Source organism: Winogradskyella eckloniae, assembly GCF_013249045.1.
GTDB classification, from domain to species: domain Bacteria; phylum Bacteroidota; class Bacteroidia; order Flavobacteriales; family Flavobacteriaceae; genus Winogradskyella; species Winogradskyella eckloniae.
This window is the reverse complement of the sequence record NZ_JABRWP010000011.1, coordinates 1-115,343: the sequence shown is the minus strand read 5'-3', so window position 1 is coordinate 115,343 and position 115,343 is coordinate 1. Positions and strand designations below refer to the sequence as shown.

Below are 115,343 nucleotides of genomic sequence, written 5' to 3'. Positions count from 1 at the left end.
ATAATTTCAGCATCTGGTAATAAAAAAGATCCGCCTCTATAATTTAATAACCATTTTACTTTTAGCTCACGCTCTAGCGTCCAATAAGTAACGCCATAGGCCTTTAGGTGATTTTCTTGTGTTTCTGCATCCATAGGAATTAGAATATATGACGCATAGGTCTTAACACTAAAAACCAGCAAGAGACTTAATATGATTATTTTTTTAAAGTACATTTTTTAATAAAAACGGAATTTAGGTATTATTTAGTCTATTTGAATCTCAATTTATTATTCTTTTAAGATTTAAGTAGATACGGTTTGTATCATCAATTAGTGCTTTTAATCCAATTGCGTTTCACTACCAGATAATAAACTGGCAATTACTTTAGTACTTTCAAACTGATCTAAAATAATTTTAATAAAGACGGTAATCGGTATTGCCATAATTAAGCCTGGTATTCCCCAAAGAAAACCCCAAAACATCAGCATTACCAAAACGGCTATAACGTTAATTGAAAAAGATTTACCCATAAAAATAGGTTCTAATATTGCACCAAATGTAACTTGTACTAACGAAATTGCTAATATAAAAAAGAACAATGTGCTTGTAGGATCTAGCTCTACAAATGCAAAAATAGATAATAATATAACGGAGATAAAAGAACCAACCATTTGTACAAAGTTTATGGCAAAGGCAAATAAACCCCAAAAAATAGGGAAACTCACATCGAAAAACACGCACATTAAACCTGTAAAAATACCGGTTAGCGCACTAACCAAAAACTTAACTTTTATAAACTTTATGAGGTCGTTTTCTATCTTCATAAACGTTTTTACAGACGTATGTTTTCGTTTTAATAATGTGCTATTTAATAATTTATGAACATTAATAGATTCAGCTAACCACAGGACCACAAAGAAAACTGTCATTAATAAACCCGTTAAAAAGGAATTTAAAAACCCTAAGGTAGACCCTAAGTTTTCTTTCTGAAAAAATTGCCCTATAAAACTGTGTTCTTGCTTTAACTCAATTCCAAAATTATCAAACAAGTAAACTTTTAGATCTTCTAGTTTTAATTCGGCTTTAGATAAAAATTCTGCATTATTAGCTAATATTTGTCTGCTGGACAACTGAATTAATTCAATGCCTAATTTTAAACCTACACTTACCAATAATAACACTATAATAATACTAATTACCTTTGGTATTTTACGACGTCCTAACCATCTCATTATAGGTAGAAATAATAAGGCAATAAACATGGAAAAGATCAATGGTATAAAAATAAACGACAAGATCTTAAGCAAATAAAACACTAAAGGAATTACTATGATTAGCAACAATATGTTTGTTGTACGTCTTTGATTTAACATTATATAGATTTGGTTTAACTGAGCTTACAAAGATAAGTTAAAAAACAATGTTCAATTCCTTAAATTGATGTTAAAAAGGGACTCCATCATCTTCCGGACCATCAAAGGCATCAGATGGTGACGGGAAATTATCTGGACTAAATGTATTATCATTAGCTGCTGCATTCATCTTAGAATGAAACTCTCCAAATGGTGTATCAAAATCGTCTAAATTATCAAACTTACCTAAGTGTCCAATAAATTTCAATCGGATGTTTTCTAACCCACCATTTCTGTGCTTTGCTACAATAAATTCACCTTGACCTGCAGTTGGCGATCGTTCTTCATCATCCCATTCATCAATTTTATAGTATTCTGGTCTGTATATAAAAGATACAATATCTGCATCTTGCTCAATAGCACCAGATTCTCTTAAATCTGATAGTAAAGGACGTTTGCTTCCACCTCGAGTTTCAACAGCACGAGACAACTGTGACAACGCAATAACAGGTACACTTAATTCTTTTGCTAAAGCTTTTAAGTTACGAGAAATCATTGAGATTTCTTGTTCACGATTTCCGCCTTTCTGTGTTCCACCAGCTGTCATTAATTGTAAATAATCAATCATGATCATCTTTATGCCATATTGCGATGCTAAACGACGTGCCTTTGCTCTTAGATCGAAAATAGATAACGACGGTGTATCATCTATAAATAGAGGTGCTTTTTCTAAGGTTTTTACTTTAACGTTTAGTTGTTCCCACTCGTGCTTTTCTAGTTTACCTGTTCTTAATTTCTCAGAAGACAACCCAGTTTCACTCGAAATTAATCGTGTTATTAACTGTACTGATGACATCTCTAACGAGAAGAAAGCTACAGGAGTATTACTATTAACGGCTACATTTCTAGCCATTGTTAAAGTAAATGCTGTTTTACCCATACCTGGTCTTGCCGCCACAATAACTAAATCTGATGGCTGCCAACCTGAGGTTAATTTATCTAATTTATCAAATCCTGAAGGTATACCACTCATACCTTCTTTATTAGAGATCTCTTCAATCTTCTTCTTAGCCTGAATCACTAAACTCTGAGCAGATTCCGTTGATTTCTTAACGTTTCCTTGCGTAACTTCATATAATTTTGCCTCGGCTGTATCTAGAAGATCAAAAACATCTCTGGTTTCGTCATAGGCTTCTTCAATAATTTCGTTTGAAATTTTTATTAAACTTCTTTGTATGTATTTCTGAAGTATAATACGTGCATGAAATTCAATATGTGCTGAAGATGACACACGTTGTGTTAAAGAAATAAGATAAAAATCGCCACCAATAATGTCTAATTTTTGGTCTTTCTTTAGTTGGCTAGAAACGGTTAATAAGTCGACCGGTTCGGAATTTTCAAATAGTTTAAATATGGATTCAAAAATGTATTTATGGGCTTCTTTATAAAAAGCATCTGGGCTCAGTATATCGATTACCTCATCAACACCTTTTTTATCAATCATCATAGCACCAAGCACAACTTCTTCTAAATCAACAGCTTGAGGAGGTATCTTACCTTTCTCTAAACTAATGATTGTGCTTTTATCTACTTTATAACCAGTTACTGGATTGGGTTGTTTCATAAGTAACAAAAATAACTAAATAGTGTTGTAGAAATGAAAAAGCTGTAGTTTCAATCTTAACATGTCTTCAACAATTTAACTGTTAATAACTCTAAAATATTGTTAATAGTGATAAAAAAAACCGAAGCATAAACTTCAGTTTTTTTTAATGGCCTTTGTTTAGTGGAATTAGTCTTTATAGACACCCATATCATTGTATTTTTCCATACGCTGTTTTACTAAATCTTTTGGTGATAAGTTTTTTAACTCCTCATAAGACTTAACGATAGCATCACTAACGGATTTAAAAGTTGCTTCCCTATCTCTATGTGCTCCACCGACAGGTTCTTTTATAATTTGATCAACCAATTTCATACGTTTCATATCCTTGGCTGTTAATTTTAAGGCTTCAGCAGCTTGTTCTTTATATTCCCAACTTCTCCACAAAATAGAAGAACATGATTCTGGAGAGATCACAGAATACCATGTATTCTCTAACATCATTACTTTATCACCTACTCCAATACCTAAAGCACCACCTGACGCACCTTCACCTATAATTATGGTAATAATAGGAACTTTTAATCGTGCCATTTCAAGTATATTTCTTGCAATTGCTTCGCCTTGTCCACGTTCCTCCGCTTCTAAACCTGGATAAGCACCTGGTGTATCAATTAAAGTAACAACAGGAATACCAAATTTTTCTGCTGATTTCATAAGACGTAGCGCTTTTCGGTAGCCTTCTGGATTTGACATTCCGAAATTTCTATACTGTCTTGTTTTAGTATTAAATCCCTTTTGCTGGCCTATAAACATATAAGATTGATCTCCTATTTTTCCTAGTCCACCAATCATTGCTTTATCATCTTTAACATTTCTATCGCCATGAAGCTCTAAAAATGTATTTCCACACAAAGCATTAATATGATCTAAAGTATATGGTCTATTAGGATGACGCGATAATTGAACACGTTGCCATGCACTAAGATTTTTGTATATATCTTTCTTAGTTGCAGCTAATTTTTGTTCAATTTGCTTACATGTTTCTGTAACATCTACATCACTTTCTTTTCCTATTATTGCGCACTTATCTAGCTGCTCTTCTAATTCTTTTATTGGTAATTCAAACTCTAAGTATTCCATACAATTTGAAGTTAGTTGTTTTTAGTTAGTTAATTACAAACCTAAGTATTCTTATTCTATTTTATTAAAAATATAGGTTAAAGTATGTTTTATGTTCAATTTACAAAAATAGATTATAATATAGAAACTATAAAAATTTAATCCTTAATCTTTGCTGCTAGACTTTTTCTATGTTTATAATTTTTAAAAACGGCATCAAACAAAACGGTCAATAAAATAAGCGTCGCTCCTACATAAAACTGTGGCGACATTTTTTCGGAATCTGGATATAACATTAAGGCCATTCCTATACCATAAATAGGCTCTAAGTTATAGCTTAATATTACTGTAAAAGGACTTATATAACGCATTACATCTACAGACCCAATAAATGCATAAGCCGTACATATAGAGGCTAGTATAAATAAAAACAACCAGTCTTTATTTGAAAGCGTAAAGAATTCTGCATTAAAATTTTTACCTGACAATAAGATAAATATCGTTAAAAAAAACACACCACTAATAAACTCATAAAATGAAATTATTGTTGCGCTATGTTGCTCAATAAACCTACCGTTAATAACAGCAAAAAGTGTAGAAAACAATGCTGAAAACAAGCCCAGAACAATGCCATTTAAATATATCATTTCACTACTTGTTATTAAGAGCACACCTATTACCACACAAATACCAAATAGCATTTCATAGCCTAAGATTTTTCGTTTAAAAAAGATGGGTTCTATAAATGATGCAAAAAATGCACCAGAAGAAAACATCGCTAATGCGATAGATACGTTTGCTTGGTTAATGGCTTCAAAAAATGTAATCCAATGTAAGGCTATGAGCACGCCTGCTATTGAGAATTGTAAAAATGATTTTTTGGAAATATTAATTTTGAGTTTAATTATTTTAATATAAATAAACATCAAAATTGCGGCAATAGCCATTCTGTACCACACCAAATCTAAAGCACCAATTGTTATTTCTTTACCTAATATGGCTGTAAATCCAGCAATAATTACCAGAAAATGTAAATATAAATAATGCTTTAGTTTAACGTTTTGCATTTTGCAGTAGATATACTGCCAAGATACCAAATATAAAATTAGGAAACCATACTGCGATAATTGCTGGGAAATTAGATTGTTCTGCCATTACACCGAAAACCTTGTCAAAAAACACATAGATCATTGCAATTGCAATACCAAAAGCAAGATTTACTCCCATGCCACCTCTTCGTTTTACAGACGAAACTGCAACCGCAATAATTGAAAGAATAAAAATAGAAACCGGAAGACTCCATTTCTTTAATTTCACAACTTCATAACGTCCAATATTAGGAGAACCTCTACGTTTTTCTGCGGCTATAAAATCGAGTAATTCGCCATATGATTTTGTCTCTGCAGCATATTCTACAGGTGTTAAATCCTCTAGCTCAAAGGGTAAACTTACATTTTTATTTCGCTCCTTTTCAACGGTTTCAATACCATTTTCAAAAGTACGTTTTAGATAGGTTGTTAATCTAAATGTACTATCCTCAGGAATATATCTAATATTATCGGCAAAGATTTTATATTTAAGTTCATTACCTTCAAAATGTTCGTATGTAAAATTTATACCAGATTTATTACTAGGAATAAAGTTGCTTACATAAATATAGTCGTTATCATTTATTTGCTGATAAACTTCATGCGTTTGCTGTACTTTTTTATGTTTTTTAAGATACTTAAACACAAATTCGTTAAAGCCTTTACTAGCTATTGGCGCTAAGTACATTCCTAAAAATAATGCAAAAGATGCCACTATGGTTGCACCTATCATATAAGGTCTTAAAAATCGAGAAAACGACACACCTGAACTTAAGAATGCTACAACTTCTGTGTTGTTGGCTAATTTAGATGTAAACCATATTACAGATAAAAACAAAAATAAAGGAAACAATAAATTAGCAAAATACACGGTAAAATTTAGATAATAGAATGCCACCTCACTTAAAGGTGCATTATTCTCTAACATCTTCCCTACTTTCTCTGCTAAATCTATGGTAATTCCAATAGGTACAAACAGCAACAACATCATTAAAAATGTAAACAAATATCGCTTTAAAATGTACCAATCTAATATTTTCAAATCAGTTATTATTTGTAGTTAAAAATTTTCATTTGTCTATTTAAAATCAAAGTCGGTTATCCATTTGTTTTACCATCTTCTCTTTCCATGACCTAAAATCACCAGCGATAATATGTTTTCTGGCTTCTCTTGTTAACCAAAGATAAAATCCTAAATTATGAATTGTTGCGATCTGTTTACCCAGTAATTCATTTACAGTAAACAAATGCCTTAAGTATGCCTTACTATATTCGGTATCTACAAACGTAATTCCCATGTCATCAATTGGAGAAAAATCATTCGCCCATTTTAAATTTTTTATATTAATAGAACCATGAGCTGTAAATAACATACCATTTCTAGCATTACGCGTAGGCATTACACAATCAAACATATCTACACCTAACGCAATATTTTCTAAAATATTGATTGGTGTGCCAACTCCCATAAGATAACGTGGTTTATCTTCTGGCAATATACTACAAACAACATCCGTCATAGCATACATTTCTTCCGCAGGCTCACCAACTGAAAGGCCACCAATAGCATTCCCTTCTGCACCTGCATTAGCTATATATTCTGCAGACTGTTGTCTTAAGTCTTTATAGGTACTTCCTTGAACTATAGGAAAAAACGTTTGTGCATAATCGTATTTAAAAGGCGTCTTTTTTAAATGTGTTAAACAACGCTCTAGCCAACGATGTGTCATATGCATGGATCGTTTTGCGTAGTTGTAATCACATGGATAAGGTGTACATTCATCGAAAGCCATAATAATATCTGCACCAATACTTCTTTGCACCTCCATAACATTTTCTGGAGTAAATACGTGATAACTACCGTCTATATGAGATTTAAATTTCACACCTTCTTCTTTAATCTTTCTATTAGACGATAATGAATACACTTGATAACCACCAGAATCCGTTAAAATATTACGGTCCCAATTCATAAACTTATGTAAACCACCTGCTTGTTCTAAAATTGGTGTCTGTGGCCTTAGATATAAATGGTATGTATTACCAAGGATAATATCAGGATTAATATCGTTTTTTAATTCCCTTTGGTGTACGCCTTTAACGGAAGCCACAGTACCTACTGGCATAAAAATAGGTGTTTCTATTGTACCATGATCTGTAGTTATAGAACCTGCTCTTGCTTTTGTCTCTTTATCTGTGGCTATTTTTTGAAATTTCATTTTTAATTTTGCATTAGTTTACAAAGACATACGTTACTTCATAACCACCACTAATGGACGATAGCAACTGGCTAAATTATGCCTTGAATTGTAAGTCAGAGGGCAAATATAAATAACTCTTTAAGATTCCTTCTTAATTTAAAATTAAAATACAAATGAATTAAAATGGTACGACAAACAAAACACTTTATTTTTTACATATTGTTAGCAAATTATGTATTTCGTTAATAAGTGCAAGGTTTCAACTTTTGATAGCCATAGGTAAAAAGTTACATTTGTAGCATAAACATAAGCAACATAACAATGCCAAACATTAAAGAATTAGAAGATTTAACAACTCAAGTTCGTAGAGACATTATACGAATGGTACACAAAGTAAACTCTGGACATCCAGGAGGATCATTAGGTTGTGCAGAATTTTTTGTATCACTCTACCAAGACATTATGGATAGAAATGAAGGATTTGATATGGATGGAATAAATGAAGATTTATTCTTTCTATCAAATGGCCATATTTCTCCAGTTTATTATAGTGTATTAGCAAGATCTGGATACTTTCCGGTAGATGAATTAAATACCTTTAGATTAATAAACACGCGTTTACAAGGACATCCTACTACGCATGAAGGCTTGCCAGGTATTAGAATTGCCTCAGGTTCTTTAGGGCAAGGAATGTCTGTTGCCATAGGTGCAGCTCAGGCTAAAAAATTAAACAACGATGACAAACTTGTATATAGTTTACATGGTGATGGTGAATTGCAAGAAGGTCAAAATTGGGAAGCCATTATGTATGCGGCAGCCAAAAACGTAGATAATCTAATTTCTACAATAGACTTAAATAAACAACAGATTGATGGTTCTACCGATGACGTTTTACCAATGGGAAGTCTTAAAGCTAAATTTGAAGCTTTTGGTTGGACTGTTATAGAGATTGAAAAAGGTAATGACATTGCATCTATTCTTGAAGGCTTAAACAAAGCAAAATCATTAACAGGAAAAGGAAAACCAGTTTGTGTTTTATTACACACTATTATGGGTAATGGGATTGACTTTATGATGCATACACATGCATGGCATGGTAAAGCACCTAATGATGAGCAACTAGCAATAGGCTTAGAACAGAATGCTGAAACTTTGGGAGATTATTAAAAAGTCCCTTCTAACTTCCCCAAAAAGGAAGAATTAATAATGAATACTATAACTTTAAAACTAATAACCCTTAAAAGTCCTTCCTTTGGAAGGGTTGGGTAGGCTTATGAAAACATATACATATACAGAAAAGAAAGATACAAGAAGTGGATTTGGTGCAGGTTTAGCTGAACTAGGTAGAACCAACCCAAACGTTGTCGCATTATGTGCTGACCTTATTGGATCTTTAAAAATGAATGAATTTATAGATGAAAACCCAGAGCGCTTTTTTCAGATAGGTATTGCAGAGGCCAATATGATGGGTATTGCAGCAGGATTAACCATAGGTGGAAAAATTCCATTTACTGGTACTTTCGCTAACTTCTCTACAGGACGCGTTTATGATCAAATTCGTCAATCTATTGCATATTCAGGAAAAAATGTAAAAATTTGTGCCTCACATGCTGGTTTAACTTTAGGTGAAGATGGTGCAACACACCAAATCCTAGAAGACATAGGATTAATGAAAATGTTGCCTGGTATGGTTGTTATTAATCCTTGTGATTATAACCAAACTAAAGCAGCTACAATTGCTATTGCTGATTATGATGGTCCTGTTTATTTAAGATTTGGTCGTCCTTCTGTGCCAATTTTTACACCAGCGGATCAAAAATTTGAAATTGGTAAAGCCATTCAATTAACTGAAGGTACTGATGTAACTATTGTGGCAACAGGTCATTTAGTTTGGGAAGCACTAGAAGCATCAAAAGTACTACATGATGCAGGTATTTCTGCTGAAGTCATTAATATACACACCATTAAGCCTTTAGATGACAAAGCTATTTTAGACTCGGTATCTAAGACGGGTTGTATTGTTACTGCTGAGGAACACAACCATCTTGGTGGTCTTGGAGAAAGTGTTGCAAGAGTATTAGCACAACACAAACCAACACCTCAAGAATTTGTCGCAACCAATGATACCTTTGGAGAATCTGGTACACCAGCTCAGTTAATGGATAAATATGGTTTAAATTCTGATGCCATTGTTAAAGCTGTTAAAAAAGTAATCAAAAGAAAATAATATTGTTTTGGCATCGTTTTTGAAAGTACATGCTTAAATCTAAAAAAACGAACATTATGAGAAATTTAAAAAAATCAGTTATTTCTACTGCACTTTTATTATTTATTGGGCTTAACTTATCAGCTCAAAACAAAAGTTCATTTGGTTTTAAAGGTGGCTTAAACTATGGTGCCAATGGTGATTATTTTGATTCAGTAAGTCTTAACAGTAGTAATCCAGATCAAAATATTGGATATCATTTAGGTATTTTTGGCAAAATTGGTAATAAGATCTATTTACGACCAGAAGTCGTCTATACGGTTACTAAAAGTGATTATAATAATAATGACTTTAATATTAAAAAAATAGATGTCCCAGTTTTAGTCGGACTTAAGGTTTTAGGCCCATTAAGTGTTTTTGCTGGTCCTTCTGCTCAATATATTTTAGAAACCGATTTTCACGGTTTAGAAATTGATGATGTACAGGAAGATTTTACAGTTGGTCTAAATTTTGGAATAGGTATTAATTTTAATAAAATTGGAATTGACCTTAGGTATGAACGCGGATTTGGTGAAAACGAAGCGCGTTTTATTGAAGACAATATTACTCGTAATAGTAGAATTGATACGCGACCAGAACAATTAATTCTTAGTTTGTCAATAGGACTATAATAAAATAAATTTTATATAAAAAAAAAGCCACTCAATGAGTGGCTTTTTTTTATGCTTTAGCTTAATTTAATTACTCTGCGTTATAATCAATTGCAATAGATTCATCTAAATAATCTGGGATTCCATCACTATTAGAATCCATAACAGTTACTGTTTTTATTGTAATAACACCACCTGTTACAGATCTATCATATTCATATTCTCCTACTCCATATACAGGCTCTTCTTCACCTATATTAGTATCTACAGTATAATAAGTAGACAATAATTCATTAAACGTATTTACACCATCTGCATCATCATCAAAATCAATATAATTAGGGAAGTCATCTTCATCCGTGTCATCATCAAACACATCGGTATCGTTATCTAAGTCTTCTAAATAAGAAGGTATACCATCATTGTCATGATCTTTTATTTCGTACTGAAGCATTTCAAATTTAAACATTAAATTATCGTATGAATAACCTGTAGATGTACCAGAGAAATAGCCTAATCCAGAAGGAATAAACATAATTCCTAATCCAAAATTATTATACGTAATGCTTCCGTTATCAAACCCAAAACTATCCGCAGTGTTAAACAATGGCATCACTAATTGCCAAGCTCTTATTGTACCAAATGTTGTGAAACCATCTCCAAAAAGAGCCAATTCTTCTGGAGTACTAATTACATCAAAAACATCATTATCATTATTAATAGATGAGCCTTCATATCGCACACGAACTTCATCAGTAAATTTAGGAGCCATTCCACCACCTTGATTTATATTTAACACATAATACACGTAATCTGCTTCTAGGTACGTTGTGGTATACGAATCAACGGCATCGATAAGCATTGTGTTTTCACTTGGATTAGGCATTGGCAAATATTCACCATTTTCATCTACTTCTAATTCTGTAATTTCAATATCAGTGTACTTATGATTTGTTCCTGTGGTAAAGAAACCCGAATTGTAATAATGCGTAGTTAGATATAATAAAATAGAATCATTATCCTTTACTTGTTGTTCTGTTCTATCTTCCACTTCAACAGTTGTAATCCCTTCATCATCATCTTTACATGAAATAAAAATTGAAAAAACTATTAGTAATAGTAAACTTAATTTTAAAGTTTTAATTTTCATAGTAATCGATATTATCCTTAAAAAACCACCATAGTTTTTCACGGCGTTCATTATTGCTTATTTTTAACGTGCAAGATACAATAATATAATATTTTTGTACTAATCTATTAACGTAGTTTTTATTAACAGAATATGCGAATTGATAAATATTTATGGAGTGTGCGCTATTATAAGACACGAAGTATTGCCACAAAAGCCTGTAAAAAGGGACAGGTTAAAGTAAATAATACCACTATAAAACCGTCACGAGAAGTTTACCCAACAGATAAAATAGAACTGAGAAAGGATCAAATAATTTATCAATTAACTGTTAAAGATTTGCCACCAAATCGCGTTGGTGCAAAATTAGTTGATATTTATAGAGTAGATACAACACCTAAATCTGCATTTGAAGCCAAAGAACTCTTAAAATATAGTAAAGATTACTACCGAAAAAAAGGCACTGGAAGACCTACTAAAAAAGATCGAAGAGATATTGACGACTTTTACGACGAAGAAGAATGACGTGGGCTTATAAATTATATTAAATATGAGACATCAAAATTACTGGGAAAAGCGCTACAATGATAACGATACTGGTTGGGATATTGGTTATGTGTCCTTACCTATAAAAAAGTATATAGATCAACTTAAAAATAAAGCGATAAAGATTTTGATACCAGGTGCTGGAAATAGTTACGAAGCCGAATATCTTTGGAACAATGGTTTCAAAAATATATATGTTTTAGATTTTGCGAAACAACCGTTGTTGAATTTAAAAAAACGAATTCCTGACTTTCCTGATACTCAACTATTAAATTGTGATTTCTTTGAGTTAAATGATAGTTTTGATCTCATACTAGAGCAAACTTTTTTTTGCGCTATACACCCCAACTTAAGACTTAGTTATAAAAATAAAATGCACCAATTACTTCAAAAAAATGGAAAACTCATTGGTTTACTTTTTAATTTTGAATTGACTAAGGTTGGGCCTCCTTTTGGCGGTAGTAAAGTCGAATACCTTGCCTTATTTCAAGATAAATTTAATATTAATATCTTAGAGCCTTCAATTAATTCTATAAAAGAAAGAGCAGGTAAAGAACTGTTTTTTATATTTGAAAAAAAGAGCTAATGGCACTAACGAAAAAGACAATTTTAAGTCATAAAGAAATTGAACAAAAAATAAAGCGTATAGCGTACCAAATATACGAAAGCAATGTCAATGAAACTGAACTCATAGTGGCAGGCATTGAAAGTAACGGTTATATTCTTGCAAAAAAAATCAAAGCTAATCTTGATAAGATTTCTAATATAGACTCTACGCTTTGCAAAGTAAGTATAGATAAAGTTCAGCCAACTAACCCCATAAAAACATCCATATCGGCAGAAGATTATTCTAACAAATCTATAGTACTTATTGATGATGTATTAAATTCCGGAAGCACATTAATTTATGGTATAAAACACTTTTTAGACGTACCACTAAAGCAATTTAAAACGGCAGTTTTAGTTAACCGCAATCACAAAAAATACCCTGTTAAGGCAGATTTTAAAGGCATTTCATTGTCTACGTCCTTGTTTGAGCATGTGCATGTTAATCTTTCAAAACAACCTTACGAAGCGTATTTAGATTAAGTGCGTTAATACAGATTCTATCACTTCTTGCTTTGATTTATTATCCGTATCGATAATATGCTTCGCCTTATGATAAAAAGGAGATCGCTCAAACAAATGCTTTCCTATAAATTCCAGTAAATTTTCTTCCGAAATAATATGGCTTATTAAAGGTCGTTTCTCTTTGGCACTAAATAGTCGTTTAGTTAATAACGGAATAGATAGTTTTAAATATATAGAGACGGCATTTGTATTTACATTTATTAACGCCATGTTTTCGCTATAACAAGGTGTACCACCACCAAGAGACAACACGCAGTTTTCAGAACGATTTAATATGTCCTTTAAATATTCAGTTTCTTTTTTTCTAAAATAGATTTCGCCTTTAGTTTTAAACAAGTCTGAAACTGATGTATTTTCTTTTTCAGAGATAAAATCATCTAAATCTATAAACTTATAGTTTAAAATTTCTGCTAATTCTATACCAAGAGTAGATTTTCCTGATCCCATATAACCCAATAAAACTATTATCATAATGCTTATAAATTGATTTTTAAACGAATAGGTATTTAGACTACAAAAAAACAAAAAATTAAATAAAAAAAGTGTTGTATTATTAATTAAACATTTTATATTTGCACCCTCGTTAAAGAGAAAACATCATGACCAGTTAGCTCAGTTGGCAGAGCATCTCCCTTTTAAGGAGAGGGTCCTGGGTTCGAGCCCCAGACTGGTCACAAAAAAAGTTAAGCATTCTGCTTAACTTTTTTTTTATATTTACCTTATTATATGCGCACGTGGCGGAATTGGTAGACGCGCCAGCTTGAGGGGTTGGTGGACATTAGTCCGTGGAAGTTCGAGTCTTCTCGTGCGCACTTTATTAGTCATCTTCTTTTTTGATATGTTTTGGTCTATGGTTTTTTAAACTTATTAATAGCAACATTAAGACCTTAAAAGTAATTCTTAATGACTTTCTGATTTTTCCGCTATTCCTTAAAACCAAAATGACTCTTCGTTTATAGAATACACTTAAATTCCACCATATTTTGTTTACTGTTTTGTGAAATAAGATCTCACTTTTAACAACTTCAATACTTAAAATTGGGCTAAATTGAGTTTTGTATTATTTTAAATTGTATTTTTGTTTAATATTTTACCAAAATAAATGAACAAAATAAAAAATCAATTTAGCATAAAGGATCTTGAAAATCTAACAGGTATCAAAGCACACACTATTAGAATATGGGAAAAACGATACAATCTTTTAGAACCCAAACGTACAGATACTAACATTAGATATTACGACTTAAAAAACTTTAAAAAGTTACTTAATGTAAGTTACCTTAATAGCAGTGGCTACAAGATTTCTAAAATTAGCAATATTTCTGATGAAGACATATTGCAATTAGTGAAAGAAACCGCTACAAAAAACGATTCTGATAATTATGCAGTCAATGCTTTAAAATTAGCCATGCTAAATTTTGACCAAATTCAATTTTATAAGGTTTACGATTCCCTTTTAGAAGACAAGCCATTTCATAAAATATTTTATGACGTTTTTATTCCTTTACTTTCTAATATAGGCGTGCTATGGCAAACAGATACAATCACACCTGCGCACGAGCATTTTATTTCCTCATTAATAAAACAAAAAATAATCTTAAATACGGAAAAAGCAGCTGCTAATAGAAACCAGGAATTGCAAGACACTTTCGTTTTGTTTTTACCAGATAATGAAATACACGAAATTGGGTTAATGTTTATCCATTACGAATTAACGCAACTTGGTTATCAATCTATATTTTTAGGGCCAAGCGTTCCTATGGACAACTTAACAGATCTTCAGAATTATTATAACAATATTACCTATATATCTTACTTCACAATAAAACCAGATCCAGAAAATTTACGTAGTTATTTAGATACGTTTCACGAAGTCGTTTTAAAGCCTTCTCAATCTAAATTGTGGGTATTAGGACAAATCATTTCAGAAGTAGATATCAATGATTTACCAAAAACTATAACAACCTTTAAAACTATAAAATCACTTAGCAGAACAATAACCAATGCATAAAACGGTTTCCATAATAGGCTCAGGGTTTTCGGCCTTATCAGCATCTTGTTATCTCGCACAAGCTGGTTTTTCCGTTTCTATTTATGAAAAAAACCAAACCGTTGGAGGGCGAGCAAGGCAATTAAAAAAAGAGGGATTTACCTTTGACATGGGTCCAAGCTGGTACTGGATGCCAGATATTTTTGATAAATTTTTTAGTGATTTTGGTAAAAAAACAAGTGACTTTTACGAACTAAACAAATTGAGTCCGGCCTATAAAATTTTCTTTTCAGATGATGTGATTACCATAGGAGATCATATGGATAAAATCTGTAAAGAATTTGAACGTATCGAATCAGGAAGCTCTAAACCGTTAAGAAAATTTATTCAAAAAGCCCAAGATCACTATAATATTGCGATTAATAAAGTGGTTTTAAAACCAGGCCTTTCGCCTTTTGAACTCGTCACTAAAGACACCATAACACGTTTAGATCAGTTTTACAAAACTATTAGTACTGAGGTTAGAAAAAACTTTAAAAACCCTAAACTAATTTCAACCTTAGAATTTCCTGTGTTATTCTTAGGAGCTAAACCAAGTAAAACACCATCCTTTTATAGCTTTATGAATTTTGCTGACTTTGGTTTAGGCACATGGCATCCTAAAGGAGGTATGTACCAAATTGTAAATGCAATGAAAAACCTAGCAATGAGTTTGGGCGTAAATATATATACAAACCATAATGTTGAAAAAATCAATGTCCAAGGAAAAAAAACTAAAAGTATCACAGTCAATGGAAAAATAATACCTTCTGATATTGTTTTAACTGGTGCAGATTACCACCATTCTGAAACCCTTTTAGCGCCTAATCACCGACAATATTCTGAATCATATTGGAACAGTAGAACATTTGCACCTTCTTCTCTACTTTTTTATGTGGCTTTTAAAAAGAAATTACAAAACATAGAACATCACAATTTATTCTTTGACACTGATTTTGAAAAACATGCAGAAGCTATTTATGATCATCCTAAATGGCCTAACGACCCTTTGTTTTATGTTAACTTTCCGTCTGTAACTGACAATAGCATGGCACCACAAGACTGTGAAACCGGCTTTTTTCTTGTGCCCATTGCTCCTGGACTAGAAGACTCCTCAGAATTAAGAGAACACTATTTTAAAATAATTATTAAGCGGTTTGAAAACCAAACCCAACAAAAAGTTCAAGATCATATTCTTTTTAAAGAATCCTATTGCGTTAATGACTTTAAAGAAGATTACAACTCCTTTAAAGGCAATGCATATGGTATGGCTAATACATTAATGCAAACCGCATTTTTAAGACCAAAACTGAAAAGCAAAAAAGTAGACCACCTCTATTTCACAGGGCAACTTACCGTTCCTGGACCAGGTGTACCTCCTGCTTTAATTTCAGGAAAATTAGTCGCAGAACTCATAAAAAAAAACGAAATTTAATTTAGCACGTATGAAATCAATTTTTGACAATGTCTCTAGAACATGTAGTAAGATGGTAACCAATGCGTATAGCACGTCTTTCTCGTTAGCAACGAAAATGCTATCAGATTCAATAAGACAAGATATTTATAACATTTATGGTTTCGTTAGATTTGCCGATGAAATCGTAGATTCATTTTACGATTACGATAAAGAAAACCTCTTTAATAAATTTGAACACGATCTCAAATTAGCGCTTGAAGATAAAATTAGCTTAAATCCAATATTAAACGCTTTTCAAGACACATTCCATACTTATCAAATAGATGAACACCTCGTTGATTCCTTTATGAAAAGTATGCGATTAGATTTATACAAAAACAATTATTTAACGCAACAAGAGTTTAAAGCGTATATTTATGGCTCTGCAGATGTTGTTGGTCTAATGTGCCTCAAAGTATTTGTAAAGGGTAATAATGACAAGTATGAAGAATTAAAAGATTCGGCAATGCGATTAGGTTCTGCTTTTCAAAAAGTCAATTTTTTACGCGATTTAAAAGCTGATTTTGAAGATTTAAATAGGTCTTACTTTCCTAATACAGATTTGAGTCAGCTTAACGAAGTTTCTAAAAAAGCAATCATTGCAGAAATTGAAGAAGATTTTGCTCAAGGTTTAAAGGGCATTAAAAAACTACCTTTAGAAGCACGTTTTGGTGTGTTTATGGCTTACAGGTATTATAATAAGCTTTTAGATAAACTCAAAAAAACACCAGCTGTACAAATAAAATCGACAAGAATAAGAGTCGCAAATTATAAAAAATTTGAACTGCTAACACGTAGTTACGTTAAATATCAATTAAATTTAATATAAAAATATTAAGCTATTATGCAAAGTCTCTTTTGGATCCTAATATTCTTTGGTACATTTTTTATTATGGAGTTTAATGCATGGTTTACTCACAAATACATTATGCATGGCTTTTTATGGCATTTACATAAAGATCATCATCAAAAAGATCATGACAGCTGGTTTGAGCGTAACGACGCTTTTTTTATTTTCTATGCTATAATTAGCATTATATGTTTTTATTTATGGAGTTATGAGTCCATTTGGTACACCTTACCAATAGGTTTAGGCATTTTAGCATATGGTATCGCTTATTTTGTAGTACATGATATATTTATACATCAACGTTTTAAGTTACTTAGAAATATTGATAATAAATACGCTAGAGGCTTAAGACGTGCGCATAAAATTCATCATAAACATTTAGGAAAACATAAAGGTGAAAACTTCGGAATGTTAATTGTGCCCTTTAAATACTTTAAATAACTCATTCTTTCAGTAGCTCGTCGAGTTGTGTTTTTACAGTCTCACTATTCCAATTCACAGCACCTGTTTTATCTACTATAATGGCGCCACTTTTGTCAATCACTAAAGTTCGTGGAATTGATGTTGTTTTTAATTCTTTTGGCCCATGAGATTTCCGAATGTAAACAGGAAATGTATACTTTGATTCTGCTTTAAAACTATTAATGGTTTCAACAGATTCATTTGTGATAAATAAAAACGCTACCTCATGACCATATTGCTCGTACAACTTTTGTAAACTCGACATCTCTGCAATACATGGAGGACACCATGTCGCCCAAAAATTAATTACTGTTACCTTACCTTTTACATAATTAAGGTTATAAAGACTAAGGTCCTCTTTCACAAGTTCCCAATTATAATCTTCTATCTTAACTCTATCTGATTTTGATACAGGTTCTACCGTATTAAAAATTGAGATGCCTTTATGCACAATAATTTGAATAAATTGTCTCGTTTGCGGAATCAACAATAACAGAATTAGTAAAAGGAATACAAAATTTATGATTTTGCTTTTTAAGCCTTTACTCATATTTATACTATATTAATTAAAAAAAGCGTAATCCCAAATTAATGAAATTACGCTTCCAATCTAACAAATTATTAATTAATTTAATTTCTCGTCACAACGCCTGTAAGTGTTGCTATTGGACCAGTACCCAATGCAATTGGCGCATGTACTGCAGCATCACTTGGTACCATACCTGCTAACGGCTTTAAAGTAAATGGCGCAGCACTATTATCAGGACTAGGCTCTACTGATATTACAATAGTAGACCCTCTTAAATCTGTTGGAAATGTGAATCCATCTGGCGCATTTTGTAAATAATCTTCCCCAGGATATGCAGGTCCATCACTAGTATCTCCTTTAAACACTGATGTTGACGCATTATCATCTGCCGCTGAAGGATCTGTAAATGTTCCTGTACTAATTGGAGTACCATCTAAAACTACCCAACCTTCATAAACCCAACCTTCCGTTAGAGTCGGTAAATTTAATCCTGTTACTGCACTGCCGCTAGAGTTGTCTAAAAACCAAACACCACTTTCTTCATTTGTATCGTCTGCATCTGTTGGTGTTGCTAAAATATAAGTACCTGTTGAAGCACTAAAATTAGCCACAATACCATTAGAATCTACAGTAGCAGAACTACCTGTGAAATCACCAGCTAATATTTTTGTGTCTGCTGGAGCAGGATCACTATCTACTGCTGGTTCAATTGACAAAACAAATGTAGTTGCACTGTTTAATTGTTCCGTGTCTACTTCAAAAGTTTGAGGAAATACAACACTACTAAACGTACCTGTTGATACTGGAGCGCCATCTACGATAATCCATCCTTCATAAACATAGTCATCTCCTAAAGCCTCTAAACCATCAAGACTAAGAACTAAGTTAGAATTAGAATTACTCGTGTTGTCATCATCACTACTGCACGAACTGGCAAAAATACCTAATGCCAAGGCCGCTAAAATCATTTTTTTTTTCATTGCTTTTTATTTTTGTTTCCTCAAAAATATAAAAGCCCAAAAACTTAAAATGTTAGGTAGCTAACATTAAGCTGATTTTTTTAAGATTCTTATTTCTTTTCTGTTAAAATCTAAATAATTTTCTTCTTTTAACTCGTTTAAAAGAATATTAATCGTAGGTCTAGAGGTACCAATTAACACCGCAATATCTTTTTGCGTGTAAGGATGTCTTATAACTTGATCGCCTGTTTTTTCACAGTTTTTCCCAAAATCCGCACATAATTCTAAAAGAAATTCCACAAGTCTTGTTTTTGTGTCTTTAAATAACAATAGCTGTAATCTACGCTCTAATTTTTTAAATTTATAACCTATGAATTTATGGACTTTAAAACTAAACGCTTGATTTTTTTTCATTAAATCCTGCATCGTTGTTGCTCCAATTTCACAAATAGAAGTGTCATTATCTACAGATTGAGCAAATTCATCTCTTTTTTCATCACCTAAGATGGCTTTTTCTCCAAACAATTCTCCTTTAGTTAAAATTGCTTTTACAATTTCATCTCCAGCTTCGGTATAATATCCAATTTTTACTTTACCTCGTTCTATTAAGTATAACTTATTAGCCGCATCAGCTTCAAAATAGATATAATCTTGCTTATTATAGCTACAAGGACTATGTTCACTCTTAAATTCGTTGTATTTATGAGGACACAGCACCTTGAATAGGTTGACGTCATCAAAAAACCATAAAGACTTCATTTCATTTAAGTTTAATTGTTAGCTAGGGATTATGTCGTATAACGACTATTGAACTTACAAAAAAAAGCCCTTGATTTCTCAAGGGCTTCATTCTCACATTTTAAAATTAGTTAAGCGTTTTCTTTCTTTATTAAATTTAATGCAGAACCTTCATTATACCAATCAATTTGCGCTTGATTATAGGTATGGTTTAATGCTATCAAATCTTTAGTTCCATCTGAATGTACAACCTCTACATGCAATTGTTTGTTAGGTGCAAATTCATTTAAATCTGTAAAATTAAAGGTATCATCCTCTTGGATTAAATCATAATCGGCTTCGTTGTCAAAGGTTAGCCCTAACATACCTTGTTTTTTTAGATTTGTTTCATGTATACGTGCAAAGGATTTAACAATTACAGCAACAACACCAAGATGTCTTGGCTCCATTGCCGCATGTTCTCTAGACGAGCCCTCTCCATAATTATGATCACCTACAACTATAGATTTTACGCCTGCTGCTTTATATGCTCTCGCTGTATCTGGCACGCCTCCAAAATCGCCATTTAACTGATTTTTTACAAAATTAGTTTTCTTTCCAAAGGCATTAACTGCGCCAATTAAACAGTTGTTAGAAATATTATCTAAATGCCCTCTAAAACGCAACCAAGGTCCTGCCATAGAAATATGATCCGTTGTACACTTTCCAAAAGCTTTTATTAACAACTTTGCACCTTTTATTTCATTTCCAATTGGCTCAAAGGGTGTTAATAATTGTAAACGTTCGGATGTTGGACTAACCGCTACCTCTACACCACTTCCATCTGCAACGGGTGCTAGGTAACCATTGTCTTTTACTTCAAAACCTTTTGGTGGCAACTCCCATCCTGTTGGTTCTGTAAACATCACTTCTTCTCCATTTTCATTAATTAAAGCATCTGTTAATGGGTTAAAGTCTAAACGACCAGCAATAGCTATGGCAGCTGTAATTTCTGGCGACGCTACAAAGGCATGAGTATTGGGATTTCCATCTGCTCGTTTCGCAAAATTTCTATTAAATGAATGTACTATACTATTTTTAGGTGCATTTTTAGGATCGTTATATCTTGCCCATTGACCAATACATGGCCCACAAGCATTCGTAAAAATTTTAGCATCTAACCTTTCAAAAATCCCCAAAATACCGTCTCTTTCTGCCGTGTATCTCACTTGCTCTGAACCTGGATTTATTCCTAATTCTGCTTTCATGACCAGTCCTTTATCAATAGCCTGTTGCGCAATAGAAGATGCTCGCGATAAATCTTCATAAGACGAATTGGTACAAGACCCAATTAATCCCCATTCTACTTGAATTGGCCAACCATTTGCTTTTGCTTTTTCAGTCATTTCACTACCGACCACTGTTGATAAATCTGGAGTAAATGGTCCATTTAACAATGGGCCTAACTCTGATAAATTGATCTCTATAACCTGATCAAAATAGTCTTCAGGATGTGCATAAACTTCAGCATCTCCTGTTAAATAGGATTTAATCTTATTGGCTTCATCAGCGATATCAGCTCTATCTGTAGAACGTAAGTAACGTTCCATGGATTCATCGTAACCAAAAGTGGACGTCGTGGCTCCAATTTCTGCACCCATGTTACAAATAGTTCCTTTACCTGTACAAGACATTGATGTTGCTCCTGGTCCAAAATACTCTACTATAGCATCTGTTCCTCCTTTTACGGTAAGAATTTCTGCCACTTTTAGAATCACATCCTTTGGCGCAGTCCAGCCAGATAATTTACCTGTTAATTTAACGCCAATTAATTTAGGAAATTTTAATTCCCAAGCCATACCTGCCATAACATCTACAGCATCTGCTCCTCCTACACCAATGGCAACCATTCCTAACCCTCCTGCATTTACAGTGTGAGAATCTGTACCTATCATCATACCACCAGGAAATGCATAATTTTCTAGTACGACCTGATGAATTATTCCAGCTCCAGGTTTCCAAAATCCAATTCCATATTTATTAGACACAGATTCCAAAAAATTAAAAACTTCACTACTTGTGCTATTCGCATGTTTTAAATCTTTTGCAGCGCCTTCCTTAGCTTGTATTAAGTGGTCACAATGTACCGTTGTTGGCACTGCTACTTTTGACTTACCTGCCTGCATAAATTGCAATAAAGCCATTTGCGCTGTAGCATCTTGACACGCCACTCGGTCTGGTGCAAAATCAACATAGTCTTTGCCTCGTGAAAATGCTTTATTTGGCATATCATCCCATAAATGTGAATATAAAATCTTTTCAGAGAGGGTTAACGGTTTACCGACAAGTTTTCTAGCCGCATCTACGCGATCTGTCATTTTGCTGTAAACGTCTTTAATCATGTCTATATTAAATGCCATAGTCTTCTTTGTTTTATATTTATTCTACTAATATACAAAATGAAGACTGACTTTAAAAGTCAATACAATACTTATAATTTGATAGTGTTATAAGTTTTATCAATGACAATTTTATTAATTCAATAAAAAAAAGACTAATTTAAATGGTTAACAAAAAAAAGTCCAGATCTAAGATCTGGACTTTTTAGTTACTATATATAGATTGGTTTTATCTTACCAATTGTTTTGTAGATGGCTTAAACTTTGTTAAGACTATGCCTTCTACGGCCACTTCATATTCTTCCATCGTTGGTGTTCTCCCTAAAATTGTAGATAAGACTACCACTGGAGTTGATGATAATAAAGATTCACCTTTTTTCTCTCCTGAATCTTTTACAACACGACCTTGGAATAAACGTGTAGAGGTTGCCATAACTGTATCTCCTGGTTCTGCTTTTTCTTGGTTACCCATACAAAGGTTACACCCTGGACGTTCTAAATACAACATGTTTTCGTATTTGGTACGCGCTAACCCTTTTGGTGCGCTATCGTCAAACTCGAAACCTGAGTATTTTTGCAATACTTCCCAGTCGCCTTCTTCTTTTAACTCGTCTACAATGTTATATGTTGGAGGTGCTACAACTAAAGGTGCTTTAAATTCTACCTTACCTTGTTGTGCCTCAATATTCTTTAACATTTGAGCTAATATTTTCATATCGCCTTTATGAACCATACAAGATCCTACAAAACCTAAATCTACTTTTTTAGTTCCGCCATAGTAAGATAACGGACGAATAGTATCGTGTGTGTAACGTTTAGAAACATCTTCGTTATTTACATCAGGATCAGCTATCATTGGCTCAACAATTTCATCTAAATCGATAAGCACTTCCGCATGATATTTTGCATTCGCATCTGGTCTTAATGATGGTTTAATACCTGTTTTAAGCTCTGTAATACGAGTTTCTGCTTTATCTACAAGACCTTTAAGTACTTGTTTTGCATTATCCATTCCTTTATCGATCATGATTTGGATACGCCCTTTTGCAATCTCTAAAGATTCGATAAGTGTTTCATCTTCTGAAATACAGATTGAAGCTTTTGCTTTCATCTCTGCAGTCCAATCTGTAAATGTAAAGGCTTGATCTGCAGTTAATGTACCTATATGCACTTCAATTACACGACCTTGGAATACGTTTTCGCCACCAAATTGCTTAAGCATTTGTTGTTGTGTAGCGTGTACCACATCACGGAAATCCATATATGGTTTCATTTCGCCTTTAAAGGTTACTTTTACCGATTCCGGAATTGGCATACTTGCCTCTCCTGTTGCTAATGCTAAAGCTACTGTACCAGAATCTGCTCCAAAAGCAACACCTTTAGACATACGTGTATGCGAATCGCCACCAATAATGATGTCCCAATCACCTACTGTAATATCGTTAAGTACTTTATGAATAACATCCGTCATTGGAAAATACTTTCCTTTTGGATCACGACCAGTAATTAAACCAAAATCGTTCATAAACTGCATTAACCTTGGAATGTTAGCTTTAGATTTATCATCCCAAACTGAAGCCGTATGACAACCTGATTGATATGCGCCATCTACAATTGGAGAAATTACCGTTGCAGCCATCATCTCTAATTCTTGAGACGTCATTAAGCCTGTAGTATCTTGAGATCCTACAATATTAACTTCTGCACGTACATAAGAACCTGCATGAAGCGTAGCTCCTGAAGTTCCTACTGCATTTTTATTGAATATTTTTTCTACGGCAGTTAAACCTTGTCCTTCTATAGATACTTCTTTTGAAGGTGCATACACTTGAGGTACATCTATACCTAACACCTTACATGCAAATGTTTGTAATTTTTTACCGAAAACAACAGCGTAAGAACCTCCTGCTTTCATAAACTCCATTTTTTGTGGTGTAAATGCTGCAGAAATATCTTTTAATTCTGTATCGCCATTATATAATTTTTTCTCTTTTGTATTAATAGTAAGTACAGTACCAGTTGCAACCGAATACACTTCTTTTAAGATTGGTTCGCCATCTTCATCAACGATAGTCTCTCCTGCTGCATCTTTTTGTTGAACCCAGTTTTTAAGGTCTAAACCAATACCACCTGTTACACCAACGGTTGTTAAAAATATTGGAGCAATTCCATTGGTACCTGCAATTACAGGAGCAATATTAATAAACGGTACATATGGACTCGAAGAAATACCTGTCCATAACGCTACATTATTAACACCAGACATTCTTGAAGATCCTACACCCATTGTGCCCTTTTCTGCAATTAGCATCACACGTTTATCTGGATGTTGTTCCTTTAACGCTAATACTTCTTTTTGCATCTCCTTATTATGCTCAAAAATACATTGACCGTGTAATTCACGATCTGATCTTGAGTGTGCATCACCACCTGGAGATAATAAATCTGTTGATATATCACCTACACCAGCAATGTATGTTACGACTTCAATTTCCTCTTCTATATCTGGTAGTTTTGTAAAGAACTCTGCTTGCGCATAACTTTCAATAATATCTTTAGCGATATCACTTCCGTTCTTTAGAGCTTCTTCTAAACGATCTGTATCTGCCTCGTAAAGAAACACTTGTGTTTTTAACACTTTAGCCGCTTGTTTTGCAAGATCTAGATCATCACCTAGTGCGATATCTAACAACACTTTAATAGAAGGGCCACCTTTCATATGTGATAATTGCTCAAAAGCAAACTCAGTTGAAATTTCTGGAACTAAAGATTCACCTAAAATGATTTCTTTTAAAAACTTTGCTTTAACAACAGCAGCACTTGTAGTACCTGGCAAAACATTATAAATAAAAAAGTTAAGAGACTGCTCTCTATACTCATTATTTGTGTCTTTAATTTGCTCAATAATTGCGCTTAATAAATCTGCACCATCTATTGGCTTAGGATGAAGACCTAATTCTTTTCTGTCTTCAATTTCCTTAAGATAATCTTTATAAATGTTCATATACGTAGGGTTATTTTTTTAGTCACGTTATTTTTAAAAGGTTACAAATTTACAAATTTAAAAGAGGATTTAAAAATATGTAAGAAAATAGGAGTGCCAATAACAATATTATACAATTTGATAAAATTTAATACAATTAACTCAATTTATCACAAAAAAATATAGTTAATACCTAATAATTTAACAATTATTCAAATTTAGTATAGGTATGAATTTTATTTATTAAACTATAACCATTATAAATAATGAAAAATCACATTGTTCAAGGAAAAAGAGGCCTCCAATTTCTGCGACTACAACACATAGATAAACACGTCTATGTTGTACGCCATTGTCTAAACAAAAGCCGCATTAACATTAAAATTCGAATTAAAATAAGCTCTGAATAATTTTCTCGTCGGTAACACCTTCTGCTTCGGCCTTATAATTTTTAATGATTCTATGCCTTAGAATTCCAGTAGCTACTGCTTGAACATCTTCAATATCTGGAGAGAATTTTCCTTTTGTTGCAGCATGTGTTTTAGCAGCTAATATTAAATTTTGAGAAGCTCTAGGTCCTGCGCCCCAATCTACGAATTCTTTAACTATTTCTGCCGCTGTATGCTCTTTTGGTCTTGTTTTACCGACTAAGGACACTGCATACTCTATAACATTATCTGCTACAGGAATACGACGAATTACATTCTGAAATTCTATAATCTCTTGCTCTGTAAATAATGAGTTTACCGTCAATTTCACATCTGTCGTTGTGGCTTTTACCACATCTACTTCTTCTTGAAATGAGGGATACTCCAAATTAATAGCAAACATAAATCGGTCTAACTGTGCTTCTGGTAAAGGATATGTTCCTTCTTGCTCAATTGGGTTTTGAGTAGCTAAAACAAAATACGGTAAACTTAATTTGTATTGATGACCTGCAACCGTAACCGAACGTTCTTGCATAGCCTCTAATAAAGCCGCTTGTGTTTTGGGTGGTGTTCTATTGATTTCATCTGCTAAAATAATATTAGAAAAAATAGGCCCTTTTATAAATTTAAATTGTCTATTTTCATCTAATATTTCGCTACCTAAAATATCACTAGGCATTAAATCTGGTGTGAATTGTATACGTTTAAAATCTAATCCTAAAGCTTGGGCAATAGTATTAACCATTAATGTTTTAGCTAAACCAGGCACACCGACTAAAAGCGAATGACCTCCCGAAAAAATTGAAATTAAAATTTGGTTGACTACCTCATCTTGACCAATAATTACCTTTGCGACTTCGTCTTTAAGTGCGGCAAATTTCTTTACGAAATTTTCAATTTTTGAAACATCAGACATAGATTCTTATTTTTTTAACCAATTACTTTGAAAATCACATTCTCTGTACTCGCCATTAATTTTTATATACGTCTCCGCAATGGTTTCTTTTTGCCATTTCTCTACAGCTTTAATTTGCTTGTCTTGTAATGCCAAATTTTTAATTTTCAAATAATCCTTAGAAAAATCTGCTTCATGATCATCAATACGATCTGTGACTGTTAATATTTTAAATTTTATGGAGTTGACACGATCTTCATCTTGTAAAACCTCACTTATTTCACCATCTTTTAAATCTTGAATCTGAGCATATAATTCAGGCTCCATTCGTGTTAATTCAAAATTAAAATCTTGAGTCGTTGGGTTGGTTAATTGACCGCCTTCATATTTTGTTTCTTCTTCATCACTAAATTCTCTTGCGGCTTCAGCGAATGTTAATGTACCATCAACAATTTTTTCTCTTACCTTTTTAATTTCATCATTCGCTTTTCTAATAGCTTCTTGCGTTAATTCTGGTCGTAATAATATATGTCTTACATCATATTCCTGCCCTCTAACCTTCTCTAACAAAATAATATGATAACCAAAATCGGTTTCAAAAGGTTCTGAAATTTCGCCTTCTTGTAAGGAGAATGCAACATCTCTAAACTCTTTTACCATTCTTGGCCGCTTTCTATTTAAGGTATATTTACCGCCATCACGTTTTGATGCTGTATCTTCTGTATAAAACAATACCTTAGTGGTAAAACTAGAACCGTTTTCTTCAATGTCCTTTTTAAACCCTTTTAATTTTTCAATAACGGCTTGTTTTGCTTCTTCCGTAACTTCAGGGATCACAACAATTTGAGCTAACTTTAATTCTGTACCAAATGTTGGTCTTTCATCTTTAGGAATATTATTAAAAAACGTACGAACCTCCTCTGGTGTCACTTCTATATCTCCAGTTATTTTAGTTTGCATTTCTTGAGCGAGAAAATTATTCTTGTTAATCTCGTACATCTCATCTCTTAAGGCTTGTTCTGAATCTTTCTTGTAGTATTCTAACATTTTTGTGACATCACCATTTAATTGAGCCAAAATACCTTGAAATTGCTGATCTACTCGAGATTGAATCTGTAATTCATTAACAATAACACTATCTTGAATTGCTTGATGTGCATATAATTTACTTTCTAATAAACTTCCAAAAAGTTCGCATCTTGTAAACTCACTTAAATCTGCGCCTTGAGATTTTAACTGCTCAATTTCTCTATCTAAATCAGATTCTAATAGTATAAAATCACCTACTACAGCGGCAACACCATCAGCTTTTATACGTGTCTTTTTTACAACACTATCTTTAGCGTTTTCTACAACTGGTTTATTTTCATCAATTATTTCCTGGGCATTGATAAGGCTAACCGCTAAGAAGCAAACAACTAGTATTGCTTTATTTATAAATTTGGAATTGATTATTCTTAATAGCATCTTTTGTAATATCATTTTCGAGTTGCTTAATGAGCTCTAATTTTCTCTTGTTTATAACAATTTTTTTAATCGATGAATTCACATAATCCAAAGGTGCGTAATCGTTTTGCAATCGCACGTCATTAACTTGCATCAAATATAGGTTTATTGAATCTTTGAGTTGTAAATAATTAGATTTTTTTAACAGTTGATTTTTATTCGATTCATTTATAATCGGAATTTTCTCTGCGACATGGTTTAGCTTTACCCAAAGCGAATCATTTAACGCATACGATTTAAACTGTACCGAAATAGAATCTAAGTACCTCTTATCCTTTGGCTTAAATCGTTTAAACCTGTTTTTTATGGTATCTAAATCTACAGGATTTAATGGTAAACTAATGTATCTAAACTGAATTAAATTATCATTTAGCTTAAAGGATTCTTTGTTGGCTTCATAAAACAATTGCGACTCATTTGCTTGCACAACTGTATCTATATTTTTTATAACCAAACCTTCTAAATATGCTTTTGTAAATAGATCTATTTTATACTGCTCTACTAATTTTGAAAACCCATTCTGCTTTTCTTCAGACAAATTGACCAAAGCACCATCCATTAATAGTAATTGCCTTGCCCATTTATTTATATACGCATTTACCAACAAGGTACTATCTTCTTTAGAGGCTCCTTCTGGCACTACAGTCTTTATATCACTTTTATATAAGTACGACTCATTTACTCGCGCTATAGGCTCGAGGTCATCAGAGTTTTTAAAAAAATTACAGCTTATTAGAAAAAAGCTTATTAAAGATATGTAAATGGTTCGTTTCAATAAAAACAAGTTTAGTTCCCAATTTTAGATTTAATAGAATTTAATACGTCTTGATTAATCTCAACTTTATATCTGTTATATAATCCTTTAATCCAATTAGCTTCTATTTCATTTTGGTAATCATTAATAACATTTCCTTTGGCTTCTTCTAAGGTTTTTGGTCTAGCCGCTAGCACTTCTTTTACATTTATAATATGAAATGCTTCATTATGATTATTATACACCTTAGATAAACCTTGCTCTGCTATGAAATCTGAAGGCAATATAGAATTATCTAAATTATAAATCCCTTTTGTAAAAATCACACTGGTATTGTCCTTGGTATTTAAGGATTCTGTAATTTCAGTTTCTGACTTACCTTTTTTCATTAGTTTTCTCAATTTTTTTAAAATTGATTGGTCTGTGGTTGTTGCTATTTGCACATCAACGCGGTCATTCCATTGATAATTAGCTTTGTGCGAGTTGTAATAATTTTCTAAACCAACCGTATCTTTAGAAGCTTTATTCCAAAGTTCCTTTTCCATGAGATCAAATAACAAGAGTCCATCTCTGTATTCTTTTAGAATATTAGCGTAGTCTTCATTTTCAGTTTCTAAATTATCCTCTCTATATTTAAATATTGATGCTTCAAAGAAACTTTCAAACTCCTTATCAATAATACTTTCAAATGGCATTGTTTTACTTGCATATAAACGCTGTGCCGTCATTAAATGGTTACCAAACGCTAAATAGGTAAACTTTCTATCATTTATTGTAAATACCGCTTCTGCTTCTTTTAAATCTGATGGTAATTTCCAACTTCTATTATAAAAGTTTTCATTTAAAGCATTGACAAAATAGGCTTTAGCATCAGGATTATAATTGATTTTATAATTTTTCTTAAGCTTAGCCACCATAGCTTCATTTATTAACTTAGATCTTGAATCTCGCTTAACGCGTTTTACAAAAGAATCTTTAACATCTTCAAACGGTGGAACTGGCTCTAAATTTATACGCTTTACAATATGCCAACCGTAAGCTGTTTTAAATGGCTTACTGATTTCGTTATTATTTTTTAATCCAAAAGCCACATCTTCAAAAACCGTAGAACTTAATTGACCACTTTTAAAAGGTGTAATTTTCCCACCATTATTAGCCGAGCTCTTATCTTCAGAAAATTGCTTTGCCAAAGCCTCAAAACTTTCACCTTGATTTAGTTTTTGATAAATGGAATTAATACGCGTTTCAGGGTTTAATAAAGAATCTTTTTGTTTTGAATTTACCATGATATGTGCTGCAGAGATGGTACCACGCGACTCACGCTTATCCATAACATTGACCACATGGTAGCCAAACTGAGTTCTAAAGGGCATTGAAATTTCTCCAACTGGTGTATTAAAGGCTGCAGTTTCAAAATCGTAAACCATTTTGAAAGCAGAAAAATAGCCTAAGTCTTCGAGGAAAATAGTTTTACCATCATGCATTTTAGCCTTTACACTATCAAACCCTTCTTTTAACACGCGTTTTCTTAAGGCCAAAACCTGGTTGTATGCTGCTGTTGTATCTGCTGTTGTAGCATCTAATCTTACTAAAATATGAGATGCCTTTACATCTATTTTACTACGATCGTAAGCCTCTTTTACTAACGCATCAGTGACCTTATTTTCTGATAAATAATTTTTAATTAGTTGTTTTTTATATCGCGTAAACTCACGTTGATAATTTTTATCCTCATCAATTTTAAGGCGTTTAGCTTCATTTAGTTTTAACTGATATTCTGTAAATAATTTTAAATAACCATCAATATCTTTTTGGCTCTCATCTCTTACTAAATCTAAGTTTTTGTTATAAACTCTTAAAAATTCTGACGCCATTACTGGGTTGTCACCGACGGTAATTAATACCTCGTCTTTTTCTTGGGCAAACGATACATTAAACGCAAATAGTACTACAAGTAAACATTTAAATTTTATTGACTTCATGTAATTTTATCTTTAATCAGATTTTTTATGCATTATTTTTTTTCAAACTCAGCAAAAATAACATAAATAGGTTATTTAGCAAGATGAATAAAACGCAATATTGCACTATAATTGCTAATTTCGTAGTAAAAATCATACTAGTTTAACATCTCTTAAAGTTTAACGTTGATTTTAACAATAAAAACAATAAGAACGTCGATTAGTCCTAATAATTGTGAACACTTTTCTTAAATTTGTTTAAAATCCCTCGTAATGCAATACACCACTGAAATTCTTATAAAGAAACCAATTTCAGAAGTTATTAAGAAACTCGACTCTACGGAGAATCTTAAACATTGGCAAGATGGCTTGGTAAGTACCGAACATATTTCTGGCACTCCAAATGAATTAGGAGCGACCATGAAGTTGAACTATTGTTTTGGTAAACGTCACATGGAAATCATTGAAACCGTTACGAAACAAAACTTCCCAAATGAGTTTCATGCCTCTTATACAACTGTAGGTGTTAGAAATATTCAGGAAAATTATTTTAAGACTACAGAAGATAATTATACAAAATGGATTTCCATTAATGAGTTTCAGCCTACAAATTTTAAAATGAGTGCCATGTTATTTTTAATGCCAAGTGCTTTTAAAAAACAAACGCAAACCTATTTGAGAAATTTTAAAAACTTTGTAGAAAACGGAACTTCTATTCTAAAATCTGCTTAAATTCAATTAGAAAATATGAGGCAATTAAAATTGATTTGGGATTTTAAAGGATCTGTTGCTCAAAAAACGGCAGAACACCATGTTGTGCATTTAAAAGAATACGTTGCTCTAAATCAATTAGATATTTCTATTATTGATACAGAAACCATTAGCGACATGCATAGTTTAGCCTATTTGGTTGTTCTAGAATCTGAAATGAAACCTATTAGAGATGCCTTAAAACCGCATCGCGGACAGGTATATTCGTCAAATTAATTTTTACGATAAAAACCGTTTAAATACAGACTGTATGAAGCGTTGAGGCGGTACAGACAAAATGATTTTTAAATCATCTAACCATGTTGATTCTTCATCCAAAAATTTAAATATGGTTTTGATATTTACTTTCTTAAACATAGAACTAAATAACGCAGCTCCTTCTTCATTATAATTGGCTAAAACATCTAAAAAAATAAGATCATAAAACCAGAATTTAGTTTTTTTATGAAACTTAGACAGATCATTTTCTAACTTTAAAAAAGAGACCACTTCTTTCGTTTTTTTTGATGTACTATTAAAAGTATAACCCGTACTTGCTTTGGTCCATCCACCAGCTGTTCCTATATTTAAAATATGTTTAGAGTTTAAATTAGAAAACTTAAAAGCGGTCATAGGAATGTTTCCTTTTTCTTTTTCCGTAATCTTATAATTGTATATGCCTTTGTGCTCTAAATAAGCCTTTATACTATTTTCGTATTCTGTTAAAGGCAACACCTGTTTTGAAAACAAAGTATATTCGAACAACGCTCGCTTTTTATGAAGCGGTAAAACATACATAAAGCGTGTGTTTCCGTTTTGAGGGACAGAAAAATCCATAAATGTAGCTGTAGTATCATCAAACGTATCGTCTTCAACGTCTACAAACCATCCCACAAAATGCTGATGAATAAGTGGGTATTTCTGTTGTGACGTATACAGCTCAGAATTAGGCAAACTATTACATAATTTTAAACCTTTAAAATGGTCATTCTTTGCAACAACCTGTACACCATCATTTAATTCTGAAAAACTTAGAACATCATCCTCAACAAAAGTGATATGCGTTGTCTTTTGAAGCCGTTTCCATAAGGCCTTATAAAACGTTTCACTTCTAAGCATTTTATAGGTGTAAGGCGCTATTGGTATGGTTTTAGAAAAAGCATCACTACCAAAGTAAACGTTTGGCCAAGCTTTAGCTAATAAATGATCCCATTCACCAGAACCTTCTTCCCAGTAACACCAGGTTCTATCATTACCTTTGTCTTTAATTTTATCAATAATTAAAATCGACTTATCATCAAAGAAAGCATCATTTGCCATGCGATAAGCCAATAGCAAACCCGATGCTCCTGCGCCTAAAATAATATAATCGTATGTTACCAAGTCTTTGAGATAAATATTATTGTAAAATTAAACCATTTAATTATCATTAATTGCTACTAAATTTAACTTATTTGAGGTATATTATTCTCCAAAATGCTATTTTATTGGTTGGCGAACTAAATTTTTAAACCGAATTAAAATGTGTTATGATATTAAAGCAAGTATAGAAACCCAATTAAAAAGAGCTGAACGTAAAGGCGATCTATCTGCGGTTACAGAAATTCTTGAAAACCTAATACCATTTACTGATCTACCGCTTTTTCATGCTTCAGGATTTTCACATCCTGAACTATTAATATATACAAGTGACGCGCCAGAGTTCCCTAAAGTTGCTACTTGGGGATTAGTACCACATTGGGTAAAAAACCAAGAACAACAGCAAAAAACCTGGAATAGCACATTAAATGCACGCGCAGAAACTATTTTTGAAAAACCATCCTTTAAAGCCTCTGCACTTCATAAAAGATGCCTAATTTATATCGATGGTTTTTTTGAACACCATCAATACAACAAAAAAGTATATCCCTTTTTTATTCAAAGGCATAACCATAAATCAATGGCTTTAGCTGGTCTGTGGAGCGAATGGATAAACCCAGAACATGGTGGAAAATTAAATACTTTCTCTATCGTTACCACCAAGGGAAATTCTTTAATGTCTAAAATTCATAACAATCCAAAAATTAAAGAACCACGAATGCCCTTTATTTTAACTGATGACTTAGAGGAGCAATGGTTGCATTCTGAAAATGATATGCGCGATGCCTCTCGTCTTCAAAATCTTTTAAAATCTTACACCTTTGAGGACTTAAAAGCCCACACTGTAGAAAAATTACGAGGTAAAAACTATCTCGGTAATGTAGAAGAAACAGCCAATCCTGTCCTATATGAAGATTTAACTACAGATTTTTAAATAAAGCCATAATTTATAATCGTATCCTTCTGAAATAAAAGACTACATTTACTACCTTAATGGCTTTTAGATGATCTAAACCTTACCTAAATTCTTGAAAAAAATTAAGATCCATATATGCTTGACCCAACCAATCCTACTAAACATATAAAATTATATTCTCAAAGAACCATTGGCATTGCTAGTTTTATAGGGAGTCCACTAGCCGCTGGATATCTAATAAAAGAGAACTACAAAGCCTTAAACGAACCAGAAAAAGGAAATAAAGCTCTAGTTATTTCTATTGCTGCTACTATTTTTATATTTGTAAGTATGGTTTTATTGCCAGATGATATCATCAATAAAATTCCTAGAATGCTTATTCCTGCAGCTTATACAGGTCTAACCTATTTAATAGTAGATAAAATTCATGGCGCTATATTGCACAAACACTTAGAACAAAACAATAGTTTTTATTCCGGATGGCGCGCTGCTGGCATTGGTGTCATTGCTTTAATCATAATTAGTAGCGTTACACTAGTCATATTTTTTAGCCTACCAGAAAAAACCAATACTACTTATGACGCTGCGTTTGAAGAATTTTCTAAAAACGAAAAAGCCTCTCTGCTTTTCTATCAGCATTTAGAAACAAAGAACAATGCGTATCTCATTAACGAAATCGACAAGATTAGCATTCCAAAATGGGAAGCCAATATTGCAATCATACACAAAACTAACACCATTAAAGACTTACCCAAAGCATACATTGAACGTAATGAAAAATTACTAACCTATTCAGAATTAAGAATTGAAGCGTTTAAATTGTTTAAAAAAGCAATAACGTATGATACCGATAATTATGACGAAGACCTAAGACGCGTTCATAGTGAAATCGATGCCATTCTTGTAAGCATCAATGAATAGATCATATAACATATAAGTAAATCATCAAAAAATGACTAATAGCGCCTGCAAGCACAAATAAATGCCAAATAACATGATTAAATGGAATCTTTTGAATAGCATAAAAAATGATTCCAACGGTATAGAATAAACCGCCTGCAAACAGCCAAAAAACCCCTTCTTGTCCTATGGCTTTTGATACATTAGAAAAATCAAATACAATTAACCAACCCATTACTAAATATAATAAGGTAGAAAATAGCTCAAACTTACCTGTAAAAAATAGTTTTAAAATCACACCAAATAGGGCAATTCCCCAAACCAGCCAAAACAGTGTCCATCCCAAACTATTGGGCAAAGAAATAAGTAACACTGGTGTATAAGTACCTGCAATGAGCAGATATATACTAATATGATCTACGATTCTAAAGCGGTGTTTTTTCTTTTCATTTTCAACAGCATGATAACATGTTGATGCTGTAAATAAAATAATAATCGACAAACCATATACTATAACACTAAATAGATGCCAAGGTTGTGTATGGTCGGTTTTCACAATTAGAAAAAGTAATGCTAACAAACCCAAAAACGCACCTAAACCATGTGTCCAAGTGTTTAATTGTTCTTCTAGCTTAGTTTGAAGTCGCATCCTTTACATTATAGTTTTTAGTATCTAATTTCTTTCCTTTAGACCATTTAGATACACAAGCATAAAAATCTATATCAAACGCAGGCTCTTGTCTTTTTAGTCGTTCGTTCTGAAAAGCACGTTGTAAAATATCTTCTATTAAATAATCTTCCTCTTCATTAATAGGACTAAATTCTTTCTTTAAAGAGATATCAAATAAGCTTGCTGTACTATTAAACCAAAAGGCTCGCCAACCACTGCGCAGTTCTTTTATTAAATCAAAAGCGGTTTGGCCAGTTTGCCTATGTATTAATTTTACTAAAATCTGCCCTTCTGTTTTTGTCAATTTTTTTAACTCCGCAGAAAATTCATCTTCAATATATTTCTGAATAATTTTAGCGTAGCGTTTTTTATCACGTTTTCGTTCTAATTCGTTTAAACGTGCTTGCAATGCTTCTAAGCGTTCTGCTGCGAGCTTCGCATATGGATACACTTTTAAGGTTTTACGTCTAAGAATAATATAACGTATTCGCGCGGCTTTATCATCAAAATTTAAATTTGGTAAAACCAACACTTCCTTTAACTCCACAGACGTTACAGGCACAGAGTCGCCTTCAATAATCATGTATTGCACTTCCGTAGAATCTTGTTCTTGTTCTACAGGTGTTACTTGCGCAGATAAGACCGCAGAAAAACATAGGGCTATGTATATAAAAATCTTCATCCTTTTATTCTATGCTAAAATCATACCATAAGTGTAATTTTAAACCTATTCAAAATTAGTAATATTTACAATCTATAACCTTAAATTCGTATTAATATTATTATTTTTAAGGAAAATTAAATCGAATGGCTAAAAAACAATTATTGAATAAAAAGTCGATCAACTTTTTAGAAAAATACTTAAACAATGCCTCACCTACAGGTTATGAGTGGGAAGGGCAAAAAATTTGGATGGATTATTTAAAACCGTATGTCGATGAGTTTATCACAGACACGTATGGTACAGCAGTAGCGGTTATTAATCCGAAAGCAAAATATAAAGTTGTAATAGAAGGACATGCTGATGAAATTTCTTGGTATGTAAACTACATTTCAGACAATGGTTTATTGTATGTAATAAGAAATGGCGGAAGTGACCACCAAATTGCACCGAGTAAAATTGTCAATATCCATACTAAAAAAGGCATTGTAAAAGGAGTGTTTGGTTGGCCAGCAATCCATACGAGAAACCGAGCAAAAGAGCAGGCGCCAAAACCCGATAATATTTGCATAGATATTGGAGCAAAAGATAAGGACGAAGTAGAAAAAATGGGCGTTCACGTTGGTTGCGTTATTACGTATCCGGATGAATTTCACATTTTAAACAAAGACAAATTTGTATGTAGAGCTTTAGATAACCGAATGGGAGGATTTATGATTGCCGAAGTGGCACGTCTTCTCAAAGAAAACAAAAAAACCTTACCATTTGGCTTATATATCACAAATTCTGTACAAGAAGAAATAGGATTGCGTGGTGCTGAAATGATTACGGAGACCATTAAACCCAATGTGGCTATTGTTACTGACGTAACGCATGATACCACAACACCTATGATAGACCAAAAAGTACAAGGCTATGCCGAAATAGGAAAAGGTCCGGTTGTGGCTTATGCGCCTGCCGTACAACAAAAATTACGCGATTTAATTACCGACACCGCTGAAGACAAGAAAATTCCATTTCAGCGTGCTGCTTTATCTAGAGCGACAGGTACAGATACCGATGCTTTTGCGTACAGCAATGGTGGTGTCGCTTCTGCTTTAATATCTTTACCACTACGATATATGCATACCACTGTAGAAATGGTACATAAAGATGATGTAGAAAATGTTATCCGATTAATTTATGAAACCTTGCTCAAAATAGAAGACGGTGAAACATTCAGTTATTTTAAATAACATAATTATAGACCTGTTAGGTGCGACCCACTTAGCAGGTCTTTCTTATATATGGAAGAGATTCTAGACATTGTAGACAAAAACGGCAAACCAACCGGAAAAACGGCTTTAAAATCTGTCGCTCATGCCAACGGACTTTACCACAATACTATTCATTTGTGGCTATATACGTCTACAGGAGAAATTCTTTTACAACAACGTTCTCATAAGAAAATTATCTACCCTTTACTTTGGGACGTCTCCGTAGCAGGACATATCGATGCTGGTGAAACATTTATTGAAGCAGCAATACGTGAAACCCAAGAAGAAATTGGCCTACACCTGAAGCCGACAGATTTTAAACAAATTGGTGTTTTTCTGCACGAAACAAGCTACGCGAATAACACCATTCAAGACAATGAGTTTCATCAAGTTTTTATGGCGAAATTACAGATAGATTTACAAGATTTAACACTACAAGAAGAGGAAGTTGAAGCCGTTAAATTGGTTAGTTTTTCGGAATTTGACAGCTTACTAAAACACAGCAAAACCAATTCTCATTTTGTAACTAGTAATACGCCGTATTATAAATTTATATTAAATGCTATAAAAGAACATTATCAAATATGAATTTATTGTTATTAGCTGTTGCACCTGTTTTTAGTATCATTTTATATATTTATGTACAAGACAAACACGAGAAAGAACCAAGAGGCCTACTTATTTCTAGTTTTCTTTTAGGCGCTATTATCAGTATACTTATTGTATTTGGTTTATACTTTTTTACCAACCGATTTATTCCTATCACAGATCAATTTAGTATTTGGCAACAATTTATTCAGGCCTTTGTCGTGGTTGCCTTATCTGAAGAATTCAGTAAATACGCTATTGTCAAATATTTTGCACAGCCTAAAAAAGCATTTAACGAACCTTATGATGGTATCATTTATGCCGTCATGGTATCTATGGGTTTTGCGTGTACAGAAAACATTATGTACGTTATAGATGGAGGCTATGAAACCGCTATTCTTAGAGCATTCACAGCAGTACCTGCACATGCTACTTTTGGGATATTAATGGGCTATTACATGGGTAAAGCAAAATTTTCTAACAACCGATTAGTTCTTAATGTTACTGGACTATTGTTAGCAACACTCTTTCATGGTGCTTATGATTTTTTCTTGTTCATTAATTTTATTCCTGGAATTTCCATTGGCGCATTTATATCACTCGCAGTAGCCATTGTTCTTTCTAAAAAGGCCATAAAAAAACATCAGGATATTTCAAATTTTAAGCCGTAACAATTCATCACTCTGTACGTTTAAGAACATACCATATATAACATTATTTATGATATTCTCAAAATATCGTACATAAAATTATATTTTATTTGATGTTTTCGTTATAACTTAGCAATCCGATAAAATAAACACCGAGTATGTACAAAATAAAAGTCAACGCTACGGATACTTTTAAGCTATCAAAAGCTGATTTAGACACTCTAGATTGTGTAGAAACAGCAACAAACAAGTATCATATACTTCATGATAACACATCCATTAAGGCTGAAATTATAAAGTCTAATTTCAACAAGAAAAGTTACAGTATTAACGTAAATAACAGCACGTATAACGTTGTCATCCAGGACGCTCTAGACCAACAAATCGAAGCTTTAGGGTTTGAAATCGGAGCCTCAAAGCAAATTGATACTATTAATGCACCCATGCCAGGATTAATACTAGAAATTAATGTTTCTGAAGGGCAAGACGTAAAAGAAAATGATGCTTTATTAATATTAGAAGCCATGAAAATGGAAAATGTCATTAACTCACCTCGCGATGGTGTTATAAAATCCATCACCATTAATCAAGGTGACACCGTCGATAAAAATGCATTATTAATTGAGTTTGAATAGTATGAAAAAATTATTAGTTGCAAATAGAGGAGAAATTGCGATCCGTGTAATGCGTACTGCAAAAAATATGGGAATCAAAACGGTTGCCGTTTTCTCTGAGGTAGATAGAAACGCACCACATGTTAAATTTGCAGACCAAGCCGTTTGTATTGGTCCTGCTCCATCTAACGCATCCTACCTTTTAGGTCAAAAAATTATTGATGTTTCAAAAGCATTAAACGTAGATGCCATCCATCCAGGTTACGGGTTTTTAAGTGAAAACGCAGATTTTGCAGAATTATGTGAAGCACATAACATCATCTTCATAGGCCCTCGCTCTAAAGCCATTAGAGTTATGGGAAGTAAATTGGCAGCTAAAGAAACAGTTAAGGCTTATAATATCCCAATGGTTCCTGGTACTGATGAAGCAATAACAGACATTTCTGAAGCACAGCATATTGCGAAATCCATTGGTTTCCCTATTTTGATTAAAGCCTCTGCAGGTGGTGGCGGAAAAGGCATGCGTATTGTAAAACATGAATCTGAATTTAAATCGCAAATGGATAGAGCGATTAGTGAAGCCACCAATGCGTTTGGGGATGGCTCTGTTTTTATTGAAAAATATGTGGCCTCACCAAGACATATTGAAATTCAAATCATGGCAGATTCTCATGGCAATGTACTTCATTTGTTTGAGCGCGAATGTTCTATACAACGTCGTCATCAAAAAGTTGTAGAAGAAGCACCTTCTTCCGCACTTACTCCTGCATTGAGAGAAGAAATGGGCCAAGCTGCAATTAATGTCGCGCGTTCTTGCGATTATATTGGCGCCGGAACCGTAGAGTTTCTTTTAGACGAAAATTTAAATTTCTACTTTTTAGAAATGAATACAAGACTCCAAGTTGAGCACCCAGTTACGGAGTGGATTGCTGGTGTGGATCTGGTAGCACTTCAAATACAAGTCGCGAAAGGAGAAAAATTAAACATAACGCAAGACCAATTAAAAATTAATGGCCATGCCTTAGAACTTAGAGTCTATGCTGAAGATCCTATGAATGATTTTCTACCAAGTGTAGGAACACTAGATGTTTACAAACTCCCAGAAGGCAAAAACATAAGAGTAGATAACGGTTTTGAAGAAGGGATGGACATCCCAATATATTACGACCCAATGCTTTCAAAACTCATCACATATGGCAAAACACGAGAAGAAGCTATTGAATTAATGATCGAGGCCATTGACAATTACCATATAAAAGGGGTAGAAACCACCTTACCATTTGGTCGTTTTGTGTGCGAACATGACGCCTTTAGAAGCGGAACATTTGACACGCATTTTGTGAAGACCCACTACGCTCCTAACCTCTTAGAAAAGCAACAACAAATAGAAGCCAACATCGCAGCAAAACTCGCTTTGAAACACTATTTGGCAGAACAGAACATTTTACGTGTACCAGATTAGGGTAAAGAGTGTGAAGTATGAAGTATTAGGCATTAGGCATTAGGTGTTAGGTGTTAGGTAAAGAGTCAAGATTTTAGATTTTCGATACTAGATACCAGACACTAGACACTAGACACTAGACACTAGACACTAGACACTAGACACTAAATACTAGAAGTTCGTAATTCACATGATAATCATTACAGCTTATGTCATAGAAACGTCGCAAAAAACTAAAATAGTATGAGATTCTGAAATACGGTCAGAATAACAAAAAAATAAAATATGGATTCCAAAATTAAAACACTACACGATAAGCTCGCCTTAGCAAAATTAGGAGGTGGCCAAGCACGAATAGACAAACAACACCAAAAGAAAAAATTAACCGCAAGAGAACGTGTTATGTACCTATTAGACGAAGGGTCTTTTGAAGAAATTGGTGCCTTAGTGACACATAGAACCAAAGATTTTGGGATGGCTAATCAGCAATTTTATGGTGATGGTGTTGTTACAGGTTACGGCACAGTTAATGGAAAACTAATCTATGTATTTGCGCAAGATTTTACTGTTTTTGGAGGTTCTTTATCCGAAACCCATGCCGAAAAAATCTGTAAAATAATGGATTTGGCTGTCAATGTTGGTGCGCCAATCATTGGTCTTAACGATTCTGGAGGCGCTCGTATTCAAGAAGGTGTGCGATCCCTTGGTGGCTATGCCGATATCTTCTACAGAAACGTACAAGCGTCTGGTGTTATACCACAGATCTCAGCAATTATGGGACCTTGTGCAGGTGGTGCTGTCTATTCACCAGCCATGACTGATTTTACTTTAATGGTACAAGACACCAGTTATATGTTTGTCACTGGTCCTAATGTGGTAAAAACAGTAACCAATGAAGAAGTGAGCAGTGAAGAATTAGGAGGTGCCAGTGTGCATTCTTCTAAGTCTGGCGTAGCACATAAAACCGCTTCAAACGATGTAGAGTGCCTAGAACACATTAAAACCTTACTCAGTTATTTACCACAAAGCAATATCAGTAGACCAGACGATTTGCCTTTTGTACCTGCAGAAGAACTGAGAGATGTATTATCTACCATTGTACCCGAAAACCCAAACAAACCTTATGATATGCATCAGGTGATAAACGGTATCATTGATGTCAATTCATTTTTTGAAATTCATAAAGATTTTTCTGAAAACATTATCGTTGGTTTTGCGCGTTTAGGCGGTAAAAGCATTGGTATTGTAGCCAACCAACCTATGTTTCTAGCAGGTGTTCTAGACGTAAATAGCTCTAAAAAAGCAGCGCGTTTTGTTCGTTTTTGCGATTGCTTTAATATACCGCTATTGGTCTTAGAAGACGTACCAGGATTTCTACCAGGAACCGATCAAGAATGGAATGGTATAATTGTAAATGGCGCTAAATTACTCTATGCGTTTAGCGAAGCTACCGTACCTAGAATCACAGTGATAACAAGAAAAGCGTATGGTGGTGCTTACGATGTCATGAACTCTAAACACATTGGCGCTGATATGAATTTTGCATGGCCCAATGCCGAAATTGCAGTTATGGGTGCAAAAGGTGCTGCTGAAATTATTTTTAAGCGCGATATCAACGCTGCCGAAGACAAAGAGGCTATGTGGAAAGAAAAAGAAGCAGAATACGCGCAACTATTCGCAAATCCTTATAGTGCTGCAGAACGTGGTTTTATTGATGATGTCATTGAACCACAATACACAAGACGCAAACTGATAAAAGCCTTTAAAATGTTAGAACATAAAAACGTGGACAGACCGCATCGTAAACACGGAAATATACCTTTATAAGAACGTACAACCACCTTACCCGTTAACCAACAGGTAAGGTTTTTTTTATTGATTGCCATTGCCATAAAGCTATATGCACTTCCGCAAATGCGCTTTATAGTGTAGACCACCAAAATTTATTGGTCAAGTAATCTTCTATGATAGTTAATTTGCCCCAAATGATAGGCTAAATGCGATTCTAAATGCATTAAAAAATACATAGTGGTCATTGGCTTATTAAACACTTCAAGTGGATAATCGGCCTGTAATTGCTCTTCTGTAAGATTTTTAATTGTGTTTTTAACCACAATCAGCGTAGCTTTGATTTGCAAAACCAATTCTGATGCTGGCACATCTTTTAATGAAAATTCTAGATCGCGTTGCCTTACATAGCCAGAATCTCCTAAAATTGCGCCAATAAAATGGTTTAAATTACCAATTAAATGAAGACATAATCCGCCTGCAGAATTCGAAATTTGCCCATCTGTTTTCCATAAATTAGAGGCTTGTTTATAAAGCCCTACCTCTTCTATTAATTTGTTAAGGTCTCTCTCAAAAAGAATGATTAAAGTATCGGTTATCATAGTTTTTTTTTATTACAAATAAATTTAAATTTTTGCCTGAAACGTATATAAATCATAATAGCGTCCTTTCGCCTTTAACAACTCGTCGTGCGTACCGCGTTCTGCGATTCTTCCAGCTTCTATGACTAATATTTGATCTGCTTTTTTAATGGTACTTAAACGGTGCGCAATAACAATGGTTGTTCTGTTATTGGTTAATTCTGATAAACTTTTCTGAATTAAGCTTTCACTTTCAGTATCTAAATTAGAAGTCGCTTCATCTAATATAATAATTTTTGGGTCTGCTAATATGGCTCTTGCTATAGCTATTCTTTGCCTTTGACCACCTGAGAGTTTCACACCTCGCTCACCAATTAAAGTGTCTAAACCTTCATCAAAACGGTCTGTAAATTCATTAACATAAGCGGCTTGCACGGCATATTGCAATTGCGCTTCTGTAGCATGTGGCCTTGGAAACATTATGTTTTCTCTAATAGAACCTTCAAACAGAAATTCATCTTGTAAAACCACACCCAAGTGTTGTCTAAAACTACTCAACTTCACTTTAGACAAATCCTTGTCATCAATAGTTATCACTCCAGAATCTGGATTAAGAAACGTTGCCGACAAGCCTGCAATGGTAGATTTACCAGAACCCGAACTACCCACTAAAGCAATCACAGATCCTGATGGCGCTTCAAAATTAATATGATGAAGCACAGGTTTCCCTTTTTCATAGGCGAAAGAGACATCATTAAATTTTATATGCCCTGTAATGGCTGGTAATTCTATGGTTCTATCCTCTTGTTCATCTTCAGCAGCCAAATTCATTAACTCTTCTGTTCTATCTAAGCCTGCCAAAGCTTCTGTTAACTGACTTCCAATATTACTCATTTGAACAATAGGCGCGACCATAAAAGCTAACAGAAAGGTAAATTGCAAAAAGTCGCCTGGTGTTATTTCGCCATTAATCATGTAGTGTCCACCTATTCCCATAATACCTGTAGTGGCTAACCCAATTAAAAACGTTGACGAACTTGTCATTATTGCGGTTGCGGTCATACTCTTCTTTACATTCTGAAAAATATGTTCTACACCTTTCTCAAACACTTTGTTTTCTTGTGCTTCGGCATTAAACGCTTTTATTACCCTTACACCAGCTAAGGTTTCGTTTAAACGGCCTTTGACCTCAGCATTTATTTTTCCTCGCGCTCTAAAAATTGGTCGTATATATTTAAACGCCTTTAGAGCAATAACACCAAAAATAGAGAGCGGAATAAATGTAAAAAGCGTCATCCACACATTCATGCGTAATAAAATAACTAAAGTAATTATGGCTGTAAACGAACCGCCTACCAATTGCACTAAGCCTGTACCTATGAGGTTTCTTACACCTTCTACATCGGTCATAATCCGAGAGACTAAAGCACCAGATTTTGTGTTGTCAAAAAAGCTAATAGGTAACGACAGTACCTTTTTTTGAACTTGAGCTCTTAATTCACTAATTAAGTATTGCGCCTGTATGCTGAGTACTTTTGTCAATAAAAACGATGTTAATGCTTGCACTAATATCGCAGCAATTACAATGGCGATTAACGTATATAGTTGATTGTAATTTTTTGTTGGTACAACCTCATCAAGTAATACTTTACTTTCTAACGGCAATACAAAACCAGCCAAACTTCGGATTATAATAAGTATTAACCCTAATAACACCAATTTACGTCTAGGCCAAATGATGGTTTTAAAGGCGGTCTTTAAGGTTACTTTTGGCTTTTCGGTTTTGGTAGATTTTGACGTTGCATTATAATGCTTCATAGCGAATGGTCTTTATGCAAATATAAGCTGTTGTTATTGAAAATAACACGAATTACAGCGGATTCAAAAACATGAGTTCATGGCATAACAACGCAACACATATTAAGAAATTATTAATATGTTAAAGTGTCCCCAAATTAGGGTTATATTCAACTACTTTTGCGCCATGCAAAAAGAAAACCGATCCCAATTAGAATTTGTAGTATTAATGGCTGCGTTAATGTCTATTGTCGCCTTATCTATTGATGCGGTTTTGCCGGCTTTACCTAAAATAGGTGCGTATTTAAACAGCGCCAATGCCACTGAAAATCAAAAATTAATATTTACTATATTTTTAGGTTTAGGATTTGGGCAACTTATTTTTGGTCCACTGTCTGATAGCTTTGGTCGCAAACCCATGGTCTATGTTGGTTTTGGAATTTTTATTATCGCTTCACTAATTTGTATTAGCACTAAAAATTTTGAAATTGTGCTTTTTGGGCGCGTTTTACAAGGTATAGGTTTATCCTCACCACGTACCATGAGTATCGCCATTGTTCGCGATTCTTATAGTGGCGATCATATGGCAAAAATTCTATCTATAGTAACGATGACATTTATTTTAGTCCCTGTCATTGCGCCTATGCTAGGACAATTTTTATTGCATCATTTTGGTTGGGAATCTATTTTTAATGTCAACTTAGCTTTTGGCTCTTTAATAATGCTATGGTTTTGGAAGCGCCAACCAGAAACATTACAAAACAAATACAGAAAAACATTTAGATGGTCTATTTTTAAAACAGGCTCAATACTATTTTTTCAAATAAAATCTGCTATTGTTTACACGTTGCTTTCTGGCTTAATCATGGGTTCATTTATGGTCTATTTGGGTACAGCGCAACAAATTTTTCAAGTACAATATAACTTGGGCCATTACTTTCCTTACATTTTTGCCAGTTTAGCGATTACTATTGGATTGGCTACATTTTTAAATAGTGCCATAGTTATGCGTTTTGGGATGTGGAATTTAGTAAATATTGCGCTATTGGCATTTGTTAGTATTTCCTTACTATATGTTATTTTATTTTGGTCTGGCGATAACCCAAGTATAGGATTATTAATTGTATTTTTAATTTTACAATTTACAAGTGTAGCGTTCTTATTTGGTAATTATAGAGCTTTGGCTATGCAGCCCTTAGGACATATTGCTGGCATAGGTTCTGCGCTCAACGGATTTATTTCTACCATAATGGCTGTACCTATTGCATATTATATAGGTACGTTTATAACAACCTCAGTATTACCTCTTTTTATGGGCTTCTTTATTACTGGCGTTATTGGCTTGTTTTTATTTTATAGTGTAAAAAAGCCAGTGAGGGCATAATAAAATGTTCTTTAATTTTGAGTTTCAGGATTCAGTTCCGTAATTTTATGGATAATTCACTGGTTTATTGTTTTGATTTATGGTGCTTGCACAGTTGTGAATTGCTTTCAATTCATTAATTTTATTGATGATTCACAGGTTTTGACATGTTTTAGTTTTCGTTATTTGTGTTGTGAATTGCTTTCAGTTCATTAATTTTATTGATGATTCACAGGTTGAGTGGATGAATAATACTACGACGTTAAGTTGTGAATTGCTTTCAGTTCATTAATTTTATTGATGATTCACAGGGCGAACTCTAAAAAGTTTCATCGTGTAGAGTTGTGAATTGCTTTCAGTTCATTAATTTTATTGATGATTCACAGGCTTTCTTCGCCTAGTATGTTTGATATTGCTGTTGTGAATTGCTTTCAGTTCATTAATTTTATTGATGATTCACAGGATAAAACAGAATATAATGAATACAGAGGTCGTTGTGAATTGCTTTCAGTTCATTAATTTTATTGATGATTCACAGGCCATCTCTGCTGGAGTTTGTTCCATTTCTGTTGTGAATTGCTTTCAGTTCATTAATTTTATTGATGATTCACAGGTTTATAGATAGTAGCCCTTTATCAAGTCTGTTGTGAATTGCTTTCAGTTCATTAATTTTATTGATGATTCACAGGTAACGCTGTAATAATTCGTTTACAGTACCGGTTGTGAATTGCTTTCAGTTCATTAATTTTATTGATGATTCACAGGTAAGTGAAAAAGACAGCGAGTTCAAAACGTGTTGTGAATTGCTTTCAGTTCATTAATTTTATTGATGATTCACAGGAACCCACAACAGCGAATTAATTTCACGTAAGTTGTGAATTGCTTTCAGTTCATTAATTTTATTGATGATTCACAGGTTTTCCTGTACTGAAATAAAAGGATTATCTGTTGTGAATTGCTTTCAGTTCATTAATTTTATTGATGATTCACAGGACCTAATCCTTTACAGTAATAGTCGTTTCTGTTGTGAATTGCTTTCAGTTCATTAATTTTATTGATGATTCACAGGGTTGTTAAGGTAAATTATGTAAGTTATCACGTTGTGAATTGCTTTCAGTTCATTAATTTTATTGATGATTCACAGGAAAAACTTACCATCAACATATATTCTAATTGTTGTGAATTGCTTTCAGTTCATTAATTTTATTGATGATTCACAGGCAATAACACTATCTTAGATAAGCAGTTAGAGTTGTGAATTGCTTTCAGTTCATTAATTTTATTGATGATTCACAGGTAGTTTCAATTATAACGTTTTCATTTCTAGTTGTGAATTGCTTTCAGTTCATTAATTTTATTGATGATTCACAGGTAACGCTGTAATAATTCGTTTACAGTACCGGTTGTGAATTGCTTTCAGTTCATTAATTTTATTGATGATTCACAGGTGATGGCTTGACTGTTTATTTGGAAGCGGCGTTGTGAATTGCTTTCAGTTCATTAATTTTATTGATGATTCACAGGGAAGACATTAACGAAAACGACGACGAAACAGTTGTGAATTGCTTTCAGTTCATTAATTTTATTGATGATTCACAGGACAATGAAGGCTGTCTAAAACACTTACCGTGTTGTGAATTGCTTTCAGTTCATTAATTTTATTGATGATTCACAGGCATAACCAACCAAATCAAACTGCGTGTCTGGTTGTGAATTGCTTTCAGTTCATTAATTTTATTGATGATTCACAGGCATAAGACTGTTTTAGTGCTAGGCACACCAGTTGTGAATTGCTTTCAGTTCATTAATTTTATTGATGATTCACAGGGTTAGATTGTGGTGTTATTAAAGGTAATGTGTTGTGAATTGCTTTCAGTTCATTAATTTTATTGATGATTCACAGGTACAAATACTCACTAAGCAATATAGCACTTGTTGTGAATTGCTTTCAGTTCATTAATTTTATTGATGATTCACAGGGATGATACTGGTGTTATAGTTGTTAATAATGTTGTGAATTGCTTTCAGTTCATTAATTTTATTGATGATTCACAGGGTAAGAAGAAAAATGAGTGCAAAAATAATAGTTGTGAATTGCTTTCAGTTCATTAATTTTATTGATGATTCACAGGAAATTTCATATACTACCTATGCAGATTGTAGTTGTGAATTGCTTTCAGTTCATTAATTTTATTGATGATTCACAGGTCTATCATTTTGTTTAGTTTAATGCTTTGTGTTGTGAATTGCTTTCAGTTCATTAATTTTATTGATGATTCACAGGTTTTAATAAATCCGTTTGCATCTTTATTTTGTTGTGAATTGCTTTCAGTTCATTAATTTTATTGATGATTCACAGGTGTCTATGTAGACGCTTAGTCCGTAGCCTGTTGTGAATTGCTTTCAGTTCATTAATTTTATTGATGATTCACAGGACATCACTAAACTAGAACAACGTATAGAGGGTTGTGAATTGCTTTCAGTTCATTAATTTTATTGATGATTCACAGGGTTTGAGAACGATTTAATTAACAGGAAGTAGTTGTGAATTGCTTTCAGTTCATTAATTTTATTGATGATTCACAGGAGGCACGTAAAAACGACCCGACAAGCATAGTTGTGAATTGCTTTCAGTTCATTAATTTTATTGATGATTCACAGGAACCCACAACAGCGAATTAATTTCCCGTAAGTTGTGAATTGCTTTCAGTTCATTAATTTTATTGATGATTCACAGGCAAACAAACAATAACAATTAAAAATGTAAGTTGTGAATTGCTTTCAGTTCATTAATTTTATTGATGATTCACAGGGGAGTATTAAAAAATGTAACAAAGGGTAAAGTTGTGAATTGCTTTCAGTTCATTAATTTTATTGATGATTCACAGGTCAACAATAAAAAGCTTCGCGACAGTCATAGTTGTGAATTGCTTTCAGTTCATTAATTTTATTGATGATTCACAGGAAACAAGAAGTAAAACAAATAACAACAGGCGTTGTGAATTGCTTTCAGTTCATTAATTTTATTGATGATTCACAGGAGGAAAATAACCGTTCATAAAACCGTTTCCGTTGTGAATTGCTTTCAGTTCATTAATTTTATTGATGATTCACAGGATACTTGCTGTAACAGGCTGGTATCCTGTTTTTTATATATAAGCTTAGAATTTGCATAATTCTTGTTTTTTATAACAGACTTATTTATCTTCTATTCATTTTTTCAATTCAAATAATAAAACGTCAGTTTAATTGCTTTAATGCATTCCACTATTTTTTAATGGAATTCGATGAATCTCGTTTAATCGATTTAAGTGTGTTAATTGCTGCCTTAATCAAAGTCGAAAGGTAATTGATTATTCTCAGGACACTTGCTGTAGCCTGTTTTTCATGGCACTGTTTAAACATTACAAAAAAACACCCCTAAAGTCCCCTCAAGGGGACAATCTATAGATTAAAACAATTCTAGTTGCTGGCTTGGTGGTTCTGGTTCGATTTCCGTTTGGCCGTGAAAGAGTTCCATCATCCCAAATTGTTTGTCTGTTATTTGCATAATACACACCTTCCCTTTTTTTGGCAAAGCATTTTTGGTGCGTTTTATATGCACTGAGGCATTTTCGCGACTAGGACAAAACCGTGTATAAATACTAAACTGGAACATGCCAAATCCATCGTTCAACAAATTTTTACGAAATCGGGTTGCAGCTTTACGCTCTTTTATCGTCTCGGTTGGCAAATCAAAAAATACGAGCACCCACATACAACGGTATTGGTTTAGGCGTGACAGATAAGATTCCATAGGTCGCGGTCATATTAACTTGTAAAGGTTTCTAGCGCACTCTTAAGTTCGGGATATAATATTTTTCTCTTACTGCCTTCAAAACACTCAAATAAACTTGCCGTGGTACGACTCATGGCATTCATCAACGGGCTTCGTTTACCATCAATGACCACATCTATTGCAGGAATCATCAACAAATCGGATTTTATATTGGTATTGAGCGTCTCTAAATTGCAACCGGTTTCCACAATATCATAGACCAAAGCATCTACAAAGGGACGGTAAGGCTCCATAACATCATCTGCCAAACAGAACGCATTGTATTTATTATGGTGAAAAATTCCAACCGAAGGCAATAAACCACTACTTACCAAAGCCCTTGCTGTGACAGCTCTAAGAATGGCATAACCATAATTGAGCAGATTATTTGGCGGCACTCCTTTTTGGTTACGGCTAAAACCATCGATATCAAAAAGGTTTTGAAAATAAAATGCGGCAGCCAAGGCTTCTTGATTGTTAAAATCGCCACTTTTTACGGCCTTGGCATAGCGTTTTAAACGTAATGCATTTTTACCTCTAACAATAAAATGCCCAGCTTGGTTGTCTATTTTAGCCGTAACCGTCTGTTGCCAAAGGTTCTTTTTTAGCGGCAGGCTGGCATTAAGTTGATGACGCATGCGTTCTGTCTGCTCACTATGGCCAACCAAGGGCTGTAAAAAGCTACAGGGCAAATGTTGTTTGTCGCAGGTAATGACGGCCGTTTTGTTTTGAACCAATTTCATAAGCAAGCCATTGGTAACGGTTATCTGTGGATTTTCCAGTACCACATAACCTAAATCCTCAATAGGAATGGTCTTTTCACCCTTAACTTCTTCAGGAAAATTAACCACCAACTGCTCATTCTTGGTACTGAGATAGGCTGGATTTCCGAAAAACAGGGTGCGTTTTATCATAATTTTAGACCGTTCAAGTTTCCTATTCTATCTGTTTTTAATTTCCAGCAAATATTTTTTATCATGTTACCATTAATATCTTTTTCCATTTTATTTAAAGCGGAATATTCTTTCTTGTTCCAAATTAAATTTGCTACCTCCGACTTAATGAAAAAACATTGATTACCACTGCTACTGACCATTTTGTAAATTCGCTCTAATTGCTCTCTATTCAGTTTTTCATAAACGACCATTGAAGGATTATTCAATTCATCTTTATTCGGAACAAATACCAAATCGTTAGGTGATAATGAAAATAGAAATTTACCTTTAGAATTATCAATTTGCACCTCTGTTCTTTCATTTTTTGGTACGTGCGCAACTTGCTTTTGATGAGCAATGACTTCATTTAGTGGTACAGTTTCAAACGTTCGTTTCTGTTTTTTCTCGTCCCAATAAATATTGAAAAAAAGATTTGTCCCTTTAGCCGCTTCAACAAATTTTGTAGACTTCTGTCCTGTTTCTCCAATAGAAAATTTAACTCCCACTTCGTATAACCTAACTTTTTTAATTGGATGATGACGTTTTCCTCCATTTAATTTTTGAATATTTTTGTTGAGTTCGTCAACACCGTCTTGGTTAAACGCCAATTCAAAATTCTCATTACCGCTATCGTCTGTATAATTTTTTAAATGATTATCAAGTATTTTTTGGATACTCATATCTGTAATAGACTCTAGGCGTTTTCTGGTTTTAATATCAGTTAGCTCTGTACGTGTAGCGGTTGCAATTTTTCCTTTGGGAACCTCCATGTTTATCTTTCCCGAAACAGTTTCTTTATGCATGGGCTTTCTTATCGCCCAATTTTGACCTCTGTTTTGTTTTACCAGTTTTTTCTTTAACTGTCCGTTTTCATTAACCCATTTCCAAACCTTGTTGTTCGTTTTATTAATTACCCTATTGTTTGATTTAAAACTTATTACTGTTTTTTCCAATACATCTTTGGCATCAGTAGTAAAATCTTTCCAAGGTTTTAAGTATTCTTTTGCAACAGTTCTCTTGTTTCCATTACTATTAATAATGGTTTCTGTATTTCTTAATTTACTTACTAAAGCAAAATTTCTTCTTTCTGTGTTAATTGAAGTAATGTAATTGATGTGATCTTTCGTTGTACAGGCTATAACTAATGCATCCAAAGCATGATGCCTGTGGTCTATTCTTTTCTTACTAAAATTACGTTCGAGCTCTTTAGGCACTTGTATTCTAAAGGCATTAATCTTTTCATCCCAATATCCGAAATCATTGCTATTAGTTTTTTCGTTTAATCGTTTAAAACGGGGTACTATAATTTCATTCCACTTGTCGTTGAGTCCCCAATCTTGTTTTAATTTTGAAGTAATTGCTCCATTAACAGGAACAAGATGCTTTGAAGTAGCCTCAAGTTCACCATCTTCCCTTACAATATTGCTCAATAATCCTTTTACAATTTTACTGATGTACCTACTGTCATTCAGCTGGCGATTTATGAAACCTTCTGGGATATCTTCACTTAAAAGTCTTTCAAGCTTGGATTTGTTCTTTTTAAAATATGTTTGACAATGCTGTTCATAATCATTTAAAGTAAATAGAGAAACTGATTTTCCGTGCCCTAAATCTATAAGTGCTCCTCCTCTTTCTTTTATAAACTCGTAAGCTGTTTTATTATCTTTTTCTTCATTTACAGCACTTTCGCAAATAATCTTGTTGTTCATAGAATTATCAAAATAACGCGATTGCGGAATAATATGCTCAATTTGATAAGCCGTTGAGAACAACTTTGATAGTGGAATTATTTTTCCTGTATATGGCGAAATATAACCTTGCTCCAACCAAAGTTTGTACTTCACAATTTCAGACTTGGTAGGCTTATTCTTTTTTCTAATTTTTTCGATACCCTCATCAACTTCCTTTAAGCTGGAAAACAATCCATCTTCGTAAATTTTTAAAATTTCTTGATGACTTGGAGAATATGGTCGTACATCATCAATAACCTCTGGGTCGGCTTTTAACTCTTCGAGCAAAGCCTTTATACGTTCATTGGTGTTTTCCCTTTCCGTATTTGCTTTTGATATGCGCTCTCTTGTTTTTTTGTCGTTTTTCATCTCACGAACTAATTCTACGTGTATTTCATCAAAAAGTGGTTTGTAAATTTCTCTACCTTTTTTGATTTCTTTTTCTCCATAGTATTTCCATACATCTCTAACCACGCGCAGCGTTTCCAATACAACTTGCTCAACAATAGGGTTTCGCAAACTGTGCTGCTTAAATGTTCCTAAATAATTATCAATATCCTCTGGCTGCTTCCATTGGACGATATTTCCAATTTCGGAATGTCTATTATATTCTGCATAACACGTTTGATATGTATTTAATCCTTGTAATGGATGCGTTCGATTTTTAGATTTAACAAAGGATTTTAATAAGCGCATTGGCACATCATCATCAGCAATAGTATCAAGTTTATCACTTTGATAATCTATAGAATTTAGGCGCTCTACAATATCTGTAATTCTATTTTTTACTTCATTGGAAATAGCTTCTTCATTCCAGTATTTGCCCATTCTCATCAATGGCAATAGTTTTTTAATGGCTTTTTCAGAATAGGCACCATAAGAACTTTCAAATGGAGGGAATCGTTTGAAATTCTCTATAAAATTAGCAACAGGTAAATTATTTTTCTTGGCAAAAGTGGATAGGGCTTTTTCGTATTCCACTTTATCGGTAACTGAATAAATGAGATGCCATAAAGCGTGAAATTTTTCTTGAGTTAAGAAAGCATCAACATCAAAACCATCCAATTTTGAAAGCCTGCTCGCTATCTGGCTTCGTGTTTCATTACATGGATATTTCTTATCCTCTGGAAAATTCCAACGATGAGAGGTTTCATTAAGTTTAAACAATGAGAGCAATTGCTTTTGGTTTACTTCTTTTTTACTGTTAAGCTGTTTAAAAAGTGTTGCATAGCTTTCAGGATTGTCCAAAAACTGTATGGTTACATCGATATCTATCACTGGTTTTCCATTTTCTTCGCCTTCTTTTTGATAAATTTTTAAATTATGAATGAACTGCCAAAGTCTAAACTCTTGATAAATTGGGTTGGATCTTGGAATACATTTTAGTGGTCTTTTTAAAAGCTCGCCATCTTTATAATAAGAACGTGTTTCGTAAGGACAATCTGAAATAGAGGATTTTTTGCTTTTTAAAGGACGCTGATAAAAAATAATGTCGTTAACAAAAAGATGTTTAAAATCTTTTGTCATTAATGTGTTTTGATGCGCTTCATTTCTAGGGTATAATTCTTCTACACAAGACTTTAAAGTATCATCATTAAATATACTTGAATACTCCTTTAATTGTTTATCAAGTATTTTTTCGAGCTCATTTCTATAATATTTACGCTCAATGGTCTTAACGAGTTTACCTCTTATTTTTTGACTTGGATTTTTAACTAGCGATTCAAATATGTAGGTCCCAACGGTTTTTTCTGAGTCTTCAATATCATTTTCAGTCTTCTTCTTTATGGCAATCCAATCTTTTTCAGAATCAACAGCCCTAAAGCTGCGTTTTTCATTTCCCTCTTTATCGGTTTTAACATTACCGTGGTCATCCAAACTTGTTGTTATAATAAATTCTTTGGTTTTACCTTTCCACTCAAAAAGCGGTTCCTTGCTTTGACGTCTATAAATCCATCCGTTTTCTAAAACCACATTGTACCAAGTTCCCTTTGCGTTGGTATCTTCAGTTGCTTGAACATCTGCTACTTGAAGTGCATAAAATTCCTCGCTTTTGTTTTTATTAAATTCTTCTTCCTCACCTCTTAATTGATAATAGCCTCTTTTTTGATTAAAATTCAAAAGCAACCAGGCCAATTCTTCTATTTCAATTTTTTGAGTCAAGGCTTTTTTTCGTAAATAGTAAATTGTCCAATCATACGGAATATTTTCAGTGTACCCATTGGCTTTAAAAATTTCGACCATTTCCTGAAATGAGTTTTGAAAAATAAATGAGTATTGGTCATCTTCTTTCCTTATATAAGGCAACTTAACCTCTGTTTTAGGTTTAAATTGTCCCAACTTTTTTTCAAAATCTATACTTGCTTTATAATGAGAAGGAAGCATTCCTAAAACATTTAACACTCTGTGCAAACGTTCTCTGCGCAGGTTATCTCTTTGGTAAAGCCGTCTTACTCCTCTGTATCCTGTTCTTTCTGCGGTTTGGGATATGGATTGTCCTGCATCAAACTTTCCTAAAATATCTTGACTCATAGGTATTATGCGACTGCCAACACCTTTAATATTACCCTTTTTATTCTTAAAATCTAATTCTATTTGAGCCCACCCAATCGAATTTGTTCCTAAATCTAAGCCTAGTATTTTTTTCATTAATAATTTATTTAATTCTAGTTTAAACCTAATACTTAATAAAACAATATTATTACGGAATTCCGTATTAGGTATATAATTTTCTTTTTATATATTTACAGTACTGAAAGCAATTCACAATAAGGATTATTCCGTTGTGAAAACATTTAAGGTGGCAGGTTAATTCTTGTCGCCTTTTTTTATTCCTATAATTAACGACAACAAACACCAAAAGCGATTACAAAGAATCGCTATTTAATTAGTATTAAAGGGGGAATTATAAATGTAAGAAAAAGAATATATAAATAAAAATGTTTATGGGAAATACTAAAAGGCTTAACAATAAAACACTCCTAAAAAATCTCCAAACTCCCTTTACCTTCTCTAACAACGACAGGTTCGTCTTCAGATAAATCGATAATGGTAGATGCTTCATTGTCGCCATAACCACCATCTATAACAACATCTACTAATTTATCCCATTTTTCTAAAATAAGTTCGGGATCTGTAGTGTATTCTAAAACATCATCATCATCTCTAATGGATGTCGATACAATTGGGTTTCCTAAAGCACTAACCAAGGCTAAAGCTATGGCATTATCTGGAACTCTAATCCCAACCGTTTTACGTTTTTTAAATGGATTGGGTAGATTTTTAGAACCTGGCAAGATAAACGTATATGGTCCTGGCAAGGCACGTTTTAAGATCTTAAATGTGGTTGTATCTATTTGTTTTACGTAATCACTAAGGTTACTTAAATCTTCACAGACAAAGGAAAAATTAGATTTTTCTAACTTCACTCCTTTAATTTTAGCAATACGTTCTAACGCTTTTATATTAGTGATATCACACCCTAAACCATATACGGTATCTGTAGGATAAATGATTAATCCACCATTTTTAAGTGTTTTTACCACACTCTGAATTGCCTTAGGATTAGGATTTTCTGGATATATTTTAATAAATTCAGCCATAATAAGTATCTTTCCAATACGTTTACAAAGTAACTATATTTTTCAATACCATAGACGCATGAAACCAATAAAGCTTATTTTCATTTTATGGATTACAATGGCAACATGTATTGCGTGTAATTCTGATAGTACTGATGACAACCAACAACCAGAGGTTTTAAACCCTTTAGAAGCATATACAGAACTTAATGTGTCTTATGGCAGTGATTCGGATCAGGTTTTTGATTTGTATTTACCAGCCAATCGATCACTTAGCACAAAAACACTCATCTTAGTGCATGGTGGTGGATGGTCTGCAGGCGATAAAGAAGACATGGACGCTTTTAAAGATTTTATACTAGATCAACTGCCTAATTATGCCATTGTTAATATGAACTACAGACTGGCAGACGAAAACAACCAAGCTTATCCTATGCAAATTGATGACATTACGAGTGTTATAGACTTTATGGCCGAAAATGAAAATTATTACACCATTTCTGATGCTATTGGTTTTGTTGGTGTCAGTGCTGGTGCACATCTATCGTTGTTATGGAGTTATGGCTTTGATACCGAACAACAAACAGAAATGGTTTGTAGTGTGGTTGGCCCAACCAATTTTACTGATCCTGCATATCTAGAAAATACCAATCCTATTTTACAAGCACTATTGAATAATTTAGGCATTGATACCTCTGTACCGTATTTAGAAGAAATTAGCCCATATCATAGAGCTACAAGCGCCTCACCTCCTACTATTTTATTTTATGGTGGCGAAGATCCTTTGGTACCAACCACTCAAGGTACCGCAATGCAAAGTAAACTTGCTGAGCTTAATGTGACCCATGAGTTTACCTTATATCCTAATGAAGGTCATGGTTGGGTTGGTCTGAATTTATTAGACACCTCATTAAAACTAAAAGCCTTTATTGAAACGCATTTATAAATAGGTTGCCTTGATTGCCGTTTTAATGCTGCTGTAATAAGAAAATGGGTTTCAATTGTGGTATGTAGCCCTTAAATCCCTACAAGTCTAGTTTTCACTTCGTAACCCTTTGTTATAACGGCATAAAAAACGTGGTAGTGCTACTAAAACAAGGTTTCAGAACTATTTTTATACTGCTTGAATGGTAAACGAGATTAACTTCTTAAAATTTGAAGTTTCGCAAAACGTAATAATAACTTTTTCACTTCGCCTTTTTGAAATTTAATTTCAGCTTTAGCATCTGCACCAGTGCCTTCTAAAGTAATCACTTCTCCTCTTCCAAAGCGTTGATGATTCACTTTTGTACCAACTTCTAAACTTGTATTTGTTGCATCGGTTTGGCTTTCTGCTTTACTTACAGGCACCATTTTTTTAGGTGTACTAATTTTAAAATTTTCTGGTTTAGCTTTAGTTGTCTTTTTTGGCATTTTTGCAGTTTTAGGTTTTGCAAATCTTACTTTATTAGGCTCTACATCTCCAAATATGGAAGCGTCTAACATCGGGTTAAATCGTTCTTTTAATGGTGTTGTGATGGTTACAAACTCATCATCAATCTCTTCTATAAATCGGCTTGGTTCTGCATCTATCAATTTTCCCCAACGATAACGTGATAAGGTATAGGTTAAATAGGCTTGTTTTTCTGCACGTGTTAATGCGACATAAAATAGTCGTCGTTCTTCTTCTAGTTCGCTTCTGGTATTCATACTCATAGCGCTAGGAAATAAATCTTCTTCCATCCCTACAATAAACACGTGTCCAAATTCTAGGCCTTTTGCCAAATGAATGGTCATTAAAGCCACATGGTTTGGGTCGCCTTTATCTCCATCTAAATCCGTGGCTAAAGCGACATCTTCTAAAAATTCTGCTAAAGAATCGCCTGCATCGGCTAATTCTATTTGGCCTTCAACAAAATCCTTGATACCATTTAACAATTCTTGAACATTATCCATTTTGGTAACACCTTCTGGTGTACCATCCTTTCCTAATTCTCTTACTAACCCACTTGTTTTGGTGACGTGTTCTGCTAAATCAAAAGCATTTGCAGTTTGGTTCATTACCTTGTAACTTTCAATAAGGGTCACAAAGTCTTTTAGTTTATTTTTAGTCCCATTATTAATATTGATATTTACTGTATCAATATCCTTAATAAGGTCATATATCGTTTTACCCGTTGCATTTGCAGCCACAATTAAACGATCTACTGTTGTTTGACCAATTCCTCGTGCCGGATAATTAATAACACGCTTAAGCGCTTCTTCATCTGCAGAGTTAAGAATTAAACGCAAATATGCTGTAACATCTTTAATCTCTTTGCGCTGGTAAAATGATAAACCACCATAAATTCTATAAGGAATATCGCGTTTGCGCAAAGCATCTTCAATTGCTCTAGATTGTGCATTTGTACGATATAACACTGCAAAATCACTATTGTGAAGTTGGGCGTTCATTTTTGTCTCCCAAATGGTACTTGCAACATAACGGCCTTCATCACCATCGGTTAATGCTCTGTGAACAATGACCTTTTCTCCAACGTCATTGGCTGTCCAAACTATTTTATCAAGCTTGGTTTTATTATGTTCTATTACGGAATTTGCCGCACCTACAATATTTTTTGTCGATCGGTAATTCTGCTCAAGACGGTACATTTTTACATTATCGTAATCTTTCTGGAAGTTTAGAATATTATTGATATTTGCGCCACGGAACGCATAGATACTTTGAGCATCATCACCTACCACACAAATATTCTGAAAACGATCTGCTAGTGCACGTACTATTAAATATTGCGAATGATTTGTATCTTGATACTCATCGACTAAGATATAGCGAAACTTATCTTGATACTGCGCTAATACCTGAGGAAAACGCGTTAACAATTCATTGGTTCGCAAGAGAAGATCATCAAAATCCATGGCGCCTGCTTTAAAGCATCGATCTACATATTCTTTATAAATTTCTCCCATTTTTGGTCGCCTTGCCATGGCATCAGCTTCCATTAATTCAGGATTTTTGTAATATGCTTTAACAGTTATTAAACTATTTTTATACGAAGAAATTCTACTATAAACTTGCTTGGTTTTATAGATGTCTTTATCCAGACCCATTTCTTTAATGATAGAACCCATTAATTTCTGAGAATCTTGGGTATCATAAATGGTAAAGTTGCTTGGAAAACCTAAATGATGGCCTTCAAAACGTAAAATCTTAGCAAAAACGGAGTGAAACGTTCCCATCCAAAGATTCTTAGCTTCACCATCACCAACAATATCGGCAATTCTCTCTTTCATCTCCTTTGCCGCTTTATTCGTAAAAGTCAATGCCAATATATTAAAGGAATCTACACCTTTACTCATTAAATACGCAATACGATAGGTTAGCACACGTGTTTTTCCAGAACCTGCACCAGCAATTATTATCATAGGTCCATTGACCTGAATTGTGGGTTCTAGTTGTGCCTCATTAAGTTGACTGAGATATTTTTCCAAGCTTGTTTTTTTGAAGCTGTAAATTTACGGATAGTCTTATTCTTATCCGAATTGAAACGAGATTAATTACAAACAAAGTAAAGACCGTTCACAATTTTAGAAAAAACAAGCACACAAACGCCACCTTAAACTAATCTTATTAAGCAGTTTACAAACAAATACAGATTGATTTAACACAAAAAAGGAGGCTTTAAACTTAAAGTCTCCTTTTTAATTTCTAAATTAGAATTTTTAGTTATCTCTAACAACATGAATAGAACAAGAAAGCGTTCTTAAGTTTCCACTTAAATCTGTATAATTTCCGGATATAATCATATCTATATAACCTCCAATTGCTCCGTAATTAGATAATGTAAACTGAAGTGTATTAGGCACGTTATAATCGATATTTATATTAGAAGACTCTATCCAAAAACTTGGTGTACTTGTAAATGAATAGGTACCTGGCGTTATAGAATTACCTCCTGACAGGAAACTAGAGCCAGTGGCATTTTGTGCACCAACACTAAATGCATTTGGTCCATTAGAATGACCTGAAAGTGAATTTAAATAAAATTCTGCCGGATCATTGTCTACCTGTACAGATATAAATTCTGTAATAGAATTACAAGCAATTATATTACCAACACTTGGATTACTAAAATTATACTGTATTTCTGTAGTCGTTTGAAACGTACCATAATCTACACCTTCTAAAATAAAATCTGGTAAAGAAGCACATTCAATAACGCTTAATGAAAAACTTCCATTAGTTACTGGTATTGTAGCGTATTGACCACCATAAGTTAATGCAACATAACCATTAGTAACATTAGCATTAGAACAGTTTACCAAATTACCTGTAATAACAGATGATGTTACAGACGGTAAAACAACATTACCATAATTTGTATCTGTAGAGAAAGGACCAATTGTTGTAGAATGAACCTCTACACCACATTGATCAAACGCTTTTAATGTTAAAGTTTCGTTTGCTGGTATTAAACCGCATATTTCGCCATTTCCGTTAGATATGCCTTGTCTTCCGTATGTTGCTCCAGTTCTCCATAGCTCTACGACTACATTAGACAAGGGCGTATTTACAGTATCAACAACATTAAGACATAATATAACTGTTGGGAATTGCGCATCACAGTTCCACCAAGAAAAATGAGAAACGGTTGCAATATATTTTCCACCAACTAAATTTGCTTCACCATCTTGTATCCAATACCCTTTGTCTTCATCGAAATGCCATAAAGGAATTGTTGAAGGTGCTACACCTATTTGTGCAGTATCAACTGGAATTTCTATTTCAGCGACACTGCCATCTGCGATATTTAATTTTTCTCCAGAATCACCTCTTAACTCAACATTAAGCATTCCGTATGTTTCTAAAACTCTTTCATTACCATCTTCATTTTGTGCTTGCAGGCTTCCTGGCATAATAGCATCAATTGATGGATTAGATGGATCTAAATGATACATTAATACATCTACATTCCCTGAATAAGGATTATCATTTTCGTCTTTAAATTCTCCATCAAACTTTACTTTTGTTCCATTACCAAGTGTAACTTCACTATTAGAACCAGAAGCTACTGTACCTGCTACATTTTCTGTGATTAACATAAATCGTACAGTGTTTGCTCCATCAGTTGGCACAACACTACGCATACCTTTTAAATAACCAGCTTTCTCTGCTATAATAAAAGCTTGTTCTTCTTTTACTGTGGCACTATTAATAATAAACATTCCGTTATCATCAGTAGTGGCAACTTTATTTCCTATAGTTACAATTACATTATCAATAGGTGCACTAGCTTCATCAACAATTCTACCCGTAAAATCTCTTTGAATACTTAGGCCAAAATCTAATTCTGTATTGTAGTTAGTGTTGGAAGTGCCTTCATCATCAGATTCACATGATGTAAGCATAATCATAGCAATTAATATGCTAAATAGAAATTTAAAATTCTTCATGATTTGGGTTATATTTTTTTGTAGGTTCTAATATCAAAAATATAAGATAATTTACATATAAAACGAGCTATCTAACCAACAGTCAATCAGGTAGAACTAACGATCGCTTTGATGCAACCAACGGTAAAAAAGACTACTTAAAAAGTGATAAAAACACTTTCTTATTTGCTCTTGAGATTGGTATTCGGATAGAATTTTCGAGAACAACATAGCCTTCGTTCTCAAAACTTCTCACTTTTTCTAAGTTGATAATGTGAGATTTATGGCACTTAAAGAATTTAGTGCTTAAGTTTTTTTCAAATTTACCTAGATTATACGAACTGATTATTACATTATCTTGAAGATGAATCTTAGTGTAACCTTCATAACCTTCTAAATGTAGTACTTCATCTTGCGGAATAAATGAAACCCCTTTTGCAGTTGGAATAATTATTTTATTGCTATTCTCAATAACATCGTTTAATAATCTAACCATTTTAGAATTGGTATCACTCTGACGCTTATCGTAAATAACATGCTTTGCTTTATTTACAGCTAACACCAAATCGTCGTTATCTATTGGTTTTAAAACGTAATCTATTGCAGATTTTTTTATAGCTTCTAAAGCATACTCACTATATGCTGTAACGAATATAACCTGAAAATCGATGTTATTTAATTTAGACAATAATTCAAAACCATTGATTCTTGGCATCTCTATATCTAAGAATAGTAAATCAGGTTTTAATTCTAAAATACCTTTTAGTGCATCTTCTGGTTTTTGATAAGCTTTTAAAATTTTAATTTCAGGAAATAGTTTATTTACCTTTAATTCTAATCCTTTAAGGTTAGAAATTTCATCGTCTACTAGTATGGCTTTTATTTTACTCATTTTATTTCCTGTATTATAAACGTTGCCTTATTTCCTTTATCTTCTTTATCACTAAAAGCTTCTTCTTCATTATATTCTATTTGCCATTTGCCTGATTGGTTTAAAAAATACAACCTATCTTTTAACACATGAGATGACTTAATTTTATTTTTAGACCTCTGCATAGTTTTAGCAAAACCCACACCATCATCAATAATTTCTATTTTAATTTTATCTTCATCTTTTACAAACCTAATAAGCACTAAACCATTTTCCTCTTTATTAAAAATACCATGATTTATTGCGTTTTCTACTATAGGCTGCAAAAGCATAGTAGGCATTTTTGAAGTTTCTAAGTTAAGTTGCTCATCTATATCAAAGTCAAAAGACAACTTTTCTCTAAACCTTAGTTTTTCTATTTCTAGATAGTTTTTTAATAATGTAATTTCATCTTTAATCGTAATATCATTCTCTTTAGAAAGCTCAAAAAACTGTCTAATTAGCTTAGAAAACTTAACTAAATAATGCTCTGAAGTCTCATAATCATTACTATTTATAAAATATTGAATTGCAGATAGGGAATTAAACACAAAATGAGGATTCATTTGAGATCGTAATGCTTTTAACTGTAACTCAGAAAGACGTTTGTCTTCAAATAACTTTTGATGTTTCTTAAATGCTGCACGTTTAGAAATGTATCTTGAAATTAAATAAACAACAATAACACTTGCAATAACCGCAAAAATCTTAAACCACAAAGTTTGCCACCAAAGCGGTTTTATAGTAAAACGCACCTCTCTTTCGATAGTATCTAAACTTACCGAAAAGGTATAAACACCAGGTTGCAAATCGTTAAAATTAATTTCGTTAGAATGTGATGTATTCCATGCTTTCTGTATAGGTTCTAACTTATAATTATATAATAAATCTGAATCATCTACCGAATAATCTAAAGTTGAAATCACAATATTTACATCATTATTATTTTCGTAATTAAACACTGAATTTACACTGGAAATGGATTGTTGATTGTATGTAACACTTTCAAAATATACATTTAGCAATTGTGACGTCTTTTTTAAATCTTCTGGAATAACTGCTACACCTCTATTTGTACCAACAATTAGTTTGTTACCACTTTTTAATACACTATTTACATTGTTAGAAGGCAATCCGTCGCTTGTAGTTAACTGTTTAATAAAACAATAATTACCATTTTCTATTTGATACTTATATACACCAGACTCTGTTGCTAAATACACTGAGCTGCCATCCACAATAGCACTATTTACTATTAAAAATTCTGAATTTGGTAAAAGATTAATACGTTCTAAATCTGAAATATAAGTACCAAAACCATCTGTATTTATTAAGATTTCTGTATCAGTTAGGATTGTTATATTTAATGTTGGTTTATTAAAATCTTGATTTTTAAAATCTATTGATCTGAATTTTTCATTCTTAAACTCTAACAAACCATTAGATGTAGCCAATAAAAATTTAGAATTATAAACTAGTAATTGATTTATTCCTGGCTGATAATAATGCTTTTCTAAACTAAAGCTATTGGTGTTTAACTTATTAATTCCTATAGAATTATTCCCATATAAATGCTTATCATAATATACTAACTGACGAGCTATTTCATTTACTTTAGATATAGTGTTAGCGTAATCCGTAACAGAAAATTTATTGTTTTTAAAAGCACTTATTTTTGTTTTAGACAAATAATACTCAGTGGTTAATTCTTTTATATATGCAGCACTAAAGACATGTTCATTATTTAACAAATAAGGAACAAATGATTTATTTGAATTATTATATTGATAAAATCCCTTATTAAAAACATCTACAATAATCTTATTATCTATATAATTTACTCCTGTGATTTTTTGATTTTCTAAACCATAGATAATATCTTGTTTTTCTTTAGGTAAATAATAAATACCATCTGTGAAAGTCGTTAACCAAATAGAACCCGATTTATCATAAAACCCAAAATGTGCATTAATATCTTCTGGTATATAATAGGTATTGGTAGCATGTAACTCTTTATTTAAAACACTTACAAAGCCTTTACCTGTAATTTGTAATTGATCATTTACAACATTAATTCTAACAAATTTAGATTTATCAATTCCTATTTCGTCTTTCAGGTTTCTTTTTTGAATTTTTAAAGTATTTAGATTAAAAAAAGTATAATGTGAATCTGTTGCCCAATAGAACAAACTATCAGCTATTTGACCTCTAACACCCATATTATTAAGAACTTTCGTAAATGGAAACCTTTTAAGAACTTGATTAGAATGCCCTAGAACCTCAATAGAATCTAAATTTTCTGTTGTTTGAAATCCACTAACATTTGGATGTAATAATGGAGTAATTATTATTTTATCTTCTTCTAACGCTTTATTTACACGTTGCCATTTATCACCCTTTAATGAATGAAATTTTGTAGAGCTCGATAAAGAAAAATCATTACCAACTAAGCTAGAAAATAAAGGGTTAAAAATCTCTCCCTTTAAATCACTCTCAAAAGAAAAAATAGTATCATGTTCTATATAACCAAGCTTAGATGCTTTTGCTACATACCATATTTTTCCATCTGGCGCTGGGTAAATACCCCAAATATCGTTAGTAGCCAAACTATCTTTTGTAGTAAACGTTTTCATGGTATTACCATTATACTTTACTAAGCCTTTATCTGTTGCAAACCACAAAAACCCTTCTTTATCTTGCGCTATTTTATATACAAGATTACTTGGCAATCCATCTTTGGTTGTATAGTTAGTAAATTGTTGCGAAAAACAAAAACTCCATAACAAAAGGCCAATTATTGTACTATGGAGTTTTATATATTTCAATTAAATAGTCTTTAATGATTACAACAAAAGTAATCGTTTTAATTTTTTATTCACCTAGCGCTATATAGTTTCCATATCCTGTAGCTAATGTAGACTGAAAAGAAAAATCGTTAGAACTGATATCATAAATATGCAATCCGTCTGAATCTGTTACATAAGCATAGTCACCATTTAAAGCAACACCACTTGCTCTATTTAAAGGTTGTAAGTCAAATAAGGACAAGGTTGCTAAATCGTACATACGTACTCCATCAAAACTGGTTTGCAATGGCGCATTAATACTCGCTTTAGTTGTTACATACGCATAACCATTATGTATTGCAAATGCTGATGGAAAACCTTCAATAGACACTTCATTAATTAAAGTTAATGTTGCTGCATCAAATTGTTTTATTTTTTTATCAATTGTGTTAGCTACATATAAATAAATACCATCTGTTTCTACCCAAGAGTGATACTGACCAATTGGTGCATCACTATAAGAAGATGTATCCACATCTGTAGAATTTGAAATACTTGTTACTGCTGGTAAACCTGGTGTGCTAATATTGTAAGAATGTAAACCGTTTGCCTGATCAATTACAAATAATTCATTCTGAATCTTTGTAAGACTCATAGCATCTCCTCCCATATTTAATTGACTTGTAAGTACATTAGGATTGGAGATATCTAACACATGTAATCCTCTATATATATCTGTTAAATAAGCAACACCATTAAGTGTAAACATATCACTGATTAAACTAAATGCATTTGTATTGCTTTTGGGCATATTCCCAAAGACTTGCGGATTAGAAGGATTACTAACATTAATTACACTTAAATAAGGCTCTACAGCATCGTACTGTGCAACATAAGCCACATCTGGAGATACACTTACAAAGTAAGATGAATTTAAAGCAATACTACCTACAAAACTAGGCGAACTTGCTGTGGCTACATCTACTATTTTTAATTCATTACCATCTGTTATATAAGCATACTGAGGATTTATTGTCCCGCCAGATGAACTAGACGAGCTATTATCACTACAATTAACAACACATAAACCTATTGTAATTGCAAATAGCATTTTAAAAATTGTTTTCATAAATTTTATTTTAAAATTATTTTAATCTAAGATGACACCAAAGGTACCTTCGTAATGTCCAGTTATTGTTTCACCAGCTGTATTCATAAAAGTATAATCTACATCAATAGTACTATTTGCAGGATTATTAGAATCTAAGTTAATAGCGTTAATTGTAATTGTTGGACCTACAGCACCTGGCCAGTTAAATACACCAATAGTTTCACTACCAGTACCAAACTCAACACCAGAGTTTATAAACATCGGATTAAGTCCTGTTATTTGCCCATCTTCTATTATCACAGAATCATTAACACTAGAAACGACATATGTGATTCCGGCTAATGGTCCTGAATTAGCTAGACTAGGATTATCTTGTACTTCTACATTTAAAAACACCCAATTTGTCGTATTTAATGAAAATAAATAGTCATCATTTAAACCGTTTACATTGTTTGGGTCGTTATCAAACATTCTACCATTAGAAAAGAAAAAACTATAATTATCTGGAAATCCTTCTCCTCCAATTAATGGGTCATCATCATCTTCATCTATTTCAAAATAGGCATTTGGTGTTTCGTAAAACACACCATTATGGGTAAACCCATCTGATGGATTGCCAGGATCTGTTTGGGCATCATCATTATTATCACAACTCACAATCGTAAGTATCAATAAAACTAAAAGTGATTTAATTGTTTTCATAATTATTTTAAATATTTAAGGCTAATAAAATGTGTTATTGTATTTCGTTTTAATTCAAAAAAACTAAAATTTAATCTAGTATAATACCAAGTGTACCTTCATAATGCCCAGAAATCGCAGTTCCGTCTGAAGCCAAAAATGTATAATCTACATCTATTGTACTATTAGCAGGTGTCGTTGTATCTATGTTAATTGCACTTACAGTTACCATTGGCCCAACAGTACCAAGATAATACCAAGTACCTATAGTTTCTGACGCACTAGAAAAATCTAATCCATTCTCTGTACCAAATGTGGCACCTAGTAATACACTATGAGCTATTGTAGAATCTGCTGAGAAATTAGAGCCTACTGTATTTAAACTTGTACAACATAAGTATTACCAGCTACTATCGTTCTAGTTGACAGACTCGGATTATCACTAGCTAAAACTATAACTAATGTAATGTTAGCTGCATTTCTATTAGAGAAAGCGTAAGCATATCCTACACCTTGATCACCAAACGTATCTGTAATTCTACCATCTGTAAAAAAGAAATTGTAATTATCTGGAAAACCATCACTATTTACATCAGATTGATCTATTGATACATAAGCAATTTCTGTATTATAAAATGCAGAATTAATAGTAAAACCATCAATTATAGAAGCTGTAGATCCTTCATCATTATTATCACAATTAACTAATAAAAGAATTGCAACAATTGATGAAAATTTAAATGTTTTCACAATGTAAAGCGTTAAGGTTAAAATTTAATAGAATAAATCTTTTTATACTTCTTAGTGAAACACATCAATAACGACACAGAATTCAGCCTCTAAACCACTTCCTGTAATATCAAAACGCATTTCATCTCCAACTCCAGTTCCAGTTCGTTGACATGTTACATTTACTGTATGTATAGTATTACCTATACTCAAAGACCCTGTGCCAGAAGTATTTGCTGCTACTACGGTAGTGACAAACCAAAAATCTCCAGGATTAGCGGTTTGATAAATTTCAACTTCTGGTCCGTTTGATGATGTATCAAAGAAGTCTGTAGTTAAATCTGCTTCTGCAATTAATGTTTGCGTATTGTTTTGTGTGTCTAAAAAAGTGAAGCCTTCGTAATTACAAACATTTTGATTGTCTGCATTACCATCATCGTTGTCACAGCTAAAAACTGCAATAGACAATACAAGTAACAAGATTATTTTGAGAGTAAATTTCATAGCTATTTAATTAATGTGAATTTTAAATCTCATACAAAATAGTACTGAATTACAATAAGAAAAACAATCATTAAACATAGCAACTAGTTCAACCAAGCAATTACCACTTTCATACAATGAAATGAATTCTTGTTCAATTATTAAAAACAAACTACTTTTACATTTTAAAATTCGAACAGAATGGATATTGATAAAATTATAGAGCTTATTTTTAGTATTGCACCTGCTTTAATTGTTGGTGGTATTTCATATTACTTTTTTAAGATGCACACAGATAATGAAAATAATAGAAGAAACTTTCTATTGCAAAAAGATTTACAGAAAGAAACCTTTCCATTACGTTTACAAGCCTATGAGCGTATGGCACTTTTTTTAGAACGTGTTGCACCTTCTAAATTGCTTACGAGAGTCAACCCAACATCGTCAAACAAAGAAGACTACGAAGCATTACTTATTGCTACTATAGAACAAGAATTTGAACATAATTTATCTCAGCAAATCTATGTAAGTGACCAATGTTGGTCTATTACGCAAGCGGCAAAAAACGCAACGATTCAACTTATAAGAAAAGCAACAATGCAAGAATCTACAGACTCTGCCACAAAGCTACGAGAAGTTGTATTAACTGATTTAATGGATAAGCCTGCGCCAAGTGGTGCTGCATTAGCTTTCATTAAACAAGAGGTTAGTGAGATGTGGTAATTTTTTGAGATTACTAAACCTTATAAACGATTTACCTAAAAACTATTTATCGTGACGTTTCTCAGCGTATTCATAACCTTCCCGCCACCATTTTTCCATAAGTCGTTTGCTAAAGATTAATGAGTTTTCAGTGAGAGTTGTAGGTGTGTAATAGAGATTCAATTTTACATTTCTATGCTTTGCAGCTAACTTACCTATTATTATATCATTTTTCTCTACTTGATCTAACAGGTGACCAAAAAGGCTTATCATTAACGAAAATGGGTTTTTACCCAATACCTTTTGCTTTCCTAAGGTTTCTGCTTCTAACACTATGGCATCTATTTCTGTTGCACCTCTTAAAATTGCTTCTCTAATAGGAATAACACTACCTAAACCACCATCTGCATATTCATAACCATCTACTTTGGCTAAAGACATAAAAGGAATGTAATTACATGAAATCCAAATCCAATTACAAAACTCTTCATAAGAACACTCTTGTATAGATTTATACTCCACACGATTCATTGATAAATTTGAAACAGTGACGACAACATCATGCTTTTCTTTTCTAATTTTTAAATATTCCTCATAGGTTACATTTTTTCTTATGTGTTTCCTTAGGGCTTTACTTTCTCCGAATGTTCGCTTTCGCCTAATAAATTGCCATAGCGAATTAATAAAATCTATTGAGACATACTCTCTATCGCCTTTTTTACGTTGCACAAATGGACTTATACTAAAAATATCTGTCTGCTGCACATTTGTAAAAATATCATAAAGCTTACCTATTTCATTTACCGCTAAATGTGGCACCAACAAACTACCTGTTGAAGTCCCTAAAAACATATCGTAATTATGTTTTTCGCGTTCCATTAAATACTGTGCAACACCACCAGCAAATGCACCTTTACTTCCTCCTCCAGATATGACTAATGCTCGCATTAATTTTTGTTTTCTTCTATTTTTTTAATTAAATCTTTTGCAAACTTAACCATTCTCCAGTTATGATGCGATTTCGCTTTTTCTAATTCAGAAATACAGTCTTCGTCACAAGATTTCATTAAGTAAAGGTAATTAAATGCGCTCATTCTTAATTCTGCATTATATTTTTCTCCAGTATATTGTTTTAATTCATTAAAGAGATCATATTTATTATCGGCTTCGTAGAATGGCGTGTTTAAATTTAAAACTATCCATAATAAACGTACATTTTTATCGCTAAAACCAACAACATCTCTCGTTTTAGATAAGTATTTAGCACGATCTGCCGGAAAACTAGTCCAAAGATTATACAATGCAGTTTCTATAGTAACATACGATTTATCGTCTAACAATGTCTCATACTCTGATTTTAAAGCCAAAGGAATATTAGTTACATGTTGCGCAATCGCCTGTCTTACTTTTAGTCCGTTTTTAAAGGTATCTGCTGTTACTAAGTCTGGTACTTGAGAAATAATCTTAGCTTTAGCTTCATCAGAAATATAATACTTCAGTTGTTCTGCACATTTAGAGGACTGCGCTTCGCAATCGACGATCGCATACTCATTGACAAACACAGATTGCTTTTTGAGGATTTCAAACGCTTGCTCATAAGGAAAATCTTTACTTACAATCCAATAATTTACAAAACTGCGTAACGATTTACCATACACTTTCTGTACTTCAGCAATAAAATCTTTGGTTTCTACATTGCCAAACTGATATTTTGTGAGATAATTTTTTACTGCTTTCTTAAACACAGCATCTCCAACTTTATATTTTAAAGCATGCAACACAAAAGCGCCTCGTTGGTAAAAGGTTAAACTACTGGCTTTCTCATCTAATAATGAAGTGCCATTACCAGTTAAATCTTGCCGACTTAAATCGAGTACGTTTTCTAATAGTTTAAAATAAAAATAGTCATCACCAAAAATTTCGCGTTCAGCTAAAAGTGCGTAATACGTCGCAAAACCTTCTTGCAACCAATGGTGTTTCCCAGATTTTGCAGTTACCAAATCACCAAACCATTGATGCGCTAATTCATGCGCATTAACATTGACATAATTTTTATCATTAAAGCCAATGGAGTCCACCACAAAAGCATCTGAAAAAATGGTTAGACTTGTGTTTTCCATTCCAGAATACAAAAAATCATGGACAGGAACCTGTTTATAATTCTGCCATGGAAAAGGAAATCCTATTTCTTCCTCTAAAAAATCGAACATCTGTTTTGAATAACGATACGTAGACTCAAATTTTAAAGAATCTTCTGGGTAATAGTAATATTCTAATGGAATTCCGGATTTAGAAGTTTCAGTTTTCTTATTGTATTTACCAATTGCAAGTGCTACTAGGTAGCTGGACATTGGTTTTTTCATGTTAAAAAGAAAATGATTATTAGCTAAGTGCTTGTCATAAGTTTTAGATTTTAAAACTCCATTAGAAATCAACTCATATTCAGGTCTAAATTGAAACGCTAAATCAAAAATTACTTTTTCATTTACATCGTCAAAACTAGGAAGCCAATTACTAGTGTATTTTCCCTGACCTTGAGACCAAATATTCCAATCATTCTTTACTTTTAAAAAATAAAGCGCCTTCTTAGGAACAACTTCATACTTAATTTTATATTCATAAATTCTACCTACTTCAAAATCACCTTTTATCCAAATCTTTTCTCCATCATAAGTTGTTTCAAGATTATCATTCATCCAATCTGGAAACTCATTTCCATTTTTTAACCCCTTAGCATCAATAAAAATCGAGTCTACCGGTTTTAAAACTTCGAAAAACCATGCTCCTTCACCATAAACAGTAGACACTTCAGGGTCAAAGCTAATTAAAGCCTCAATCCTTTCAAAATCCACATAATCCGTTTGCTGAGCAAAGGAAATACTGGTAATAAAAACAAATAAATAGATAATAGAATTCTTCATAACTAGATATAAAACAAGAATAAGACCAAAATACAAATCTCAAATAACTACAACGAAATAAAGTTAAATAATTGCAAAAAAAAGACCGAGCAATGCTCGGTCTTTAATAAAACTAATAATTTTTACTTTTTAATAAATCGTTCTGTTACTACGTTTTTTCCATCACTAATCATAATCATATACATTCCTGGCTCTAAATAACTAACATTTAGTTGACCTGCAATTAAATCTCCTTTAAGTATTTCTCTTCCTAAAGAGCTGTATATACTATAAGTTACATTTGCATTATTAACTTCAATATTTAACTTAGAATTTACAGGATTAGGAAATAACCTAACTTCTAATAATGCTGTTAATTCAGGTTCTAATTTAATATTTTCCACTTCAGCCACAGCTTCTCTTGCAGAAGAGCTAGAAATTGTGTGTACACCTAAATCAGAAAACGTGTTAGAAGAATAGCTATCCCATTCTGCAGTATTATAAGTCGTTGTTGGCTCTGTTACTGAACTTATACGTCTTAAGGTTGTATTTTTTCCAAAATTTGAGCTATTATTAAATTCGCCTACAATATCAATTAAAACACCATTTTTAAATAAACCTACTGGATCATTGCCATTAAATATCATTGCGCTTGCAGATGTTGTTAAATCAGCTTCTGTTGTAACTGCTGAAGATGCAGAACTATGAGCAACCACATAAACATCGCCATCTAAAACATTACCTGATAAAGACAATGCTGTTCCCCATGATGAACCTCCATTTGTATTTCTTCTTAAATCATATGAAGACAAATCTATTGACGCACCTGTAAAGTTTGCTATCTCTATTGCCTTATTATACGAAGAACCTTCAACATATTCTGAAATAAACAATTCTGACGCACTACTTCCAGAACCTGAAGATAACGTTGTACCTGATGCTGAATTACTTACTAATGAAATATTACCTGCTGCGTCCAAAGCATAAACTACATATGAATACGTTGTATTTGATGCTAAAGAAGCTGCTGAATACGATGTATTAGAAGACGAATCTAAATAAGCACCATCTTCATAAATTTCATAAATAATCACACCAACATTATCTGTTGAAGCAACCCAAGATAAATCTAATGAAGATGTCGTTGCATTTGAAACAACTAAACTACTTGGAGTAGATGGAGCAGTTAAATCTACAGTTTGCCCATAAATTAAAACACTATCGCTAGACACATTACCAGATGCATCAATAGCATTTACTACAATAGAATAACTAGTATCAACAGATAAACCTGTAACCTGAATAGAGGTGTTTGCTGTCATTGTATTTAAAACACCATTTAAATACAAATTATATGAAACCACTCCAACATTATCAATTGAAGCGTCCCAAGAGATATCTAAAGTCGTTTCTGTTTCGTTATATACAATTATATTCTCTACAGTAGTTGGCGCAATAGTATCAACAGTAGTACCACCATCTATAGTATGCGAACCTATACCATCAAAGGTATTAGAAGAATAACTATCCCATTCTGCAGTATTATAAGTTGTTGTTGGATCCGTTACAGAATTTATGCGTCTTAAGGTTGTGTCTTTTGCAAAATTTGAAGAGCCATTATTAAATACACCCACAATATCAATTAAAACGCCATTTTTAAACAAACCTACTGGGTCATTTCCATTAAAAATCATTGCACTTGCAGTTGTTGTTAAATCAGCTTCTGTTGTAACCGCAGAAGCTGCAGAACTATGAGATACTACATAAACATCACCATCTATAACACTACCTGATAAAGACAATGCTGTTCCCCAAGAAGAACCTCCATTTGTATTTCTTCTTAAATCATATGAAGATAAATCTATTGATGCACCTGTAAAGTTAGCTAACTCTATTGCCTTATTGTACGAAGAACCTTCTACGTATTCTGAAATAAATAATTCTGAAGCACTACTTCCAGTACCTGCAGACAACGTTGTGCCTGATGCTGAATTACTTACTAATGAAACATTACCTGCAGAATCTAAAGCGTAAACTGTATATGAGTACGTTGTGTTAGAGGCTAAAGAATTTACTGTATAAGAAGTATTCGCAGATGTATCTAAATAAGCTCCACCTTCATAAATATTATAACTAACAACACCAACGTTATCTGTTGATGCTCCCCAAGTTAAATCTAGCGTTGTCGTTGTTGCATTTGAAACAACTAAATTAGATGGTGCAGTTGGTGCTTGTGTGTCTGAAGAGGAAGAACCAAACTTATCTTCTGCTTGTGGTCCTCCCCAAATTTCTGTTGCAAAAGCAGGATTATCTATAAAAGGATTTCTATTACCTTGTAAATTTTCAAGAATTGGGTTTCTTTGTTCTTCAAAAGCAGAAACGGGATCATCTACATTCCATTGTAAAAAAAGGTCAATCATATTTGCATCGATTGAAACAGATGTTCCTTCTCCCACATTAATTGGCAAACACTGACTACCATACCTTAAATACATATACATCATCATACGTGCAACATCACCTTTCCATTCATCACCAGGATACCAAAAAGCACCAACAATACTAGCATCGCCACTTCCATCTGTAAACTTTCTATTATTTCTGGTAGAATTCCATTGCGTGTCACAAGGTCTTAAATGATGTGCATCTGCTCCTGGTCCAGATGTTCCTAAATTTGGGCTTCCTAATGACTTTGGAAAAACATGTTCTCTATTCCAATCTCCAACGCTTCCCCCATTATCATTAACTCCTCTAGTTCTATCAGTCTTAGAATCTCCATCATTATCATCATAACCATAAATCATCAAAACTTTTGAATTATCATTTGGATCTAAATCAGTTTGCTTAAGTGCATCCCAAACACCTGGAGTGTAAGTTAAATAGCTAGAATGTGTACTAATTACTTTCACTGCTAATTCATCTTTTAAGGACAATCCTGAAAGTGTTAGGTCAACATCGTTGTAATACGATGGAATTTGAGCAATACCTATTAAAGGAATTGCAAAAAACAGAAGTAATAATTTTTTCATAAAAATAGGTTTTAAATTTAATTAATGCTAAAGCTTAAATTTACGAAACTGTTATCCGTAAATGATGTGGTAAAACCGTAAACATACTGTGGTAAAACCGTAAATTTTGAACAACTCAAGTATGAATAACTCAAATTCTATTTACCTCTTCAAAACACTATTATTATATTAGCAAATTATGAGTGTGAATTTACAAACTCCCATTGACTACCTCAAAGGTGTTGGACCAAACCGCGCAGATTTATTGCGTTCGGAGTTAGGTATTCAGACGTATCAAGACCTCATCAATTTATTTCCAAATCGGTACATAGATCGCACTCAATATTACAAAGTAAATCAGTTACAACGAAATGGTGCTGAAGTACAGATTATAGGTAAATTAATAGGCTTTAGAGAAGTGGCGCAAAAACGAGGTAAACGTTTAGTTGCTGACTTTAGAGATGATACTGGACAAATGGAATTGGTTTGGTTTCGTGGTCAGAAATGGATTAGAGAAAGTCTTAAACCAGGACAAACCTATGTGATTTTTGGAAAAACGAATTGGTTTGGCGGAAAATACAGCATGCCACATCCCGAAATAGAATTGCAAAAAGAACACCAAAGCAGTCTGCGCTCTGCCATGCAAGCCATATACCCTTCAAGCGAAAAATTATCTAATAAAGGCATTACAAACAAAATAACATCCAAAATAATGCAGCAATTATTTTTGGAAACTAAAGGTCGTTTTGTTGAAACATTACCAGATTCTATTTTGAAAGAATTGAAATTAATTTCGAAATCAGAAGCACTTTTTAATATTCATTTCCCGAAGACTCCAGAGCTTTTAGCAAGAGCAAAATTCAGGTTAAAATTTGAAGAATTATTCTACATTCAATTACAATTAATTATTAAAAACCTCATACATAAATCTAAAATAAAAGGCTTCCAATTTGATAAAGTCGGCACTTATTTTAACAGCTTTTACAAAGACCATTTACCATTTGAATTGACCAACGCACAGAAACGCGTTTTAAAAGAAATTAGGCACGATTTGGGTAGTAATGCGCAAATGAATCGGCTTTTACAAGGTGATGTCGGTTCCGGGAAGACCATTGTAGCCTTCATGTCAATACTCATGGGACTTGACAACGGTTTTCAATGCTGTCTCATGGCGCCAACTGCTATTTTGTCAGTCCAACACTACCAAGGATTAAGCGAATTATGTAAACCCTTAGGAATCAGAATTTCATTACTCACAGGATCAACTAAAACTTCAGAACGAAAAATTATTCATGAAAATCTAGAAAACGGCAGTTTACAACTCTTAATTGGCACACACGCGCTGCTTGAAGATAAAGTGAAATTTAAGAATTTAGGACTCGCAATTATTGATGAACAACATCGATTTGGCGTAAAACAGAGAAGTAAATTATGGCATAAAAGCCCACCTCAATCCTCCCAAAAGGAGGAAGCTAAAAACGTGCTAAAAAAATATATGACTGCTCGTCCTTCGGCTTACAATTTGATGAAAACATTTCAGCAAGAAAACAAAAAAAATAGTACCGAAGCTGAACGAATTTTATGGGAATGTTTAAGAGCTAAAAAATTAGATTTCAAATTCAGGCGTCAACATATCATTGATGAATTTATTGTAGATTTTGTTAATCTCGAAAAAAAATTAGTCATCGAAGTTGACGGAGGGTATCATAACAGTTTACAACAACAAGAGGTTGATGAAATAAGAACATTAATACTAAAAGACTTAGGCTTTAAAGTTATTCGATTCTCAAATGAACAAGTCATTGGAGACATAGATAATGTAATAAGCCATATAGAAAAGCAGCTAAAAAGTCTCCCTTCTGGGGAGATTAGAGGGGCAACTATTCCGCCGCATATTCTTGTAATGACCGCAACACCTATTCCAAGAACCTTAGCCATGTCTGTTTATGGCGACCTAGACATTTCAATTATTGACGAATTACCAGCCGGAAGAAAACCGATAAAAACGGTTCATAGATATGATAATAATCGCCTAAAGGTTTTCAAGTTTATGAAAGACGAAATTGCCTTAGGTCGACAAATTTATATCGTCTATCCCTTAATTCAGGAAAGCGAAAAAATGGATTACAAAGATTTAATGGATGGTTATGAAAGTGTCTCTAGAGAATTCCCAATGCCAGATTATCAAATTTCCATTGTACAAGGTAAAATGAAACCTGCAGACAAAGATTATGAGATGCAACGTTTTGTAAATGGTGAAACTCAAATTATGGTTGCTACAACCGTTATTGAAGTTGGTGTAAATGTACCAAACGCATCTGTAATGATAATAGAAAGTGCAGAACGTTTTGGTTTATCCCAATTACATCAGCTAAGAGGACGTGTTGGTAGAGGCGCAGAACAGAGTTATTGTATATTAATGACGAGCCATAAACTCAGCCAAGACAGTAAAACAAGGCTAGAAACGATGGTACGCAGTAGTGATGGTTTTGAAATTGCCGAAGTCGATTTAAAACTACGCGGACCAGGCGACATTATGGGCACGCAACAAAGTGGTGTTTTAAACCTTAGAATTGCAGATATTGTAAAAGATAAGGATATATTAGAACAAGCGCGTTATTATGCTAAGAACATATTAAAAAGCGATCCGAGTTTAGCCGCTCCTCAACACCAAGCAATATTAAATACCTACAGACAAATGAGTAAGTACAAAAACATTTGGAATTATATTAGTTAGTAACAACTTTTGCTTTATCCTATAAAAACAACGAAATAATGAGCATGCTACATCTCAAACTAGAAACCGACCCAAGATGGGCCACTATTGCAGAAGACAATCTCGAAGAAATTCTTACAGACCATGCGTGGTGCGAACAAAAAGCAGCAACTAACGCCATTACTATAATTGCTAATAATTCTCAGTACGAGGACTTAGTGACAGATTTGCTAGAGCTTGCAAAAGAAGAATTGGAGCATTTTCAAATGGTACATAACATCATAAAAAAGCGTGGTTATACACTTGGTAGAGAGCGTAAAGACAGTTATGTAAACGAACTTTACAAGTTTATGAATAAAGGTGGCAGTCGTCTACAAAGCATGGTAGATAGACTCTTGTTTTCCGCAATGATTGAAGCCAGAAGCTGCGAACGTTTTAAACTGCTCTCAGAACGTATCAAGGACCCAGAACTTTCAAAATTCTACTATGATTTAATGGTTAGTGAGGCTGGTCATTACACTTTATTTATAACTTTTGCGAGAAAGTACGGCAAAGATATTGACGTTGAAAAGCGTTGGCAAGAACTCGTAGAATTTGAAGGTGAGGTTATTAAAAGTTACGGAAAATCAGAATCCATCCACGGATAAATCCATAAAATCAAATTATAAAAAAAGCCACAACATTACCTCTTGATAAAACATTTACCTCATTTTTTAACCCAAAAAACCAATTAGTATACAAGAATTGAAATTTAGTTTAAGTCTATAGACGATGCGCACACCTAACTTTGCCCTATTCTATTTATGAACTAAATAAATTTCAATAATGAAAACAAATCCATTTGGCAAACAGGGCTGGACACCAGAAAACATAGATAATTTAGAAAGAAAAACCTTTCTTATTACTGGTGCAAACGCAGGTACAGGCTTTGAAGCTGCGAAAATCCTTTTAAGCAAAGGTGCAGAAGTCGTGATGCTTAACAGAAATAACTCAAAATCAACCAAAGCAATTAGCGATTTAAAAGAACAAATTGGAGCGCATGCTAAGGTATCATTTATTAAAACCGATTTAGCAAGTCTATCGTCAGTAAGACAAGCGGCTGCAGAAATTAACAAAACCATTCCAAGAATAGATGCATTACTATGTAACGCTGCTATTGCGCAAGTCCCAAAACAAACATTTACCGTTGATGGTTTTGAAAGTCAACTCGGTGTAAATCATTATGGACATTTTCTTTTATGCGGATTATTATACCAAAAACTAAAAGCATCTCATGGCAGAATTGTTGTTGTTGCCAGTGAAGGCTATAAAATGGGTATAAAAACAATTCAATTTGACGACATCAATTGGGATAACAATTACCATCCTAACAAAGTTTACAGTCAAAGCAAACTAGCCCAAATGATGTTCGCTTACGAACTGCAAGACAGACTAAAAGGAATTGACAACCCTATTAACATTTATGTTTGTCATCCAGGTGCATCTGCTACCACTTTAATTAAAAATAGTGGCAGTCTAAGAGACCGAATTATTTTTGGTATCATGTCTAAAACACCGTTAGTTCAATCTGCAGAAAAAGGAGCTTATCCAGAGGTTATGTGTGCAACAGAAGCTGCGGAACATCTTAACCAAAAAGGTTATTATGGGCCAACAGGCAGAATGCAATGGACAGGACCTGTTGGCGCTTGTAAATTAGAACCACATGCCCAAGACAAAGCTGTCATGGAAAAATTATGGAATTTATCTGAAAAGGAAACTAATTTCAAGTGGATTTATTAATTTAGAAATCATTAAAAAACATTTCATATGGATATTTTAAAAACTGCAACAGAATGGGCTAAAGCTGAACTTTTTTCAACACCTTTTTTTGTTTATTTTGGCATTGGCTTTATTATAGCTAGTATCAGTTTTTGGCAACTGGGTAAAACCGAAATTGCAAGAGCTTATATTATTCCTGCCTTAGTCGCAGGTAGTCTATTGATAGTTATTGGTCTCGGTTTGTTTTTTACCAACAAATCTAGAGTAAAACAATTTGAAATTGCTTACCACAATGATGCCGCTGCTTTTGTAACTTCAGAACTAGAACGTGCAGATAGCACTTTAAAGGAATACAATACTATCGTTTTTAAAGCCATTCCTATAATAATCGCTATTTGTGCACTTATCTTATTATTTGTTAATACGCCTTTGTGGCGCGCTAGTATGATAACCACTATTGCTATGTTAACAGTTATCCTGTTAATTGACGGTTCTGCTCATGCTAGAGTTGAAGCATATAATACGCAATTAGAATTAGCTGCAAAAGTATTAAAACTATAATATGCAACATTTTAAAACACTATCAGCCTACTTAGATTACTTAGAACTTCCACGTCCTGAGCACCCGTTATTAAGTGTTTTTAATGCTACTGGCCACAATACCTTACCTTGCCCTAAGGAAAGTTCTCCTCCTATTTCTAATGATTGTTATACCATCAGCTTTAAGAAAATAGTAAAAGGCCATATCAATTATGGACGCACAAAATATGACTTTACAAATGGTGCATTAATTTTTATTGCACCAAGACAAGTATTACAATGGGACAGCAGCGTAGTATTTGAGCAAAAAGGATTTTCAATAAACTTTCATGAGGATTTTTTAAAAGGCACGGAATTAGCACAACACATTAAAAAATATGGTTTCTTTAATTACGCGGTTAACGAAGCACTTCACCTTGCACCAAAGGAAGAAAAACTGATAGAATCGATAGTAGAAAATATTGAAATAGAATATCACAACAACCAAGATGAGTTTAGCAAAGACATTATCATTTCTCAATTAAGTACCCTTTTAAAATACGCAAATCGATTTTATGAACGACAATTTCTTAACAGAAAAGAACTAAATAACGATGTATTAACTCAATTCAATCAACAATTAGAAGCCTATTTTGAATCTGGACAATTACAAGAAAACGGCATTCCCAGCATTGAGCAAATAGCGGATAAAATGCAGGTTTCTCAACGCTATCTTAGTGATACTCTAAAACGAGAGACAGGAAAAACAACTACAGAACACTTACAATTATACTTAATTGACGCAGCTAAGAACATTTTACTAAAACCAAACAGCAGTATAGCTGAAGTCGCTTATGAACTAGGTTTTGAATATCCTCAGTATTTTTCAAGATTATTCAAAAAGAAAGAAGGAATAAGTCCTACAGCATATAGAGAGAAATACAAATTAAATTAACGCATTCTGCCTTATAATTTACTCAGCTAACAAGGTATTTATAAATCCTTCAAATTCAGATTTAAACGCTATATACTTATTACCTGTTGCTGGCCCATTAAAACCTGTATGTATCTTTCTTACCTTTCCTTTTTTATCGATGTAAATTGTTGTTGGGTATGATAGTACATGGTTTAACATTGGTAATTTTTCTTGCGCCTTCGCTTTGTCAGATGTTCCGAATTGTGCCAAAAGAATTGGGTATTCTATTCCAATTTTAGATTGTAAACGGTCTATTCTACTAAAGGCTGTTTCTTTGGTTTTAGCATATTCAAACGCTAATGCCACAAATTCTATATCCTTGTTTTTATTCTTTTTATAAAATTCCGTATAATATTTACTTTCATCTAAACAGTTGGGACACCAAGTACCCATAATTTGCACAATAACTACTTTATCCTTAAATCGGTCATCTTTAAGAGACACCAATTCATCTGAAGTATTAGGAAACGTAAAATCTAAACTATCGTATCCTTCTTTTAAAAACGTTAAATCATTGGCGTTGGGCAATTCAAATGTTTTATTTCTTTTTGCTACAAAAGGTTCTTTCCAATGGTTACCAGAATAAAAAACACCTTCCATAGACGTATCAGTTACAGTTGCAGTAAACAAAAACGCATGTGCGCCATCAAAAGTTGAAAGCTTCATACTATTACCATCCATAACGCCTTCTAGAAATCTATAATCTCCTGTGGTGGTTCTAAAAGTACCAGTTACTTTATTTCCGTCTTGCTTAAAAATCCCTTTGGCAATGTATTCGTCCTCTTCTACGCCTTTACTAAATTCTGCTTCCCAAATACCATCTACATTTTCGTTAGCTTGCGCTACTGCATTAAAACGTGTGGTCGTATTATACTCTGCAAAAAACGGAACTACTCTATTTAAACTTTCTTTTATAAAATGCCCTCTTAGATTATCACCTTCAAACTTAGCAGCGATATAACCTTCAAAAACGGGTGTTTTTATAAAAACAGAATCGTTTCGGTAGGTAATTTCATCGACCTCAATAACCTCTTCGGCATTAAATATTTTCAATTTTGAAGCAGAGATCACTTCAAAATTAAACGGCAGTTCCTTATTATCCTTCACTGTTAAAGATGCCCTGTATGGTCCGGTTTTCAATTCTTGTTTGTTTAAAACATTAGAATTTGATTCGTTTTTACAAGAAAACACCACTAAGACTAAAACGCTAAGTATTAAATATCTCATATTGTTATGAATAGAATTTTTATTTTTTTCTAATTTAAATGGCACTAAAAATTTTAAAACAGAATTTGTTTGGTATCTCCAACACACCTTAATTTATAATTATTGGTCGTATAAAAAGCTCAACATTACATGATGACGACTTCCTTATTGTTATTAAAATTAAACGTATTACGTGCTCAATAATTAAGGAATCGCAACAGAGACTTTTCCGTTTAAAATGTCACCACCATTTAAAATGGTATTGCAAAAAATCAATGTAATAGTTGCGCCATTATTTTCGACAAACAACTGTGTGTCTGTGGTAGAATTATATTCTATAAACACCTGATTGGTAGATTTTACAAGCTCTCTTTCTATATAAGTAATATCAAACCCACTAGATACACCAAAGTATTGTCCGGTTTGCGGATAACCATTTTCTAATTCATTAAAATTAACTTGAAAAATATTAGGCCAATTTCCAAATCTAAATCCAACATTACCTTCATCACAACACTGCACATCTTCTACAGTGACATAGGCAGTTTGCCAAGCACCATTAACACTATAATAATTGTTTTGACTAAAAGAACACGGTAAATCTGATGTCGTAAATGAGCTCCAATCTTCTTTTAAATGGTCGCCATTTTTTGAATAAAACGTATAATAATACGTTGTGTTTGGCGTCAAGGACGACAAATCTGTACTAAAGCTTCGCATTGATGCCGTATAAGCCACCTCTTCATCTATAATAATCACTTCATCATTGGTTGGATCATTTTCGTTACCTGTTCTAAACACAAAACCAACCTCATAAGTATCTGAGCCTTGGTAATAATTATTAGAATTATCAATAAACCCATTTAAGGTTACTGAATTTTGAGATGTATATGTCACATAAGACCTTACTGGAGGCACATCAGAGGGCTCTTCATCCTCACCTGTTATTTGATCGATCACATCACAAGAATACAGTAAACTCACAATACACAATAAAGCAAAATATTTTTTCATCATACAGAAGGTTTCAAATTTTGGACAAAAATAGCGTAATAAATCATCTTTTTACAGACATATAAGATATACTCAAACAAATATCTTCATTAAAAGATTAAATTTTAATAGGCTATATTTTATTACCTATTAACTATTATTATCTTTGTGGCTTGACTAAATTAAACTATGAAAATTTCATACAACTGGCTTAAACAGTTTATAAAAACAGATTGGGACGCAGAAAAAACTGGAGATTTACTAACTGATCTTGGTTTAGAAATCGAAGGTATTGAAACCTACGAGTCTGTGAAAGGCGGCTTAAAAGGTATTGTTGTTGGTGAAGTATTAACCTGTAACCAACACCCAAATGCAGACCGACTTAAAGTAACTACCGTTAATATTGGCGCAGACTTACCTGTACAAATTGTATGTGGTGCACCCAATGTTGCGGCTGGTCAAAAAGTACCTGTTGCTACTATTGGCACAACGCTATATACACCAGAAGGCGAAGCTTGGAAAATTAAAAAAGGTAAAATTAGAGGCGAAGAAAGCCGCGGAATGATATGTGCTGAGGACGAATTAGGACTTGGGCAATCTCATGATGGCATTATGGTTTTAGATGCTGATTTAGCCGTAGGAACTCTTGCCGCTGATGTCTTTAAAATAGAAAACGATCAGGTATTTGAAATCGGCTTAACACCAAACCGAGCAGATGCTATGAGTCATTATGGCGTAGCGAGAGATTTAAAAGCAGGTTTATTGCAAAAAGAAATCTCACTAGAACTTATTACCCCTTCTGTAAGCTCATATCATGTAGATGCACGCGCCTTAAAAATTGACGTAGATGTAAAAGACGCGGAAAAAGCACCTCGTTATTGTGGTGTAACGATTTCTGGCGTAAAAGTAGAAACATCACCTGCATGGCTACAACATCGTCTAAAATCAATAGGCTTGGCACCAATTAATAATATTGTAGATGCCACAAATTACGTATTACATGAGCTAGGACAGCCTCTACATGCTTTCGATGCGGATAAAATTTCGGGCAACAAAATTGAAGTTAAAACATGTGAAGCTGGCACAAAATTTACAACATTAGATGGTGTAGAACGCGAGTTACATGAAGATGATTTAATGATATGCGACGCTAAAAAACCAATGTGTATTGCTGGTGTATTTGGTGGTATAGACTCAGGTGTTACAGACCATACAACACGTATCTTTTTAGAAAGTGCATATTTTAACCCTGTTAGTGTAAGAAAAACAGCTAAACGCCATGCGTTAAATACAGATGCTTCATTTCGATTTGAACGTGGTATCGACCCAAACCTTACAGAATATGCACTGAAACGTGCAGCTTTATTAATTATTGAAATAGCAGGTGGCGAAATAACAAGTGATATTGTAGATGCATATCCTAAGAAAATTAAGGATTTTGAAGTTAGACTAAGCTTTGAAAATGCGAAAAAATTAATAGGTGAAGACATTCCAAAAGAAACTATAAAAAGTATCCTTTCTTCTCTAGATATTAAAATTAATAATGTCACAGAAGCAGGATTAGGCTTAACTGTGCCAGCTTACAGAAATGATGTACAGCGAGAGGCAGATATTATTGAAGAAATCCTGAGAGTCTATGGTTATAATAATATTGCCACTACAGCAAAATTAAATGCATCCATTTCTAATTCGTCACGATTTGAAGATTATAAACTTCAAAATATAATCGGAAATCAATTAGCTTCACAAGGATATTTTGAGATAATGGCAAACTCGTTAACATCACCTAAATACATTGAATTAAGTGATGATTTAAACGAATCGCATAATGTAAAAATGCTCAACCCTCTTAGTAATGACCTAGAGGTGATGCGTCAGTCTTTATTATTTTCTGGCTTAGAAGCTGTAGCACACAACATCAACAGAAAACGAGATGATTTAAAGCTATTTGAATTTGGAAAAACGTATCATAATTTTTCAGAATCTAGAGAAGAACATAAACACCTATCCCTTTTTGTAACAGGAAACAAATCTGAAGACCGTTGGAATGCTACAACAAGTCCGACTGATTTTTTCTATTTAAAGGGTACCATTGAAGTTGCATTAGAACGATTAGGTTTAACAAAATTGAAATCTTCTCCTGTAAAATCTGATGTCTTTAGTGAAGGTATCAGTTTTGCTATTGGTAAGAAAAAAATGGTCGATTTTGGATTAGTAAAAAAATCGGTCTTAAAACATTTTGGAATATCTCAAAATGTATTGTTTGCAGATTTTAATTGGGATAATGTCATTGACATGGCGCAGCATAATAAAATTAAGTTTAGCCCTATCCCTAAATACCCAGAAGTAAAAAGAGATTTTGCCTTATTGTTAGACCATAAAGTTTCCTTTGAAGATATCCACACGATCGCAAAACAAACCGAAAGAAATTTATTAAAAAGTGTCAATCTTTTTGATGTCTATGAAGGTAAAAAATTACCAGCAGGCAAAAAGAGTTATGCCGTGAGTTTCATCCTTCAAGACGAAAACAAGACATTAAATGACAAGCAAATAGACAAAATAATGTCAAAGCTTCAAGCTAATTTTGAATCAAAACTTGGTGCGGAATTACGATAATAGAACAATACAATATATACACAAAACCTTAAGCTTCAGTACTTAAGGTTTTTTTTTTGTTTTATACTTGGAAATTCAACCTAAAACCTACTCTTTTACTTGGCTACACAGCCATTTGCGATATCATTTTACTTATCTTATATTGCAGTTTATAACTAATCAACCGCTTTAAAAAATGAAAAAAATCTTAGTCTTGCTAATTGCAGTGCCGCTATTATTTAACAATTGCGCCTCCATCTTAAATGGCAAAGTTCAAAAAAATGTTACCGTAAGAACAAAAAATGCAAAATCTAAAGTATATGTCGATGATGATAGTCAAGGATCGGGACGTGCTGTTAAATCTAAAATGAGCAGAGATGCTGCTGTTAGACAAATTAAAATTGAAACCGAAGGTTACAAAGATCAATACATTGTACATTACCAAAATCAAAAGTCGCCACTTTACATTATGTCTTGGGTACCTTTTGGAATCTTATTATATCCTCCGTTTTTAGATATTAGTCCTAAGAGTTTTAATTATAAAAAAGAAATTTCTGTAAGAGAAAAACTAATTCCTATTAAGGAAAAAGATGCAGAAGACAAATATCTGTTTGTATCAAACACAGCCTTTGATATTGATGAAGACGATTTAAAAATTAGAAAAATTAAACACCGTTCTTTAAAGAAGAATAAAAAGAACAAATTTAAAGATATTGACTCTAACTCAGAAAGCGTAAATTTTGATAATTCAATTTTTACAGATGCCTTAAATGAAATTTTAGTCAACTATAAGTACACTGATACTACAAATACTATTTTTAAGAGTAAAACAAATTCTGCTTATTTAAGTGCTACAGTTAAAAAGTTAGATTTACAACATGTCTATCAATTTGCTGCAAGACACTATATGAGTTTCTTAAAATCTGAATTAGAGATTGAATGGGATTTTCAAGACATTTACGGTCAATCACTTTATAAACGTAAATACAAAACGACATCAGGAGAATTCTCTTATGACCACAATGGTCAAGAAACTATAATTCTTTCTGTAAAAGATGCTATATCTTCTTCGTTTTTAAAATTTATTGCAGACTCAAAAGTAAAAGCATTACTTAAAAAAGGTCAAGGCACTGAAAAGAAACAAGATGTATTAGAGTTACAAAAAGGCGACTTAGTATCTTCACTAAGTGAAGCTATAGAATCTTCAGTTACGGTTAAAGTTAAAGAAGGTCATGGTAGTGGACTTAAGATTAGCCAAAACGGTTACATCATTACTAACTTCCATGTTGTTGCAAAATCTAAAGAAGACATCACAGTTATCTTTAAAGATGGTACAGAAATGACCGCAGAATTAGTACGCCAAAATGAGCAATTAGATTTAGCCTTATTAAAAGTAAACAGTACCTTTAACAAACACTTTAATATACCTAGTACTAAAAACTACAGTGTAGGTGACGATATTTTTGCCGTAGGTACACCAAAAACGATAGAATTAGGACAGACTTTAAGTAAGGGCATTATCTCTGGGGAACGAACAAATACAGAAGTACAACTTATACAAACTGATGCTAGTGTTAACGGTGGAAATAGTGGTGGACCATTAATTAATAAAGACGGTCAATTACTTGGTGTGGTGAACTCAAAATTATCTGGCTTTGGTATAGAAGGATTAGGATTTGCAATACCAGCAGAATTAATTTTAGATGGCCTTTCTATTCAAGTAAAATAAGAATAACCAAGGATATAAAAAAGCCTCACAAGATGATGATCTTGTGAGGCTTTTTTTTATTTTATTGCATCTATTATCTTAAAACTTAAGCTTCAATAGGCTTATTTTTTTTCTTCTTTTTCTTAGGCTTAAATCTTAATTTCAGATTCTTAAAGACCTTAGTCACATACTCTACAAGAGCGTAAAGAAAAACCGCAGCACCTGCCATTTCTAAAAACTCCTCAAAGCTATACATTAAAGCATAAGTGAGCGTTCTTTCTCCATGAACCTCTGCATGCATACCACTAATAGCTTCCATGACTACAGCGCCTGAAATAAATAATACTCCAGCAATAATAAAAAGCTTTAGGATCTTTTTTGGTAAACGCATCATAAATTTAAAATACGCAATACCTATTAATATGGTGATAGCCACATAAGGAATAAACCATGCGAAATACAAAATTCCCGATGTACTAAAAAGAGCTTCCATAGGTGCTCTGAGCTGCTCATGAATTTGGATCATTTCATCTAACGCCAAGAAAACAAATATGGCAGAAAGTCCTATCCAATGCCAAAACTGACCTCCTTTTTTCTTACTTCCGTAAGCAATAATAGCAAGTAAAATAGCATCACATAGGAGAATTAATGACGAAAAATAAGTTGGTAGATTCGCTTCTAAATTCACATTTAATAATTTAATAAGAAGTCTTGGAACCTTTGCGTCCATACCTGCCGAATTAAATATTAAATAGACAGAAAATAAATTCCCTAGACTTAATATAGCAATGGCAATAAAAAGATTTCGTAGAATTTTCTTCTTTCGTATTTCAAATTTCATAAGATTATTGGTTTTACTTTTAACATTCAAAATGCACGTTAAAAGATTTGGGTTTTAGATTATTAGCTTAAAGCCGCCGAAGGTAATATATTGGGAGAACTCAGCTCAATAAATTATTTAAACGACAAATAACTTCGATTAAAGGTTTTACAAACAACTACTATTTCTAATTAAAATTCTGAATAACAATAACTTATATTATTCAAAATTGTAAAAAAAAGCCTTCTAAATATTATATAAAATTTAATACAATTGCATCTAAAAGTTCTTATTTTTAACATTCTAAAATTTAAAACAATGGCAAAAATAACTTTAAAAGGAAATCCTATAGAGACAATAGGAAATTTACCGACAGTTGGCAGTAAATCTCCAGATTTTAAACTAACAGCAACAGACTTATCTTCAAAATCTTTAAGTGATTACGAAGGACAACGATTAGTATTAAATATTTTTCCTAGTGTAGACACAGGTACGTGTGCGCAGTCTGTAAGAACATTTAACGAAAAAGCAAGTGAACTTAAAGACACGAAGGTGTTATGTATTTCAAAAGATTTACCATTTGCTTTAGCGCGCTTTTGTGGTGCAGAAGGTTTAGATAACGTAGAAAGCTTATCTGATTTCAAAACAGGACGTTTTGGTAACGATTATGGTTTAACGTTTACAACCGGACCATTAGAGGCATTACATTCTAGATGTATTGTTGTTATTGATAAAGATGGAACCGTATTACACACTGAACAAGTTGAAGAAATTGTTGACGAACCAAATTATAAATCTGCACTAGAGAGTTTAAGCTAACATGTGAATGCAAAAAAAGGAGTCCTTTTTAGTAAACAGATTAAAAAGTGTTGGTTTTGCCTTTAAAGGCATGCTGATACTTATACGAACAGAAGCCAGTATTAAGGTACAATTGTGTATTGCAATTGTTATGACTTGTGCTGGCTTTTATTTTGATATATCTAAAAGCGAATGGATGGCTCAAATAGTTATGATTGGTATTGTAATGAGTATGGAAGGTATGAATACAGCTATTGAATATATTGCAGATTTTATTCATCCTGAATATCACAAAAAAATAGGCTTAATAAAAGATGTCGCTGCAGGTGCTGTTTTTATTGCAGCCATTATCGCAGTCATTTTAGCCGCTGTAATTTACGGCCCAAAGTTGCTGTAAACTAAATAGATGTCCTTCAATTTAATAGATCGCGTTTTATATCTTAACAAAAGAGGCATTACAAAACCTCTAGAGGACGTGTATCAGTGGATTGCAACTCACGAAACTGATATTGTAAACCATTTTATAAGTGATGAAGAGGTTTATTATTGGAAAATAATATCCTCAAAACATTTTAAAGCTATTATTGATGAAGCACACACAGATTGGGTGTTAATCATATCAAAACAAAAACCATTTAAAATCATAGGTAAACTTTATTCTGTTTCCGAAAATTTAATTGGCATTAAAAATCATTCAAAATTATCGACATTTTGGGTTTTGAAATCAGATTTTGAAGGTTTAAAAATTACCGACAATCCAATTTATTTGCAATCGCCACATCATTTTAAAAGTGCATTCCATGCTATTAACTACGATTTTAAGCGACTTGTTTCTAAGCTTAAAAACCCAAAAATAAAATTAACAGCGATTAACGTAGACCCAAAGTCAAAAGGGCGAACACAGCGAATACGATAAAAACGCAACATATCTTTTCATTCTATACCAAAACAACTAGAATAAACGTTACTAATTTGTATTTTTGTTCTGTTCTTATTTTACAATCCTTTTCAAAAAATAAAATGAAGCACCCTTTACTATTATTACTGCTATCATTAATTGTTTTTAATTGCAAAGAGCACGTAAAATCAGTTCATCATGTTCTTAAAATTAATGGTCATTTAGGGCAGTTAGAAATTAAAAACTCCAGTGATTACACACAGGCAAAGGATTTTGTTTTTGGGAAGTACAACTATAAAGACAATCGAAGATTCACTAAAGTAAAAGCAATACATGCTTCAAAAGTACTATTCTTAGATACAGTAGTTTATAAGGCATTTATAAAAATGTATAATGCTGCCGCCGAACAAGGTGTAACGCTAAAAATAATATCTGGCACGCGAAATTTCAATGAACAAAAAGCGATTTGGGAACGTAAATGGGAAAAATATAATACCCTAAGACCTATGGAGCGCGCAAAGAAAATTTTAGAATACAGTTCTATGCCAACCTCTTCTCGTCATCATTGGGGAACAGATTTAGACTTAAATAGTTTAAGTAATTCGTATTTTAGCAGCGGAAAAGGACAAGACATTTATAATTGGCTTCAGACTAATGCAAATGCATATGGATTTTATCAAGTTTATACGGAGAAAACGAATGGAAGAACTGGTTATAATCTCGAAAAATGGCATTGGTCCTATTTACCTTTAGCACATGAGTATCTAAATTTTTATAATTTTAATATTGCTGCTAAAGACATTAATGGATTTAAAGGCGCTGAATTGGCTAATGAACTAAATATTATAGAAGACTATGTAAATGGTATTTCTAAAAAAGCAAAAGATTACAAATAATTACATTCCTTAATAACAGGAAATAGATACCGAAAAGAATTCGGCATAGAATGGCAAAAAAAACAACAAAAAAGAAAACAACAACAAAAGCAAAGACTAAAAGCAAAGCTACGGCTAAGGTGTCAAAACCTACGTTTAAGCTCAGTAGCCAGCAAAAACTTGTTTTTGGTAGTTTACTTATTATACTAGGGATTCTCTTGTTTATCTCTTTTTTATCTTTTGTTTTTACAGGTAAAGAAGATCAAAGTGTATTACAAAATTTCCCAGAACGTTCTACAGAATACAAAAACTGGGCAAGCCAATTGGGTGCTTGGGTTAGTGACTTTTTTATTACAAAAGGCTTTGGTATTCCTTCTGTTATTTTTTCGGGCTTAATCTTTTTATCAGGTGTTTATCTTACGCTAAACCTCAGTAAGTCTAAATTGAGAAAACATTGGATTTGGGGCACATTAATAGTCATTTGGTTATCCATACTCTTGGGCTTCTTTTCTCACAAATACGATGTACTTGGAGGAACCATAGGATTTGAAATGAATCATTTTTTTCAAGACTACATAGGTAAAGTTGGGACAATACTCCTACTTGTTTTTGGGTTTATAACTTACTTAGCCATACGATTTAAGGTAACTGGTGAAAGCATTCTCAATGTATTTAAAAATGCTAAAAGTGCCATAAAAGAAGACTTAAAACAAGAAGAAACAACAAAAGAACCAACGGTTGTTTTTGATAACAATTTAACCGAAGAAGCAGAAGCTATAAAATCTGCATTTGAAATCCCTTTAGAGGACACAAAGCCTACTATTAACCATCATTCGGAGCCAAAACTAAAAACGGAAATAAAAACAGACACTCAACCAGAAATCCTTAAAATGGAAGTGACTGAAAAACCCGTAGAAGCATCCGTTGAAGTACCAGAACTAAAAGTTGAAGTAAAATCTGTTGAAGAAGAACACTCTGAGATTGACAATCTTTCAGACAAACTTGTGGAAGATTTTGGTCAATTTGATCCTACATTAGAGCTAAGTAAATATCAATTTCCTACCTTAGATTTATTAAAAAAATATGATAATGAAGGGATTTCAATAGATCAAGAAGAATTAGAGGAAAACAAAAATAGAATTGTAGAAACCTTAAATAATTACAAAATTGGTATTTCTAGTATTAAAGCAACTATAGGACCTACAGTAACTCTTTATGAAATTGTTCCGGATGCTGGTATTAGAATTTCTAAAATTAAAAATTTAGAAGATGATATAGCGTTATCACTAGCCGCATTAGGTATTAGAATTATTGCACCAATTCCAGGTAAAGGGACTATTGGTATTGAAGTACCTAATAAAAACTCTACCATTGTATCCATGCGCTCCGTAATAGCGTCTCAAAAATTCCAAAAATCCGAAATGCAATTACCAATTGCCTTCGGAAAAACCATCAGCAATGAAACCTTTGTGGTCGATTTAGCAAAAATGCCGCATATGTTAATGGCTGGTGCAACAGGACAAGGTAAATCAGTTGGATTAAATGCCGTCCTTACCTCTTTACTGTATAAAAAACATCCTGCCGAAGTAAAATTTGTTTTAGTAGATCCTAAAAAGGTCGAATTAACTTTATTTAATAAAATAGAACGTCATTATTTAGCGAAACTTCCAGACAGTGAAGATGCCATCATTACAGACAATACTAAAGTAATTAATACCTTAAATTCTTTGTGTATTGAAATGGATAACCGTTACGAAATGCTTAAAAATGCATTTTGTAGAAATATCTCAGAATATAATGCCAAGTTTAAAGCGAGAAAATTAAATCCAAATGACGGCCACGCCTTTTTACCATATATTGTATTGGTCGTAGATGAGTTTGCGGATTTAATAATGACAGCTGGTAAAGAAGTAGAAACACCTATTGCACGTTTAGCGCAATTGGCACGTGCTATTGGTATTCATTTAATTGTAGCCACACAGCGACCATCCGTTAACGTCATTACAGGTATTATAAAAGCCAATTTCCCAGCACGTATAGCCTTTAGAGTAACTAGTAAAATAGATTCTAGAACTATTTTAGATGGCCCTGGAGCAGATCAACTAATTGGTAGAGGCGATATGCTTTACACACAAGGAAACGACTTAGTGCGTATACAATGTGCCTTTGTGGATACACCCGAAGTTGAAAAAATTACCGAATTTATAGGTTCACAAAAAGCATATCCAGATGCACATCTCTTACCAGAATATGTTGGTGAAGAAGGTGGCACAAATCTTGATGTAGATATATCAGATAGAGATAAATTGTTTAGAGAAGCCGCAGAATTAATTGTTACAGCACAACAAGGTTCTGCTTCTTTATTGCAACGTAAACTAAAATTAGGCTACAATAGAGCGGGTAGAATTATAGACCAACTAGAAGCAGCTGGTATTGTTGGTAATTTTGAAGGCAGTAAAGCAAGACAAGTATTAGTTCCAGATTTAGTGGCTTTAGACCAATTATTAGAAAACGAAAAAAATCAATAAGATTAAATAACATAACGATGAAAAAAATTTTAGTATTAGCATTTTTAACATTAGGATTTACTGGGTTTGCACAAAGTGATGCCAAAGCCGAAGCTTTGCTTAATGAAGTAAGTACAAAAATTAAATCCTATAAAAATATTAGTTTAGATTTTAAATACGAATTAAATAACATTAGTGAAAATATTAGCCAAGAAACACGTGGAGATGTGGTCATGGAAGGCGATAAGTATAAGTTAAACATCTTAGGCATAACGCGTATTTTTAATGGTAAAACATTATATACTATTAGCCCAGAGGATGAAGAAGTCACAATTTCTTCAGACAATACAGATGATGAAAGCACTATAACTCCAAGCAAAATGTTATCATTTTATGAAGATGGTTACATTTTTAAAATGGACATTGTACAAACCGTGAAAGGTAGAAAAATTCAATATGTAAAATTAAGTCCAATAGACACCAATTCTGAAATAAAACACGTGTTACTTGGTATTGATGCTACTACCAAACACATTTATAACCTTATCGAAGTAGGCAAAAACGGAACAAAAACAACATTAACTGTTAATTCTTTTAAAACCGACCAACCTATTTCAAAAACCTTATTTACATTTGACGAAAGTAAATACGAAGATTACTATATCAACAAAATAGATTAAGGTAAAACCATAACTGTGTGAAAATATTAGATAGGTACATACTTATCACTTTCTTAAGGACGTTTTTTAGCGTCTTTATTATATTCATGTTCATCTTTATTTTACAAGGGGTTTGGCTATATATTGCCGAACTCGCTGGTAAAGATTTAGATGTTATAGTGACTGTAAAATTCATTCTGTATTACATGCCAAAGCTAATTCCTTTGGTAGTGCCACTAACCATATTATTGTCTTCTATAATGGTTTTTGGAAATTTTGCAGAGAACTATGAATTTGCTGCCATGAAATCTACTGGTATTTCCTTACAACGTGCCATGCGTAGCTTAAGCGTTTTTATAATTGCTTTAGGTATAGCATCGTTCTTCTTTGCCAATAATGTGATTCCTTGGGGCGAATACAATTTTTATAATTTAAGAAAAAATATCGCCAAAGTTAAACCTGCACTAGCTATTGCTGAAGGTCAATTTAATGAAATAGGAAATATAAATATTAAAGTAGATCATAAATCTGGTGATAGAGGCCAGTTTTTAGATGGTGTGGTTATTCATAAAAAAAGTGCCAAACGTAAATCTGGAAATTACATAGTTATCATTGCCGAAAAGGGCGAATTAAAAAGTAGTCCAGACTCCAATATTTTACAACTAGAATTACGTAACGGAAATTATTACGAAGAAATATTAACCAATAATAGGTCTAACAGTACAGACCAACCACATGTAAGAAGTTATTTTGATAGTTACATTTTTAATGTAGATTTAGCCACGTTAAATCCTGAAGATTTAGAAGAAAAAAATCATTCAGACCGTTACAATATGCTAGATGTTAGTCAACTCAACTACACTATTGATAGTCTAAAAACACAAAGGAAAGATGATTATTCTGCTTTATCCAATACTTTATTCAACCGAAGTTCTTACGCAGCATTAAACTTAAATATTGATACAACTAAGGTAGACACTATATATACAGGAAAAAATATATTAGATCTTTTTAGTACCAATCAAAAAGTACAAATTTTAAACTTAGCAAAAAACTCTGCCAACAGTACCAGACAAATTTTAGATTCTAATAAAAAGTCATTTGACAACAAACAAATTCGATTAAACAAGCATATCATAGTAATGCATGATAAGTTTGTACTTGCCTTTGCTTGTGTTATATTATTTTTTGTTGGCGCACCACTTGGTGCATTAATAAGAAAAGGAGGTATAGGCTTACCAATGGTTGTTGCCATTGTGCTGTTTTTAACATATCATTTCTTTGGTATTTTCGCTAAAAATAGTGCCGAAAAAGGCAGTTTTAATCCAATTATTGGAGCATGGCTATCCACAGCCGTAATGCTTCCGCTAAGTATCTATTTAACCACAAGAGCTACCAAGGACAAAGGGGTTTTTCAATTTGATGCCATTATTGTACCTCTAAAAAAATTGTTCTCTGCTAAAAACAAAGTACAACTGTCTGAGAGCGATACAAAGACTTATAATTTCTACAAAAAGTACTCATTAGAAGAATTAATTGGGATTATAAAAAATCAAAATGAATATGATCTCGATAAAAAACCAAAAGAAATAGCGCTTCACAATTTACTTAATAGAAACATTTCGTTAGAAGGCTTAAAATCAGAAGGTCTAGAAATACCAAGTAAACTTATAAAAGCACGTGTTTTATTAAACGACTATAAAGCATATTCTAAAACTAGTATCATTAGCTTTTTCTGCGCAGTTGTATTGTTAGGTGTTTTCTTTATATTTAGAAATAATAAATTACCAGAATTGGCAGCAACAGTAAAGACTTTAAGTATAATTGCAGCCTTATTTTTTGCTATTTATGTTATCGTAGATGCCTTTGTTTATTCTAAATTTTATAAAACAATTGAATTAGAAAACAAACGCATAAACCCCTTTATTCATTTTATCACACTTCCTATTTATCCTTTAAAATATCTTGTGCTAAGGAATAAGATTTCGCAAGACTTCTACACAAGTTGTCTTCAGAATATAAAATAACCTTACCTTTGATTTTTATAAATCCAATTTATTATGACATCTCAATCTGTAAATTCTAATACCAGCCTTAATACAATAGAAGAAGCTATTGAAGATATAAGACAAGGCAAAGTAATTATTGTAGTCGATGATGAAAACCGCGAAAACGAAGGCGATTTTTTAGCGGCTGCAGAAATGGTTACACCAGAGATGATAAACTTTATGGCAACGCACGGCCGAGGATTAATTTGCGCTCCACTTACCGAACATAAATGTGAAGACTTAGAACTTAACATGATGGTAAGAAACAATACAGATCCTATGGAAACCGCTTTTACAGTTTCTGTAGATTTAAGAGGAAATGGTGTAAGCACAGGCATTTCAGCTAGTGATAGAGCAAAAACCATAAAGGCTTTAGTACAGAAAGACACAAAACCGTTTGAACTCGCAAGACCAGGACATATATTTCCTTTGGTCGCTAAGGAAGGTGGTGTTTTACGAAGAACTGGCCACACAGAAGCTGCCATTGACTTTGCAAGATTAGCAGGATTTGAACCTGCAGGTGTTATTGTAGAGATTATGAATGAAGACGGAACCATGGCGCGTTTACCTCAACTACTAGACGTTGCAAAAAAGTTTGATTTAAAAATAGTTTCTATTGAAGATTTAGTGGCCTACCGAATGGAATACGATTCTTTGATAGAGAAAAAAGAAGATTTTGATATCGAAACCCGTTTTGGTAAATTTAGACTACGTGCGTATTTACAAACTACAAATAACCAAATTCATATTGCACTAACAAAAGGCAATTGGAAATCTGATGAGCCTATTGTTACACGAGTAAATTCTACACTGATTAACAATGACATTTTAGGGACTTTAACAAATAATGCAGATAAGAAATTAGACGACATGTTTAATGTTATCAATTCTGAAGGGAAAGGAGCCATTATTTTTATAAATCAACAGCCAGAATCAATGAATTTATTAACGCGTCTTTCTATTTTAAAAGAAAATCAAATTGAAGGACAACTTATAAAAGCGCCAAGTATTGGCATGGATACTAAGGATTTTGGTATTGGTGCTCAAATACTTCATGATCTTAAAATTAGTAAACTAAAACTACTTTCTAATAGTTTACAAACAAAACGTGTAGGTATGATTGGCTATGGTTTAGAAATTGTAGAATATACAGAATACTAAATAAAAAAAAAGCCACTCCCTACAGTGACTTTCTTTAAATGCGTCTCTATTTATATTTTAGAGAAGCTATTATTTTTTATGTGATTTCAACTTACTGCATTGTTTATTGATCCACCTTTCTTACCGTATCATTAACCTTCTTTTTTTCGTCCTCTTTATTTTCTTCCTCTTCAATAGCATCAGTATCATCTTCTAATTTATCACTACCATTATCTTCAGCAACGGTACTCTTTGCTGGACCATGAATTGCTTCTTGATCCACTACAAATTTTCTGTTTAATTTTTTAAAACGCATATCGGAATATTTTGACACTCTTCCTCCTCTTTCTTCATCTGCTCGTCGTGCTACAATTTGATAGCTAAATTTGGTGTTAGAAACACCATGGTTAAGCTCTACTACTTCAAAGCCATTTGCTGTTTTATTGGTCACATAAACTCCATTGCAATCGCCTTCCAACTGAATGAATACCTTTAAAGGATGTTCCTCACTTACGTGAATGTTTTTTGTTAAAATAGGATCTAGATTTATAGTGGCTTTTCCTCCACTTAATTGACCTGTTCCATAATCTTGAAATAATGCTTCAGGTGCTTCTGGCGCTACCATTATACGCTCTTCATCGTTAGAGTCTCGTACCAATGTTGAAACAGCTCCAAATCCTAAAATTTTATAGGTAATATTATCTATTACAGAACCAACAGCAGCAGCCGCAGGAATAGTATTTCCAGTACTCGCAGAAACTGTAAAGAAACCACCCATTTTATCTGTAGTACTTAAATTAGAATTATTTGCTCTACCATGGACTCCAATAATTTCAGCTCCACCATTTACTCCGCTTACACCACCAGTAATAGTTCTGCCACCTGTTGATACCAAAGCGACATTACAATAGTAGCCATTTGAAACAGCTGTTATCCCATGCGCATACTGATTATTAGAATCGCCAATTACCGCAAGACCTGCAGCATTTGCGGTTGGGTTGGTATTATTTATGTATAATCCATATCTAGAACCTCCGTTTTCAATATAGGCAGCATCAGTTGCACCTGTAGTTTTTGATATCCATAATGCCGTTTCATTAGTATTACTATAGATATCTAGTCTTGCATCTGGAGTAGAATCTCCTATTCCTACTCTATTGGTTCCGCCATCTACAAAAAACATATAAGTGACATCATCGGACTCAATCCTAAAATTATGATCTCCACTTAACTCATTAAATGTGGCAGATCCTCTTACATCTAATGTTGCATTAGGTACAGATGTACCAATCCCAACACGATCTGTTCCGCCATTTACAAAAAACATATTGACGTTATCATCAGATTCAATTCTAAAGTCATTATCTCCACTATCATCATTAAAAATAGCAGATCCTCTAACATCTAAGGTTGCATTTGGCAAAAAATTACCGACACCTACCCTATCTGTACTAGCATCAACAAAGAGTGTGGTATTATCTACACTAAAATCGCCGTTATTACCGTTTTGTAAAAATAATTCTGAATTTGTATTGGTTATAACTTCATCTTCATCTAATCGTAAAGAATTATTGATTTCTAAAACTCCAGAACCTACTGTTCCGCTGGCATCATTAGTATGCGTAAACTCTACTCTACCTGAACTGACTTCAAAATCGCCATGAGTTGCATATATAATTCTCCCTACGCCTAGACCGCCTTGGTCATAAGCTTGATCTAGTGTATTAGCGCCACCTAAAAAGGGCGTCCAATTTGTGCCATTCCAATAATAATAACCTACTCCACTACCACCTATTACTGCTGCATTGGTATTCCAAACCAATAAACTTAGCGCTGGTGCCGCAATTGGTGTGGTATTATTTGTAACATTTATTAAACTTACTCTTGGTACTAACAAACCACCATCTGTAGCTGTAATATCTAAAGCAGCGGATGGATCTGGATTGGTATTCCCTATCCCAACTTGTGCATAAGACATTACTGTTAATAAACAAAAACCGATAACGATAGCTAATTTTTTCATGGTTGTCATTTTTAAATTGGTAACTTTTATTATGATTTATACTTTACTATGTTGTGTGAAATAAATGGTCTAATATTTTAAGCACAGCTTATAATTATTAGATGGCATTATTTAAAGGATTAACATCCATAAATGATTTTTACTGAAGGCGATTTTTTTTACAACCCATAAAATTTTTCATCTTAATTGTATTGTTTAACAAGGCACAATTTATAGTTAGTACAAAGGGGGAATTTAATACTGATGTAAAATTATAGAACACATCATTACATATCTGTAAGACATGTAACAAATGCTATGAGATATGTAACATTGTAGTATTTACGGGAGTTACACGCGATTTAATTTAATAAAATTAAGACCCATATTGTTGGTTGAAGGCATTTCAGCAGCTACAATAATTTGAACTATTACTTAAGCTGATTTGAATTCAACACAGGTAAAACTGAAAGAAATTAATTGCACAAAAAAAACCACTTTATAAGTGGCCTTTCTTTCAACTAAATTTAAATTTCTAAAACTGATAGGTTTATTTAAACCCAATATATTCTAATTCGGTATCTAAAATATTCTTAACATATGCTTTATAAGTTTTGTAATCTTCAGGAGACACGTTATCATATGGTGTAACAGCTTCAATGGTTACATTAAGTTGATTAGGTTTTGGATTATCATACGTAATAGAATACTTATGATTCTTAAAGTTAAGATTTTTACTTTCTGGTATTTCAACAAAAGTCTGTTCTTCGTCAATCACAATACTATATGATGTGCGATAAGAATCTACAGTCTCATATTGAATGTATTCTATTGGATAGTTTCTCTCTTCTAACTGAATAATAGAATTCTCATATGGATGCGTAATAATAGGTAATTGAAGGATTTTTATGGATCCTATACTACTCCTCTTTTTATTTAAGGTTAAATCGGTATTAAAAGTCAATGAGGCGTTATCATTATCTTTTTTATAGTCTGATACAGTATTTAATGTAAAATCATCAATAAGTTTAGATTTATAATCTTCCGTTATTGATTTTTTTACAACTTCAATGTTTGGCTCACTAAATACCTCATTATAATATGGTGTATTATGACCGATAACTTCAGTCGCTATTTTCAAATTGATACTTTCTTCAGACAAATTAATAATTACGTCATTATTAATTGCAGACTTTACTCTATTGACACCATCTAAATGTATTAAATCATATGTTTTTGTAGTTGTCGCTGTACTAAACGGAATTTCTAATGCTGTTGCACCTCTTAGGCTAGTTGGTAAAGCTTTATATGGTAAATATTTATTGGTTAATTCTAAAAACTGTTCTTTACCATCTATCATCACTTTTACGATACAGTGATTAAAATCTGTACTTGGTAAAACCAAATTGTTTCTACCATAATCTGATGTTAATACGAGTACTAAATTTGATTCTAAATCGGCCATTTTTGCTAGAGTAACAAACAATGTTGAAAAATCTTTGCAATCACCTAAGCTAGTATTAATGGTTTTGGCTGGCTTTTGCGGAATAAAGCCACTTTGCTTAAAACTTACGTAACTATAATTAAAATTAGACGTGATATAATCATAGATAATTTTAGCGCGTTGATCCTCTGTTAAGTTTTTGTGTCCATTAGGAAAAAGAGTCTTAAATTCACTTTCAACTTTAGAATTAATTTCAATACGCGTCCTAACCAAATCTGAGTACCATTCCGAAATTTCATTCCAACTATCTATTGTATTGTAATGAAGGTAACCTAATTGATCCACTGAATTTGGCATATAATCTTCAGCATAGTCCATTGTTTTAGCACCTTTTAATTCCCATTGATATAATTTATAATCTTTTTTATTGGATATTTTAGGCTCTAAGTTGCCATTTATATATTTATAATTGAGATGACTCGATTTAGGCACCAATATATCAATTGAAGTAAACACCATTGGGTGAAAGGAATCAAACTGTAATTTATCTGAAATATCTTTATAGAATCGTCCTGTTGTGGTTGCGACGCCTTCGTAATCGATATATACCACATCACCTATACTTATATCATTAAAAACCAGGTTTGATCCGCTGCGCTCCGCAGGCACAAGATTACCATTGGGTTTTACCAACTCAGATTTTAAAAACTTATAGGATCCACCTAATCCTAAATTGTATTCTTTAAAGGTTTCTATACCACTATTAGAAGTAACTTCGTAGATATAGACATACCTATACTTAAAACCGCCTTCTTCAAAGATCTCTATATTACTTTCATCTAATAGTATGTTAAAACCGTAATTATTGGTGGTTATCTTATTTCTATGTTCTGTGATATAATCGTAGGCCTCTTCTAAAACCAATTCATTAATAATATTAGATTTTTTTGAAAGGTCATTGATCTTTTTTCTAAGTCCAGTATCTCCACTATTATGTGTAAGTGCTTTTTCGTAATAGACTAAAGCCTCCTTTGTTTTTCCCATTTGTTTTAGAATATCACCTCTAAGTTCCATTGTTGTAAAACTATATGGAAAATTCTGAAGCATTTCTGCTGTATATGGTAATGCTTTATCAAACATTTGATATTCTACATAACGGTTAACAATTCGCTTTAAATAAGAATTATCGTTCTTTAACTCTTCATAATGTTTATCAATTAATGCTAAAACTTTATCTTTTTCATTCTTTTTATCATAGTAAACGATAAGTTTATTCTCTGCACTAATGCTAAAATTATCTTTAATGATGTTTTCTAAAGCCGTTATAGTTCTATCTTGATCCTGAAAAAGTTGGTCAAAAAGTGGAGCATATCTTAATTTAAAATGCGTATTATCGTATGTTTCAGCTAATGTATTTAAACGTTCTAACGTTTCTTTTATACCTGTTAAATCTTCTTTTCTTGCGTGGTACAAAAACTCTGCCGCACCTTTTATAATTTCTGAATCAAAAGCATTTTTTAATTTCTCTATATATGCTTCAAACTCATCCATAGAAAGCCTAGAGAGTTCATCATACTCAGTAACTTTATTTATAATTGGCAAATAATAATCGGGATCATCTCTCTCTATGTTTTCATTTAATTCATTAGAAGATGTATAATCTTTTTCCAAATTATATGTGGTAATCAAAGCACTTCTAAGAAATGAACTTTTTGGATACGTTTTATAATATGGCATTAAAATATCTCTAGCTTCATTATATTTTGAATTTCTTAAATAAGTACTATATAAGGCGTAAGCATACAAAAAGTTATTAGGTTGTTCTTTTCTTCTTATTTCAAAATAATTTTCTATATCATTTTTCTTCTCAATTGGATTTAAATCTGAAAGTGATGATTTATTATATGCCGTGACCTTATTTGAAGTGGTAATATTATTTAATGGCTTTTTATTTTCATCAAAAATAGATACCATAAAATAAGCATTAGAATTGCTCTCCGCAGATTTGAGCACTAACCTATTATTTCCTTTAGGTAAATTAACTAGAAACTCATAGCCATTTATATCTGACGAAACATCCTTTTCGTATTTATAAACTTCTACATCATTTATAAAAATCTTAAATGCAGAACCACAGCCTACCCTTACAATTATTCGTTGATCTTCCGAAGAATTAACAAAAGTCTGTGCATAATTTACACTTGATCCATATTCATTATGATTTGAAAAATTTTGATAAGCTTCTATCGGATTTGAACCCTCATACCAATGAATGACACCATTACTTTTTGCATCAAAGTCTACAGAATTACTTGGCGTAGTTTCTGGCTCATAGAATTTATCTAAACCACTCTTATTTAGGTTTTCAAAACTCCCACAATACTGCCAATCTTTTATAGCATTTATTTTAGAATTTAAGTCATAGTAAGATTCCCAATCATTATCATGTCTATTTCTAATGGCATCTAAATAAATTACAGCATCTTTAATATCTGTACTTTCTAATTCTAAAGCAGCAACTTTATCTAATGTTTCAAAGGTGTTTTTATTAAAGCCTTCATCTAAGTAATCATCAAAAAGAAAGGTTCTATTCCAAAACGCATACAGATAAAATTCAAAATCTTTCTTTTGTAAAAATGCATTTAAAAAATCGTCATTACGTTCTATTTTACCCGACTCATTTCTATATAACTCATACATTATTAACCATTCCGTATCTGAGTTTTTGCTTTTTTCTATGATCTTCCCTGCTTCTGTTCTATTATTAGATAATAATTGATCCCAAAATTTAGAATAACTATTGTTTTGAGAAAAGCAATTAAATGAGCATAACGAAATAATGGCAATAAATAATAATGTTTTGTGCATAAAAATGATGATATTATAGATTAATTAATTGCAGACGATATGAGTTGAGCCATTTTATCTGCGCGTTCTTTCACTTCTTTTTCTGTCCAAGATAATTTAATTAAGCAAGAAATATTACGAGAAATATAATGATCGGACTGATCAAAGGATTTAGTTTTAAGGTACTCTAAGCCTTTTTTAACTTCGGAAGAAATAGGATATAACGACTTTAAATCTTTTAGATGATTCCATTTTCTAATATAATGCCAATTGTTTTGGTAATAATTCCAACAGGCATCTACACCATTTGCTTTAAAAGCTGCTGTCACTTTCTGAGCCAATTCTAAATCTGGCATAAAAAAGTTTAGAAAGGCATAGCTCTCTTCTCCACCGTCTGGCACATTTCTAAATGTTACTTCCGGAATTTCTGTCAATGCGTTTCTCAGTATTGTATAATTTCGTTTTTGAATTGCAATAAACTCTGGTAATCGTCTTACTTGAGCTAAGCCTACAGCCGCATGCAATTCTGAAATTCTAAAATTATACCCTAAAAACGGATGTGTTTCTGCGCCTCTGTCATTACCAACATGGTCATGCCCATGATCACTAAAATGGTCTGCATTAATGTAATATGCTTTATTATTCGTTACCACTGCGCCACCTTCGCCACAGGTTATGGTTTTTACAAAATCAAAGGAAAAACAACCTAGGTCTGCAATACTACCCAAAGGTTTACCTTTATAAGAACCTCCTATAGCTTGGCATGCATCTTCAACAAAAATTAAATTGTGGTCATTACAAATTTTACTCAAGGCCTCCATGTTTCCCATAGAACCACACATTTGCACAATCATTACAGCTTTTGTCTTTGGTGTTATAGCCGCCTTAACTGCTTTAGGATCTAAGGTTAAGGTATCGTCTATATCTACTAGAACAGGAATTGCGCCTAACATCATTATGGCTTCAAAACTAGCTACAAACGTAAACGTTGGCATTATAACCTCATCTCCTGCACCTACGCCTGCAGACGCCAACGCAACCGAAACAGCAGCAGTACCACTAGACACTAATTGAACATGGTTAGATTTAAAAGTGGTTGCTAATTCTGCTTCAAGCGCTTTAGCCTTCCAATGGCCTTTTCGCATCCCATCAAAACCATAACGCATTAAAACACCATTGTCTAATACATCGTTTACTTCTTTTCGTTCTAAATCACTAAATAACTCGAATCCTGGCATAAATAAATATAGTATAAAAAATAAAACTTAGGCTAACAAATATAGCATTTTGAAGATTTTAAGATAGAAAACCAAACTACATTTCTATAATTGTTTCAGACATTTGTTTTCTCACTTTTTTGAACTCAGCAAACATATCATCCTCTGCTCTATACCCAACCGGAAGCATTAAAACGGAATTTAGTCCATAAGCATCTAATTTAAGTAGGTTATCCACCTCGGCAGGTAAAAAACCTTCCATTGGGCAACTATCAATTCCTTCAATTGCGCAAACTGTCATTAGATTACCTAATGCTATATAAGCTTGTCTTGTAGCCCAACCTACCTTTTTTTCTAAAGGCATAGCTTTAATGGTAGTATGTAACTGAGCTTTAAAAGGATCTAAGATAGAATCTGGTGTATTTCGTATAGATTTTATAGTTTCAAAATGAGCATCGACATCATTTTCGTCAATCTTAGTCTGTATACATAATATTAATACATGTGATGCATCTGCTACTTGACGCTGACCAAAGGACACATCAACCAATTGATCTTGCAAATTCTGGTTTTGCACAACAACCATTTTTAGTGTTTGCAATCCATAAGATAATGCTGTTAAATTAAAAGCCTCTTTTAATGTATTCACCTGCGCATCAGACAGTTTCTTGGCAGCATCAAACTTCTTCGTTGCATAACGCCATTTTAATTTCTCTATAATTGACATCCTTTAATTTTTGGTAAAAATAAGGAAATATAGGCTGTTAGGTTTACAAACTAATGGAATTATACATTATAAAATTACCTATTCATAGTAGTACTAATTAACGGAATTCAGGGTAGTACAACAAACTATTCTAAACTAGTTTTGTAACCAGACAATAACAAATTAGTTAAAATTAAATGGTTTGTTGGCATCATTAATTAAGCCACTCTAAAAATTAATTTAATATAAAAACGAATCAATAATTGCGTTTTAACTGATTTTTAGGTATTTTGTCGATTATTTAAATAATGCCAAAAACTAAAAATCTGATTTTGATTAAACAAGACCCTAATTATGAATAAATATATTACCCTATTTTTCGCGTTAGTACTCAGTATAAGTACTTATGGTCAAGGTTTTAGTGCGATATGGAACACCTCCAATACCGATAACAGTTCTACATTAGATAACCAAATTGAAATACCAACAAATTCTATATATACCTATAATTACACGGTTGATTGGGGAGATGGTAATATCGATAGCAACGTCACTGGTAACATCACACACACTTATGCGTCTCCAGGCAGTTATACCATAAATATCTCAGGTACATTTCCTCAGATATATTTTAACAATTCTGGAGATCACTTAAAGATTGAAGAAATTTTAAGTTGGGGAAATATTCAGTGGTTAAGTATGGAAAACTCATTTTGGGGGTGTTTAAATTTAAATTTTGATGCCATAGACGCTCCAAATTTATCTCAAGTTACCACTTTACGAAACATGTTTAGAAATTGTGTTGCTTTTAATGGTATTGTTAATCATTGGAATATAACGACCATTAACGATCTATCTGGCATGTTTGCAGATGCTATTACTTTTAACCGACCATTAGATAACTGGAATGTCAGTGCTGTTACTAATATGTCTGAAACGTTCTATGATGCTCGAAATTTCAATGAGCCTTTAGATAGCTGGAACACAGCTTCTGTAACAGACATGTCTAATATGTTTAACGCAGCGAGCGATTTTAACCAAAATATAGACAATTGGAGCGTTAACCAAGTGACTACAATGTTTCGGATGTTTGCAAACACAACAAGTTTTAATTCGCCATTAAACTCGTGGAATGTTGCTAACGTGACAGATATGAGCGAGATGTTTGAAGATGCTCGTATTTTTAATCAACCATTAAATGATTGGAACGTCAGTAACGTTACTAACATGACAAGGATGTTTGATGATGCTGAAGATTTTAATCAACCACTTGATTTATGGAATGTTGCTAACGTAACTTTAATGGACCAAATGTTTAGTGAAGCAACTGACTTTAACCAACCTATAGGAAACTGGGATGTATCTAGTGTAACCTCCATGATTTCTATGTTTGAAAGAGCACAAAATTTTAATCAACCTTTAAACTCTTGGGATGTTAGCAATGTTACCAATATGCATGGCATGTTTGATGGTAATTTTGCAAGTACAAGTTTCAATCAACCATTAGACGCATGGAATACCGTCAATGTCACTGATATGAGTGAAATGTTTAGACGTTGTGACTTCAACCAACCTATTGGAAATTGGAATGTAGAAAATGTTACCAATATGTCATCCATGTTTAGTTATGCTCCAAATTTTAATCAACCTATTGAATCTTGGAATGTTGAGTCTGTGGAAAATATGATTTCAATGTTTTTTCAAACACCACTATTCAATCAACCGTTAAATAACTGGACAACCACTGCCCTAACCAATATTAGTGGCATGTTTAGCAATGCTACACAATTCAATCAAAATCTAGATAATTGGAATGTTAGTAATGTTACTACAATGAATAATACATTTAATAACGCTAGTGCCTTTAATCAAAATCTAGCGGCATGGAATATTTCAAATGTAAATAACATGCAGTCAATGCTCAGCAATTCTAACTTATCTTTAGAAAATTATGATCTTACGCTTATAAGTTGGGCTTCTCAAAGTGTTCAAAACAACGTGTCTTTAGGTGCAAATACGCTTACGTATTGTGATGGCCTTGATGAACGACAAGATTTAATAGACAACCATAATTGGTCTATTACAGGTGATAGTGTAGATTGTTCTTTTGTAATTTGTACTCAGATTATTTCTCCAATAAATGGTGATCTTAATGTACCTGCAAACTCTAATATAATTTGGGATCCTGCTCCAAATGCAACTGGGTATTACGTCAGTATTCGTAGAGAAGATGATTTTGGCAATATAATACAAACAATTTATGATAATGAAGACGTTGGAAATGTAGTGAGTGTCACGTTTACAAATGAATTTTTACCTGGCGATAATGTCTATGTCACTGTCATTCCATATAACGATGAAGGTCCTGCCGTTGGCTGTGAAGAAATCTATTTTAAAACTGTTGAGAGTTGGGTAAATAGTCCCGATGCCTTTAAATTAACCTACGATACGCAATTACAACAAAACAGCCATACCACGCCAATTAATCAACTCAAAATGCAGGTTCAAAATGGATTTACTTATAATTATTCTATAGATTGGGGTGATGGCCAATACGACAATAATGTTTCTGAAGAAATTATTCACACCTATTTAAATCCAGGAATTTATACCGTTAGCATAATTGGCGATTTCCCTGCGCCAAGACACGAAGAATTTCATAGTGATTCTTTCAAGTTAATTTCTATAGACCAATGGGGAACACAAATTTGGGAAAGCATGGAAGGTGCATTTGCTGGCTGTTCAAACATGGAATATGCGGCAACAGATATACCCAACCTTTCTATAGTCACTGACATGAGTAGAATGTTTATAGTCTGCCAAAATTTTAATGGAAACATTAATGATTGGGATGTAAGTAATGTTACTAATATGTACGGCATGTTTGCCGTTGCAGATATTTTTAACCAACCATTAAATAACTGGGATATCTCTAATGTAACAAACCTATCTTTTATGTTTTATAGGACCGACACCTTTAATCAAGATATAAATGGTTGGAACACGGCTAATGTAACCACTACCTATAGAATGTTTGAAACAGCCATAGCATTTAACCAACCATTAGATAATTGGAATGTGGCTAACGTCATAACCATGGAAAATATGTTTAAAGGTGCGACAGCTTTTAACCAGCCCCTAAATAGTTGGGATCTAAGCAGCGTTACGTCTACAAAAGAAATGTTTGAAAATGCAGACGCTTTTAATAGCAATATCAGTAGCTGGAATGTAGAAAACGTTAATGATATGGAAAGCATGTTCTATTCTGCAGATGCTTTTAATCAACCCATAGATGGATGGAATGTTGGCAACGTAATCGATATGCAACAAATGTTCTCTTATGCCGCGAGCTTTAACCAACCATTAATTTCTTGGGATGTTAGTAGTGTAAATACAATGTATAGAATGTTCGCAAATGCCAGTTCTTTTAATCAACCTTTAAATACTTGGAATGTTTCTTCGGTAACAAATATGTCTGGCATGTTTGCAAATGCTACTGTGTTCAATCAAAATATTAATAGCTGGAATGTTACCAATGTACTTACCACTTCAAGTATGTTTGAAAATGCCATTGCATTTAATGAACCTTTAGATCAATGGGATGTTAACTCTGTTGTAGACATGAGTTCAATGTTTGAAGGTGCAACACTATTTAATCAACCTATCGGAAACTGGGATGTGAGTGCAGTAGCCTCAATGTCTTCTATGTTTCAAGAAGCTGTTAGTTTTAATCAAACTCTAAATGACTGGGATGTGAGTTCTGTAACCCTCACGGACGCTATGTTTAAAGAAGCCACTCTATTTAACAATCCATTAAACGATTGGGATGTCGCTTCTATAACCAATATGATGTCTATGTTTGAAGACGCTATCGCCTTTGACCAGCCCTTAGATAATTGGGATACTGGAGAAGTTTTAAATATGCAAGCCATGTTTAAAGGTGCTACACTTTTTAATAGAACCATAGACTCTTGGGATGTGTCTTTTGTGACCACTATGGAAGAAATGTTTAGAGGTGCTACCACTTATAATCAATCCATGAATAGCTGGAATGTGGCCTCTGTTACAACAATGGAAGGTATGTTTGAAGATGCTATTTCTTTTAATAGTGAAATAAATAGCTGGAATGTGCGTGGTGTAACGACTATGCAAAATATGTTTTATGGAGCGACATCATTTAATCAAACACTAAACAACTGGCGTGTCACTGGCGTTCAAAATATGACAAATATGTTTAGAGATGCTGTGGCTTATAACCAATCTATGTCCGAATGGAACATTGGCAATGTTACCATGACAAGTATGTTTAGAAATGCATCAGCTTTTAATCAAAATTTAGTGGATTGGGATATGAGTAACGTTATTAATGTTGTAGACATGCTTGACGACTCTGGATTAAACAGAGAAAACTATGACGCCACCTTAATTGCCTGGTCAGAACTGACGCTAACCTCTGGACTGACTCTAGGCGCAGATTCACTACTCTATTGTGATGCTTTACAAGAAAGACAATCAATTATTGATAATTTTGGATGGACTATTAATGGAGATATTTTAGATTGCCCTATTCCAGAATGTACACAACTCATTTTACCATTACATGGCGATACCAACGTACCAGTAAACACCAATTTAACTTGGGAAGATGTACTTTTTGCCAGTGGTTATACTTTAGAAATAACAATTCAACCGAGTGGCACTGTTATAAATGAAACCTTGGGAGATGTTACAGCCTATGAATTTGTTAATGATTTTACAGGTGGAGAAACTGTTTATGTAACCATTATACCATTTAATGATAATGGTAATGCTATAGGACCATGTACCGAAGAAAGCTTTACGATTTCTTCAGATCCTGCTGCAATACCTGCGTGTACAAATCTTACCCTTCCAATCGACGGTGCTACAGAAGTTGATGTAGATACTGATATCAGCTGGACTCCTATTGCCAATGCAGATGGTTATAGAATTACCGCAATTACAAATCCAGGCGGAATTATAATATTATCTAATGAAGATGTAGGAAATGTAAGTACCTATAATTTTACTACCCAATTACCAGAAGAAACTTTAATAGATGTTACCATTACGCCTTATAACGAAGAAGGCAATGCTAATAGTTGTACAACAGAAAGTTTCACAACACAAACCATTCCTACAGCGCCTGTATGTACCAACCTTTCCAATCCTGTGAATAATGCTAATAACGTAGCAGTTGACACAGACGTCACGTGGAATGCGGTTGCAGATGCCACTGGTTACCTTATTAGTATCGGTACAACAAGTGGCGGCATTGAAGTCGCTAACAGTATTGATGTTGGTAACATGACAACCTATGACATCCCTTATGATTTAGACAATTCAAGAACCTATTACGTTACAATTATTCCTTACAATGCTGTTGGAGATGCTACTGGCTGTAATGAAGAAATTTTCATAACAGAAGATCCTATTTCTACAAGTCCTACGTGTACAAATCTATTAAGCCCTATAAATGGTGCTACAAATATCGACACTACGTTAAATCAAATAACTTGGAGTGCGGCTACAAATGCAACAGCCTATAGACTTACCATTTCGGGTACAGCTAATAACAATATAACCGATTTTGAAACCACAGACACTTTTTACAATTTTGTGAATCCGTTTGTGAATAGCGAAGTGGTTACCGTAAGTATTGTTCCATTCAATACAACAGAAACGGCTTTAGGTTGTGCTTCAGAAAGTTTCACTATTATTCCTGAAACGCCTAACTGTACTCAACTTATTAGTCCACTAAATAACGAAACCGATGTTGCGACTACGCTTAGTCAAATCTCATGGAATCCTGTTTCTAACGCAACAGCCTATAGACTTACCATTTCGGGTACAGCTAATAATGACATTACGGATTTTGAAACTACAGACACCTTTTACAATTTTGTGAATCCATTTTTAAATGATGAAGTGGTTTCTGTAACTATTGTACCTATTAACGCTACTGTAGATGCCATTGGTTGTACTTCAGAGAGTTTTACTATTATTCCTGAAACACCTAACTGTACTCAACTTATTAGTCCAGCACATAACGACACTGATGTGGCGACAACGCTAAATCAAATCTCATGGAATGCAGTGCCAAACGCAACAGCCTATAGACTTACCATTTCGGGTACAGCTAATAATGACATTACTGATTTTGAAACCACAGACACCTTTTACAATTTTGCGAATCCGTTTATGAATAGCGAAGTCGTTACCGTTACAATTATTACTATTGACGGAACAGTTGAAGCGACAGGTTGTGCTTCAGAAAGTTTCACTATTATTCCTGAAACGCCTAACTGTACTCAACTTATTAGTCCTCTAAATAACGAAACCGATGTGGCGACAACGCTCAGTCAAATCTCATGGAATCCAGTTTCTAACGCAACAGCCTATAGACTTACCATTTCGGGTACAGCTAATAACAATGTAACGGATTTTGAAACTACAGATACCTTTTACACTATCCCAAATCCATTTTTAAATGATGAAGTGGTTTCTGTAACTATCGTACCTATTAACGTTACTGTAGATGCGATTGGTTGTACTTCGGAGAGTTTTACTATTATTCCTGAAACACCTAACTGTACTCAACTTATTAGTCCAGCACATAACGACACTGATGTGGCGACAACGCTTAGCCAAATAACGTGGAATGCAGTGCCAAACGCAACAGCCTATAGACTTACCATTTCGGGTACTGCTAATAATGACATTACTGATTTTGAAACCACAGACACCTTTTACAATTTTGCGAATCCGTTTATGAATAGCGAAGTCGTTACCGTTACAATTATTACTATTGACGGAACAGTTGAAGCGACAGGTTGTGCTTCAGAAAGTTTCACTATTATTCCTGAAACGCCTAACTGTACTCAACTTATTAGTCCTCTAAATAACGAAACCGATGTGGCGACAACGCTTAGTCAAATCTCATGGAATTCAGTTTCTAACGCAACAGCCTATAGACTTACCATTTCGGGTACAGCTAATAATGACATTACGGATTTTGAAACTACAGACACCTTTTACACTATCTCGAATCCGTTTTTAAATGATGAAGTGGTTTCTGTAACTATCGTACCTATTAACGTTACTGTAGATGCGATTGGTTGTACTTCGGAGAGTTTTACTATTATTCCTGAAACACCTAACTGTACCCAACTTATTAGTCCACTAAATAACGACACTGATGTGGCGACAACGCTTAGCCAAATAACGTGGAATGCAGTGCCAAACGCAACAGCTTATAGACTTACCATTTCGGGTACAGCTAATAACAATGTCACTGATTTTGAAACTACAGACACCTTTTACAATTTTGCGAATCCGTTTGTGAATAGCGAAGTCGTTACCGTTACAATTATAACTATTGACGGAACAGTTGAAGCGACAGGTTGTGCTTCAGAAAGTTTCACTATTATTCCTGAAACGCCTAACTGTACTCAACTTATTAGTCCTCTAAATAACGAAACCGATGTGGCGACTACGCTCAGTCAAATCTCATGGAATCTAGTTTCTAACGCAACAGCCTATAGACTTACCATTTCGGGTACAGCTAATAACAATGTAACGGATTTTGAAACTACAGATACCTTTTACACTATCCCAAATCCATTTTTAAATGATGAAGTGGTTTCTGTAACTATCGTACCTATTAACGTTACTGTAGATGCGATTGGTTGTACTTCAGAGAGTTTTACTATTATTCCTGAAACACCTAACTGTACTCAACTTATTAGTCCAGCACATAACGACACTGATGTGGCGACAACGCTTAGCCAAATAACGTGGAATGCAGTGCCAAACGCAACAGCCTATAGACTTACCATTTCGGGTACTGCTAATAATGACATTACTGATTTTGAAACCACAGACACCTTTTACAATTTTGTGAATCCGTTTGAAACAAATGAAGTTGTTTCAATAACCATTAAGCCTATTAATGGAACAGTGGAAGCAATTGGATGTACAACTGAAAGTTTTAGTATCGTAAAAACACCGTTGTGTACAGAGCTCTTATCACCATTTAATGGCGAAACTGATGTTGAGGTAAATTCTACCATAGAATGGGAAGATATTTTTAATGCAGATGGATACTTTTTGTCTATTGGGACAATCTCTGGTGGAACCGATATATTAAACAATATTGATGTTGGCGCTACCACTACATATAACTTTGATGATGATCTAGAAAGTCTTACCACATATTATGTAACCATAACACCATATAACCTAAATGGTGTAGCAGAAAGTTGCTATGAAAGTACTTTCACAACACTCAAAATACCCAAAAACGATGTAAAGTATGGTTTTTCTCCAAATGGAGATGGTGTTAATGATTTCTGGAATATTGTAGGTATTGAAGACCATCCTAATAATACAGTTTCTATTTTTAATAGATGGGGCGATTTAGTTTTTGAAATCAATAATTACAATAATACGACTAATGTTTTTAGAGGTATTGCTAATAGAAAAACTAAAATGGGAGCAGGAAACCTGCCTGATGGTACTTATTTTTTCCAGTTTTCAATAAGTGGTGAACACAATTTTAAAACCTTAAAAGGTTACGTCATTATTAAAAGATAATTTGATGAATTTCAGAACTAAAACTAAGATAATAATTGCTGTATTAGCATTCGTAATGTGCACCTTAAACACTGTAAGTGCCCAACAAACACCGTTGTTTTCAGAATACAATTATAACCCATTTATAATTAATCCTGCTTATGCAGGTGTAACCCCAAATACTGAATTTTCTATTAGTAATATGGGATATTTTAATGCATTTGAAGGCAGCCCAAAAAGTTTTGCGTTTAGTGGTCATGGCTCTATAAATGAAAAGAAAGCAGGTATTGGTGCAGGAATAACTAGAGATCAAATTGGCGTAACAACATCCACTCGATTTTTTGCTTCTTACGCCTACAAAATATATTTTGATTTTGATAGCAATCGACCATATTGGCAAAATTACCATCCAGGTGTACTCTCTTTTGGTGCAACCATTGGATTACAACAGTATCAAGACAATTTAACAGAATTAGGAATCATGGATGATCATGTCTTTGCAGAAGATATCAATGCTACTGTACCCTCAATTGGATTTGGTTTCTTATTTAACCACCACACGTTTTATATTGGTATCTCATCACCCAATGTTTTAGGTGATGCCTTAGTTTCTGATAAGAGTTTTAATATTACTAACACCTACTATGGTTACCTTGGTTACCGTATTTATAACAATCGATTTAAAGATCTAATGATTAAACCTAATATCTTATTAAAACATGAAAATGGTGCTCCATTACAAGCAGATATTAATGTGGCTGTCAGCTTTAAAAATCAATTTGAATTAGGTGCTGGATATAGAACAAGTAACTCTTATAATCTATTAGCTGGTATATACTTATTTAACAATTTCCGATTTATGTACAGCTACAATTTAGCTACAAATAATTCACCCTTAGGTAATGCACATAGTTTTATTCTAAGTTGTCAGCTTGGAAAAGGTTATCAGGTAGACTAAAATCTAATGAATACATGGTTACAATCTATACATGTATTTGTTTTATAACATTTGCTAAAACAATAACATCTTAAATTGAGTAACATAAGAAATGTATACGATAAATTATTAAGTATAAAAAAGCCTGAGTAAATTAATACTCAGGCTTTTTTTAATACTTATGATTTAGATTTCACCTTATCGTTTCAAGGTAAAATGGGCTTTAAATTCTTTACGGATATCAGTGCCTGGCTCGTCATACTCTACTGTAAACCAGTAGTCGCTTGTTGGCATTTTATTACCATTAAACGTGCCATCCCAACCA

The 115,343-nt window shown here is 33.1% G+C and carries 87 protein-coding genes, 2 tRNA genes and 1 CRISPR repeat array (1 of these 90 running past the window's edge); of the genes, 42 read left to right on the top strand and 47 right to left on the bottom strand.

What is annotated here, in order from left to right; translation table 11 throughout:
• The 7 genes from HNV08_RS15390 to tgt all read right to left on the bottom strand — a co-directional run.
• Positions 1-134: the 5' end (the start) of an asparagine synthetase B gene (locus tag HNV08_RS15390; protein ID WP_173282259.1), read on the bottom strand. Its footprint begins 1,051 nt before the window's first position; only the first 134 of its 1,185 coding nucleotides appear in the window; its start codon is at positions 132-134; its stop codon lies off the left edge, out of view.
• A gap of 186 nt (positions 135-320) precedes the next feature.
• Positions 321-1,355: an AI-2E family transporter gene (locus HNV08_RS15385; RefSeq protein ID WP_173282249.1), complete on the bottom strand. Its 1,035-nt coding sequence runs from the start codon at positions 1,353-1,355 to the stop codon at positions 321-323.
• A 70-nt stretch (positions 1,356-1,425) separates the two neighbouring features.
• On the bottom strand, positions 1,426-2,958 hold the full coding sequence (dnaB, locus tag HNV08_RS15380) for a replicative DNA helicase (protein WP_173282248.1): 1,533 nt from the start codon (positions 2,956-2,958) through the stop codon (positions 1,426-1,428).
• Between the two features lie 168 nt (positions 2,959-3,126).
• Entirely contained in the window at positions 3,127-4,080 is a 954-nt protein-coding gene (locus HNV08_RS15375) for an acetyl-CoA carboxylase carboxyltransferase subunit alpha (RefSeq protein WP_173282247.1), read from the bottom strand.
• 137 nt (positions 4,081-4,217) lie between these two features.
• On the bottom strand, positions 4,218-5,126 hold the full coding sequence (locus HNV08_RS15370) for a DMT family transporter (protein ID WP_173282246.1): 909 nt from the start codon (positions 5,124-5,126) through the stop codon (positions 4,218-4,220).
• Positions 5,113-6,189, bottom strand: coding sequence for an LptF/LptG family permease (locus HNV08_RS15365; RefSeq protein ID WP_173282245.1), 1,077 nt, complete (start codon positions 6,187-6,189; stop codon positions 5,113-5,115). Before HNV08_RS15365 ends, HNV08_RS15370 begins: the two co-directional genes overlap by 14 nt.
• Positions 6,190-6,235: 46 nt before the next feature.
• Entirely contained in the window at positions 6,236-7,366 is a 1,131-nt protein-coding gene (gene tgt, locus HNV08_RS15360; RefSeq protein ID WP_173282244.1) for a tRNA guanosine(34) transglycosylase Tgt, read from the bottom strand.
• 303 nt (positions 7,367-7,669) lie between these two features.
• On the opposite strand from tgt, the gene HNV08_RS15355 reads away from it, so the two are divergent.
• From HNV08_RS15355 to HNV08_RS15345, 3 genes are all read left to right on the top strand, one after another.
• The gene (locus HNV08_RS15355) at positions 7,670-8,515 is read left to right on the top strand and encodes a transketolase (RefSeq protein ID WP_173282243.1); all 846 of its coding nucleotides are present in this window, start codon (positions 7,670-7,672) and stop codon (positions 8,513-8,515) included.
• A gap of 106 nt (positions 8,516-8,621) precedes the next feature.
• Entirely contained in the window at positions 8,622-9,575 is a 954-nt protein-coding gene (locus tag HNV08_RS15350) for a transketolase family protein (protein WP_173282242.1), read from the top strand.
• A gap of 56 nt (positions 9,576-9,631) precedes the next feature.
• On the top strand, positions 9,632-10,225 hold the full coding sequence (locus HNV08_RS15345) for an outer membrane beta-barrel protein (protein ID WP_173282241.1): 594 nt from the start codon (positions 9,632-9,634) through the stop codon (positions 10,223-10,225).
• A 70-nt stretch (positions 10,226-10,295) separates the two neighbouring features.
• On the opposite strand, the gene HNV08_RS15340 is transcribed toward HNV08_RS15345, so the two are convergent.
• Positions 10,296-11,354, bottom strand: a complete 1,059-nt coding sequence (locus HNV08_RS15340; RefSeq protein ID WP_173282240.1) for an FKBP-type peptidyl-prolyl cis-trans isomerase — start codon at positions 11,352-11,354, stop codon at positions 10,296-10,298.
• A 132-nt stretch (positions 11,355-11,486) separates the two neighbouring features.
• On the opposite strand from HNV08_RS15340, the gene HNV08_RS15335 reads away from it, so the two are divergent.
• Genes HNV08_RS15335 through HNV08_RS15325 form a run of 3 tightly spaced genes read left to right on the top strand, consistent with a single transcriptional unit; the run spans position 11,487 to position 12,968 of the window.
• The gene (locus HNV08_RS15335) at positions 11,487-11,858 is read left to right on the top strand and encodes an RNA-binding S4 domain-containing protein (RefSeq protein WP_173282239.1); all 372 of its coding nucleotides are present in this window, start codon (positions 11,487-11,489) and stop codon (positions 11,856-11,858) included.
• Positions 11,859-11,883: 25 nt separating this feature from the next.
• Positions 11,884-12,465, top strand: a complete 582-nt coding sequence (locus HNV08_RS15330) for a methyltransferase domain-containing protein (RefSeq protein ID WP_173282238.1) — start codon at positions 11,884-11,886, stop codon at positions 12,463-12,465.
• Positions 12,465-12,968 carry a phosphoribosyltransferase family protein gene (locus HNV08_RS15325; protein ID WP_173282237.1) on the top strand — a complete coding sequence of 168 codons (504 nt, stop codon included), beginning with the start codon at positions 12,465-12,467 and terminating at the stop codon, positions 12,966-12,968. Before HNV08_RS15330 ends, HNV08_RS15325 begins: the two co-directional genes overlap by 1 nt.
• On the opposite strand, the gene HNV08_RS15320 is transcribed toward HNV08_RS15325, so the two are convergent.
• The gene (locus HNV08_RS15320) at positions 12,960-13,481 is read right to left on the bottom strand and encodes a shikimate kinase (protein ID WP_173282236.1); all 522 of its coding nucleotides are present in this window, start codon (positions 13,479-13,481) and stop codon (positions 12,960-12,962) included. The genes HNV08_RS15325 and HNV08_RS15320 overlap by 9 nt on opposite strands.
• A gap of 130 nt (positions 13,482-13,611) precedes the next feature.
• Here HNV08_RS15320 and HNV08_RS15315 point away from each other — a divergent pair.
• The 6 genes from HNV08_RS15315 to HNV08_RS15290 all read left to right on the top strand — a co-directional run bounded on the left by HNV08_RS15315 (position 13,612) and on the right by HNV08_RS15290 (position 17,786).
• Positions 13,612-13,684, top strand: a tRNA-Lys gene (locus HNV08_RS15315).
• A 54-nt stretch (positions 13,685-13,738) separates the two neighbouring features.
• Positions 13,739-13,822, top strand: a tRNA-Leu gene (locus HNV08_RS15310).
• A gap of 290 nt (positions 13,823-14,112) precedes the next feature.
• Positions 14,113-15,021 (top strand): MerR family transcriptional regulator, encoded by a 909-nt coding sequence (locus HNV08_RS15305; RefSeq protein ID WP_173282235.1) that lies wholly within the window; start codon positions 14,113-14,115, stop codon positions 15,019-15,021.
• Positions 15,014-16,474: a phytoene desaturase family protein gene (locus tag HNV08_RS15300; protein ID WP_173282234.1), complete on the top strand. Its 1,461-nt coding sequence runs from the start codon at positions 15,014-15,016 to the stop codon at positions 16,472-16,474. The genes HNV08_RS15305 and HNV08_RS15300 overlap by 8 nt, the downstream gene beginning before the upstream one ends.
• Before the next feature lie 10 nt (positions 16,475-16,484).
• Positions 16,485-17,324 carry a phytoene/squalene synthase family protein gene (locus tag HNV08_RS15295; RefSeq protein WP_173282233.1) on the top strand — a complete coding sequence of 280 codons (840 nt, stop codon included), beginning with the start codon at positions 16,485-16,487 and terminating at the stop codon, positions 17,322-17,324.
• 15 nt (positions 17,325-17,339) lie between these two features.
• Entirely contained in the window at positions 17,340-17,786 is a 447-nt protein-coding gene (locus HNV08_RS15290; protein ID WP_173282232.1) for a sterol desaturase family protein, read from the top strand.
• Position 17,787: 1 nt separating this feature from the next.
• Here the strand turns inward: HNV08_RS15290 and HNV08_RS15285 are convergent, their stop codons facing one another.
• The 9 genes from HNV08_RS15285 to HNV08_RS15245 all read right to left on the bottom strand — a co-directional run bounded on the left by HNV08_RS15285 (position 17,788) and on the right by HNV08_RS15245 (position 30,959).
• A complete protein-coding gene (locus tag HNV08_RS15285; RefSeq protein ID WP_173282231.1) occupies positions 17,788-18,357 on the bottom strand; it encodes a TlpA family protein disulfide reductase in 570 nt (189 codons plus the stop codon).
• An 80-nt stretch (positions 18,358-18,437) separates the two neighbouring features.
• Positions 18,438-19,316 (bottom strand): anti-sigma factor, encoded by an 879-nt coding sequence (locus tag HNV08_RS15280; protein WP_173282230.1) that lies wholly within the window; start codon positions 19,314-19,316, stop codon positions 18,438-18,440.
• A 66-nt stretch (positions 19,317-19,382) separates the two neighbouring features.
• Positions 19,383-20,054: a Crp/Fnr family transcriptional regulator gene (locus tag HNV08_RS15275; protein WP_173282229.1), complete on the bottom strand. Its 672-nt coding sequence runs from the start codon at positions 20,052-20,054 to the stop codon at positions 19,383-19,385.
• Positions 20,055-20,164: 110 nt separating this feature from the next.
• Positions 20,165-22,432 carry an aconitate hydratase gene (locus tag HNV08_RS15270; RefSeq protein WP_173282228.1) on the bottom strand — a complete coding sequence of 756 codons (2,268 nt, stop codon included), beginning with the start codon at positions 22,430-22,432 and terminating at the stop codon, positions 20,165-20,167.
• Positions 22,433-22,640: 208 nt separating this feature from the next.
• Positions 22,641-25,415, bottom strand: coding sequence for a bifunctional aconitate hydratase 2/2-methylisocitrate dehydratase (locus HNV08_RS15265; RefSeq protein ID WP_173282227.1), 2,775 nt, complete (start codon positions 25,413-25,415; stop codon positions 22,641-22,643).
• Positions 25,416-25,784: 369 nt separating this feature from the next.
• Positions 25,785-26,738 carry an AAA family ATPase gene (locus HNV08_RS15260; protein WP_173282226.1) on the bottom strand — a complete coding sequence of 318 codons (954 nt, stop codon included), beginning with the start codon at positions 26,736-26,738 and terminating at the stop codon, positions 25,785-25,787.
• Positions 26,739-26,744: 6 nt separating this feature from the next.
• The gene (locus HNV08_RS15255) at positions 26,745-28,199 is read right to left on the bottom strand and encodes a peptidylprolyl isomerase (RefSeq protein WP_173282225.1); all 1,455 of its coding nucleotides are present in this window, start codon (positions 28,197-28,199) and stop codon (positions 26,745-26,747) included.
• Entirely contained in the window at positions 28,147-28,998 is an 852-nt protein-coding gene (locus HNV08_RS15250; protein WP_241697242.1) for a peptidyl-prolyl cis-trans isomerase, read from the bottom strand. Before HNV08_RS15250 ends, HNV08_RS15255 begins: the two co-directional genes overlap by 53 nt.
• Before the next feature lie 11 nt (positions 28,999-29,009).
• Entirely contained in the window at positions 29,010-30,959 is a 1,950-nt protein-coding gene (locus tag HNV08_RS15245; protein ID WP_173282224.1) for a peptidylprolyl isomerase, read from the bottom strand.
• Positions 30,960-31,211: 252 nt separating this feature from the next.
• On the opposite strand from HNV08_RS15245, the gene HNV08_RS15240 reads away from it, so the two are divergent.
• Complete coding sequence (locus HNV08_RS15240) at positions 31,212-31,670, top strand: SRPBCC family protein (RefSeq protein WP_173282223.1); 459 nt, start codon at positions 31,212-31,214, stop codon at positions 31,668-31,670.
• 15 nt (positions 31,671-31,685) lie between these two features.
• A complete protein-coding gene (locus tag HNV08_RS15235; protein WP_173282222.1) occupies positions 31,686-31,925 on the top strand; it encodes a hypothetical protein in 240 nt (79 codons plus the stop codon).
• Between the two features lie 3 nt (positions 31,926-31,928).
• On the opposite strand, the gene HNV08_RS15230 is transcribed toward HNV08_RS15235, so the two are convergent.
• Positions 31,929-33,071, bottom strand: coding sequence for a lycopene cyclase family protein (locus HNV08_RS15230; protein ID WP_173282221.1), 1,143 nt, complete (start codon positions 33,069-33,071; stop codon positions 31,929-31,931).
• A gap of 139 nt (positions 33,072-33,210) precedes the next feature.
• On the opposite strand from HNV08_RS15230, the gene HNV08_RS15225 reads away from it, so the two are divergent.
• Together HNV08_RS15225 and HNV08_RS15220 are read left to right on the top strand one after the other, a co-directional pair.
• Positions 33,211-33,981, top strand: a complete 771-nt coding sequence (locus tag HNV08_RS15225) for an SOS response-associated peptidase (protein WP_173282220.1) — start codon at positions 33,211-33,213, stop codon at positions 33,979-33,981.
• A gap of 117 nt (positions 33,982-34,098) precedes the next feature.
• On the top strand, positions 34,099-34,884 hold the full coding sequence (locus HNV08_RS15220) for a hypothetical protein (RefSeq protein WP_173282219.1): 786 nt from the start codon (positions 34,099-34,101) through the stop codon (positions 34,882-34,884).
• Between the two features lies 1 nt (position 34,885).
• Here the strand turns inward: HNV08_RS15220 and trhA are convergent, their stop codons facing one another.
• Both trhA and HNV08_RS15210 read right to left on the bottom strand, forming a co-directional pair.
• Positions 34,886-35,512, bottom strand: coding sequence for a PAQR family membrane homeostasis protein TrhA (gene trhA / locus HNV08_RS15215; RefSeq protein ID WP_173282218.1), 627 nt, complete (start codon positions 35,510-35,512; stop codon positions 34,886-34,888).
• A complete protein-coding gene (locus HNV08_RS15210) occupies positions 35,496-36,215 on the bottom strand; it encodes a DUF4294 domain-containing protein (RefSeq protein ID WP_173282217.1) in 720 nt (239 codons plus the stop codon). Before HNV08_RS15210 ends, trhA begins: the two co-directional genes overlap by 17 nt.
• Positions 36,216-36,340: 125 nt before the next feature.
• On the opposite strand from HNV08_RS15210, the gene HNV08_RS15205 reads away from it, so the two are divergent.
• The 6 genes from HNV08_RS15205 to HNV08_RS15180 all read left to right on the top strand — a co-directional run bounded on the left by HNV08_RS15205 (position 36,341) and on the right by HNV08_RS15180 (position 42,570).
• A complete protein-coding gene (locus HNV08_RS15205; RefSeq protein ID WP_173282216.1) occupies positions 36,341-37,429 on the top strand; it encodes a M42 family metallopeptidase in 1,089 nt (362 codons plus the stop codon).
• A gap of 51 nt (positions 37,430-37,480) precedes the next feature.
• Complete coding sequence (locus tag HNV08_RS15200; protein ID WP_173282215.1) at positions 37,481-38,038, top strand: NUDIX hydrolase; 558 nt, start codon at positions 37,481-37,483, stop codon at positions 38,036-38,038.
• On the top strand, positions 38,035-38,709 hold the full coding sequence (locus tag HNV08_RS15195) for a PrsW family intramembrane metalloprotease (RefSeq protein ID WP_173282214.1): 675 nt from the start codon (positions 38,035-38,037) through the stop codon (positions 38,707-38,709). The genes HNV08_RS15200 and HNV08_RS15195 overlap by 4 nt, the downstream gene beginning before the upstream one ends.
• Positions 38,710-38,846: 137 nt before the next feature.
• Positions 38,847-39,323: an acetyl-CoA carboxylase biotin carboxyl carrier protein subunit gene (locus tag HNV08_RS15190; RefSeq protein WP_173282213.1), complete on the top strand. Its 477-nt coding sequence runs from the start codon at positions 38,847-38,849 to the stop codon at positions 39,321-39,323.
• 1 nt (position 39,324) lies between these two features.
• The gene (gene accC / locus HNV08_RS15185) at positions 39,325-40,764 is read left to right on the top strand and encodes an acetyl-CoA carboxylase biotin carboxylase subunit (protein ID WP_173282212.1); all 1,440 of its coding nucleotides are present in this window, start codon (positions 39,325-39,327) and stop codon (positions 40,762-40,764) included.
• A 264-nt stretch (positions 40,765-41,028) separates the two neighbouring features.
• Positions 41,029-42,570 carry an acyl-CoA carboxylase subunit beta gene (locus tag HNV08_RS15180; RefSeq protein WP_173282211.1) on the top strand — a complete coding sequence of 514 codons (1,542 nt, stop codon included), beginning with the start codon at positions 41,029-41,031 and terminating at the stop codon, positions 42,568-42,570.
• 116 nt (positions 42,571-42,686) lie between these two features.
• On the opposite strand, the gene HNV08_RS15175 is transcribed toward HNV08_RS15180, so the two are convergent.
• Positions 42,687-43,133 (bottom strand): DinB family protein, encoded by a 447-nt coding sequence (locus tag HNV08_RS15175; protein ID WP_173282210.1) that lies wholly within the window; start codon positions 43,131-43,133, stop codon positions 42,687-42,689.
• A gap of 24 nt (positions 43,134-43,157) precedes the next feature.
• Positions 43,158-44,930 carry an ABC transporter ATP-binding protein gene (locus tag HNV08_RS15170; RefSeq protein ID WP_173282209.1) on the bottom strand — a complete coding sequence of 591 codons (1,773 nt, stop codon included), beginning with the start codon at positions 44,928-44,930 and terminating at the stop codon, positions 43,158-43,160.
• A gap of 166 nt (positions 44,931-45,096) precedes the next feature.
• Here HNV08_RS15170 and HNV08_RS15165 point away from each other — a divergent pair, with 166 nt between their 5' ends.
• Positions 45,097-46,293, top strand: a complete 1,197-nt coding sequence (locus HNV08_RS15165; RefSeq protein WP_173282208.1) for a multidrug effflux MFS transporter — start codon at positions 45,097-45,099, stop codon at positions 46,291-46,293.
• A 93-nt stretch (positions 46,294-46,386) separates the two neighbouring features.
• A CRISPR array of direct repeats spans positions 46,387-49,389; the repeat unit is 46 nt; unit sequence GTTGTGAATTGCTTTCAGTTCATTAATTTTATTGATGATTCACAGG.
• A gap of 334 nt (positions 49,390-49,723) precedes the next feature.
• Here HNV08_RS15165 and cas2 read toward each other — a convergent pair.
• The 4 genes from cas2 to HNV08_RS15145 form a co-directional block, all read right to left on the bottom strand.
• Positions 49,724-50,029, bottom strand: coding sequence for a CRISPR-associated endonuclease Cas2 (gene cas2 / locus HNV08_RS15160; protein WP_241697241.1), 306 nt, complete (start codon positions 50,027-50,029; stop codon positions 49,724-49,726).
• A 53-nt stretch (positions 50,030-50,082) separates the two neighbouring features.
• Positions 50,083-51,003 (bottom strand): type II CRISPR-associated endonuclease Cas1, encoded by a 921-nt coding sequence (cas1, locus tag HNV08_RS15155; RefSeq protein WP_173282206.1) that lies wholly within the window; start codon positions 51,001-51,003, stop codon positions 50,083-50,085.
• The gene (gene cas9 / locus HNV08_RS15150) at positions 51,000-55,403 is read right to left on the bottom strand and encodes a type II CRISPR RNA-guided endonuclease Cas9 (protein WP_173282205.1); all 4,404 of its coding nucleotides are present in this window, start codon (positions 55,401-55,403) and stop codon (positions 51,000-51,002) included. Before cas9 ends, cas1 begins: the two co-directional genes overlap by 4 nt.
• A gap of 332 nt (positions 55,404-55,735) precedes the next feature.
• Complete coding sequence (locus HNV08_RS15145; RefSeq protein WP_173282204.1) at positions 55,736-56,356, bottom strand: L-threonylcarbamoyladenylate synthase; 621 nt, start codon at positions 56,354-56,356, stop codon at positions 55,736-55,738.
• A gap of 58 nt (positions 56,357-56,414) precedes the next feature.
• On the opposite strand from HNV08_RS15145, the gene HNV08_RS15140 reads away from it, so the two are divergent.
• Positions 56,415-57,281: an alpha/beta hydrolase gene (locus HNV08_RS15140; protein ID WP_173282203.1), complete on the top strand. Its 867-nt coding sequence runs from the start codon at positions 56,415-56,417 to the stop codon at positions 57,279-57,281.
• 194 nt (positions 57,282-57,475) lie between these two features.
• On the opposite strand, the gene HNV08_RS15135 is transcribed toward HNV08_RS15140, so the two are convergent.
• The 9 genes from HNV08_RS15135 to HNV08_RS15095 all read right to left on the bottom strand — a co-directional run bounded on the left by HNV08_RS15135 (position 57,476) and on the right by HNV08_RS15095 (position 68,468).
• Complete coding sequence (locus HNV08_RS15135; RefSeq protein WP_173282202.1) at positions 57,476-59,806, bottom strand: ATP-dependent helicase; 2,331 nt, start codon at positions 59,804-59,806, stop codon at positions 57,476-57,478.
• A 231-nt stretch (positions 59,807-60,037) separates the two neighbouring features.
• Entirely contained in the window at positions 60,038-61,768 is a 1,731-nt protein-coding gene (locus tag HNV08_RS15130) for a hypothetical protein (RefSeq protein ID WP_173282201.1), read from the bottom strand.
• A 133-nt stretch (positions 61,769-61,901) separates the two neighbouring features.
• Positions 61,902-62,639, bottom strand: a complete 738-nt coding sequence (locus HNV08_RS15125; protein WP_173282200.1) for a LytR/AlgR family response regulator transcription factor — start codon at positions 62,637-62,639, stop codon at positions 61,902-61,904.
• Positions 62,636-65,482: a sensor histidine kinase gene (locus HNV08_RS15120; protein WP_173282199.1), complete on the bottom strand. Its 2,847-nt coding sequence runs from the start codon at positions 65,480-65,482 to the stop codon at positions 62,636-62,638. The genes HNV08_RS15125 and HNV08_RS15120 overlap by 4 nt, the downstream gene beginning before the upstream one ends.
• Positions 65,483-65,528: 46 nt before the next feature.
• Positions 65,529-66,572: an LVIVD repeat-containing protein gene (locus HNV08_RS15115; RefSeq protein WP_173282198.1), complete on the bottom strand. Its 1,044-nt coding sequence runs from the start codon at positions 66,570-66,572 to the stop codon at positions 65,529-65,531.
• Positions 66,573-66,593: 21 nt separating this feature from the next.
• Positions 66,594-67,256: a hypothetical protein gene (locus HNV08_RS15110; RefSeq protein ID WP_173282197.1), complete on the bottom strand. Its 663-nt coding sequence runs from the start codon at positions 67,254-67,256 to the stop codon at positions 66,594-66,596.
• Between the two features lie 70 nt (positions 67,257-67,326).
• Entirely contained in the window at positions 67,327-67,467 is a 141-nt protein-coding gene (locus HNV08_RS15105; RefSeq protein WP_173282196.1) for a hypothetical protein, read from the bottom strand.
• A gap of 146 nt (positions 67,468-67,613) precedes the next feature.
• Positions 67,614-67,985, bottom strand: a complete 372-nt coding sequence (locus tag HNV08_RS15100) for a hypothetical protein (protein ID WP_173282195.1) — start codon at positions 67,983-67,985, stop codon at positions 67,614-67,616.
• 51 nt (positions 67,986-68,036) lie between these two features.
• On the bottom strand, positions 68,037-68,468 hold the full coding sequence (locus HNV08_RS15095) for a hypothetical protein (protein WP_173282194.1): 432 nt from the start codon (positions 68,466-68,468) through the stop codon (positions 68,037-68,039).
• A 180-nt stretch (positions 68,469-68,648) separates the two neighbouring features.
• On the opposite strand from HNV08_RS15095, the gene HNV08_RS15090 reads away from it, so the two are divergent.
• Positions 68,649-69,170, top strand: coding sequence for a DUF7935 family protein (locus HNV08_RS15090; RefSeq protein ID WP_173282193.1), 522 nt, complete (start codon positions 68,649-68,651; stop codon positions 69,168-69,170).
• 42 nt (positions 69,171-69,212) lie between these two features.
• Here HNV08_RS15090 and HNV08_RS15085 read toward each other — a convergent pair whose 3' ends face one another.
• The 3 genes from HNV08_RS15085 to HNV08_RS16285 form a co-directional block, all read right to left on the bottom strand.
• The gene (locus HNV08_RS15085) at positions 69,213-70,097 is read right to left on the bottom strand and encodes a patatin-like phospholipase family protein (protein ID WP_173282192.1); all 885 of its coding nucleotides are present in this window, start codon (positions 70,095-70,097) and stop codon (positions 69,213-69,215) included.
• A complete protein-coding gene (locus HNV08_RS15080; protein ID WP_173282191.1) occupies positions 70,097-72,070 on the bottom strand; it encodes a M1 family metallopeptidase in 1,974 nt (657 codons plus the stop codon). The genes HNV08_RS15085 and HNV08_RS15080 overlap by 1 nt, the downstream gene beginning before the upstream one ends.
• 122 nt (positions 72,071-72,192) lie before the next feature.
• Positions 72,193-75,078: an endonuclease gene (locus tag HNV08_RS16285; RefSeq protein WP_206677695.1), complete on the bottom strand. Its 2,886-nt coding sequence runs from the start codon at positions 75,076-75,078 to the stop codon at positions 72,193-72,195.
• Positions 75,079-75,256: 178 nt separating this feature from the next.
• Here HNV08_RS16285 and HNV08_RS15060 point away from each other — a divergent pair, with 178 nt between their 5' ends.
• From HNV08_RS15060 to HNV08_RS15040, 5 genes are all read left to right on the top strand, one after another.
• A complete protein-coding gene (locus HNV08_RS15060; RefSeq protein ID WP_173282190.1) occupies positions 75,257-77,794 on the top strand; it encodes a DUF559 domain-containing protein in 2,538 nt (845 codons plus the stop codon).
• A gap of 44 nt (positions 77,795-77,838) precedes the next feature.
• A complete protein-coding gene (miaE, locus tag HNV08_RS15055; RefSeq protein ID WP_173282256.1) occupies positions 77,839-78,420 on the top strand; it encodes a tRNA-(ms[2]io[6]A)-hydroxylase in 582 nt (193 codons plus the stop codon).
• 178 nt (positions 78,421-78,598) lie between these two features.
• Positions 78,599-79,552 (top strand): SDR family oxidoreductase, encoded by a 954-nt coding sequence (locus HNV08_RS15050; protein WP_173282189.1) that lies wholly within the window; start codon positions 78,599-78,601, stop codon positions 79,550-79,552.
• A 27-nt stretch (positions 79,553-79,579) separates the two neighbouring features.
• Positions 79,580-80,092 carry a hypothetical protein gene (locus tag HNV08_RS15045; protein ID WP_173282188.1) on the top strand — a complete coding sequence of 171 codons (513 nt, stop codon included), beginning with the start codon at positions 79,580-79,582 and terminating at the stop codon, positions 80,090-80,092.
• Between the two features lies 1 nt (position 80,093).
• A complete protein-coding gene (locus HNV08_RS15040) occupies positions 80,094-81,005 on the top strand; it encodes a helix-turn-helix domain-containing protein (RefSeq protein WP_173282187.1) in 912 nt (303 codons plus the stop codon).
• A gap of 18 nt (positions 81,006-81,023) precedes the next feature.
• Here HNV08_RS15040 and HNV08_RS15035 read toward each other — a convergent pair whose 3' ends face one another.
• Together HNV08_RS15035 and HNV08_RS15030 are read right to left on the bottom strand one after the other, a co-directional pair.
• On the bottom strand, positions 81,024-82,253 hold the full coding sequence (locus tag HNV08_RS15035) for a peroxiredoxin family protein (protein WP_173282186.1): 1,230 nt from the start codon (positions 82,251-82,253) through the stop codon (positions 81,024-81,026).
• Positions 82,254-82,436: 183 nt separating this feature from the next.
• Positions 82,437-83,246, bottom strand: a complete 810-nt coding sequence (locus HNV08_RS15030) for a hypothetical protein (RefSeq protein ID WP_173282185.1) — start codon at positions 83,244-83,246, stop codon at positions 82,437-82,439.
• A 168-nt stretch (positions 83,247-83,414) separates the two neighbouring features.
• Here HNV08_RS15030 and pheT point away from each other — a divergent pair, with 168 nt between their 5' ends.
• Complete coding sequence (gene pheT / locus HNV08_RS15025; protein ID WP_173282184.1) at positions 83,415-85,841, top strand: phenylalanine--tRNA ligase subunit beta; 2,427 nt, start codon at positions 83,415-83,417, stop codon at positions 85,839-85,841.
• A 175-nt stretch (positions 85,842-86,016) separates the two neighbouring features.
• Positions 86,017-87,549, top strand: coding sequence for a S1C family serine protease (locus tag HNV08_RS15020; protein WP_173282183.1), 1,533 nt, complete (start codon positions 86,017-86,019; stop codon positions 87,547-87,549).
• Positions 87,550-87,634: 85 nt separating this feature from the next.
• Here the strand turns inward: HNV08_RS15020 and HNV08_RS15015 are convergent, their stop codons facing one another.
• Positions 87,635-88,369, bottom strand: a complete 735-nt coding sequence (locus HNV08_RS15015; RefSeq protein WP_173282182.1) for a hypothetical protein — start codon at positions 88,367-88,369, stop codon at positions 87,635-87,637.
• 297 nt (positions 88,370-88,666) lie between these two features.
• Here HNV08_RS15015 and tpx point away from each other — a divergent pair, with 297 nt between their 5' ends.
• From tpx to ribB, 8 genes are all read left to right on the top strand, one after another.
• Positions 88,667-89,167 carry a thiol peroxidase gene (gene tpx, locus HNV08_RS15010; RefSeq protein WP_173282181.1) on the top strand — a complete coding sequence of 167 codons (501 nt, stop codon included), beginning with the start codon at positions 88,667-88,669 and terminating at the stop codon, positions 89,165-89,167.
• Between the two features lie 7 nt (positions 89,168-89,174).
• On the top strand, positions 89,175-89,543 hold the full coding sequence (locus HNV08_RS15005) for a diacylglycerol kinase family protein (RefSeq protein WP_173282180.1): 369 nt from the start codon (positions 89,175-89,177) through the stop codon (positions 89,541-89,543).
• A 9-nt stretch (positions 89,544-89,552) separates the two neighbouring features.
• Positions 89,553-90,062, top strand: a complete 510-nt coding sequence (locus HNV08_RS15000) for a hypothetical protein (protein WP_173282179.1) — start codon at positions 89,553-89,555, stop codon at positions 90,060-90,062.
• A 104-nt stretch (positions 90,063-90,166) separates the two neighbouring features.
• Positions 90,167-90,940: a M15 family metallopeptidase gene (locus HNV08_RS14995; RefSeq protein ID WP_173282178.1), complete on the top strand. Its 774-nt coding sequence runs from the start codon at positions 90,167-90,169 to the stop codon at positions 90,938-90,940.
• A 50-nt stretch (positions 90,941-90,990) separates the two neighbouring features.
• A complete protein-coding gene (locus HNV08_RS14990; RefSeq protein WP_173282177.1) occupies positions 90,991-93,447 on the top strand; it encodes an FtsK/SpoIIIE family DNA translocase in 2,457 nt (818 codons plus the stop codon).
• 17 nt (positions 93,448-93,464) lie between these two features.
• Positions 93,465-94,106, top strand: coding sequence for a LolA family protein (locus tag HNV08_RS14985; RefSeq protein ID WP_173282176.1), 642 nt, complete (start codon positions 93,465-93,467; stop codon positions 94,104-94,106).
• Positions 94,107-94,123: 17 nt separating this feature from the next.
• Positions 94,124-96,112, top strand: coding sequence for an LptF/LptG family permease (locus HNV08_RS14980; RefSeq protein ID WP_173282175.1), 1,989 nt, complete (start codon positions 94,124-94,126; stop codon positions 96,110-96,112).
• Positions 96,113-96,145: 33 nt separating this feature from the next.
• Positions 96,146-97,294 carry a 3,4-dihydroxy-2-butanone-4-phosphate synthase gene (gene ribB / locus HNV08_RS14975; protein ID WP_173282174.1) on the top strand — a complete coding sequence of 383 codons (1,149 nt, stop codon included), beginning with the start codon at positions 96,146-96,148 and terminating at the stop codon, positions 97,292-97,294.
• 103 nt (positions 97,295-97,397) lie between these two features.
• Here ribB and HNV08_RS14970 read toward each other — a convergent pair whose 3' ends face one another.
• The 4 genes from HNV08_RS14970 to HNV08_RS14955 form a co-directional block, all read right to left on the bottom strand.
• Complete coding sequence (locus HNV08_RS14970; protein WP_173282173.1) at positions 97,398-99,296, bottom strand: autotransporter outer membrane beta-barrel domain-containing protein; 1,899 nt, start codon at positions 99,294-99,296, stop codon at positions 97,398-97,400.
• A 529-nt stretch (positions 99,297-99,825) separates the two neighbouring features.
• Positions 99,826-103,587: a transglutaminase domain-containing protein gene (locus HNV08_RS14965; protein ID WP_173282172.1), complete on the bottom strand. Its 3,762-nt coding sequence runs from the start codon at positions 103,585-103,587 to the stop codon at positions 99,826-99,828.
• Positions 103,588-103,607: 20 nt separating this feature from the next.
• Positions 103,608-104,804: a DegT/DnrJ/EryC1/StrS family aminotransferase gene (locus tag HNV08_RS14960; RefSeq protein WP_173282171.1), complete on the bottom strand. Its 1,197-nt coding sequence runs from the start codon at positions 104,802-104,804 to the stop codon at positions 103,608-103,610.
• Between the two features lie 76 nt (positions 104,805-104,880).
• On the bottom strand, positions 104,881-105,510 hold the full coding sequence (locus HNV08_RS14955; protein WP_173282170.1) for an NAD(P)H-dependent oxidoreductase: 630 nt from the start codon (positions 105,508-105,510) through the stop codon (positions 104,881-104,883).
• A gap of 333 nt (positions 105,511-105,843) precedes the next feature.
• On the opposite strand from HNV08_RS14955, the gene HNV08_RS14950 reads away from it, so the two are divergent.
• Together HNV08_RS14950 and HNV08_RS14945 are read left to right on the top strand one after the other, a co-directional pair.
• Positions 105,844-114,102, top strand: a complete 8,259-nt coding sequence (locus HNV08_RS14950; protein WP_173282169.1) for a BspA family leucine-rich repeat surface protein — start codon at positions 105,844-105,846, stop codon at positions 114,100-114,102.
• A gap of 4 nt (positions 114,103-114,106) precedes the next feature.
• Positions 114,107-115,039 (top strand): PorP/SprF family type IX secretion system membrane protein, encoded by a 933-nt coding sequence (locus tag HNV08_RS14945; RefSeq protein WP_173282168.1) that lies wholly within the window; start codon positions 114,107-114,109, stop codon positions 115,037-115,039.
• Between the two features lie 177 nt (positions 115,040-115,216).
• Here the strand turns inward: HNV08_RS14945 and HNV08_RS14940 are convergent.
• A partial coding sequence (locus HNV08_RS14940) for a T9SS type B sorting domain-containing protein (protein WP_173282167.1) occupies positions 115,217-115,343 on the bottom strand: 127 nt, incomplete at its 5' end.

Bases quoted from the DNA above. Each gene is read 5' to 3' on its own strand.
- HNV08_RS15385 (WP_173282249.1), bottom strand. From the start codon at position 1,355: ATGTTAAATCAAAGACGTACAACAAACATATTGTTGCTAATCATAGTA.
- dnaB (WP_173282248.1), bottom strand. From the start codon at position 2,958: ATGAAACAACCCAATCCAGTAACTGGTTATAAAGTAGATAAAAGCACA.
- HNV08_RS15375 (WP_173282247.1), bottom strand. From the start codon at position 4,080: ATGGAATACTTAGAGTTTGAATTACCAATAAAAGAATTAGAAGAGCAG.
- HNV08_RS15370 (WP_173282246.1), bottom strand. From the start codon at position 5,126: ATGCAAAACGTTAAACTAAAGCATTATTTATATTTACATTTTCTGGTA.
- tgt (WP_173282244.1), bottom strand. From the start codon at position 7,366: ATGAAATTTCAAAAAATAGCCACAGATAAAGAGACAAAAGCAAGAGCA.
- HNV08_RS15355 (WP_173282243.1), top strand. From the start codon at position 7,670: ATGCCAAACATTAAAGAATTAGAAGATTTAACAACTCAAGTTCGTAGA.
- HNV08_RS15350 (WP_173282242.1), top strand. From the start codon at position 8,622: ATGAAAACATATACATATACAGAAAAGAAAGATACAAGAAGTGGATTT.
- HNV08_RS15345 (WP_173282241.1), top strand. From the start codon at position 9,632: ATGAGAAATTTAAAAAAATCAGTTATTTCTACTGCACTTTTATTATTT.
- HNV08_RS15340 (WP_173282240.1), bottom strand. From the start codon at position 11,354: ATGAAAATTAAAACTTTAAAATTAAGTTTACTATTACTAATAGTTTTT.
- HNV08_RS15335 (WP_173282239.1), top strand. From the start codon at position 11,487: ATGCGAATTGATAAATATTTATGGAGTGTGCGCTATTATAAGACACGA.
- HNV08_RS15330 (WP_173282238.1), top strand. From the start codon at position 11,884: ATGAGACATCAAAATTACTGGGAAAAGCGCTACAATGATAACGATACT.
- HNV08_RS15325 (WP_173282237.1), top strand. From the start codon at position 12,465: ATGGCACTAACGAAAAAGACAATTTTAAGTCATAAAGAAATTGAACAA.
- HNV08_RS15320 (WP_173282236.1), bottom strand. From the start codon at position 13,481: ATGATAATAGTTTTATTGGGTTATATGGGATCAGGAAAATCTACTCTT.
- HNV08_RS15305 (WP_173282235.1), top strand. From the start codon at position 14,113: ATGAACAAAATAAAAAATCAATTTAGCATAAAGGATCTTGAAAATCTA.
- HNV08_RS15300 (WP_173282234.1), top strand. From the start codon at position 15,014: ATGCATAAAACGGTTTCCATAATAGGCTCAGGGTTTTCGGCCTTATCA.
- HNV08_RS15295 (WP_173282233.1), top strand. From the start codon at position 16,485: ATGAAATCAATTTTTGACAATGTCTCTAGAACATGTAGTAAGATGGTA.
- HNV08_RS15290 (WP_173282232.1), top strand. From the start codon at position 17,340: ATGCAAAGTCTCTTTTGGATCCTAATATTCTTTGGTACATTTTTTATT.
- HNV08_RS15285 (WP_173282231.1), bottom strand. From the start codon at position 18,357: ATGAGTAAAGGCTTAAAAAGCAAAATCATAAATTTTGTATTCCTTTTA.
- HNV08_RS15280 (WP_173282230.1), bottom strand. From the start codon at position 19,316: ATGAAAAAAAAAATGATTTTAGCGGCCTTGGCATTAGGTATTTTTGCC.
- HNV08_RS15275 (WP_173282229.1), bottom strand. From the start codon at position 20,054: ATGAAGTCTTTATGGTTTTTTGATGACGTCAACCTATTCAAGGTGCTG.
- HNV08_RS15270 (WP_173282228.1), bottom strand. From the start codon at position 22,432: ATGGCATTTAATATAGACATGATTAAAGACGTTTACAGCAAAATGACA.
- HNV08_RS15265 (WP_173282227.1), bottom strand. From the start codon at position 25,415: ATGAACATTTATAAAGATTATCTTAAGGAAATTGAAGACAGAAAAGAA.
- HNV08_RS15260 (WP_173282226.1), bottom strand. From the start codon at position 26,738: ATGTCTGATGTTTCAAAAATTGAAAATTTCGTAAAGAAATTTGCCGCA.
- HNV08_RS15255 (WP_173282225.1), bottom strand. From the start codon at position 28,199: ATGATATTACAAAAGATGCTATTAAGAATAATCAATTCCAAATTTATA.
- HNV08_RS15245 (WP_173282224.1), bottom strand. From the start codon at position 30,959: ATGAAGTCAATAAAATTTAAATGTTTACTTGTAGTACTATTTGCGTTT.
- HNV08_RS15240 (WP_173282223.1), top strand. From the start codon at position 31,212: ATGCAATACACCACTGAAATTCTTATAAAGAAACCAATTTCAGAAGTT.
- HNV08_RS15235 (WP_173282222.1), top strand. From the start codon at position 31,686: ATGAGGCAATTAAAATTGATTTGGGATTTTAAAGGATCTGTTGCTCAA.
- HNV08_RS15225 (WP_173282220.1), top strand. From the start codon at position 33,211: ATGTGTTATGATATTAAAGCAAGTATAGAAACCCAATTAAAAAGAGCT.
- HNV08_RS15220 (WP_173282219.1), top strand. From the start codon at position 34,099: ATGCTTGACCCAACCAATCCTACTAAACATATAAAATTATATTCTCAA.
- trhA (WP_173282218.1), bottom strand. From the start codon at position 35,512: ATGCGACTTCAAACTAAGCTAGAAGAACAATTAAACACTTGGACACAT.
- HNV08_RS15210 (WP_173282217.1), bottom strand. From the start codon at position 36,215: ATGAAGATTTTTATATACATAGCCCTATGTTTTTCTGCGGTCTTATCT.
- HNV08_RS15205 (WP_173282216.1), top strand. From the start codon at position 36,341: ATGGCTAAAAAACAATTATTGAATAAAAAGTCGATCAACTTTTTAGAA.
- HNV08_RS15200 (WP_173282215.1), top strand. From the start codon at position 37,481: ATGGAAGAGATTCTAGACATTGTAGACAAAAACGGCAAACCAACCGGA.
- HNV08_RS15195 (WP_173282214.1), top strand. From the start codon at position 38,035: ATGAATTTATTGTTATTAGCTGTTGCACCTGTTTTTAGTATCATTTTA.
- HNV08_RS15190 (WP_173282213.1), top strand. From the start codon at position 38,847: ATGTACAAAATAAAAGTCAACGCTACGGATACTTTTAAGCTATCAAAA.
- accC (WP_173282212.1), top strand. From the start codon at position 39,325: ATGAAAAAATTATTAGTTGCAAATAGAGGAGAAATTGCGATCCGTGTA.
- HNV08_RS15180 (WP_173282211.1), top strand. From the start codon at position 41,029: ATGGATTCCAAAATTAAAACACTACACGATAAGCTCGCCTTAGCAAAA.
- HNV08_RS15175 (WP_173282210.1), bottom strand. From the start codon at position 43,133: ATGATAACCGATACTTTAATCATTCTTTTTGAGAGAGACCTTAACAAA.
- HNV08_RS15170 (WP_173282209.1), bottom strand. From the start codon at position 44,930: ATGAAGCATTATAATGCAACGTCAAAATCTACCAAAACCGAAAAGCCA.
- HNV08_RS15165 (WP_173282208.1), top strand. From the start codon at position 45,097: ATGCAAAAAGAAAACCGATCCCAATTAGAATTTGTAGTATTAATGGCT.
- cas2 (WP_241697241.1), bottom strand. From the start codon at position 50,029: ATGTGGGTGCTCGTATTTTTTGATTTGCCAACCGAGACGATAAAAGAG.
- cas1 (WP_173282206.1), bottom strand. From the start codon at position 51,003: ATGATAAAACGCACCCTGTTTTTCGGAAATCCAGCCTATCTCAGTACC.
- cas9 (WP_173282205.1), bottom strand. From the start codon at position 55,403: ATGAAAAAAATACTAGGCTTAGATTTAGGAACAAATTCGATTGGGTGG.
- HNV08_RS15145 (WP_173282204.1), bottom strand. From the start codon at position 56,356: ATGGCTGAATTTATTAAAATATATCCAGAAAATCCTAATCCTAAGGCA.
- HNV08_RS15140 (WP_173282203.1), top strand. From the start codon at position 56,415: ATGAAACCAATAAAGCTTATTTTCATTTTATGGATTACAATGGCAACA.
- HNV08_RS15130 (WP_173282201.1), bottom strand. From the start codon at position 61,768: ATGAAGAATTTTAAATTTCTATTTAGCATATTAATTGCTATGATTATG.
- HNV08_RS15125 (WP_173282200.1), bottom strand. From the start codon at position 62,639: ATGAGTAAAATAAAAGCCATACTAGTAGACGATGAAATTTCTAACCTT.
- HNV08_RS15115 (WP_173282198.1), bottom strand. From the start codon at position 66,572: ATGAAAACAATTTTTAAAATGCTATTTGCAATTACAATAGGTTTATGT.
- HNV08_RS15110 (WP_173282197.1), bottom strand. From the start codon at position 67,256: ATGAAAACAATTAAATCACTTTTAGTTTTATTGATACTTACGATTGTG.
- HNV08_RS15105 (WP_173282196.1), bottom strand. From the start codon at position 67,467: ATGGTAACTGTAAGTGCAATTAACATAGATACAACGACACCTGCTAAT.
- HNV08_RS15095 (WP_173282194.1), bottom strand. From the start codon at position 68,468: ATGAAATTTACTCTCAAAATAATCTTGTTACTTGTATTGTCTATTGCA.
- HNV08_RS15090 (WP_173282193.1), top strand. From the start codon at position 68,649: ATGGATATTGATAAAATTATAGAGCTTATTTTTAGTATTGCACCTGCT.
- HNV08_RS15085 (WP_173282192.1), bottom strand. From the start codon at position 70,097: ATGCGAGCATTAGTCATATCTGGAGGAGGAAGTAAAGGTGCATTTGCT.
- HNV08_RS15080 (WP_173282191.1), bottom strand. From the start codon at position 72,070: ATGAAGAATTCTATTATCTATTTATTTGTTTTTATTACCAGTATTTCC.
- HNV08_RS16285 (WP_206677695.1), bottom strand. From the start codon at position 75,078: ATGAAAAAATTATTACTTCTGTTTTTTGCAATTCCTTTAATAGGTATT.
- HNV08_RS15060 (WP_173282190.1), top strand. From the start codon at position 75,257: ATGAGTGTGAATTTACAAACTCCCATTGACTACCTCAAAGGTGTTGGA.
- miaE (WP_173282256.1), top strand. From the start codon at position 77,839: ATGCTACATCTCAAACTAGAAACCGACCCAAGATGGGCCACTATTGCA.
- HNV08_RS15050 (WP_173282189.1), top strand. From the start codon at position 78,599: ATGAAAACAAATCCATTTGGCAAACAGGGCTGGACACCAGAAAACATA.
- HNV08_RS15045 (WP_173282188.1), top strand. From the start codon at position 79,580: ATGGATATTTTAAAAACTGCAACAGAATGGGCTAAAGCTGAACTTTTT.
- HNV08_RS15040 (WP_173282187.1), top strand. From the start codon at position 80,094: ATGCAACATTTTAAAACACTATCAGCCTACTTAGATTACTTAGAACTT.
- HNV08_RS15035 (WP_173282186.1), bottom strand. From the start codon at position 82,253: ATGAGATATTTAATACTTAGCGTTTTAGTCTTAGTGGTGTTTTCTTGT.
- HNV08_RS15030 (WP_173282185.1), bottom strand. From the start codon at position 83,246: ATGAAAAAATATTTTGCTTTATTGTGTATTGTGAGTTTACTGTATTCT.
- pheT (WP_173282184.1), top strand. From the start codon at position 83,415: ATGAAAATTTCATACAACTGGCTTAAACAGTTTATAAAAACAGATTGG.
- HNV08_RS15020 (WP_173282183.1), top strand. From the start codon at position 86,017: ATGAAAAAAATCTTAGTCTTGCTAATTGCAGTGCCGCTATTATTTAAC.
- HNV08_RS15015 (WP_173282182.1), bottom strand. From the start codon at position 88,369: ATGAAATTTGAAATACGAAAGAAGAAAATTCTACGAAATCTTTTTATT.
- tpx (WP_173282181.1), top strand. From the start codon at position 88,667: ATGGCAAAAATAACTTTAAAAGGAAATCCTATAGAGACAATAGGAAAT.
- HNV08_RS15005 (WP_173282180.1), top strand. From the start codon at position 89,175: ATGCAAAAAAAGGAGTCCTTTTTAGTAAACAGATTAAAAAGTGTTGGT.
- HNV08_RS15000 (WP_173282179.1), top strand. From the start codon at position 89,553: ATGTCCTTCAATTTAATAGATCGCGTTTTATATCTTAACAAAAGAGGC.
- HNV08_RS14995 (WP_173282178.1), top strand. From the start codon at position 90,167: ATGAAGCACCCTTTACTATTATTACTGCTATCATTAATTGTTTTTAAT.
- HNV08_RS14990 (WP_173282177.1), top strand. From the start codon at position 90,991: ATGGCAAAAAAAACAACAAAAAAGAAAACAACAACAAAAGCAAAGACT.
- HNV08_RS14985 (WP_173282176.1), top strand. From the start codon at position 93,465: ATGAAAAAAATTTTAGTATTAGCATTTTTAACATTAGGATTTACTGGG.
- ribB (WP_173282174.1), top strand. From the start codon at position 96,146: ATGACATCTCAATCTGTAAATTCTAATACCAGCCTTAATACAATAGAA.
- HNV08_RS14970 (WP_173282173.1), bottom strand. From the start codon at position 99,296: ATGAAAAAATTAGCTATCGTTATCGGTTTTTGTTTATTAACAGTAATG.
- HNV08_RS14965 (WP_173282172.1), bottom strand. From the start codon at position 103,587: ATGCACAAAACATTATTATTTATTGCCATTATTTCGTTATGCTCATTT.
- HNV08_RS14960 (WP_173282171.1), bottom strand. From the start codon at position 104,804: ATGCCAGGATTCGAGTTATTTAGTGATTTAGAACGAAAAGAAGTAAAC.
- HNV08_RS14955 (WP_173282170.1), bottom strand. From the start codon at position 105,510: ATGTCAATTATAGAGAAATTAAAATGGCGTTATGCAACGAAGAAGTTT.
- HNV08_RS14950 (WP_173282169.1), top strand. From the start codon at position 105,844: ATGAATAAATATATTACCCTATTTTTCGCGTTAGTACTCAGTATAAGT.
- HNV08_RS14945 (WP_173282168.1), top strand. From the start codon at position 114,107: ATGAATTTCAGAACTAAAACTAAGATAATAATTGCTGTATTAGCATTC.